Source organism: Janthinobacterium sp. TND4EL3, from assembly GCF_900156175.1.
GTDB lineage: Bacteria > Pseudomonadota > Gammaproteobacteria > Burkholderiales > Burkholderiaceae_D > Janthinobacterium.
Genome location: NZ_FTMV01000009.1, coordinates 1 through 113,130 on the forward strand (window position 1 = coordinate 1; position 113,130 = coordinate 113,130).

Consider the following 113,130-nt stretch of genomic DNA (forward strand, 5'->3'; position numbering starts at 1 on the left):
GAATAACGAAACGCCGATTCAGGCGATGAAGAAATGGCAGGCGAAAAAGCCGGAATTATTCGTTAAGCGTGTTTATAATCAAGCGGGTCTTGACAAATAGGTACAATCGCCGATTTCAATGTTGGGGCCGGTGATGATATTTTTCAGAAAGCCGATTTGCGGGAATCCAGGCGACCATACGCTCACAGGCGGTTTCAGCCTGCCAAACATAACTTCATGCATGGTTATTTCCGTTAATGATGCATCCAATAGAATGTCCGCAGTTGGACGACAGCGTCCTTCTGCTATCCTTTTCTGCGCACTTAATCAATGCCCATTTCATCAAGCCAAGATTCAAGTCCGAGCTCTTTTGCGGTTTGGAATCCGGATCTAATGACCGTCGTTTCCAATGGCTGCTCCTGGCCGATAACGGAAGCACTACGCGGCTATCCAGATTGATTCGAACTCTTGATGGGAAATCGCACTGTACCCTGGCTCTGATAAATCGAGAGGTTTTTCTGATATGCCGCCAAATTCGTCGCTCTCATTCTCGGTACTATAGCAAAGCAGCGGACCAGAATCGTACTGTTCAATTTGTCGCGTAACCCAGCCCGCACCATCGGCTTCAAAGTACCACCAGGACGTGCCCCATGCATCGTACCTGTCACCTCTAGTCACGTCCCAGTGTCTTTTTACCTAACTTGGCATACTTAAATTGAGTAATGAAGGGGGAGCATCAGTTGTCCGCTTCTGGTCGATTCCCGTCGTAGCCAGGTTACGTCCCGAAGCGGACATTGCTCAGGGATTTGTGTGCCGGAGCTTTTCCAGTTCTTCAGCCGCGTGGCGATTGCCTGGATCCAAGGCCAATACCTTGGCGTAGCCGGCGCGAGCGCCTTCGCGGTCTCCCGATGCCAGCAGGGCTTCAGCCAAACTATCGTGGACGTTATGGCTAAGGGGATAGGCTTCCGCATTCCAGCGAAAGACTTCGATAGCGGCTTCCGGCTGGTTCTTGCGCAACAGGCTATAGCCAAAAGCGTTGAGTGCAGATTCGCTTACATCGTATGTTGTGGACTCGCGTGCTCCCAAGCGGATGTAGGCGGCACGCATTGCATCCAGGCCCTCGCGAAACAAGATCGGACTGAGGGCAGCCTGCAGGCTGCGTCGCGGCAAGGCTACCGGTTTGCCGTGCACAAGGTCGGCAATGTCTCTTGCCATCGCGACCACCGTCGCTCCCTGCCAGGCATTGTCAAGAATGACGATCGCCACATGATCGGATAAGGAGCGCACAAATATGCTCTGGTAGCCAGGGACGCTTCCCGTATGCAGAACAACGGGAAGTGGCGTGTCTTTTCGTACGGCCCAGTCCTCGACCTCCCAGCCGTAACCATAGCCCTTGCCTCTATTGGCAAACATCTCGCGCTGGGACGTCTGGTTGAGCAGGCGGCCACCGGCCAGCGCAGCGTCAAAGCGCACCAGGTCGAGCGCCGTCGCATATAGGCCCGCCGCGGAATAAGATACGGATGGATCGATATACGAGGGCAGTACGCGCGTGCCATCGTCGGCCTGGACGGTTCCCTGTGCGAGTTTCGCGATAATTGTGCGGCCATCGAAGACACCGCTGTCCTGCATGCCCGCCGGTGCAAAGATATATTGTTTCATATTCTCGGCATAGCTTTTCCCGGTGGCCGCTTCCACTATCATTCCGAGCAAGTAATAGCCGTTGTTGTTGTAGCGCCAGGTCCCGGGTTCGCTTGCCAATACACCAGGAATCCATTCGCTTGCGAATTCTTTGGGCGTGTAATGACGGCGTGCATCCCTGCTCCAGAATGGATCGGTGTAGCGAGATGGCAGATCGGCCAAGCCGGACGTATGTGACAGCAGCTGTCGCACCGTTATTTTCCCCGCGCCAGTACCCGCATACGCGGCGGGAAGGTAGGTGCCAACGGTTTCATCCAGGTTGATACGGCCGATCTCCGCGAGCCGCATGATCAAGGTCGCAGTGAGCGGCTTGCTGAGTGAACCGATACGAAATACGCTATCGTCGGTGACCGCCACCTTCCATTGCGGCTGTGCCATGCCAAAAGCGGCCTGGTAAATGGGCTGGCCATCGCGCGCGACCAGCACTACGCCGCTAAAGTTGCGCTGTTCAGCGTAAGCGCGAACGAGCTGGTCAAGCGTGCTTGCCTGGACATTGACCGCGGCACTCACGGCAAATACGAGCGCACATATCAGGCCTATCGGTTTCTGCATGATTTCCCCTTGGTTGGCAGCGTCGTACCCGCCGCTCATGATAATAAAGGCTTAACAATACGCTGTGATTTTTCACCGCTTGACAGCCATGCGACGGGCCGCTCGAACAGAGGGACAGAAGGCAAACTGGCCAGATAGATGGAAATTAGATGGAAATGGTTCTCGCGCAATTGCTTGGGCCGGCTACTGGCCGGCTGCTATCGTTGCCGGCTGAAGTCAGCGCTGGCGCTCCCGGAACCCGGTTTTTCAAGGCGTTCTGACACGCCAGCAAGGCGCGGAGACATGCAACGGTAGACGGCAACAATCACTGCTCCAGCAGCTGTTCCAGCCTTCGGTGATCCCCCGCCGCCACAAACCATTCCCCCTGCCAGCGCTGCGTGCGCCGCGCCTGGGGCGCTTCCGGCGCGCACCACGGCGGGTACACGCGCAGCGCGCGCTTGCCGCCAGTGCCCGCGCGCGACATCACGCCCCGTTCCAGCAGCACGGCGCGGGAAAAGATGAAGAAGCCGTGCCGCGCGCCGTCGCCGTCGGACACGGCGATGACGACGGCATCGACGGGGTCGGCCTCATCGAGCGGGGCGATGTCGGCGTCGGGATGGGGGCGCTTCCAGACGGTGACGAACTGGCCGGTTTTCGTCGGCGTGGTTTTCGCCACGCGCAGGACCAGGCGCTTGCCGTGCAGGTCGGCCCGGCAGGCGCCGTACTCCGCGCTCTCCGCTTCCGGCACGGGCGCTTGCGGCAAGCCCAGGAAAGCCCAGGGACTGGCCTTCATTGCGCGCTGAACTCGGCCGCGGCCTTCGCCGCCCGCAGCGCCTCGGCGTGGCTGGCGAACGGGCTGTCGTAGCCGTCGACCGTGCCGTCCTCGTCGACAAAATACAGCCACCAGCCGTCGCCCTGCTCGCGGATGGCCGTCTGGCCCGGCGCGCAATGGGTTTCAACCGGCTGGCCGGCGGCCAGGGTGGCGATGGTGATGCCGCGGTGAATAATGTGTTGGGGTGGCATGGCAGCTAATGCAAAATAAATAATGGCGATAGTGTAGCCGCGCCCGCCTGTCCTGGCCAGTGCGCTACACTATTGCTTCCTACGGAGAACAATATGGCATCACAGCAAGGCACGGTGGATTTTCTGCTCGACCAGATGGCGGGCGCGGGCAGCGTCAGCGCGAAAAAGATGTTTGGCGAGTACGGCCTGTATTGCGACGGCAAGATGTTCGCCATCGTCGCCGACGACATGCTCTTCATCAAGCCGACGGATGCGGGCCGTGCCTGGATCGGCGCGCAAGGCACGCTGCAGGAAGCGCCGCCCTACCCGCAAGCCAAGCCGTATTTCCTCATCGATGGCGGGCTGTGGGACGAGCGCGACTGGTTGTCCCAGCTGGCGCGGCGCACGGCCGATGCCTTGCCGCAGCCGAAACCCAAGCCGCCGCCCAAGCCCAGGAAACCGGCATCAAGCAGCTAGTACGCTGTTCTCGCACGCCTTGCCTTCACGGAAGCACGCCAGGTTGTGATACGTGATGGCGGCGATTTCGCGCAGCGCTTCGATGGTAAAGAAACCCTGGTGGCCCGTCACCAGCACGTTCGGGAAGGTCATCAATCGCTGGAAGATGTCGTCGTCGATGATGTCGGACGAGCGGTCCTGGAAGAACAGATTGCTTTCCTGTTCGTAGACGTCGATGGCCAGGGAGCCCAGCTGGCGCGATTTGAGCGCCTCGATGACGGCGCCCGTGTCGATCAGGCCGCCGCGCGAGGTATTCACCAGCATGGCGCCCTTCTTCATCAGCGGCAAGGTTGCTTCGCTGATCATGTGGCGCGTGCTCTCCATCAGCGGGCAATGCAGCGAGACGATGTCGGATTCGGCCAGCAATTGCGGCAATTCCACCATCGTGCCCAGCTGCGCGAACGCGGGCGCCGGATATGGGTCGTGGCCCAGCACCGTGCAGCCGAAACCCTTGAAAATGCGCGCCGTGGCCAGGCCGATCTTGCCCGTGCCGACGATGCCCACGGTCTTGCCGTGCAAGGTGGAACCGAGCAAGCCGTCGAGCGAGAAATTGCCTTCGCGCACGCGGGCGTAGGCGCGGTGCGTGTGGCGGTTCAGGGTCTGCACCAGGGCCAAGGTGTATTCGGCCACGGCTTCCGGCGAGTAGGCGGGCACGCGGGCAACGAACAGGCCCAGGCGTTTGGCCGCTTCCAGGTCGAGGTTGTTGTAGCCGGCGCAGCGCAGCAAGATGGCGCGCACGCCGTAGCCGTGCAGCGCTTCGAGCACGGGCGCGTCGAGCACGTCGTTGACGAAGACGCAGACGGCATGCGCGCCTTGCGCCAGCACCACGGTTTCCTGGCTCAGCAAGGCGCTGTGGTAGACCAGTTCGATGCCGGCGGCGTCGGGCTGGGACGGCAAGGCTTCGTCGAAGAAGCGGCGGTCGTAGGGCTGGCTGGCGAAGAAGGCGATTTTCATGGGGCGTCCTGGAACTTGCTGAATGGCAAAACATCATCATAGCGCAAGCGCCCTGCTTCCCGGCGTACGCCTGGCCCCGTACTCGCCTATTTGGGCTCGCGCGGCAAGGTCAGCACGTGGCGCAGGTAGGCCGTTTCCTCGGCGTGCTGCGCGTGGTAGCGTTCGCGCGCGGCGCGCATGGCCGCGTGGTGGGCCGCGATGCTTGCCGGCGTCAGCTCGACGCCGAAATCGGCCGGCACCGGCACGGCGCCGCCGAACAGGCGCGCCAGGATGAAATGGCCCACGTTGTCGCGGTAATGCGATGCTTCCCAGTAATAACGCATTTCGCGCATGCCCGTCACCTGCGGGATAGGCTCGCTGGTGATGCTGTTGAAGCCGGAAAAATCGTACACGCGCACGTCGCAGCCTTCGCTGCGGTAGCGCTGCGCCAGTTGCGCCAGGTCGCGCTGCCAGGTTTCCATGGCGTCCCACTTGCCGCGCCAGTACAGGGCGTCGAGCGTGAGCGCGTGCGTGGGATTGATGTACAGGCGCAAGTGCGTGCCGCCCCGGCACAGCTTGCCGACGCTGGCATCGAAGGCTTGCAGCGCGGGCGCCGTCGGCCCCAGGCCGTCGCCGAATTCCTGCAGCCGCGGCGTGAACGCGCGCGCCGTGCCCGTCCAGGTACGGTGGCGACTGGTGAGGCAGGACTCGTCGCGCTGGCCGTCCAGGGCCAGGCTGGACAGGCAAACGCCGTCGTAGGTGCCGCTGAGGATGCGCCAGGTGTCGCGCGTCATGTCGACGGTTAGGCCGCGCTTGATGTTGAGCAAGGCGCGCCGCGCGAAAAATGCGGGGCCGGGATCCGTCAAGCCCGGCTCCACGCCGGCCGTACCCAGTTCCAGCGAGAACGAAGGCGCGTCAATGCCCCACACCATGGTGTCGACATGGCTGACCCTGGCAGCGTGCTCGGCCAGGCGCATGGCTTCGCCGATCGAGGCGCCCGAGACGGCGCTGTTGAAGATGCTCTTGCCATCGAACAAGGCGCGCACCCTGGTGGGCAAGCCCATTTCCGTGCGCGAATTGCCGATGTAGACGATGGCGGGCCGGTAGCGCGCCACGGCATAGGTCTTGCCCCACACGCTGAGTTTTTCTGTCGTCGGCCGCAACCGCTGCAGCAGCGGGCTGTCCCACTGATGCAGCAAGTACGGATCGACGCGGTAATTCACGGCGGAAATCAGGGCCAGCGCGGCCAGCGCGCAGGCAAGGAAGATGGCGAGGTAGCGGCGGGCGGAAGTGTCCATAAGCAGAATTGGAAGTTGAGAAAGGACGTTCAACGTCGGATCAAAGGCCCGTCCAGCACCTGCTGCGCGTAGGCCGTTTCGCGCGCGTGCTCCGCGCGGTAGCGGTCGCGCGCGGCACGCGTGGCCGCCTGGTGGACGGCGACGTTGGCTGGCGTCAGCTCCACGCCGAAATCGGCGGGCACCGGCGTGCCGCCGCCGAACAGGCGCGCGAGGATCAGGCGGCCCACGTTGTCCCGGTAATGCGACACTTCCCAGTAATAATGCATGTCGGGCTTGCCGCTGACGAGCGGGGTCGCTTCCGTCGTGATGCTGTTGAAACCGGAAAAATCAACCAGGCGCACGTCGCAGCCACGCTGGCGGTGGCGCTCGGCGATGTGCACCAGGGTGCGCTGCCAGGCCTGCATGGCCTCCCACTTGCCGCGCCAGTGCAGCGCGTACAAGGTCAGCGCGTGCGTGGGGTTGATGTACAGGCGCAGGCGCATGGCGCCACGGCACAGCTTGCCGATGCTGGCGTCGAGCGCCGGTGTCGACGGCGGCGTCGGCCCCGCGCCATCGCCGAATTCCTGCAGCCGCACGGGGATGGCGTCGCTGGTGCCGAGCCAGTGCGCGATGCCCTTGCGGGTGCAGCTCTCGTCGCGCTGGCCGTACACGGCCAGGCTGGAGCGGCAGGTATCGCCCGCATGGCCGGTCAGGATGCGCAGGCTGTCCTGCGTCATGTCCACGGTCAGGCCGCGCTGCAGGTTGACGAGGGCGCGCCGGGCAAAAAAGGCGCGCCCTGCCCCCGTCAGGCTGTCCTCCACGCGCGCCGCCCCCATCTCCAGGGAAAAGGTGGGCGCGTCGATGCCCCACACCATGGTCTCGACATGGCTGACCCTGGCCGCATGTTCGGCCAGGCGGATGGCGTCGCCGACCGAGGCGCCGGACACGGCGCTGTTGAACACGCGCTTGCCGTCGAACAGGGCGCGCACGCTGGTCGGCAAGCCCATTTCCGTGCGCGAGTTGCCGATGTAGATGACGGCCGGCCGGTAGCGCGCCACGGCATAGGTCTTGGCCCAGGCACCGAGCTTTTCATTGATCTGGCGCGGACGCTGCAGCAAGGGACTGTCCCACTGGTGCAGCAGGTAGGGATCGACCTGGTAATTCAGCAGCGAGACGGCGCCCAGCGCCAGGCCAACGCAGGCGAGGAAGCAGGCAAGATAGCGGCGGGCGGCGGCGTCCATGGTCAGAACTGGAAATAGAGAAATTCCGTGACCCGGTTCATGCCGAAGATGCAGGCGACGAACAGCGCGGCCAGGCCCACGCTCCAGCGGGGTGTGGGGCGCCAGCTGAAGGCCCAGCGCCCCGCAGGCTGAAAGATTCTTTCAATGGCAGGCTCGTAGAGAAAGAAAATTTCTTGCGTATTCGGCGCCTTGAAGGCCAGCAGCATGGCCCCCAGCAGCACGGGCAAGCCGGGACCGGCCAGTTCGATCCAGCGGATGCCGTCGAATCCGGGCTTCCAGCCCCATTGCGCCAGGCTGGACGCGTGGCTGGCCAGGCCGCGCGGCAGGCTCACGCCGTTCGCCCCCACGAGCGCGCCGGTGATATCCCAGGCCGTGGCCACGTCGGGCGCGCGGAAGAAGATCCAGGCCAGCATCACGGCAAGAAAGGTCAACAAGGTGGACCACCAAGCGGGCCACCAGCGCAGCCGGCAGTACCCCGGCGCCGCGCCGAACGCGCGCTGCCACGCCTGCTGCAGCACCAGGTACAGGCCGTGCAAGCCGCCCCAGATGACGAAGGTCCAGCCGGCCCCATGCCACAGGCCGCCCAGCAGCATGGTCAGCATCAGGTTGCGGTAGCGCATGGCCTCGCCGTGGCGGCTGCCGCCCAGCGGGATATACAGATAGTCGCGCAGGAAACGCGACAAGGTCATGTGCCAGCGGCGCCAGAAGTCCGCGATATTGGCCGCCTTGTACGGCGAATTGAAGTTCAGCGGCAATTTCACGCCGAACAGGCGCGACAGGCCGATGGCCATGTCCGAATAGCCGGAAAAATCGAAATACAGCTGGAAGGTGTAGGCCAGCACGCCGATCCAGGCCTCGATCAGGGTCGGCTGGGCGCCGGCCGCGAAGACGGGGATGGCCAGCGGCGACAGGTTGTCGGCGATCAGCACCTTCTTTGCCAGGCCAATCGTAAAAATCGACAGGCCGATGGCGAAGTTGGCCGCGCGCGGGCGGGCGTTGGCGGGGTTGGCGAACTGCGGCATCATGTCGCGGTGGTGCAGCACGGGGCCGGCGATCAGGTGGGGAAAGTAGCTGACGAACAGCACGTAATGGATGAAGCGGTACTCGCGCACTTCGCCCCGGTAGCAATCGACGAGGAAGGCGATCTGCGTGAAGGTAAAGAACGAGATGCCGATCGGCAGGATGATGGCCAGACCGTGCCACGGCAGGCTGGCGGCATCGGCCCCGGCGGCCTGGGCGACGGCGTTCACGCTGTCGATGAAGAAATTCGCATATTTGTAGTAGGCGAGCAAGCCCAGGTTCAGCGCCAGCGCCGCCACCAGCACGCGCTGGCGGGCCGCGCCCGCGCTGGCGCCCAGCAGGCGCCCGGCGCCGTAGTTGACGCAGATCGAGGCCAGCAGCAGCGGCAGGTAGCGCACGTCCCACCAGGCATAGAAGAACAGCGAGGCCAGCGCCAGCCAAGTGGCGTGTGCCAGACGGCGCCAACTGGCGGATGCGCTGGCGGCAGGTGCCCAGCGGTCCAGCAAAAAATAGCCGGCCAGCACGACGGGCAGGTAGGCGAACAGGAAGGCGAAGGAATTAAACAGCATGCTGCCTCCTGGCGGGCAAGGACTGCGCCTGGTAGTAATAATCGGCGATCTGCGCCGCCACCCTTTCCCACGTAAAGCGCTGCACCAGCGCCCGCACGCGCGCGCGCTCGGGGGCCAGCGCCAGCAGTTCGTGGATGGCCTGGCGCTGCGCGGCGCCGTCGTCCCAGCCCACCTTGCGCAGCGCAAACGCGGAATCGGGCAAGTCGAGCGCGCTTTGCGACGTCATGACGACGGGCGTGCCGGCCGCCAGCGCTTCGAGCACGGAGAGCGGAAACACTTCGCCCTGGCTGGGCAGGGCCGCCACGGCCGCCGCATGGTAGGCGCTGGCCAGCAGCGGGTCGGCATGGTCGAGCGCACCGAGCCACCTGACATGCTGCAAGTCCAGCAATTGCTGCAGATAGGCCTGCTGTTCGCGCGGCGCGGCGCCGATCAGCACGAGTGGCAGGCCGGCGCCCGTCAGCGCCCTGGCCAGGCCCAGCTGGTTCTTATATGGTGAAATGCTGCCCACCATCAGCACGAAAGGCCCGGCGATGCCCGTCTCGCGCAGGAACAGGTCGCCATTGGCCGAAAAGAAATGCGGGTTGATCCCGTTCGGCAAGACGCGGATGGCCTGGGCCGGCAAGCCGAAACCCTGCACGAGGGCGTCGCGCTCGGCCTCGCCCAGCGCGATGACGATCCTGGCCAGCTGCAGGGCGCGCCGCGTCTGCGCATAGCTCGTCTGCACCATCCAGTCCGTCAGCCGCCCCGCCAGCCGGTCGGCCAGCCGCGCGCGCCAGGCGCTGGCGCGGTTCCAGCTGGGCGCCATCAGCGGCGACAGCACCACGGGCACGCCCAGCTCGGTGGCCGTTTCCAGGATGCGGTAGGTGCCATTGCTCGCCGAAAACACGTGCAGCAGGTCGAAATCGGCCAGCCGCTCGTGGTTGGCGTCGACCAGCTGCACCTCGAGCGGCCTGGCCGGGTTCGCTTGCAGGCGGTTCAGGGCGGCGATGGTTTCGCGCACCTGGATCTGCAGGCCGCCGTCGCGCTGGAACAGCATGGGATAGGACAAGATACCGACACGCATGGTCATCCTTTCGGGCGTGCGCCGGCGGCGGCGCCTCACAGCGGTGATTTGGCAGCCGGCCAGCGGCTTGCCAGCTTGCGTTGCAACAACAGAAACTCGGCCGCGATGTCATGTTTCAACAGAAAAATCCCGGCGATCCAGCACAGCAAGGTGGCCAGCGCCGTGCCCGCCAGCGCCAGCAGCGGAATGGCGTGCGGCATGTCGGCCGGCATCCACAGCAGCATGCACAGCGGCGGCGGACTGCTGATCGCGCACAGGGCCAGGCTCTTGCGCAGGACAGGCAGCAGCACGCGCCAGTCGAGATTGCTGAAGCGGCGCAGGCAGCCGTAGATCAGCCAGCTGCGCACGAGGGTGCTGAACACGACGGCCCAGGCCACCGCCACCAGCCCGAACGGCGCCGCCAGCAGCAGCGCCGCCACCTTCAGCCCGCCCGCCCACGCGTCGAGCCGGGCCTGCACGCGCATCTGGCCCGTCGCCACGAACAGGTAGCGGGCCATGCTGAACATGCTATACACGGCCGAGGACAGGCACATGATGCGTATCAAGGGCGTACAGGCGCTCCATTGCGGGCCATACAACACTTTGACCAAAGGCAAAGCCATACAGGCGAGAAACAGGAAAAAGGGCCAGGCCAGCGCCGTCATATAGCTGACCGTGCGCACATACACGGGCCCCGCCCCGCCCGCCTCGCGGTCGCGCGCCGCGAACAGGGGAAACACGACGGGCGAGATGGCGCTGGTGATGGCCTGGTTAAAAATGCTCAGCATGCTTTGCGTCTTGCCGAAGAGGGCCAGGCTTTCGATATCGATCATCTTGCCGATCACCAGGTCCGGCGCCACCACGCCCGCCTCGTCCACCAGCCCGCCGCCCGTCGCGTAGGCGCCGAAGGCAATGATGGACCTGATGCCGCGCCGTCCCGGCAGCCACGGCAGTTCGCGCGGGCGCACGACGAGGCTGGTCAGCAGCGAAGCCGTGGAACCGGCCAACACGGCCGCCACCAGGCTCATGTAACTGTGGCCCAGCAGGGCCATGCTCACGCCCACCAGCAGGTTGGTGACGCTGTTGGCCGCGTTGATCGCATAGATGGCGCGAAAGCGCAGTTGCCGGCGCAGCAAGGGCAAGGTCAGCGCGCTGAACGGGATCAGCAGGAAGTTGATCGACAGCAGTTGCAGCACCAGTTGCAGGCGCGGTTCTTCATAGAAACGCGCGAGCGGCCCGCTGGCGGCCAGCACCAGCGCCGCCAGCAGCCAGGCCACCGCCAGGCTGGTGGCCAGGGCGGCGCGCAATTTTTCCGTCGTCAGGGTCTTTTCCTGGATCAGATACTGGCCCACGCCAAAATCGCGCACCACCTGGGCCATGGCCACGAGCACGGCGCCCAGCGAATACACGCCCACCTCGGCCGGCGTCAGCAGGCGCGACAGGATCATCGTGGCAACTATGCCCAGCAGCAGCACCGTGTACTTCTCGGCGAAGGAAAAGAAGAAGGAATGGCGCGTGGCGTTCATCCGGGCAAGCTCCAGGTGCTACACGAGACCGGCATAGAACTGGCGCAGCTGCTGCTCCAGCCGTTGCATGGAATAATGCTGTAGCGCTTCCAGGCGGGCCTGGCGTCCCATGCGCTGCCGCCGCGCCGGGTCGCGCAGCAGGTCCGCCACGGCCTGGCAGGCGGCATCCCCGTCGCCGGGCGGCAGCAGCAGCCCCCCTTCGCTGTCGTGCAGGATGTCATGGGTGCCCGGCACGTCCGTGCCCACGGCCGGCACGCCGCACGCCATGGCCTCGATGGTGGCGATGCCGAAACCCTCGTTTTTACTCAGCAGCAGGTGCAGGTCGAAGGCCGGCATCAGCAGCTCGACGCGCTGCCGGAAGCCGGCAAACACGATTCTGTCCTGCCATCCCGATTGCTGCGCCTGCAGCCGCAGCCGTCCTTCCAGCGGGCCCGTGCCCACCAACACTAAATACAAGTTGGGAAACTGCGGCGCCAGCCGCGCGAACAGGGCCAGCAGCGCCTGCGGACGCTTTTGCGCCGACAGCCTGGCCACCGAGCCGATCACCAGGGCGTCCGGCGGCAAGCCCAGCTGCTTGCGCGCCAGCGCTTTGCGCTCGGGCGAGACGGTGAACGTGTCCGTATCGACGCCGTTCGGGATCACGGCCAGCCGCGTCTGCGGCGCCAGCATGCCACGGTACAGGTCGAGGAAATGCTTCATGGCCGAGGCCGACACGGCATACACGCCCTTTACGCTGCGGAACGCTTCCTGCAGCAGCGGCTGCTGCCAGGCGCTGAACGGTTCCGGGGGAAACGCGTTGTGCACGCTGATGACGGCCGGCAGGCGGCACTGATGCGCCAGCCACAGGATGGAGGCGCCATACGTCGTCCAGCAGAACGCCACGTGCACCAGGTCCGGCCGCAGGCGGCGCAGGCGCCAGGCGCCCGTGAGCCGGGCGCGCAGCAGGTTCCAGCGCCGCCACGCCCAGTGCTCGACGAACAGCGGCGGCTCATACACGCGCACCTGCAGCTTCTGTGCGCGCAAGCCTTGCATCCATGCGGCAAGACCGGGAAAGCGCCGCAGTCCCAGCACGCTGTCATAACCGTTTGCGCCCAGTATCGTCGCCTCTTGCGCCATGCGCAGCTCCATGCCGCCCAACTCGCCGGAATAGCTGGTGATGACGACGCGCGGCAAACGCTTTCGGCGGCCGCGCCACGCTTCATGGAAGTAGCCGCGCAGCGCGGCCATTTCCCAGCTGCGCAGGAACAGCGTTTCGCGGTCGCCCCGCAGCCAGGCGCGCGCGCGGGCCGCGCCGTCGCGCAGGTAGCGGCCCAGCATCCAGCGCGGCACGCCCAGCCATTCCACGCTGGGCGCCGGGACGACGAGGCGGCACTGGCCCCGGCCAAACAGGAAGGAACGGCGCAGTATCCAGGCGCGCCGCACCTGCTGCACGCGGATGATGTGCGCCACCCTGGCTGCCGGACAGAACCAGGAAGGGTTGCCGGAGCGGTAAATTTCCAGGTTCAGCTTGGTTTCGCTGCCCATGGCGTAGCTGTTGCCCTGCGGGCCGATGCTTTCGTCATAGCGGGCGCCCGCCTCGAACAGGCGGCGGCGTATCGCCATGTTGGCGCCCCAGGCGAGGCCCGGATACACGGGGCCGTCGCGCAAATCGGGGCTGGTGATGCCCCACGTCAGGCCCACGGGGGTCAGGCGCAGCAGCCAGTCGGCCGGCCGTTCCCGCCAGGCGGGCACGATGGCGCCGCCGAACAGGCCGTAACCGGGATGAGCGCGCGCGCAGTCCTGCAGGCGGCACAGCCAGTCCGGCGCGGGCATGGCGTCGTCGTCGCCGAAGACGAACAGCTCGGCACCGTCGCCGCTGCAGCGCAAGGCGTGCTCGACAGCCCCGTTCAGGGCGGGGCTGCGGCCGCGCCGCGCCACGTGGACGCAACTCAAGGGCAGCCGGCCGCGGAAGGCGTCGATGATACGGGCCGTGGCGTCGCTGCTGCCATTGTCGGCGATGACGAGGCGCCAGCCGCCCGCGGGCGGACGCAAGCCCGTGTAGGCGCGCAAGACCTGGGGCAAGGTGCCGGCGCCATTGTAGGTCGCCATGAGAACGGTCAACAAGGACAAGCCTCCTTCGTCTTACCATGACAAAACTTTGTACGAAACCGTGTTGATCCAGTGTACCCAGCCTGCCCGCCAGCCCGTTGACAGGCATCAATACCATGCGGGCACAACCAGGAGCGTCCCCTGTCATGCGCGACATCTTGATAACCATCATCATCCTGGGTTCCCTGCCCTTCATCCTGAAGTCGCCGGCCATCGGCGGCCTGATGTGGGTGTGGGTCAGCGTGATGAACCCGCACACGCAGGCGTGGGGCTTTGCCACGCACTTGCCGTTCGCCTTCATCATCGCCATCGCCACCATGCTCAGCCTCGTGATGACGCGCGAACCGAAAAGCCTACCCCTCACGCCCGTCAGCGTGCTGCTGCTGCTGTTCGTTGCCTGGATGAATGTCACGGCCCTGTTTGCGCTGCTGCCCGACTCGTCGTGGGTGCAGTGGAACAAGGTCATGAAGATCATGCTGATGAGCTTTGTGATCATGATGGTGATACGCACGCGGCGCGACATCGCGCGCCTGATCTGGGTGCTGGTGGGCTCGATCGGCTATTACGGCGTCAAAGGCGGCATCTTCACCATCCGCAGCGGCGGCACGGAGCGCGTGTGGGGGCCGGAAGAAACGTTTATTGGAGATAACAATTCACTGGCCCTGGCCCTGATCATCACGATTCCCCTCATGTATTATCTGCAGCAAAACAGCGACAGGCGCTGGCTGCGCCACGGCTTGTCGGCGGCCATGCTGCTGTCGGCGCTGGCCGCGCTGGGCTCGTATTCGCGCGGGGCGCTGCTGGCCATTGCCGCCATGGTCCTGTTCATGTGGCTGAAAAGCGGGCGCAAGCTGGTACTGGGCGCGCTGCTGGGCCTGGTCACGCCGCTGCTGCTGGCCTTCATGCCCGAGCGCTGGGCCGAACGCATGGACACCATCAATACCTATGAGGAAGACAGTTCCGCCATGGGCCGCCTGAATGCGTGGCGCATGGCGTGGAACCTGGCGCGCGACCGCTTTCCCGGCGGCGGCTTCGATGTGTCCGACGGCGCCATCTTCGCCCGCTACGCGCCCAACCCCATGGACGTGCACGCGGCGCACAGCATCTATTTCCAGGCCCTGGGCGAACACGGCTTCGTCGGCTTGCTGATCTACCTGGCGCTGGGCATCGCCACGTGGCGCACGGCGTCGGCCATCATCCGCCTGACGCGGGGCCAGGCCGAGCTGCGCTGGGCGCACGGCCTGGCCACCATGAGCCAGGCCAGCCTGATCGGCTTTGCCGTGGGCGGCGCCTTCCTCAGCCTGCTGTATTTCGACATGCCGTACTACCTGATGGCGGCCCTGATCGCCACGCGCATCGTTGTCGAGCGCGCATTGCGCGCGCCGGCACCCACGCCGCGCCAAGCCAAGTCCGGCGCCGCCGTCGCGGAGCAGCCATGACGGCGGCACTGTCCATCCTGATCTACCACCGCGTGCTGGCGCGGCCCGACGCCCTGTTTCCCGGCGAAGTCGATGCGGTCCTGTTCGAGCGCCAGCTGCGCCTGCTAAAGCGTTTTTATGCGCCGCTGCCGCTGGCCGAAGCCGTGCAGCGCCTGCAGGATGGCAGCCTGCCCGCGCGCGCCGCCTGCATCACGTTTGACGACGGCTACGCGGACAATGCGCAGGTGGCCCTGCCCCTGCTGCTGAAACACGGCCTGCACGCCACGTTTTTTATCGCCACGGGCTACCTCGATGGCGGCCGGATGTGGAACGACGCGGTGATCGAGGGCGTGCGCCATGCGCCCGGTCCCCGGCTGGACTTGCGGGAACTCGGGCTGGACCGCCTGCCCGTCGCCAGCCTGGCGCAGCGGCAAACGGCCATCGCCACCCTGCTGGGCCAGCTCAAATACCTGCCATTTTCCCAACGCCAGCAGCTGGCCCTGCAGATCCGCCGCCAGGCGGGCGCGGAGGCGGGACCATCGGCCATGCTCAGCACGGCGCAGCTGCGCCAGCTGCAGGCGGCCGGCATGGGCCTGGGCGCGCACACGGCCAGCCACCCCATCCTGGCCACCCTGTCCGACGGCGCCGCGCGGCGCGACATCGCCCACGGCAAGCGGCAGCTGGAAAGCCTGATACAGGCGCCCGTCACGCTGTTTGCCTATCCGAACGGCAAGGCGGGCCGCGATTACGGCGCTTCCCACGTGGCGATGGTGCGCAGCCTCGGCTTCACGGCGGCCGTCGCGACGGACTGGGGCGTGGCCCGCCCCGGCGCGGGGCTGGACCTGCTGCAGCTGCCCCGCTTTACGCCGTGGGATCGAGGACGGCTGGCGTTTCTGTGGCGCTTGCGGCAAAACCGCCGGCCAGCGCGCCCAGCGCCGCCGGGTGGTGGCTGAGCCACTGTTCCAGCATCATCAGCAGCCACACCATGGTGCCGTGGTAGGCCGGGTGCTGCGCCAGCAGCCGGCACTGCAGGTCGTCGATGAAGGCGGGCCGCACGATGCCGCGCCGGCGCAGCTGGGCCAGGTTATCGAAGGCGAAGTCGCGCAGCGGCGCATGGCGGTGCAGCCACAGGCCGAACGGCAGGCCAAAGCCGTGCTTTTTCTTGCGCACGATGGCCGGCGGCAGGATGTCCGCCAGCGCCCGCTTGAAAAACGGCCGCAGGCGCATGCCGTCGAGCTTGTCCTGGGGCGCCAGGCGCGCGGCAAACGCCACCATCGCGTCGTGCAGGAAGGGAAACGCCGCTTCCACGCCGGCCAGCTCGCACGCCGTGCGCACCTTGACCAGGTCGTTGTCGGCCAGGGTAAAACGCATGTCCAGCGCCAGCAGTTCATTGATCTGGCTCAAACCCTGGCCTTGCCGCTCCCAGTACGCGCCATTCAGGCAGCCGGCCGCCATGCCGGGATCGATGGTGTCGATGAAGCCGTCTTCCAGCACCGCGCGGTAGCCATGGCACAGCAGCAGGTTGTGGCTGTCCAGGCGGGCCGGCAACGGCAGGCTGGCCTGTTCGATGTAGCGGCGCGCCTTGCCGGCCAGGCGCCACGGCTTGCCCGCGCGTTCGCGCAACAGCAGCGGTTCGATGACGGCCTGGCGCAGCATGGCCGGCAGGCGCCCGTACTGCGACAGCAGGGCCTGGCGCGCATAGCGTTCATTGCCACCAAACAATTCGTCGCCGCCGTCGCCGCCCAGCAGGCGGATCACGCCATCCTCGCGCGCCATCTGCGCGCAGTAGAAGGCGGGAATGGCCGAGGCGTTGCCGAAGGGCTGGTCGAAGGCGGCCGCCATGGCGGGGATGGCGGCCAGCACGTCGCCTGGCGTCACGTAGCGCTCGTGGTGGATGCTGCCCGCGTGGCTGGCGGCCAGGCGCGCATACGCCATCTCGTCGTAGCCGGGCGCGTCGAAGCCGATCGAATACGTGCGCGCGGGGCGGCCCGTCACCTGGCCCACGATGGCGGCCAGGGTGGAACTGTCGGTGCCGCCGCTGAGGAAGGCGCCCGTGCCGCCGCTATCGCCGCCCAGGCTGCTTTCCACGGACAGCCGCAGGAGGCGCAGGAATTCCTGCTGCTTGATGGCAAAACTCGCGCGCGTGCGCGCATACGCGCGTTCCTGGAATTCCAGCTGCCAGTAACTGCCCCTGTAGCGGCGCCCGGCGCGCACGTGCAGGTATTCGCCGGGCAGCAGCCGCTGCTGGCCCACATAGGCCGTGCCCGGTCCGGGCACCATGTGGTGGTACAGATAATGGTACAGGGCTTGCGGGTCGAGCGCGGCGCGCACGGACGGATGGGCCAGCAAGGCATCGAGCGAGGAGGCGAAGAACAGGCCCTGCGCATTGCTGGCATAGCAGAGCGGGTGGATGCCGGCCCGGTCCACGGCCAGCACGGCCGAGCCGGAAAAGGCGTCGAGGATGGCCAAGCAGAAAGGCCCCGAGAGGCAGGCGCAGGCGGCCACGCCCCGGCTCAGCCACAGGGAAGCGAGGCGGCCCGCCACGTCGTCCGCCGAACCGTGCAGCATGGGCCGGCCCCAGATGGCCACCTGCAAGCCATCCTGCTGGTACAGGTGGCGGCTGCCGTCGATGGCGGCCACGGCCACGGCGCCCGTGTCGCCAGCGTCCAGGGCCAACGGCGCGCCGTCAAAGCGCGACAGGGGCGCGGCCATGCGCGCCAGCACGGCCTCGGGTGTGACAGGGGGGGCGGCGGCAGGCTCGGGCACGGCGCCGCAGCGGGCCATCCAACCGCACAGGCCGCTCATACGAGCACCTCGGCCGGCAAGGGGTGGCCGAGGAAGGCCGTCGGGCTGGCCGTCAAACCGTAGGCGCCCGACTGGAACACCACCACCAGGTCGCCCTCGTGCGCGCGCGCCATCTCCATCTGGTCGGCCAGCAAGTCCAGCGGCGTGCACAGCGGTCCCACGACGGACGCCACTTCGCGCGGCCCCGCATGCAGGCGGTTGCCGATGGCGACCGGGTAATTCTTGCGGATCAGCTGGCCAAAATTGCCGGAGGCGGCCAGGTGATGGTGCAAGCCGCCGTCCGTCACTAAAAATACTTGCCCATGCGACGCCTTGCGTTCGAGCACCTTGCACACATAGATGCCCGCTTCGGCCACCAGGTAGCGGCCCAGTTCCAGGTTCAGCCGTGCGCCGGGCGCGGCCGCCCGCACGATGGCCAGCTGGGCCTGCAAGCCTTCGGCCACGGGCGCCAGGTCCAGCGCCTGCTCGCCGGGAAAATACGGTACGCCGAAGCCGCCGCCGATATTGAGCACGCGCAAGGGCGACGGCGCACTGTCGGCCAGCTCCAGGGCCAGGCGCACGCTGTGGGCCTGTGCCTCGGCCAGGGCCGCCGCCGACAGGCTTTGCGACCCGGCGTAAATGTGAAAGCCGTGAAAATCCAGGCCCAGCTGGCCGATACGGCCCAGCAAGGCCGGCACCAGGGCCGCGTCGACGCCGAACGGCTGCGCGCCGCCGCCCATGCGCATGCCCGTGCGGCGCAGCGCGAAATCGGGATTGACGCGCACGGCCACGCGCGCCGTCACGCCCAGCCGTTCGCTGGCCAGCGCCGTCCTTTCCAGCTGGGCGCCGGACTCGATATTGATCAGCACGCCCGCCGCCACGGCGCGCGCCAGTTCCGCCTCGCTCTTGCCCGGCCCCGCAAAACTGATGCGTTCGGCAGGCATGGGCGTGTCGAGCGCCGTCGCCAGTTCGCCGCCCGAGGCCACGTCGATGCCGTCCACCAGCGCCGCCAGCAGCTGCACGACGGCCGGCATGGGATTGGCCTTCATGGCGTAATGCAGATGCACGCCGGAAGGCAAGGCGGCGCGCAGTTCGGCCACGCGGCGCACGATGTGGCCGCGCTCGTAGGCATAGAACGGCGTGCCGCCCACGCGCTGGGCCAGGCGGCGCAAGGGCATGCCGCCCACTTCCAGCATGTCGCCGGCAACGGCGAATTGTCGCAAGGCCGCGTGCGGCGGCATGGCGGGAGACTGCAGGCCGGGACCGTTCATGTCGATGCTCCTGGTTGGACAGCATGGGCTTGCGCCAGTTCCCGCGCCAGCAAGGGGCGGTCGATCTTGCCGTTCGGATTGCGCGGCAAGGCATCCGCCCGCACCTCGATCCACAGCGGCACCATGTAGGCCGGCAGGCGGGCGCGGCAGGCAGCCAGCACGCTGTCGCGCAGCAATTCCACGCCCGGCGCGGGCGTGACGAGCAAGGCGATGGCCTGGCCCAGCACGGGGTGCGGCACGCCCAGCGCGGCCGCCTCGCCCACCAGGCCGCTCGCATGCACGACTTCCTCGACCTCGGCCGGGCTGACCCGGTAGCCCGAAGTCTTGATCATGTCGTCGCTGCGGCCGACGAAGTACAGATAGCCGTCCGCATCGCGGCGCACGGTGTCGCCCGACCAGACGGCCAGTTCCGGCAGCACCAGGCCGCTGGCCTGCGGCGGCAAGGGCTTGAAGCGCTCGGCCGTGCGCGCCGCATCGTTCCAGTAGCCGAGCGCCACCAGCGCGCCCCGGTGCACGAGTTCGCCCGGCTCGTCGGCGTCGCAGACGCTGCCGTCGGGACGCAGCACCAGCACTTCCGCGTTCGGGATGGCTAGTCCGATGGAATCGGGACGGCGCTCCAGCTGTTCCGGCGCCAGATAGGTGGAGCGGAACGCTTCCGTCAGGCCATACATGAGGAAGACCTGCGTGCGCGGCAGCGACAGGCGCAGCTTGGCGAGCGTGGCGCGCGGCATCACGCCGCCCGAATTGGTGATGTAGCGCAAGGGCGTCGACAGGGGCCAGCTCAGCTGCGACAGCTGCACCCACAGGGGCGGCACGGCGGCCAGGCCCGTGATGGCTTCCTGTTCCACGGCTTCGACGATGTCGCGCAGCAGCAAGTAATTCATCAGCACGGCGCAGGCGCCGCTGGCGAACGCCGTCGTCAGCTGGCTCAGGCCGTAGTCAAAACTGAGGGGCAGCACGCACAGGATGCGGTCCTGCGGCGTGTTGCGCAGGTAGCCCGAGACGCTGAACGCGCCGGCCAGCATGTTGCGGTGGGACAGCACCACGCCTTTCGGCCGCCCCGTGCTGCCCGAGGTGTAGAGGATGGCCGCCATGTCCGTGTCGATCACCGCGTGCGGCGTCCGCTGCGCGCTGGCGCCCAGGTCCAGCGCATCGGCCCAGGACAGCAGGCGCATCCCGTCCAGGCTGGCGTCCAGGCCCCGCTCGCCCGTCAGCAGCACCGTGCGCAAGTCCGGGCAGGCGGCCAGCGCCGGCCCCAGCTGCGCCAGCCGCTCGCGCGAGGTGACGAGGATGGCGACATTGCAGTCGGCCAGGATATACGCAACCTGCTCCGGCTTGAGCAGCGGGTTGACGGGCACGAAGACGCCGCCGGCCGCCGCCGCGCCGAACATGGCGCTGACGTTTTCCGGGCGCTTTTCCAGGTAGACGGCCACGCGCGCGCCGCGCGCCAGGCCCAGGGCCAGCAGGGCCCAGGCGCAATCGCGCACGCACTGCGCCAGCGCGCCATAGGCCAGCGCCTCGCCCTGCCACGACAGGGCCGGCGCATCGGGCGCGCGCCGCGCCGTGTCGAAGATCAACTCGTGTATCAGTGTCGCCATCGTCTCGCCCCCGGGTTGCCATGATTGCCATGCATCCCCCTATGATTCAGACAAACGGCCACGGCGGTCTTGATTTTGATCAATTAACAGTTTCAGCAACACAGCTTGAGCAGGCGCAAGATCCGCACGCGCCGCTGCGCTCTAATGGACAACATTGGCTGCATAGCCGCCCCATCCATTCATCCATGTCCCTGCGCCCGCATTTCCTACTGCCGCAAAGGCTGGCCGCCAGCGTCGCCCGCCTGGGCTGGCGCGACACGGCCTGGCTGGCCGTGGCCCGCCTGCTCGAACGCGTGCCGGGCGGGCGCTGCGCGCTACATCGTTATCAATTCGTCGCGCAGGCCGTGGCGCCCGGCTCGCTGTGCGGCGGGCGCGGCCGCTCCATCACGGTCGCGCCCTGCATGGCGGAGGCGGACTTGCCGCCCGGCCCCCTGCGCCGGCCCGGCGTGCTGGGCGAGCGCTACCGCCAGGGCGCGCAATGCCTGGTGGCGCGCACGGGGCGCGACGGGCAGGCCGCCGGCATGGCCGGCTGGATCTGGCTGCTGCGCCACGGCTGCGAGGAAGACGAGGTGCGCGCCCGCTATGCGCTCGCGTCGCGCCAGTCGTCGTGGGACCTGGACGTGTGGGTGCATCCCGCGCAGCGCGGCGGCCTGGTCTTCGCCCGCCTGTGGGAAGAAGCCAACGCCGTGCTGCACGCGCAGGGCGTGCGCTGGTCGTGCAGCCGCATTTCGCGCTTCAACCGCGCTTCGCTGTCGGCCCATGCGCGCCTGGGCACGCACGCGCTGGGCACGGCCACCTTCATCTGCTGCGGCAGCTGGCAATGGATGGCCGCCAGCGTGCCGCCCTATCTGCACCTGTCGCGCCATCGCGCCGACGTGCCGCTGCTGGCCTTCGACACGACGCCCTTGCCCCACTACCCTTCCCTGGAGCTGACATGCCGCATCTTGAAGCAGTAAAGCACATCCTCGACACCACGCTGGGGCTGAACGGGCGCGCGCTGGAAGCGCACACGCCGCTGCTGGGCAGCCTGCCGGAACTCGATTCGATGGCCGTCATCGGCGTCATCGCCGCACTGGAGGCGCATTTCGGCATCGAGGTGGCCGACGAGGATATCCACGCGCGCCACTTCACCACGGTGGCCACGCTGCACGATTTCATCTTTGCCAAGCTGCGACCATGAACGATACCGCCACCTTGGCGCCGCCCCTGCTGCCGTTCTTCATGCCCGCCAGCGGCGGCCAGCGCTACTGCCTGCTGCACCTGCCGCCGCCGGGCCGGCCCGCGCGCGGCGGCATCGTCTACGTGCATCCATTGGCGGAAGAACTGAACAAGAGTCGCCACGTGGCCGCCGCGCAGGCGCGCGCGTTTGCCGCCGCCGGCTACAGCGTGCTGCAGATTGACCTGTACGGCTGCGGCGACAGCAGCGGCGACTTCGGCGAGGCCCGCTGGCCGATCTGGCACAACGACCTGCACCTGGCCTGCGCCTGGCTGGCGCAGCGGGTCGACGGCCCCTTGACTCTGTGGGGGCTGCGCCTGGGCGCCCTGCTGGCCCTCGATTTCGCCGGCCGCGCGCCGCTGCCGCTGGCCCGGCTGCTGCTGTGGCAGCCGGAGCTGGACGGCCGCCGCTGCATCGACCGCTTCCTGCGCCTGCGCCTGGCCAGCGGCATGCTGGCCGGCGCCGAAGCCGAAGCGCCGGGCCAGGCGCGCGCCGCGCTGGCGCAAGGCGAGCCCGTGGAAGTGGCGGGCTACCTGCTGGCGCCCGCGCTGGCGCACGCCATCGACGGCGTCGACGGCGCGGCGCTCGCGCCGTCCGCGCCCGTCTACTGGCTCGATTACCAGCCTCCCGGGCAGGCACCGGCGCCCCTGCCCCGGCTGGCGCGCCACTGGCGCGAACGCGGCGCCGCCGTCCACCTGGCCGCCTTCGGCGACGGCCCGTTCTGGCACAGCGGCGAACTGCTGGCCTGCCCGCAGCTGCTCGACGCCACGCGGGAACTGTGCCGCGACTGGCTCGCCGACGAAAGGACGGCGCCATGAAACGCGACAGTGCCGCCCCGCGCGCCGTGCACCAGCTGGCCCTGCGCTTGCGCAGCCTGCCGACGGATGCGCAAGCCGATGCCGAGGCGCAGGCGCGCATGGTCGGCATCCTCAGCCTGCCCGCCGCGCCCGGACCGCGGGGCGTGCTGATCGTCACAGGCGGGCCGCAGTACCGGGTCGGCAGCCACCGGCAGTTCGTCCTGCTGGCGCGGGCGCTGGCCGCGCGCGGCGTGCCCGTGCTGCGGTTCGACCTGCGCGGCATGGGCGACAGCGAGGGCAGCGCGCGCGATTACCGCGCCGCCGCTCCCGACATCGCGGGCGCGCTGGCGCAATTCTTCGACGCCGTGCCGGCCCTGCGCGAAGTGGTGCTGTGGGGCTTGTGCGACGGCGCCACGGCCGCCGCCTGCCATGCGCCGCAAGACCCCCGCGTCTGCGGCCTGGTCCTGCTCAACCCCTGGGTGCGCAGCGCGGCGGGCCTGGCCCGCGCCACCCTGCGCCACTATTATTTGCCGCGCCTGCTGCAGGGCGCTTTCTGGCGCAAGCTGGCCTCGGGCGGGCTGCGGCCGGGCGCCAGCCTCGCTTCGCTGCGCCAGGTGGCGGCCGCCACGCGCCGCGCCGCGCCGCAGCCTGCCGACGCGCCCGCGCCGGCCCTGCTGCGGGCGCTGGCGCAGTTCCAGGGCAAGGTGCTGCTGATTCTCAGCGGCGACGACCTCGGTGCGCGCGAGTGGCAAGCCCTGCTCGACGGCGACCCTGCCTGGCGCGCCGTGGCCGCGCGCGCGCAATGGACGCAGGCGCAGGTGGCGGGCGCCAACCACACCTTCGCCAGCGCCACCTGGCGCGGCGAAGTCGAGCGGCTGTGCGCGCACTGGATCGCCGCATGGTGACCAGTCCGCGCCGCGTGCTGATGGTGGCCTACCATTTCCCGCCGCTGGCCGGCGGCAGCGGCATCGAGCGCACCGTCGGCTTTGCGCGCCACCTGCCCGAATGCGGCTGGCAGCCGCTCGTGCTCAGTCCCCGCCCGTTCGCCTATGCGCAGCAGGACCACGCGCAGCGGACGCCATCCACCGTGCGGCGCACCCTGGCGCTCGACGCGGCGCGCCACCTGGCCATCGCCGGGCGCTATCCGCGCTGCCTGGCCCTGCCCGACCGCTGGAGTTCCTGGTGGCTGAGCGCCGTGCCGGCCGGCCTGCGCATGATCCGCGCCTACCGGCCAGACGCCATCTGGTCGACGTATCCGATCGCCACGGCGCACCTGATCGCGCTGACCCTGCAAAAACTCAGCGGCCTGCCGTGGATCGCCGACCTGCGCGACCCCATGCTCGACGACAGCGACCCGCTGGCGCCGTATCCGCCCGAGCCGCGCCTGCACCGCATGCACGCGTGGATCGAACAGCGCATCGCGGCGCGCAGCGCGGCCATCGTCTGCACCACGCCGGGCGCCGTCGAAGCGCACCGGCGGCGCCTGTCCCACGTGGCGGCCGAACGCTTTGCGCTGATCGAAAACGGCTACGATGACGACGGTTTCGGCGCGGCCGGCCTGCACGGGCCGCGCGGCCACCGCCGGCGCTTCCTGCTGCTGCACAGCGGCGTGATCTACCCGTCCGAGCGCGACCCGCAGCCCCTGTTCGAGGCGCTGGCCCGCCTGCGCCGCGACGGCGAACTGTCCTCCGCCACCTTCCAGCTGGTGCTGCGCGCCACGGGCCACGACGCGTGGCTGGCGGGCCTGCTGGCAAAATACGGCATCGGGGATCTGGTGCGCCTGGAGCCGCTGCAGCCGCGCGGCGCGGCGCTGCGGGAAATGCAGGGCGCAGACGGCCTGCTGCTGCTGCAGGCGGCCAACTGCAACGCGCAGATCCCCGCCAAGCTGTATGAATACCTGCGCTGCCGCCGTCCCGTGCTGGCGCTGACCGACCTGGCGGGCGACAGCGCGGCCAAGCTGCGCCACTGCGGCATCGACACCATCGGCCAACTGGCGTCCAGCGGCGACTGCGCGCGCGCACTGCTGCGTTTTTTGGAGCTGGCCCGCCAGGGCCGGGCGCCGCTGGCCAGCCCCACGGCCATCGCCCTGCAATCGCGGCAGGCCCGCAGCAACGCCCTGGCCGACTTGCTGGACCTGGTCAGCCACAGGAGAACAGCATGAAACGCCTGATACTTGCCTGCACCCTGGCCGCCGGCTGCGGCCGCGCCCTGGCGGCGGCCGACTGCCCGCCCTACGTCAAGGGCACGCCGGGCGGCGACTATACGAGCGCGCAAGACCGCGAAGGCCTGTCCGTGGTCGAGAAATTCCACTTTTCGCGGGCCGTGGAAACGCTCACGCAGGGCATGACGGGCAGCCTGGGCGCCGACATCGGCTACACGCTGGAACACTATCCGAACCACCACCGGGCCCTGGCCTCGATGGCGAAGCTGGGCCTGCGCCTGAAAAGCGCGCAGCCGCCCGGCGCCCGCTACACGGTCAGCTGCTTTTTCGAGCGCGCCATCGCCTACGCGCCGCAGGACGTGACGGCGCGCATGGTGTTCGGCAACTACCTGCTGGCCATGGGCCAGGACGGGCCGGCGCTGGAACAGCTGGACGCAGCCAGCCGCATGGCGCCGGACCAGGCCACCATCCAGTACAACCTGGGTTTGATGTACGTAAAAAAGAAGGAATACGAGAAGGCCAGCGCGCACGCGCAAAAAGCCTATGCGCTGGGTTTTCCCCTGCCGGGGCTGAAGAACAAGCTGAAGGCGGCGGGCAAGTGGAAAGAACCGCCGCCGGCACCGGCCGTCGTTGAAGCGAAGGAAGCGCCGAAAACAGAAGAACCGGCCGTGCCGCCCGTCGAAGAACCTAGCGGGGAATGACGGCCGGCCGCTGAGCCACGCTCCAATGCGCCGTCGGCGAGGCGGCCAGCGCGGCAGCCAGGTCGCGCCGCGACTGCGCCTTGTCGGCGGCCGCGCCGATGTGCGCCAGTTCGGCGGGCTGCAGCACGGTCACCGTCAGCAGCATCACTTCGCCGTATGGCGTGGCGAAGGATGGCGGTATCGTGGCCGTGCCCTGGGACAGCAGCACGCCCACCTGTTCGTCCTGGTCTTCGAGGCCGGCCGGGGCATCGCGCACGTCCAGCACCATCGACACGCTGCCGTGGCGCTGCACCAGCAGATCGATGGAGCCATGGTCGGCCACGTTCTGGCTGACCTGGTAGATCACGTCGAACAGCCACGATGCCTGCAAGGGCTGGCCGTCGAAGGCGGCCAGCGGCGCCTCGATGCACACTTCCAGCAGGTGGCCGCGCGGCACGAACACGTCGTCGTCATCCTCGAACGGATCGCTCAAGCCGTCGCTGGCGATGAGGATGGTATCGGCGCGGCGGATCACGCGCCAGGCCTGGCGCAGCGACGGCCAGCGGGGGCCTCCCATGAAGGCCGGATTGACCAGCGGCGCCAGCACGTCGGCGTCTGCCGTGCCCAGGGTGGCATAAAAGGCGTCGCGCGCGGCGCAGGCCGTGGACAGCATCTGCGCGCCCGCTTCCTTGCCGACGACGGCGTCGTCCGGCTGCGGTACCTGTGGAATATCGTTTTCAGGCATGTTATCAATCCATTATTTACGACACCTGACAAAACCGTAGCGAGCGGACGGGACAGGTGGCCAAGAAGCGCAGCCGTACTCTGGTACGGTGAGCATCGCAGGCCGCCTATACCGACGCGCGGCAGGGTTGGTCGGGTGTCAATCAGCAGGAGGAAAATCGTGATAATTACGGGGCAGATAGCCCCAGATGCGCGCGACCCGGTCGCGCACCTCGAAATCAAAGCCGATGCGTTCAAGCTCCGGCACGATCCACACGCCATGGTCGATGATTTTCTTCGGCAGCAGCATGGCCACGTGTTCTTCCGAGTGCAGGCTGATGTCCAGCCACTCCACGCCCAGGAAGGGGAACGGCGGGTGGTAGTCCCATTCCGTGTCCCAGCGCGAGACGTAGCCCGACACGGAGCCGTAGCGGTAGGACGGCACCCAGTCGGTGCGCCCGCGCATGAAGGCCAGCAGCTCGTTCCACTTGCAGTCGTTGGCGGCTCCCGCCAGGTTGCGCCGCGCGATGTGGCCGCGCAGCTTGCGCTTGATGTCGTCGCCGCCCGCATCGGCCAGCGGCAGGCAGGCGTGCGCCGCTGCCACTATTTCGCCACCGGCCTGACCTTGGACGCGGCCAGCACCGCGCGCGCGCGCGCCGTGTCGATATCGTCGGCCGTGGCCAGCGCCACGCCCATGCGGCGGCGGGCGAACGATTCCGGCTTGCCGAACAGGCGCAGGTCCGCGCCCGGCACGCTCAGGGCATCGGCCACGCCTTCGAAGGCGATGCCTTTCGCTTCCAGCTGGCCGTAGATGACGGCCGAGGCGCCGGGCGAGCGCAGCGCCACGTTGACGGGCAAGCCGAGGATGGCTTTCGCGTGCAGCTCGAATTCGCTCTGCACCTGGCTGGCCATGGTGACCATGCCCGTGTCGTGCGGACGGGGGCTCACTTCCGAGAACCACACCATGTCGCCCTTGACGAACAGCTCCACGCCGAACAGGCCCAGGCCGCCCAGGTTGTCCGTCACCTTGCGCGCGATGTCGCGCGCGCGCTCCAGCGCCAATGGCGCCATGCGGGCCGGCTGCCACGATTCGACGTAGTCGCCGTGCACCTGCAGGTGGCCGATCGGCTCGCAGAACTGCGTTTCGATCTGTCCCGAGGCGCCGACGGCGCGCACGGTCAGCAGGGTGATTTCATAATCGAAGTCGATGAAGCCTTCGACGATGACCCGGCCCGTATCGACACGGCCGCCGCTGGCCGCATACGCCCACGCCGTCTCCACGTCAGCGGCGCTATCGAGCTTGGACTGGCCCTTGCCCGACGACGACATCACGGGTTTCACGACGCACGGGAAGCCGATCTGCTGGCACGCCAGCTGCAGCTCCTGCAGGCTGCTGGCGAAGCGGTAGGGAGAAGTCGCCACGCCGAGCGTTTCGGCGGCCAGGGTGCGGATGCCTTCGCGGTTCATCGTCAACACGGCCGCGCGCGCGTTCGGGATGCAGGTGATCTGGCCCGCCGCTTCCAGCGCGGCCAGGGTATCGGTGGCGATGGCTTCGATTTCCGGCACGATCAGGTCCGGCTTTTCCAGCGCGATCAGGGCCGCCAGGGCCACGCCGTCGCTCATGTCGATCACGTGCGAGCGGTGCGCCACCGGGTGGCCCGGCGCGTTCGGATAGCGGTCGACGGCAATCACTTCCACGCCCAGGCGCTGCAGCGCGATGATCACTTCCTTGCCCAGTTCGCCGGAACCCAGCAGCATGACCTTGATGGCGGTGGAAGACAGGGGCGTGCCGAAAGTGCGCGGCGCGATGGTGCTGCTGGTGCGGATAGTCATGGGCAGGGTCAGTCTGGCAATGGAAAGATGGCCGGAACTATAGCAAATGCCGGCCATCTTGGACAGGGCGCGCCGCTGCCGTGCGCCCCCTGCCCCACGCGGCAGGCTAGCCCGCGTACGCCCGCTTGATTTGCGCGATGTCGATCTTTTTCATGCCCATCATGGCTTTCATCACGCGCTGCGCCTTGACGGGGTCGGGGTCCGTCAGCAGCTTGATCATGAGGGTGGGCACGATTTGCCACGATACCCCGAACTGGTCCTTGAGCCAGCTGCATTGCTGCGCTTCCGGCGGTCCGCCCCGGGACAGCTGGTTCCAGTAGTGGTCGACCTCATCCTGGGTTTCGCAATTGACCTGGAACGAGATGGCCTCGGAAAACTGGAATTGCGGCCCGCCGTTCAAGCCCGTAAACGTCTGGCCATCGAGTTCGAAGGCCACCGTCAGCACGCTGCCCGGCTCCTGGCCGTGGATTTCCTTGCCTTCCTCGCCGTAGCGCAGGATCTGGCCGATCTTTGAATTGGGAAATATTTCCGTATAAAACCGGGCCGCCGCCTCGGCATTGCCGTTGAACCATAAACATGGGGTAATCTTTTGTACGCTGTGCATGATGTCTCCCTTGGTTGATTACAACACCCTTCCCGCACGGGAAAGCCGGCCGACTATCATAGCCAATCGGGCGACGTCACGGCGCGCGGGATGACAGCCTTGCAGCGGCGCAAACAATTACCGTGACAGGCAAATTAATCGATCACAAATACGGAAAAATTTGAATTAATGAATTTGGGCTGCCAGGGAGCATTCAGCACGCGGATATTCGCTACGCCCCGTTTTTCAAAACCGTCCGCGGTAAAAGTCCAACCGAGAATGCGATCGTCACTGCCATAACGCTGCGTGTACTGGGGTGCTTGCCCCACGGTGGTGATTTCCTGATTGACTTTTACCAGCGCAAAGAACGTCCGCTCTTCACGCTCTTTCAATTCCACCATTTGTCTGACTGAATCATCAAAGAGTTTGCGTGCGACCGCTTGTTGCGCCGCAGGCATTGCCGCGAACCTGGCTTCCTGCTCCGCATCAACGCCGAAATGACCGCTGCTCAGTCCGCCGTGATAGCCGATGACGGCAAAGCTGCTGACGATTTTCCTGGGCGCGGCCGTGAACACATAATTGGCACAGGAGGAAAAACAATACTCCAGCACCTTCACCACAAGACCTTGCTGATGGACCCAGGTGCCCAGCGCGATGCCGGCGTCGGTGCTGCCGCCCTTGCTGCGTATCGCCAGCACCAGCGGTTTCTTGTCCAGAGCGTCAAATAATCCGAATATCTCCTTGTTACCCGCCTGGGTAATATTCCCGGCGTAGTTCAATTCTCCATTATCGATATAAACATGCGTTGTTTCTTCCGCCCGCACTATGTATGCATTCGAGGCCAGGAACAGCAAAACAAGCAGGTTTTTCATAATATTCGCAAGAAGATAAATTTTCACCGGCAGCGCGTCCATTGCACAGGCATGGATTATTCCATGGCCTATCCGGCCATTGAAAACGAAATGTGCCTGAATGTAAACCTATTTGCGGCCGCGCCATCGCCGCGTCACTGCATGGGCAGTGACGGTGACAAGCCAGATGCAGCGCGTTGCTCAGGTGTCGAGACCGTAAAACACGGCCACCAGGATGGCGATATTGTTGCAGGCGCGGGAAAAGGTTGTTGTCGCATAGGCAACGGCCACGCCCGGCTCGCGGTAGCGCAGGTAGACAAAGCTGAACATGGCGCCGGAACCGAGCGCGACGATGGCGTGCAGCAGGCCGCCGCTGATGAAATGCACGATGGCCCACAGGATGGCGCCGATGAAGACGCTCAGCTGGCACGTGGCGCCCAGGCGCCTGAGGATTTCCAGCGGCAGCAGCTGGCCGAGGAAGGTTTCCAGGATCGGTGAATAGATCACCACCCAGAACACCAGCAGCGGGACGGACATTTCGCGCTTGAACTTGGCCAGGCCCGTGTGCGCGCCCCAGTATTCGGGCGGCAGCAGCCATTTGGTGACGATGAGGATGGCAAAGCACAGCACGCAGGTGAGCAAGCCCCAGCCGAGGCCGGCCAAGGCCAGGTGCAGCACGGGCGGCGCCGGCTTGTCGGCGTCTTCCGGGTTGGAAACATCGTTGCTGCTGCGCACTTGCATGAGATGTCCTGGCGGTGGTCCAGCTCTCATTGTAGCGCGGAATATGGCGCTTGGCGCGCGGCGCGGCGCAGGGCGCGCCGCGCCCTCCCGGCGCGGCGGCGTCAGGCCGCCAGCCGCAAGGGGCCGTTGGCCGGCCTGGCCAGCTTGAAAATCCCCACTTCCTGCTCCAGCTGGGCCGCCTGCTGCTGCAATTCGTGCGCGGCGGCGGCGGCCTGCTCGACCAGGGCCGCGTTCTGCTGGGTCACGCGGTCCATGTCGACGATGGCGCGGTTGACCTGCTCGATGCCGGCCCCCTGCTCCTGCGTGGCATGGCTGATCTCGGCCATGATGCCCGTCACTCGGCCGATGCCGGCCACCACCTCGTGCATGGTGGCGCCCGCCTGTTCGACGAGCACCGTGCCCGTGCCCACCTTGCTGACGGAATCGTCGATCAGGGCCTTGATTTCGCGCGCGGCGGCGCTGGACCTCTGCGCCAGGTTGCGCACTTCCGTCGCCACCACGGCAAAGCCCCTGCCCTGCTCGCCCGCGCGCGCCGCTTCCACGGCCGCGTTCAGGGCCAGGATATTCGTCTGGAAGGCGATGCTGTCGATCACGCCGATGATGTCGACGATCTTGTTCGACGAGGCGTTGATCAGGCCCATGGTGTGCACCACTTCGGCCACGGCCTTGCCGCCCTGCTCCGACACGGCGGACGCCTCGCGCGCCAGGCGGTTGGCCTGCTGCGCGTTGTCCGCATTCTGGCGCACGGTGGAAATCAGTTCTTCCATCGACGAGGCCACTTCTTCCAGCGAGCCGGCCTGCTGCTCCGTGCGCTGCGACAGGTCGCGGTTGCCGGAAGCGATCTCGGTCGATGCCGTGGCGATGCTTTCCGTGCCGTGGCGCACCTTGCCGACGATGGCGGCCAGGTTATCGCGCATGGTCTTGATGGCGAACAATAAACTGCTGTCGTCGCCGTCGCGCGTGTGCACGTCGATGGCCAGCTCGCCCTGGGCGATGCGGCCCGCGATGGCGGCCGCATACGCCGGTTCGCCGCCCAGCTGGCGCAGCAGGCCCCGCGTGATGACGGTGGCGACCGCAATACAAATGAGCACGCTGAGCGCGGCCAGCACGCCGATCCAGCGCAGCGACTGGCCGTAGATGCCGCGCGCGGCCATGCTGGCCTGGTCCGATTCCTGCTGCACGGTTTTCAGCACGGTGTCGATGTCGGCGACGATCTGGCGCCGCAGGGGACTGCATTCGTCGACGAGGAAGGTGGCGTACTGCTCCATCTGCCCCGCCGCGCGGAACTGGCGCGGACGCTGCAGCTCCTGCGCCATGGCTTTCAGGCCCGTGCTGACTTTCTCGAATTGCGCGTCGCCGGCGAACTTCGGCGCCAGTTTCGCCAGCGCTTCCAGGTACAGCGCCTTCTGGCTGTCGAGGATGGCCAGTTCCTTCTCGGCGGCGGCCTGGTCGCGGAAGATGTAGGCGTTGCGGGCCGCCAGGCCCGTCTGGTCGAGCGCTTCGCGCGCCACGTACAGCGGTTCGAGCTTTTCCTGCTGTACCTTGTCCTGCGCGCCCATGGCGTCGGCGATGGCGCCCATGCGCAGCAGCGCGAACGCGGCCAGCACCAGCATGAGGATGACCAGCGCGGCAAAGCCTGCGCTCAGGCGCGCGCCTATCGTCAGACGATTGAATGACATCATTGTTTTTATTGCCCTGTATAAAGTTGATTGTTGCCGCTTACGCCAGGCAAGCCCCGCCAGGGCTTGCCGGACACCGGCGATCTGCTCGCCGTCGTCTTGCCTTTCCCGCATGGTGCGGGATGGGTCTCCGACTGGCGTTTTTTGGGCAGTCAGCTTCTATTCCGGGCAATGTGTACGCGCGAACAATCGCCACGCGGTACAAGAGCGCACTGGATTATATGCGAACAGCGTTGTGGATGATTCCACGCGCTCACTTTTAATGCCTTGATGCAAATCAAGAAGTGCCGTGTCCGCCCGCGCCCGGGGCGTCGATGACGGCCATGGTGATGCGCGAGATGCAGCACAGCTTGCCCTGCTCGTCGACGATGCGGATTTCCCAGACCTGGCTGCCGCGGCCACGGTGGATGGGCGTGGCGCGCCCCGTCACGTGGCCCCCGCGCACGCTGCGCAGGTGATTGGCGTTGATTTCCTGGCCCACGCTCACGTGGCGGCGGCTGTCCAGGCAGGCATTCGAGGCCATGCTGCCCAGGGTTTCGGCCAGCAAGACGGAAGCGCCGCCATGCAGCAGTCTAAAAGGCTGCATGGTGCGGTGGTCGACGGGCATGGTCGCCTCGATCCAGTCTGGGCCGAAGGCCGTGAAGGTAATGCCCAGGTGGCGCATGGCCGTGCCCTCGCTGGCGGCGTTGAGGGCGGCCAGGTCGAGCGGTGCGTGCCAGATTTCCATTGTGACCCCATATAGGTGGTGAAATAAAGCCATTGTAGGCCAGTGCCGCCCCGCGCGCCCCTTCATCTTTCCTTCACCCAGGCACGGGGTGGCGGTGGCATTAACTGGTTATAATTGCCCCATTCTTAAAAAACGAGGTTGTGTATGAAGTGGGCCTTGCTGGGCATTTTTGTGTTTTCTGTTTTACATATTCATTTTCGGGGCAAGGTGCGCCTGCCGTTCCGCCGGCAGATCTTCGATCATTCCTCGTTCATGGCGCCGCTGAACCTGTTCATGCACACCTTTTCCAGGGTGCCGGCCACGCCCTACCTTTCCGTCGAGCAATTCCCGGAACTGGCGCCGCTGCAGCAGAACTGGCAGGTCATCCGCGACGAGGCGCTGCGCATGCAGGAAATGAAAAAGATCAAGGCGGCTGAAAAGAACAATGACGTGGGCTTCAATTCCTTCTTCAAGTATGGCTGGAAGCGTTTCTACCTGAAATGGTATGACGCGAACCACCCGTCGGCGCAGCAGATGTGCCCGCAAACCTATGCGCTGCTGCAATCGATACCGTCGATCAAGGCGGCCATGTTCGCGGAACTGCCGCAAGGCGGCAAGCTCAACCCGCACCGCGACCCGTTCGCCGGCTCCCTGCGCTACCACCTCGGCTTGCAGACGCCGAACGACGACCGCTGCTTCATCGACGTCGATGGCGAACGCCACAGCTGGCGCGACGGCCAGGCCGTGATGTTCGATGAAACGTATATCCACTGGGCCCGCAACGACGCCGACAGCGACCGCATCATCCTGTTCTGCGACATCGAACGGCCGATGCGCTACCGCTGGGCGCAGGCGCTGAACCGCTGGCTGGGCCGCACCCTGATGACGGCCGCCGCCTCGCCCAACGAACTGGGCGACCAGGTGGGCGGCGTGAGCAAGCTGTTCCAGATTTCCTGGACCATGGGCCAGTACCGCCGGCGCTTCAAGGCGTGGAACAAGACGGCCTACCAGGTCACCCGCGTGGCGCTGGTGGTCGGCATCATCGCGCTGATCTATTTTATTTAAGCACCTTGCTTGCACCGCATTGCAAAAGCCGCCTCCGGGCGGTTTTTTTATCATGCGATGCCACTGACCGGGAGAATCTGAAGAAATGACCGAACGAGACCGCCAGTACGATATCCGCATCGGCGACGACGCCTGGATCGAATTCATCGACCTTGACGGCCGCTATGAGCAGGCCGTCGACATCGATGGCTTGCTGGGGGAACTGTGGCCGCTGATCTGCCGCCTGGAAACCCATTGCGTGGCCGGCTGTTGCGGCATGGATGCCTTCGATTTCACGCGTGAAGGCATCGCCGCGGCGCTGACTGAGCTTGACCGCGCGCAACTGCATGCCGCCTGCGCGCAGGCCCGCGGCGCCCTGGCAGCGGCCGCCGGCGATGTTTTCGTGAGCAACACGATGAATCAGATAGCCGATAAGCGCGTGTTTCTGCAATTGCTCGCGCATCTAGACCGCTGCCTTGGCGCGCCGCAAGCAGCAGCGGCGCCAAATCGGCGATAATACGGGCTTCCACCACTCTCTTCTTTATTTATGCGCGACATCATTGCCGGATTTCTACGTTTCCAGAAGGAAGTTTTTCCTGAACGCCGAGAACTGTTCAAGACGCTGGCCACGGGCCAGACGCCGAAGGCCTTGTTCATCTCGTGTTCCGACAGCCGCATGGTGCCGGAACTGGTGACGCAGCGCGAACCCGGCGAACTGTTCGTGATCCGCAACGCGGGCAATATCGTGCCCTCGTTCGGCCCGGAGCCGGGCGGCGTGAGCGCCTCCGTCGAATTTGCCGTGGCGGCCCTGCAAGTGACGGACATCGTCATTTGCGGCCATTCCGACTGCGGCGCCATGAAAGCCATCGCCACCTGCACTTGCCTCGAACACATGCCCGCCGTCAAGAGCTGGCTGCGCCACGCGGATGCGGCGCGCATGATCAATGAATCCGTCGAGCACGCCACGGAACAGGAGCGCATCGACGGCATGGTGCGCGCCAACGTCGTGGCCCAGCTCAACAATATCCGCACCCACCCTTCGGTGGCCCTGGCCATCACGCAAAAGCGCCTGACCCTGCATGGCTGGGTGTACGACATCGAAAACGGCTCGCTCGACGCGCTCGACGAATCGACCGGCCAATTTGTCCCGCTCGCGGACCATCCGGCATCGAAGCTGTAGGCGCGGCATGTCCCAGGTCAGGCGCAAACTGCGCTTGACCTTCACCAGGCGGGAAGGTTCAAGGTAGCGGCATTCACCACGAACCAAGGAGTATCCCGCATGCCCACCATCACCATCCTGCCCCATCCCGAACTGGCTCCCGACGGCGCCGTCATCGACGCGCCGGAAGGCATGAGCATTTGCGACGCCTTGCTGCGCAATCACATCGACATCGAACATGCATGCGGCCAGGTGGGCGCCTGCTCGACCTGCCACGTGGTCGTGGTGCGCGGTTTCGACTCGCTCAATGCGCTGGGCGACAATGAAGAAGACATGCTCGACCAGGCCTGGGGCTTGCAGCCCCAGTCGCGCCTGTCGTGCCAGGCCCGCCCCGGCAAGGAAGACCTGACGGTCGAACTGCCCCGCTACACGCTGAACCACGCCAAGGAATAGTCCCCGGCGCGGCCCTTGGCTAGCCGGGCATGCTTACCACATGATCACGCGCTGCTCGGGCGGCAGGTACATGGGGTCGCCCGGCTTGATGTCGAAGGCCTCGTAGAAGCCGGGCTGGTTCTTGACCGTGCCCTTGGCGCGGAATTCGCCCGGCGAATGCGGGTCGCTCTTGATCTGCGCGATGGCCGCTTCCGGACGCAGTTTCGCGCGCCACTTCTGCGCAAAGCCGATGTACAGGCGCTGTTCGCCCGTCAAGCCGTCGATGACGGGCGACGGCTTGCCGCCCAGCGAACGCTGGTAGGCCTTGTAGGTGATCGACAGGCCGGAATTGTCGCCGATGTTTTCGCCCAAAGTCAGTTCGCCATTGATGTGGTAGCCCGGCACGGGGCTGTAGGCGCCGTACTGCTTGACGAGGCCGGCTGCCAGCGCCTTGAAGGCGGCGCGGTCCTGCGCCGTCCACCAGTTGCGCAGGCGGCCCTTGGCATCGTACTGGCTGCCCGAATCGTCGAAGGCGTGGCTGATCTCATGGCCGAAGGTAATGCCCAGCAAGCCGTAGTTGACGGCGTCTTCCGCCTTCACGTTGAAGAATGGCGGCTGCAAGATCGCGGCCGGGATCGTGATTGCGTTCAGCGCCGGGCTGTAGCTGGCGTTGACGGTTTGCGGCGTCATCGACCATTCGTCGCGGTCGACGGGCTTGCCCAGCTTGGCCAGGTTCTGCTGGCGGCTCCAGGCGCGCGAGGCGCGCACGTTGGCGATCAGGTCGTTCGGCTGCGTCTGCATGCTGCTGTAGTCGCGCCAGGTATCCGGGTAGGCGATCTTCGGTTTCAGGGCGGCCAGCTTGAGCTGGGCTTCCTTCTTGGTTTCCGGGCCCATCCAGTCCAGCTGTTCGATGCCATCCTTGAACGAGGCGACGAAATTGTCGAACATGGCCATCACGCGCGGCTTCGTTTCCGGCGGCAGATACATTTCCACGTAGCGCTTGCCGACGGCGTCGCTGATGGCGTTATCCGTGAAGCGCAGCGCCAGCTGCCACTGCGGTTCGCTTTGCGGCACGCCGCGCAGCACCGTGCCGTCGAAGGCGAAACGCTCCTTGACGGTGGCGCTGTCCAGGTAGGAAGCATAGCTTTCGATGATGCGCCAGTTCAGGTAGCTCTTCCACGATGCCAGCGGCACGGCGGCCACGGTCTCGGAGAATCCTGTCATGAAGCTGGGCTGGCGTACCACGGCCGAGCTTTCCTTTTTCGCCAGGCCGGCGGCGGCAAAGTAGGCTTTCCAGTCGAAGGCGGGCGCCAGCGCCGCGAACTTGTCGAAATCGACGCGGTTATACGATTTGACGGGGTCGCGCATCTGCACGCGCGTCCACTGCACGGCCGCCAGGCGCGTTTCGATGTCGAGGATCTGCGCCGCGTGTTCTGCCGCGGCCTTGTCGCCGCTCATGGCCAGCATGGTTTCGATATGCTTGAGGTACTTGGCGCGCACGGCTTGCAGCTTGGCGTCGTCCTCCTTCAGGTAGTAGTCGCGGTCGGGCAAGCCCAGGCCGGACTGGCTGATGTTGACCGTGTAGCGCTCGGGGTCTTGCGCATCGGGCGCCACATAGGCGGAAAACGGCGTCTGGATGCCATTGCCTTGCAAATAAGCAAACAGGGCCGGCAAGTCCTTCTTGTCTTTCACGCTGGCGACGCGGGCCAACTCGGTCTTCAAGGGCTTGAAGCCGGCCGCATCGCGCGCCTTCTCGTTCATGAAGCTCGTGTACAGGTCGGCGATCTTGTGCGCTTCGCTGCCGGGCTTGCCGGGGTTCTTGACGGTGGCGTCGATCAGGCCGCGCAGCTGGCCCTGCGCGATTTCGCGCAATTCGATATACGTGCCCCAGACGGACTTGTCGGCCGGGATTTGCGTATTGCGGGTCCACACGCCGTTGACGTAGCCGTAGAAATCATCCTTGGGGCTGACGGCCGGGTCCAGGGTTTTCAGGTCGATGCCGGAAACAGGCGCGGTAGCGCCGTGCTGGGCATACAGCGAGGGCGAGGAGAAGGCGAACAAGGCGCAGCAGGCGGCGCTGATGAGTGAACGTTTCACGAAGATTCCTTTAATTGTTTTAACTTCATGTTGGGGAACATGCTGTGTCCAGGCATGGGAGGCCGGATTATAGTCGGCCTGCCTGCGGGCAACAATGACAGTTGAACAATTCCAGCGATCAGCGAATCAGCAAATCAAACAGATCCAGGGCCTTCTTATCCTGATTTTTCTGCATGTCCGCCAGCGAACCCGGCGTAGGCGGGCCATCGCCGGCCGCGTGATTGAAGTAGTTAAAATCGAGCTTGATCTTGTCTTCCAGGCCGCTCGCATAATTGTCAGGGTATTGCGCCTGTTCCAGTTGCGGCAGTGCATTGAAATGCCCCAGCACGGATTTGAAGAAATTGGTCATCTTGCCGGTGGTATTGTATTCCTGCATGGCTTGCGCCACGACTTGAGTGCGCCAGGCCTGCTCTTCATCGTAGGCCTGCGTAAAGGCGGCGCGGCGCTCGTTGATGGTAAAGGTCCCGCTGTCATCGTTCGTGATGGCGGACAATTGGTCGCGCGACAAGCCCGCAAACGGATTGGGCCCCTTGTTATCGACATAAGCGGTGGCGGCGGCGGCCGACTTTGCCGAGGCCGCGTCATTCGGCTGCGGCAGCTGCTTTGCGGCGGCCGTCTTGTGTTCGGCGTCCAGCGGATACAGGATGTCGGTGGTATTGTCATTCACCCAGGCACCCAGCGTGGCGTGGTCGTAGCCCCGGATGGTGGCGCTGGTGGCTTTCTCTGCCGCCGACAAACGCCCGGCCAGGGTCGAGATCACGACCTCGTCCGCCACGGCGCCCGCGGCGGCTGGCGCCTGCGTTGCCGGCGCCTTGTCCGATGACGTTTTATTGCCTTCAGCGCCAGAGAGCGCCCCGGACCGGATTCCTGCCGTGTTGATATGCATCATCGACCATCCCAAGATAAGTAAATGTTACTATAGCACAATAAATATCCAAGAAATGCCGGGGCAATCCAAGGCCGCCGCCCCTCTTCGGCGAAGGCCACGTCCCCAATCCATGCAGTCCTCTTTCGTACTGGAGCAGCCAGATGCAGGAATTGCGGTTCAACATTTTCGGCACCCTGATCGCCATCTGCGGCATTCCGGGCGCCTGGCGCGCCTTCTACCTGGGCGCGGAAGGCAAGCGCCGGCCCGCCGATTTCATCGTTCCCGACGATATCAGCGCCGATGCGCTATGCGAATACCTGGCGGACCTGTTCCACGAAGAGGCGACGCCGCGCAACAACACGGCCACGCAGATCACCGCGCCCGCGTGCCAGCCCTAGCCTACTTCACCGGCTCGAACGTCACCGTCAAGCCATTGCTGGTAGTCCTGATCTGCGTGGGCACGAATTGCACGCCCGCATAGCGCAATTCGTCGGGCTTGAAGGTGTAGATGGGCGTTTCATGCATGAGCTGGTCGGCCACCAGGCTGGCCACCTTGGCGAACTGGCGCTGCTGCGCTTCGTCCATGCCGTCGATGCCCACCTTGTCCACGCTCGCTTCGCTCAGGTAGACGGCATTGCGCTGGGGATCGAGCACGAGGCGGCCCGACATGGCCAGGCTGCCGCGCCAGGTCTGGCGGATGAACGGCGGCATGACGCTGGCGTCCACGCTCAGGGCCACCCGTTCGCGCTCGGGCTGCAAGGACAGTTGCGGATGCGTCAGCCTGACGTCCAGCACGGACAGCACGCGCTTGTCGATGGGAAAACGGCGCTCCAGGCCTTGCTGCATCTTGCTCAGTGACACATTCACGTCGCGCGGACCGATCAGGGTGGAACACGAAGCCAGCATCGTGCAGGCGATGGCGGCGATGGCGGCGGTTTTCAGCAAGGGACGGGCGGCAGTCACGTTCATGGATGGTCTCGGTGGAAAGATGGCGCCATCTTACACATGCGGCCGCTTTCACGCAAAAACCGGCGCCCACCTTGCAGCGGGCGCCGGTTTTGTTGGCCCGCTTAGCGGACGAACAGGGCGATCAGTATGACGATGGGCAGCGGAATGCCCAGCAAGAGCAAGAGGATGGAACGCATGGCAGACTCCTTAATTGAATGGGGGCTTTAAATGGTCACGTGGCGCAGCACGCGCTCGTGGTCGCGCTGGCGGCCGCCGAACGTTGCCGCCAGGCTGGCAACGAAAGCCCCCAGCAGCAAGGCGACGAACATCCACAGTGCCGTGTGGGCGCCCGCCTTGCGGGCCGTTTCGGCCGCTTGCCGGGCCGCGGCCTTGGCGTCGGCGGCAGCCTTGGCGGCGCGGCCGTAGACGGCATCGACGCGCGCTTCCGCTTCGGCTTGCGTCAAGCCCGTGCGGCTGGCCACGACCTGGCCCAGGTAGGCGCGGTCATCGGCGGCCAGGCTGCCCGTCGACAGGCTAGTGGCGAAGATCTTGCCGATTTCCATGCGCTGGTCGGCCAGCGTGACGCCCGCCTCCGTGGCCGCCGGCGCCGCGCTGGCAGCCGGGGCTGGCGCGGCGCGCAGCAGCATGTCCGAGAAATAATCGAGCGGATTGGCGCCGCCGCCCTCGCCCGCCCTGGCGCCCGCAGCCCCGGCACCAGCCGCCGCGACCGGGCTTACCGCAGCGGCCACGCCGCTGCCCGCATCGATGGCGCCGCTGAGCACGGCGCGCGTGCCGCCGGCCAGCAGGCCGACGGTGAGCAGGGTCGCCACGGCCCAGGCCAGCAAGCCGTGCGCCGTATCGCGGAAATGCACTTCATCCGTATGCACGGCGCTCCATTTCACGCGCAGCCGGCCGGCCATGTAGCCGCCGATGCCGGACGCGGCCAGCTGCATGAAGGCCAGCCAGGCGATGGTCGACACGCCGATGGCAGTCGCGTTGAACGACCATGGCGACACGGACGACAGGCCCAGTCCCACGCCGAGGATCAGCAGGATGAAGGACAGGGCGGCGGCGGCCGCCGCGCCGGCCAGCACGGCGCCCCAGGACACGCCCGGGTGATTCAGGTCCGACTCGGACAATTGCGTAGCTTGCATGGAATACTCCCTTGATTGATGATTTTATTGGCGCTTCAGGCGGCGACGCCCGTCAGCTGTTCCTTGCGCGCGGCCATTTCCCGGCCCAGCGCCTCGAGGTCGACGCCCGTCTGCCGCACCTTGGGAAACATGTCGCCCTCCTCTTCGCCCACGTGGTGCTCGATCTGCTCGGACAGGACCTTGACCTTGGCGTCGTACAGGTCGTCGGCCGGGTCCATCGCTTCGATCTGCGCGATCAGCTCCTTGGCGCTCGCGTGCTCGACGAGGGCTTCATCCATCAGGTCGCCGTCGTGGATGGGGCGGCGCACGGCCGGATAGAAGATTTCCTCTTCCAGCTGCGTGTGCACGGTCAGTTCCTGGCAGATCTGGTCGGCCAGCTTTTTCTTCGTTGCAAAGGAGCGGTCGCTCAAGCCCTCATATTGGGCAAACAGGGCCTTCACGGCCTTGTGGTCCTGCATTAATAAACTGATCGCATTCATGGCGCCTCCTCGTTGTTGATGAGGCTAGGATGCACCGGGACGGCGCCAGCGTATGTGCGACGCCTTACACAATCTTGATATTTGATACACATCAATACCCGGCCCCTACTTGATGCCGTGGTGCCCCATCAGGTCGTACAGGGTGGGCCGGCTCACGCCCAGCAGTTCGGCCGCGCGGGCGATATTGCCGTCGGCCCGCGCCAGCGCCCGCACCATGACCTTGTATTCGGCCGCTTCGCGGGCCTGGCGCAGGTTCAGCGGTTCATCCTGGGGCGCCGCCTGGGCGCTGGCGGGCAAGCCCAGGTCGTCGGCGGCGATCTGCGGGCCGTCGCACATGATGACGGCCCGTTTGATGCAGTTTTCCACTTCGCGCACATTGCCGGGCCAGCCATGGCTTTCGATCAGCTGCAGCGCGCCGGCGCTGAAATGCAGGCTGCCCCGCCCTTCGCTGGCGCAGAACTTGTTCTTGAAATGGTGGGCCAGCAAGGCCGCGTCGCCGGCCCGCTCGCGCAGCGGCGGGATGCGCAGCACGATTTCGCTGAGGCGGTAATACAGGTCTTCACGGAAACGCCCCTGTTCCGCCAGCACTTTCAGATCCTGGTGCGTGGCGCAGACGATGCGCACGTCGACGGCGATCTCGCCCCGCCCGCCCACGCGTTCGATGACCCTTTCCTGCAGAAAGCGCAGCAGTTTCGCCTGCAGCGCCATCGGCATGTCGCCGATTTCATCGAGAAAGAAGGTGCCGCCGTGGGCCAGCTCGATCTTGCCCAGCGTCTGCCGCGCCGCGCCCGTAAACGCGCCCCGTTCATAGCCGAACAGCTCGCTTTCCAGCAGGTTTTCGGGGATGGCCGCGCAATTGATGGCGACGAAACGCTGCGCATTGCGGCTCGACAGCGCATGCAGGCCCCGCGCGATCAGCTCCTTGCCGCTGCCCGAGTCGCCCAGCAGCATCACGCTGGCCGACGAGGGCGCCACTTTTTCCACGCTGCGGCACAGTTTCAGCATGCCTGGGTCGCGGCTGACGATGCCGGCCAGCGGCGAATCGGCCTGCGTCTGCAGCATGCGGCGGTTTTCCTGCTGCATGGCGTGCAGGTAGAAGGCGCGGGCGATGACGAGGCCCAGCATGTCGGCGTCGAACGGTTTCTGGTGGAAATCGTAGGCGCCCAGCGCAATGGCCTTCAAGGCATGCGCGCGATCCTGGTTGCCCGACAGGATGATGACTTTCGTGTCCGGCGCCAGCGCCAGGATCTGCTGCAGGGTGGCCAGCCCCTCCGTGGCGCCGTCCGGGTCGGGCGGCAAGCCCAGGTCCATCGTCACGACGGCCGGCTGGTGGCGCCGCACCAGCGCCAGCGCCGCCTCGCGCTCGCCCGCCAGCAGCACCTCGTAGCCGTCAAAACTCCAGTGCAGCTGCTTTTGCAGGCCGGGATCGTCTTCGATGACCAGCAGTTTTTGCTTGCCCATGCTCTTCCTTTCTGTTCATGCGGCATGCAGCGGCAAGACCACGCGGAACGTCGTGCCGACGTCCGGTGCGCTGCGCACCTCCAGGCTGCCGCCCACTTCGCGGATGTATTCGCGGCTTTCGAACACGCCGATGCCCATGCCGGCCGTCTTCGTCGTGTCGAACGGCTTGAACAGGCGCTCGCGGATGAACTGCTCGCTCATGCCCTGCCCCGTATCGTCGAGTTCGACGACGGCCGTGCGATGCTCGCGCCTCAGCCGCACGTCCACCGTGCCGTCGCTGGCCGTCGCTTCGATGGCGTTCTGGATCAAATGGCCGAGCACGCGTTCCAGGCGGGCGCGGTGGGCCAGCACCATCAGACCGGCATCGACGATTTCCAGCCGCGGCGCCGGCGCCAGGCTGGCCTTGGCCGCCACGGCCTGGCGCAGCAAGCCGTCCAGGCGCAGCGGTGCGGGCGCCTCGGCCGCCTCGCCGTGGGCCAGCTTTTGCAGCAGGGTCTTCATTTTCTGCACGGAATGATCGAGGGTGCGCAACATATCTTCCTGGAAAGCGGGATTGGCGCGGTGCTTTTCCGCATTGCTCAGTAACAGAGACAATTGAAACACCAGGTTTTTCAGGTCGTGCACGATGAAGGTGGACATGCGGTTGAACGACTCGAACTGGCGCGACACCATCAGGGAATCGAGCGATTCGCGGTGCGCCAGATAACTGGCGGCCTGGCTGCCGGCGATTTTCAGCACGTCGCGGATTTCCCAGTTCAGGCCGATGGGCGTGCGGGGGCGGGCCAGCGCGACAAAGGCAAACAGCTTGCCATGCAGCATCAGGGGCACGAGCAGCCAGGCCTGGGGCAAGTCCAGCAGCGCGGGCGGCAGGACCAGGCCGCCGTACTGATGCGGATTCTGCCGGCAGTCGGGCACGTCGATCACCCACTGCCGCGCTTCCAGGAACTGGCACAGGGAAGCGGACGCCGGCTCGCTCCAGCCGGACGGCGGCCAGTTCCAGCTGGCGGCCGGGACGAACAGACCCTCCCCGCGCAAGATCCACAGGGCGCCGGCCGGGCTTTCCACCAGCTGCGCCACGGCCTGTATCGTGCGTTCGCCCAGGGCCGGGCCGTCTTCCGACAGGGCGCGCGTAAAGCGCAGCCATTCCTCGCGGTAATCGAAGATGGCGTTATAGAAATGCTTGTTGATGCTGACCTTGAGCTTGGCGCGCAGGCTGCCGGAAAACAGCACGCCGGCCAGCAGCAGGGCCGCGCCGCCCAGGTAGGCCATCTGCATCAGCGCGCCCCAGGTGCCGCCGAAATAGCGCAGATAATAGGCGCTGGCCGCCATGGCCAGCAGATAGATGGCCGAACCGAGCAAGGCGGCCGAGCGGTACATCACCTGGCGCGAGACGGACAGGCCCAGCGCCCAGGCCGGGTTGCGGGCGGCCGAGACGGCCAGCAGCGGCGCGCACAGGGAGTCGACGATGCCGCGCGCGGCCCAGATCTCGTCATTGATGGCGCGAAACAGCAAGGCGTCGCTGTACAGGTAAAAATCATAGGCAAACAGGCCGCCCACGCCCAGGCAGGCAAACTTGACGCCCCAGCGCTGCAAGGGCGGCGTGTTGCGGTACCACTGTTCCACCAGCAGCATGCCCAGCACGGCCAGCAGCAAACGGCTGACGCTGGCGATGATGCGCGCTGGCAAAGGCAACGCCAGCCAGGCCGAGGCCAGCGCGGACAGCCCGGGCGCCAGGGCGATGACGGCGATGCCGGCGAGCGCGGCGCGCAAACGCGCCCGGGAGGGGCCCATCAGCAGCAGCAGGAACGCCAGCCAGGTTCCCGTGCGCAGCATTTCCAGCACGTCGCCGGCCAGCGAGATGCGCCGCCCCAGCAGCACCAGCACCACCGTGCCCGTCGCCCACGCGCCCGTCGCCAGGCAGGCGGCCAGCAGCGCCCGCGCATTCTGCCGCGCGCGCCAGTTGCTGATGAGCAGCAGCGCCAGCACGAAGAAGGCCAGCGACGCCAGCCCGTGGCTGAGCGCCGCCGCGTCGGCCGCCGCCAGCCAGGCCGGCTGCGCCCGCATCATCGGCTGCCCTTGCCAAACAGCACCACCTGCACCGTGTCGAGCAGGATCAGCAGGTCGAGGAACAGGCTATTGTTTTTCACATAATACAAATCGTATTGCAGCTTCTTCACGGCGTCGTCGACGGAGGCGCCATATTGATAGCGCACTTGCGCCAGGCCCGTGATGCCGGGCTTGATGCTGTGGCGGATGTTGTAATAAGGCACCTGTTCCTTCAGTTGCTCGACAAAGTAGGCGCGCTCGGGACGGGGGCCGACAAAACTCATCTCGCCGCGAAACACATTGAGCACCTGCGGCAGTTCATCGATGCGCAGCTTGCGGATGAAGCGGCCCACGCGCGTGATGCGCGCATCGTCGGCCTGCGCCCACACGGGCGTGCCTTCGCGCTCGGCGTCGCAGCGCATGCTGCGAAATTTCAGCACGCGGAAGGGCAAGCCGTCGCGCCCTACCCGTTCCTGCTGGTAGAACACGGGGCCGCCGTCTTCCAGGCGGATGCACACGGCCGCCGCCAGCATCACGGGCAGCGCCGCCAGGCAAATGACGCCGCTGGCGGCCAGGTCGAACAGGCGCTTCGAGGCGGCGCGGAAAAAGCTCTGGTCAAAGCCGCCGCCGTAGATCAGATAGCTCGGCTGCAAGGAATCGATGCGGATCTGGCACGCTTCGCGCTCGAAGAACGTGGCCGCGTCGATCACCTTCACGCCGCCCAGCGCGCATTCCAGGAGTTGCTTGACTGGAAACGCGCCGTTGCGCCGGTCGCTGACGGACACGACGATTTCATGCGCCGCATGGCGCTGCGCCATGGCCAGCAGCGACGGCTCGGCCGGCAGCATTGCCGAGGCCGGCACGCAGCATTGCTCGCCGGCCACGGCGATACAGCCGACGACCGTGAACTGGTGGAAACCGATCTTGCTGGCCGCCAGCTCCATGCATTCGCGCGCCAGCGCCCCGCCGCCCACGAGGATCAGCCGCCCTTCCATCAGCGCCGACTGCGAGGACTTGAATACGACGAGACGGGCCAGCAGCACGCCGATGGCCCCCAGCCCGAAGACGAGCACGCTGCCGCGCCCGAACTGCAGCGCGGGTATGAAGCGTATCAGCACGCTGAGCACGGCAAAGCCCAGGGCGAACGACGGCAGGATGCGCAATAAGGTGTTGCGGATGTCGTCGCGCGAGCGGTGCTGGTACATGCCCAGCGCACTCATGCTCAGGACGATGACGAGGGCGAAGATCGCGGACGACAGGTAAATCTCGCCCACGCGCAGCACGCGGCTGCCGTCCGCCAGCCACAGCAACGATGTCAATGTGGCCGACAGCAGCAGGATCAGGATTTCCAGCAACAGCAGGATAAACGCTGTTTTCGAGACGTAATGGCTGAATATGCGGATCATGGTTCCCCCTGCGGCAAGAAGCGGCCTGAGCCAGCGGCGCCTGAACATGGCGGCTGGCTCCGGTCTTGCCATCATGGCGGACTGTTCCGCGCAGGCATTGATACGCAACAAGCTACAGGCCCGGCTATCTTTCGCCGGTAGAATTTATCTCAACACATTACCGAATCAGGGGAAATGGAATATAGTATGCATCCCCTAAAAGAGATAAATGTCATGAAATTTGATGTAGCGATTGTCGGCAGTGGCCTGGCGGGTTTATCGGTTGCACTGCATTTAGCTGAGACGCGCACCGTCGCGATCATTTCCAAACGCGCGCTGCTCGACGGCGCCAGCAACTGGGCGCAGGGGGGCATCGCGGCCGTGCTGGACTCGGGCGACAGCCACCAGCAGCACATCGAAGACACCCTGGTGGCCGGCGGCGGCCTGTGCGACGAGAGCGCCACGCGCTACATCGTCGAGCACGGCCGCGAAGCCATCGAATGGCTGATCGAGCAAGGCGTGCCGTTTACGCGCGACGCCACGGCCGAGCTGGGTTTTCATTTGACCCGCGAAGGCGGCCACAGCCAGCGCCGCATCATCCACGCGGCCGACGCCACGGGCCACGCCGTGCAAGTGACGCTGGAAGAAAAGGTGCGCTCGCACCCGAACATCAGCCTGTTCGAACACCATTGCGCCATCGACCTGATCACCTCCGACAAGCTGGGCATGAAGCCCGCCCAGCGCAACGCCCAGCCCCATTGCCACGGCCTGTACGTGCAGGATGAGCAAACGGGCAAGGTGCTGACCTTTGCCGCCGAGCATACCGTGCTGGCAACGGGCGGTGCCGGCAAAGTGTACTTATATACAACCAATCCCGACACGGCCAGCGGCGACGGCATCGCCATGGCCTGGCGCGCCGGCTGCCGCGTGTCGAACATGGAATTCATCCAGTTCCACCCCACTTGCCTGTACCACCCGTACGCGAAGTCATTCCTGATCACGGAAGCCATCCGTGGCGAAGGCGGCTTGCTGAAACTGCCGCCCGAAGCGGGCGCGGCGGCAGGCACGCGCTTCATGCTGGCCCACGACGAGCGGGCCGAGCTGGCGCCGCGCGACGTCGTGGCGCGCGCCATCGACTTCGAGATCAAGAAGCGCGGCCTCGATTACGTGCACCTGGACATCAGCCACAAGCCGGCCGACTTCCTCATCGAACACTTCCCCACGATTTACGCGCGCTGCCTGGAACTGGGCATCGACATCACCAAGGAACCGATCCCCATCGTGCCCGCCGCCCACTACACGTGCGGCGGCGTCGTGACGGACCTGGCCGGCCGCGCCGACCTGCCCGGCCTGTACGCCGTGGGCGAGACGGCCTGCACGGGCCTGCATGGCGCGAATCGCCTGGCCAGCAATTCCTTGCTCGAATGCATAGTCATCGGCCGCGCCTGCGCGCAGGATATCGAACGCAAGGAAAAGCTGGGCACGCCCTACCTGCCCGACTGGGATGAAAGCCGCGTCACGGATGCGGACGAGGAAGTGGTGATTTCCCACAACTGGGACGAACTGCGCCGCTTCATGTGGAATTACGTGGGCATCGTGCGCACGACCAAGCGATTGGAGCGGGCCCAGCACCGCATCGCCCTGCTGAAGGAAGAAATCGACGAGTACTACCGCAACTTCCGCATCACGCACGATTTACTGGAATTGCGCAACCTCGTCGACGTGGCCTCGATGATCGTCAACAGCGCCCTGTCGCGCCGCGAAAGCCGCGGCCTGCACTTCAGCCGCGATTATCCGGAAACGTTACCAAAGGCCATCGCCAGCGTGCTGACGCCGCCGCACCGCTAGTCGACGAACACGACCGCCTGCTGATGCCGACAGCAGGCGCATCGTGCGATGAAACACGGCGGTGTGCCGCCATTTGCCACAGGCGGCCCCGCTGCAGGCATCGCGCAATCACCGAAACCTAACGCAAAATGTTAAATAGGAAACTTTTTGATGCCATTGCATCTGCCCCTGCAGAGCAATTTTCAGCTCAGCGCTTCATGATTGAGGCGATCGGCAGTGTGACTGAGCAATTGCCTGCGCTTGCCAGGTCAGCGGCAGCTGTGGTGTATCGATACATGAGCGGCGCGGCGACGGCTGAGGAAGTCATCGCTGAGCGTGTACGCCTCTGGCGAGCAATCGAAGGGCGAGATCAATCGCACGCGCCGGACGTCTTGAAAATAAGAACGGCCATATGCGTCTTGCATCCCATGGATAGTTGCGCTACTGCCGAAACATTGGAGTATTTTTTTGAATTTTGGCAACAAGCAGGCTTGGCGCAAGCTGAGCTTGAGGCCGCTGCACGGAACAGGTATGCAATTTGAGGTGGCTTCAAGCGGCCAGAAGCAGTCGTTCATCTCATGGGACGACAATGTCGCTAGTTGGATGGTGGTGGCGCTATTCATTTCGCGCAACATTGCGGCCTGGCTCCACGCTGTGCCTACCAGTAGCGCCCTTGTGGCAGTGAACTGATCCATGGGTGTTATTGTTATCGGTCTTCTTGACCCCAAACATCCGCCCTCGGCCGAAAACCTGTCCTGGGCCAGTATCGATGATGCACTATGGCGTGTGTTTGGCGCCATTTTCGATGAGGTATTGAGTTCCAACCATGAAATATTGTCCAGCATAACAAGCGGAGAATTCATCACCCAGGAGGTGTATTCCTTTCAATTGCTAGGCGCCGAAGACTTTCTGATCGCCATCACCAGCCTGCGGGAATTCTTTGCTGATTTTACGCAGGAAGAAACTCCGCGTGATATCGCAGCCTGGGTTTGGAGAGCAGAAATTGAACCGTTGCTGATCCCAGATTACCGCTATGCCCGTTTGATCGCAGGCCGATAAAGGACCTGACCGGCCCGCCGCCTAGTCTATGTGTATGCCATCTTCCGTATACGAAAATCTGGCCGACGCACCCATACACTCCCCCTGCGGCTCGTCCGCCACATAGCGGCATTCGCTTTCCAGGCTGCCATCTTCGTTCCAATGCCGCGTCCAGCCCTGGCGTTCGCCGTTCACGTATTCGATCAGCTGGCGCGGCTTGCCATCCGCATACCAGGAACGCAATGCGCCCTCCTCGCGGCCGCCCGCGTTCCAGCGTTTGTCCACGATCAATACGCCGGCGCGGCTGAAACGCTGTTCGCTGCGCAGCACGTAATGACCGCTGTGCGTGCGCTTGCTGGCGACTTTACCGTCCGGATAATATTCGACGCTGTCGCCGGCAGGCTTGCCGTCCACATAGCTTACCGTGCTGCGTACCTTGCCATCCGGAAAATATTCCGTGCCCGGTCCCGTCCTGATGCCATTGACATACTGGCTGCGGCTTTCCACGCTGCCATCGGGATAAAACAGCAGCAGTTCACCCTCCGCCTGGCCCTTGAGCTGCGTCATGCGCGTGCGCAGCTTGCCGTGCTCATCGAAGGTTTCCATCAAGCCATCGGCGCGGGCGCCGTTGCGGTAGGTGCGTGACTCGATCAGCTTGCCACTCTGGTGATAAGTCTGCTCCTCACCCTCCTGCACGCCATTGCGCCACGTGCCGCGCATGGAAACCTGGCCGTCCGGATAGTAGCGGGTCTGCATGCCCTCTGGCACGCCGCGCCCGTCCTGCTCCACCTGCATTTCCAGCTGTCCATGCGGGTAATACATGCTGTAGTTGCCCACCAGCTTGCCGCGCAGGTAATCGGGGCCGTCGACCTGGCCCGACAGCCGCGTCGGCTCGCCTTCGCGCACGTGGAATACCGCGACTTGCCAGGTGCCCGGTGTCTTGCCTGGTGGCAGCGGCACGACGAGCGCATAGCGCGCATGCTCCTTCACTTCGCCGCGCCGCAGATTGTCGTTCAGGTACAGACGCGCCTTGCCATCGGCACACGCTTGCGGCTCGCAACCGCCAAGTTTGCCAACTTCGGGCATGGCCGCCGCTGCGCCCGGCGCCGGACACGACAGGATGCGCATCAGCAAGGGCGTCGCGTCGCGTATCAGCGGCGCCAGCTGCTGCTTCATGGCCGCGTATTGCGCCGCATCCAGCCCGACCGAACGGGCATCCATGCGCACCTGGCGCCCGCCGCAGCCGCTGTCGCTGGCCAGGGTCAGCACATCGCCGCCGGCCGCCGCCGCGATGGCGCTGACGACCTGGCGCTGCTCGATCTCGGCGCTGGCCAGCACCGGCCACAGCAGCATGGCGCCAAGCACGTGCTTCACAATGCGCGCCATGCCTGCTCCTTGCGTTCCAGTTCCTGCGATGGCAACGGCTCGCCGCAACCGCCCTGGGCCTTGCCGGCCACATACCGGCATTCGCTTTTCAGGCTGCCATCCTCGTGCCAGCTGCGGCTCCAGCCGTCGCGCCGGTCGTTCACGTAGTCGATCGACTGCTCGGGCTTGCCGCTTTCGTACCACGAGCGCGACGTGCCCTGTTCGCGCAATTGCGCATCCCATCGCCGCTCCAGCAGCAGCACGCCTTGCGGGCTGTAGCGCTGCAGGCTCAGCAAGCCGCCATCGTCGGCATACTGCTGGCGGCTTTGCACCTTACCGTCCGGATAGAATTCCAGCGCCTCGCCCGTGGGCAAGTCATTGCGCAAGGTCATGGTGCCGCGCACGGCGCCATCAGCGTAATAGTTTGTCGTCAAACCATTGTATTTCCCCTCCTTCATTGCGGAGCGGCTGGAAATGCGTCCATCAGGGAAATACGTGAGCATCTCGCCTTCCATCTTGCCGCCGCGCAGTACATAACTCGTGCTCGGTTTGCCATTTTCATCGAAGGTCTGCACGGGGCCGTCGAGCTGCTTGCCATCGCGGTAGCGGCTCGTCTCGCTCAGCTTGCCCGTAGTGTGATAGCGCTGGTGTGCGCCCTCGGGCATGCCGTGGCGCCAGTTGCCGCGCAGCTCCAGCGTGCCATCGGGATAATACTTGCTGCCGACGCCGTGCTGCCGGCCCTGCCCGTCCTGCGCCACCTGCTTTTCGATCTTGCCATTCGGGTAATACGTGACGTAGCCGCCCACCAGCTCGCCGGAGGCATAATCGGCCCGGTTGACATGGCCCGACAGGCGCAGCTTGTGGCCGGTCACGCTATAAATATCGACCTTCCACGTGCCAGGCAGTTTGCCTTTTGGCAAGGGCAACAGCAGCACGTTGGGCGCCTGCTCCTGCTCGACGGGAAAGAAACGTTCGTGCAGGTACAGCCTCGCCCGGCCATCGGCGCAGGTGGCTGGCGTGCAGGCCGCGATCCGGCGCACGATGGGCACGCTCGCATCCTCGGGGCAGCTTTTCACGGTGACGAGCATGGGCGTCTTGCTGCGGATGTGGTCGGCCAGTTCGGCCTTCAGCGCCGCGTAAGGCGCCTCGTCCAGGTTCACCGAACGGGCATCCATGCGGATCTGCCTGCCGCCGCAGGCCGTCGTGCCGGCAATCGTGTACACGTCGCCGCCCTCGTTGTCGGGTTCGGCGGCCATGCTGGCCAGCACCTGGCGCTGCACGATGTCCGCCTGCGCCAGGCCCGGGGTCAGCAGGCAAGCGCCAAGCAGCGCGCATAAGGTCTTGATTTTCATGCCATTCCTTTAATTATCCGGCGCGACGGACACACCGCCCGGCGCGAAACTGACCCGACCGTTGCGGTAGCGCACCAGTACCACCACCTTGGAATCGAGCAATTGACCGTGCTGCACGGCCGGCAAATAGGTCCAGCGCTTCACGCTATAGAGCAGCACCTTGTTGAGCATGGGTTCCATCGGCAACTCGGCCGCCGCGTAGCTGAGGGTGCCGTCGGCGGCAATCGTCAGGGTCAGGCGGTTTTCACCCGCTGCATGCTTCTCGTCCAGCACGCCATATTCAACCGTCGTCATCGTCTCGCGCTGCACGCCGGCCACCTGGTCGCGCAAGGGCGGCAAGGCCTTGAGTCTGGCCGCCAGCAACGCGCCATCGGCCAGCGCCTTGTCCCAGCGCTTCTGGTAGGCGCCCGGCTGGGCCAGGCGCAGCACCTTGGCGGCCAGGTTCATGCGCTGCGCCATGCGCGCGACGCCATGGTCGGACGGCTGGCCCGGCTCGGCGGGCAAGGCGTGCTCCACCGCATAACGGTAAGCCGTCAGCTGCGCCAGCGCCACCAGGTTGACGGCATCGCGCTCGTCGCCGCCGCGCAGCAGGGCCGCCGCCGCGATGCCCAGCCAGGCCGTGCCATCCGTCGGGTGCGCCCACACGGCTTGCTCGAAGTACTGGCGCGCCGCCTGCGGTTCGTTCAGGCTCAGGTGCATGCGGCCCATGGCCGCCGCCACCAGATGGTCGCGCGGGTTCGCTTGCAGCAAGTCAAGATAGCTGGCGACCAGCGCCGGCTCATAGCCGGGCACCCAGCCCAGGCCTTCCAGCAAGGACGCGCGCAGCTGCGCCCGTGTGCGGTCGCCGCCGTAGACAGATGCCTTTTCCTGTCCGGAACGGTACAGCAGCTGCAAGCCGCGCGTGACGGCGTCGTCGTCGCCCTTGCTGACCGCCTGCGACAGGCTGCGCACGGCCTTGCGCGCATCGGACGGCTGGAAATCGGCCGCCTTGCGGGGGCGCCAGCCAAAGACTTCCAGGCCGGCGGCCTGATCGGCTTGGGCCTGCAGCGCGGCCTTGTCCTTCGCCTCGTCGGGCGACGAAGTCCAGGCCGTAAAGCCGATCAGGAACAGCACGATCAGCAACACCACCACGGCCCAGCCCTTGCCCGTGATGCCGCCGCTGCCCGATATCGGGATGGCAACGGGCGCCTGCCCTGGCGTCGTATGGTGCGCGCCGCGCGCGCTGCGCTGCGGCGGCAACGATGGTTGCTGCAATTGCATCTGCTGGGCCTGCACGGACGCTTGCGCGGCCGCCGCAATGACCTTGTCGCGCGCGCAGGCCGCGCAGCCCTGGCCCGCAAAATGCTGGTGCTCGGCATTCGCGGCACACACGACGAGCTTGCCGCCGCTGCGCTGCGCATAGCCGCGCAACAACTGCGCCCAGTCGGCCGCCGAGGGCCGCTGCGGTTGCGGCGCCGGGGAAAACGCGCGGTCGAACATGGCGCGCAGCTCGGGCGGCATCAAGGCGTGGCCGCTGGTGGCGTTCGGCGCCATGTTCTTGTGGCGCTTCACGCCATACGCGTAATACCCGTCGCGGATGCGGCCGGGAATATCGGTGGGCGCCTGCGCATTGCCGGGCCGCCCGCTGTAGGGGTGGATGCCGAAGTTCAGCAGCTGGAAGATGACGACGGCCAGGGCGAAGCGGTCTTGCGCCAGCTCCGTGCCCGCCGGCATGCCCTTGCGCTGGAATTCCGGCGCCAGGTAGTCGGCCGTGAATTGCTCGGCAGGAAAGCGCTCCGCATGGCCCTGGATGCTGAAACCGTCGCAGTCGAGCATGGCGATGTACAGGGAATCGCGGTAAAAACGCAGGTTCACAGGCTTCAGGTCGACCACGTAATGCTGCTGCTGGTGCAGCGCGTCGAGGACGGCGGCCAAGTTGGCGGCCAGGGTCAGCTTGGGACCGAGGCCCGTGGGCAGGCCCGCCGCGCGCGCTTGCCGCTCCTGCATGATCTGTTCCAGCTCGGCCGTTTGCGCCATGTCCAGCAGGGGCATGACGAAACCGGCAAAGCCGCCCTGGCCGTCGAACACGGCCGCCTGCGGCCAGGCGATCTGCACGTAGCGCTTGCCGTTTTCGAGCTGATCGGGCAATTCGGGCGACAGTTCCAGCATCGCTTCGAGCTTGCGCCGGTTGGCGGCCCGGTCCAGGTGCGGGTGGTACAGCTTGGCGACCTGCGCGGGCGCACCGGGCAGCAGGTAGACGCTGCCCGCGCCGCCGCTCTTGATCAGCTTGCCCAAGATCAAACTGCGGACCTTATCCAGCCATATCTTGCCGCCCGGAGTCAGGCCCGGTGTCACGCCCTGCTTCCGGCTCATGCGCGCAAGGCCAGCAGCAGGGTCTTGTCGTCGCCCGTGATCTGGTGCGTGCGCGGGTCGGCCAGGGTGGACGCCAGCGCCGTATTGCCCAGCTCGCTGCTCTCGACCGTGCGCAGATAGCCTTGCACGGCATCCATGAACGGTGCGTACAGCGCTGCATTGTTCTTGCTCATGGCAAAGGGCATGCAGCCGTCCGACATCAGCACGACGCCGCGCACGGCTTGAGGAATCGCAAGCAGGCGCAGCTGTTCGCGCCAGCGCGCGCCGCTGATGAAATATGTTTCGTTGGCGTATTCGCCGTTGGCGGGCAGCGAGATCAGTTCGCCGCCGTCCATCCGCTGCGCCACGCCCAGGCCATCGCCCAGGTGGAAGAAGAAGCCGGCATCTGGCCCCATCACCACGCCCACGACCGTGCAGGCGTAGTCATCGAGGGTGGCGCTGGCGGCGCCGGCGATGTCGTCGAGCGCGGCGCGGACCTGCGCCAGCGTGCCCGCCAGCGCGCCGTCCTGCAGATCCTGCACGGTGGCGCCCTGCTCCAGCCGTCCCGCCAGCGCCTGCACGGCGTGTGTTGCGACAAACTGCGCGCCCTGCTCGCTGAGGCGGGCAGAACCGGCGCCGTCGCAGACGACAGCCACCAAGACGTCGTTCACGACGGCGTGGGCGTGCGCATCCTGGCAAGCGATGTCTTTATCCAGATGGGCCTTGCCCGTGACGGAGGCGCCGAAGACGCGCCACTGCTGGTTTACGATCGGCATGGATCACCGGGCTTTCACGTACTCACGACGGACCAGCCGTCCGTCGACGCCAGCTGCGCCTGCGCGCCGGGGCGCGATTGCGACACCACCTGCATGCTGGCGCTCAGCCACAGGAACAGCTCGCGGAATTGCAAGCCTTTCAGCTGCTTCACGCCCCGCTCGCCACGGCTGGAAAACTGCCCCAGCGTGTCGATATTCGCATGGTCGCCCACGGCGATGGGGAAGATCGCCACTTTATTACCCTGCTCGGCCGCGCGCGCCTGCCCGGCGCCCTGCTGCCAGCGGTCCGTCGGCTCGCCGTCCGACATCAAAAACAGCCATGGCCGCGTGTACGCCACGCCCGCCTGGCGGAAACGCTGCTTTTCCTGCTCGATTTCCGCCAGCGCCAGCTCCACGGCCGCGCCCGTCGGCGTGGTGCCGTTCGCGGACAAAACGGGCGCCGTGAAATCCATGGCGTCGCACCAGTTGCTGGCCACCACGGCTTCATCGTGGGCGCCGTACTGAATCACGAGGATGCGCACGCGCTTGGCGGCGATCACGTCGGCCTTGAGTTCCTGTTCCAGCAAGGCCAGGCCTTCGTTGAGCAGCGAGACGGGTTCGCCATCCATGCTGCCGGAGCAGTCCAGCACCAGCACCAGCGGCGTGCGTTGTTCGGTATTGTCGACCAGGGCGACGTCGGGAATCATTATGGAAGTCATGTATTTTTGATAGAGTTGCGAAATAGCCTAGGCCCGAAGCTTACCCTATGGATATGTTTTCCGTGTGTCCGTTTGCCGCGGAAACGACATGTGCCAACAAGAGTCGCGCGTCCGGCATAGTCGTCCCCGGCCCCGTCCGGCCTGCCAGCGTTCCCGCCGCTGCCCCTTTGCTTGCAAATATGATAACCATCTCGTACACTGAGCCGGTCCGGACGCCCTCGCCGTGGATATTGCTGCCCCGGCAAATGCGGCATGACGCGGTTCCCCTACCCAGTGGAAGGTTGAATGAATTTCATGAAAAATTACCTCGCCTGCACAGGCCTGATATCCCTATTTTCCATGGCGCATGCAGCGGAAATATGCACGGCTATCGCGGATGCCGGCAACGGTGCAATTGTGCTCCAGCGTGGCGACTGCAGGAAACAGGTGACGCCCGCTTCCACCTTCAAAATTGCAATCAGTCTCATGGCCTACGACGCGGGCTTCCTGAAGAACGAACACGCGCCGGAATTGCCGTATCAGCCTGGATACGTCGCTTGGCTCGACTCGTGGAAGCATCCGACGAATCCGCAAAAGTGGATGCAGGATTCCGTGGTCTGGTATTCGCAAAACCTCACCCGCTCCCTGGGCAGGGAGCGTTTTGCCGCGTACACGAGAAAATTTGACTATGGAAACGCCAACGTTGCCGGCGACGCCGAACACGATGGGCTGACGATGTCCTGGATTTCGTCGTCGCTGCGCATTTCGCCTCTGGAACAGCTCTCTTTTCTCGGCAAAGTGGTCAATCGTCAGCTTGACGTGACGCAACATGCCTATGCCATGACGGCGGCGCTGACGAAGCAGGACAAGCCGCTTGCCGGCTGGGAGCTGCACGCAAAGACGGGGGCGGCGTCCGGCTATGGCTGGTATGTCGGGTGGGCCTCCAGCAAGGGCAAGACCTACACGTTTGCCCGTTTGATGCGCCGCGACGAGTCGGACCCGCAGAACGTCTCTGCCGGCATCCTGGCGCGCGACGGCTTCATGGCCGATTTCCCGGCGCTGATCGGCAGCGTGGCGCGGTGATGCCTGAGTATGCCTGACGAACATCCGCAAGCACGCCGCGCCGCCGGCAGTGCCGCATTGCGGTGCCCCAGTGTTTGTACTATCTTGATAGTTACCCCGGCCAGATGACAGCGGCAGGCCCGTCCCCCACGAAGGCGGCCGGTCCCCGTTGCGTCGCAGTCCTTACCCAGTCACGCACCAGCACGCCAGGCGATACTGTGCAACCAGAGTATGGGAATAACATGACGGCGCCAGGCCAGGCCCAGCGTGTTTGGGGCGAACTGATCGGAAAGCTGCTCGACGCGGCCGGCGATGACGCTTGCTGGCCCGGTCTGTGCTGCGACATCGCCCGCGTCTTCGGCGCCGCCAGCGCCAGCCTCACCCTCTACGACGACGAGCCTGCCGGCCAGGTGCTGGGCGGCGGCGCGGCACCGCCGTGTGCCTGCCAGCCGCTGGCCGCCGTGATCCCCATCTGCGCGCACAGCATGGCCGTGCTGGCCATCAGCCGCCAGCCCGCGCCGCCGGAACACGAGCGCCGCGCCAGGCAGCAATTGCAGGATCTGGTGCCGCAACTGCAGCGCGCCCTGCGCCTGCGCCAGCGCCTGCAAGACGACAGCCTGGCGGGCAGGTGCGGCATGGCGGCGCTCGACGCCATGGGCGCGGCCGTACTGCTGCTCGACGAACATGTGCGCGTGCTGTACGCCAGCGCCGCCGGCCACGCCCTGCTCGACGCACCGCTGCGTCTGGGGCCGCCGCCGGCCCTGATGCGCGCCGTGCGCCTGGTCATCGCCAGCATGCACGGCGCGCCGCAATGCCAGTCGCTGCGCCTGCCGCGCGGCCAGTCGCCGGCGCTGCTGCTGACGGTGGCGCCCTTCCCCGCCTGGCACGCGCCATGCGCGCTCGTCGTCGCGCGCGACCCTGCCCTGTCGAACATGTCGATACCCGCGCTGCGCCAGCTGTTTGACCTGACGCAAGCCGAAGCGCAAGTGGGCCAGGCCCTGGCGCAAGGGGCCACCATCGGCGAAATCTCGGCCCGCTGCGGCATCAGCGTCAATACCGTCAAGACCCACCTGCACCACGCCTACCTGAAGACGGATACGCGGCGCCAGGGCGAACTGATCGCCCTGTTCCACGGTTCGACGGCCCACCTGGCCGCCTTCGACGCATGACGCCATATCATCCGCCCGGATGATGTGCGGCGCAACGCGCCTGCCTACACTGACAAGACCGGCTGGCCGCACCTTGCCACGTGATGGCAGTGCATGCGGACGAACCGGTTCGATTTCCCTGGCACCCACATCAACATGGCCGCACCGGCAGCGGACGGCACCACACTTCAAGGATGGGCTGGAAAATGAAAACATGGATACTGGCCGGCACCCTGGGCGCATGCGCCCTGCTGGCAAACGCACAATCGCTTCCCGACAGCCAGACCGTCGTCATTCCCGGCGGACGCCTGCAGACGATAGAATTGCCGGCACAAAGGCACTTCATGAATGCGCAAGACTTCGCCCCGTTCCGCGGCGGCTACGAGCTGGCGAACGGCCAAGTGCTCCATCTGCGCAACGCCGGCAGCATCGGCGCCATGTATGCGCGCATCGACGACCAGGATGAGCACCGCATCATTGCCGCCACCAGCAACAGTTTCGTGGCGCTGGACAGGCAGCTGGCCATGCGCATCGACCTGCGCGACGATGGCAGCGTGGGCGGCGAAGTACTGATGATGGTACCGGCCGAGAGCCTGGCCAGCGGCGAGGTCGTGCCGGCCCATGTGCAAAACATGAGCCTGGCGTCGCGCTGAGGCCGGCAAGCGCAGGACCGGACCGGCAGGTCCGGCCGGCGCAGACAGGGCAGCCATGAGCAAGCAATGCAGCATCGAGCAGCAAAACGCGCGGACCCTGGCCGCCATCCGCCAGACGGCGGCCTGGTGGCGCGCGCTTCCCCTGCCCGACGCCCTGCGCCAGTGCGCGGCCGGCCACGGCGTGGCGCTGGGCACGGCCATCATGCTCGACCTGCGGCTGGCCTTTCCCGACCTGCCCGCCGTCCGCGGCAAGCTGCTGAGTGCCGATGGTCACTTCATCCACTTCGAAATGGACCTCGACGACGACTTGCGCCCCTTGCCCGGCAGCGTGCGATGGCAGGACATCAGCGCCGCCTATGACCTGGCCGGGCACCGGCACGGCGCGGGCCTGGCTTACGGCCAGCTGTGCAAAAAAGTGTTACAAGAAATGAATCACACAGTGCCCTGACCGTCCGGCCGCAACGCGCGCGCCGCACGCCAGCCCGCATGCTATGATCGCCGCCAGATTCACGAGACGAACGGCAAGCGCATGCGGCACACATCCGGTACGACACCCCTGCGGGCCTTGCTGCGCCGCAGCCTGCGCCTGCTAAGCTGGCCATTGCTGGCCCTGGTCAGCGCCGCCTGCACCAGCACCACGCGCCATCCGGCCAGCGAGCCCACGCAAGTCATCCTGCGCTTTAGCTATGACGACGGCAAGCCGATGCGGCATGACGATTACCTGGCCCAGGCGCGCCAGCAAACGTACATCAAACGCTGCAGCAAGATAGGCAGCACCAGCGTCTGCGACGTCGGCTCGGATCCACTGTTCATGGGCGGCGACGCGCCGCTGGACGCCAACGGCGAAGTGCGCGTCACCCTGCACTCGACCGGTCCCATCGGCAACAATCCGACCAGTCTTTGCATCAAGGGCAAAGGCTACGTCTTCGATTCCGGCGACTGGAAACGCGGTCCCTTCAGCCCCGGCCAGGTGATCGAGATCCGCTACAGGATCAGCGAAGTGGACATGGCGTGCCCCTGGTCGTCAAGCACGCCGCCGTGGTGGGACAAGAGTTAAGCCAGCCGGGGCCGGCTGGCCCCGGCTTTACTGCAGCTCGAACTCCGCCGGAGTCAAGCCCAGCTCGCGCGCGATCTTGCTGGCCACGCGCTGCTCGTTGGCGTCGAAATTGCCGTCCGACGAAGCGACGGCGATAATCATGCGCACCAGCAGGCGCGACGCCTCCACATTCGACTTCATCTTGCCCAGCGCCTGATAGGCCTTGGCTTCGCCGATATCCTTGTCGAATTCCAGCTGGCCCACATATTCCTGGAAAGCCTTGATGACATCGCTGGTGGTAAACACGGACAGCGCATCATTGCTTTCAATAAACTTCACCATCTTCTGCTTCTCTTCCGCACTGACGCTGCCGTCGGCCATGGCGATCAGGGCCGAGCCCGCCATCGCGGCGTTCAGGAAATCCTTGTTCTTGTACTTCAGTGCCTCGGTTTTCAGTTCACTTGCCTTGGACTTCAGCTTGGACAAAAAGGAATCGAAACTCATGGTGTACCTCCGGGTTGGTGTGGGTGGGGCAGCGCTACGCTGCCACTCCCACCCAAATGAGGGCGCATGCCTCAAATGCAAGCATGGACCTGCCCTGCCGCCGCTGTTACTCCGCTTCCTTGCCGGGCAGGCGCTTGCCCCGCAGGTCGAAATTCATCAGCGTGTGCGCCACGCCCGGGGTCTGGGTCGATGAGTACCAGTTCGGCAACGATTTAAAGGTCAGCACCATATCGAAGTCGCCCGCGATGCTGCCGGCATCCATCGGCACGTCGCCTTTGCGGTTCTGAAACCATTTCATCCATAGCGCCGAACCGGGCGCCGGCGAGAGCGTGAAATCGGTGCCGTTTTGCGGTGCGGGCCGCTGGATGGAGCCGGAGTTGAGTATCGGCAACAGGAACGATGGCATGGCATGGCTGGCCACGTTCCATTGCGCGGAACTGTGGCAGCTCATGCAGGACGAGTTTTGGCCGTTGCGCGCGTATTTGAGGGTGGGTTTCTTCCCTTCCGGATAGGCAATATTATTCATCGCACCATCGTTGGGGCCGGAAAGGCGCCCGCCCCAGCCCAGGGTAGCGCTGCCGTAGGCGGGCGCCTTCGGGTTCATCCAGTTTTCCTGCAGCACCGGCTTGAGTATGGCGGGGTCGCTGGCCTGCGGATCATTGCCCCATTGCGCGCCCAGTACCACCATCTTGTCCCAGATGTCGCCGCCCTTTGCCGCGCGCGAGTCGTAGACCAGCGTGGTGAACACCCAGCCCGTCTTCGGCGCGGACACGCTGTCCTTGACGATGATGTCGAACTGCATCAGATACGTATTGGTCAACGCGGGCGCCGTGGGTGGCTTGGGGAGCGTGGCGTTGACACTCACATACGCGGGCCAGGACACGGTGCCCTGCATGACCGGCCAGAGTTCCGGCCCCGCCGTGATGAACGCGGCCTTGATGATCACCGAGCCTTCGGCAAATTGCGTCGATTGCGCCGTCAGGTTGGGCTCGCGCGCCGTCGCCCCCCACACCTTGTTGAGCGTAACGGCGGCGGTCTTGTCGTAATACGTCAGCACATAGGTGGTGATCGGCCGTTTCAGGCCGCTGGCCTTGAACAGGTCTGCATCGAGCTCGGCCGACCCCACATACATGCCGCGCAGGGGTTCACGCATGGTCGCGCGTTTTTTCGCCACCGAAGTCGCGCCCATCCACGGCTCGTTGTACCAGCCGCGCTCGCCGGCGTTCCAGTTCTTGTAGTCGAGCAACATGACGCGCATGTCCGCCCCGATCGATGCCTTCAACGCCTCGGCATAGGCGCCGGCATTCGCCGTCGTAATCTGGCCGTTGTTGATGGCCGCGCGCCATGGCATCGCAGGGACGGCCTGGCCAGCCGGGTAGGCATGGCTCAAGGCAAACACGGGGCCGCTATAGCCGGCGGGCGGCGGCAGCTGCGAATTGGCGAAGGGATCGATGGCTTGCGCGGCGGCATTGGCACACAGGCCAGCAAGCAATATTAATATTGCAATTTTTCGCATGACTTTCTCCAGTTGAGGGACGACGACAAGATCGATAGCCGGGCCGCCATGCCGCCTAGACAGGCGCGCTGCGCATAAAACCGTTGACCTGCGAGAGAAAGGCCACCGTGGTAAAGGGCCGCCCCTCGGCGCCAATAAACAGGTGGCCGTGCTCGGCGACGAATGCCTGGAATACCGGCCCGTTCACATGCAGCAGGAACGCGGCGTCGTTGCGATAGATTTCATAAAACAGCAGCGACTGGGGACTGCCCGGCGGCAGCGACTGCAGGCGGGAAGGTGCCGCGCGCGGGCGGTGCACGAGATAAGCCAGCGTATCGGGTTCCTGCGACAGCACGGCTTGCACCAGCACGGCCAGCGCCTGCTCCACCTGCGCCTCGCCGCCGGGCAGAATGAACCACTCGGAGGTCAGATGCAGGGCATCATCGGGATATGGCGTCATCATCAATTCTCCTCATGCAAGCGCTGCTTGCGAAAGTCGGTTAAGAATCTTGCTGCTGCCCGCAGTGCCGCCGCCCTCGCCTTGCGGGCAGGATCAGACGATGCCTATGAAGAATTGTTGAATTTGCAAAAGACGCGATGCCTGATTCTGCACCGTTTGATATTGCTAAATATTCACCAATATTCACCAATTAAGAATATTTATTTTTGACATTATTTCCGTCATTCAGCCAGAGAATCCAGCGTTCACTGCACAGCGCGGCAAGACGCTGCTGCGTGTCCATCCACAACCATGGAATGAAAAAGACGATGACCGTCATGCTTATCTCATTGCAGTTGAAAAATAAGTAACTTCATGGCAGCATGGAATGACATTTTCTTTACTGCAAGGTTGTGATGGACAAGCAATTGCTGTTGATTTGCGCGCTGACGTTCATCATCCACATCATCGGCACCCTCGCCTACTCCGTGCGCATCGCCGGCATCCGCACCCGGCGCATCGCCGTCTCGCTGGCCCTGTTCAGCATTCTGATGCTGCTGTCGCGCACGTCGAATTCCTTCCTGGGGCCATTCCTGGCCAAGCGCGTGGAAACGGGCATCGACCAGCATGTCGCCGCCAGCGCCCTGTTGCTCGACTTCCGCTGGCTGCTGTTCTCCGCCAGCCTGGCAACGGTACTGGGCGCCATCCTGATCCCCACCTTCCAGCGCGCCTTCTGCCGCGCCGTCGAGCACTTCCAGGTACACAGGTCGGTGCCAAAACTGCTGCTGCACGCCGTCTTCAAGGGCGGCTTGTCCTACCTCAAGACCTCCGCCAGCCTGCCCAAGCCCGCCAACGTCACGGGCCTGCGCCAAAAATCCGGCGTATCTATTTCCATGACAGCCATGAACGTCATCGCCACGGCCCTGTGGACAGTCGGGGTCTTTGCCGCGCTATACGCGGGCGTGCTCGACCCCAGCGTGCGCGTCACCTCCAGCACCCTTTCATCGATCATCAACGGCGGCGCCACCGTCATGATGGCCGTCTTCATCGACCCGCACATGTCGGGCATGACGGATGACGTCATCGAAGGCAAGATCGAAGAATCGCAGTTCAGGCGGGCGGTGGTGTGGCTGGTGGGAAGCCGATTGGCGGGCACGCTGATCGCGCAGTTTTTGCTGGTGCCGTCGGCGGTGGTGATTGTGGGGGTGGCGAAGGGGTTGTAACCTTCATCAAAAAACCTGAAGAAATAATTTAGTGCGCTATCGAGAAAATTTTCGCTCGCTGATCTATCTGGTGATGAAACCGTTACGTTTTCTCCAGATAAATTTCCACTAAATCATGCCCTTCAGATTTCAGTGATAGAAATCACCAAATTGGCTGAACATCAAAAGTGTGATCTTGTTTCCGTTTTTTGACAATCATGGCATTTAACAGTCACATTCGAACTATTCTCTTGAGATCCATACCGATACCAGCTATGGCTTTCAGATCCAGTTTTTTCATCGCCGCATTGAACACATTTTTCGATAATTTGACAGCGGCCATTTTTACCCACACGCTCATATTCAGCGTGTACAACCTTCCTCATCTGATGATCGCAATGATCACATTTTTGCACTTTTGTGCACTTATTATCACTGTCGTAATCACGACCAGCATCTTCCCAGCTTAATGGATAATTATGCTTGCTGACCTTAATTGTTTCATTGCAATCAGGGCACAAATTTTCGAAGTAGCACAATGGCTTCCCTTCAACATTTTTTCCTGTTCCAGCATGAAATCCCATTCCACACTTTGCCTTCATTGCGGTTTTTTTAATTGAATCCCATATTCCCATTCTACTTCTCCCGTCTATATTGAAAATTTAATTGACGACGAATCTCAATAAACTCTGAGACAGCCATCCCAAAAAAACAAGCCCGACATTTTTAGTGCGACAAGCAGTCACATAAACCGGAGCCAGATATTTGAAAATCTTACGGAAAATCAAAAATTTTTCAAACCCAAATATAAAAACTCGACCCAAAAATGATATGTCGAACAAATAAATATACTAGCATAATTGCAAAAAAAATTCCATATGGAAATACATACTTAGTGACCGTACGTTTATTGACCAACAGTTTGCAAAGCACGCTATCGCAACGCGCAACCACATGAAAATTTCGACGCTACGTCTTATCGCCTCATTCAAAATAGGTTCCGTGCAATTACTAAACCGTAAAAAAAAGCCGCTGTCTCCCGACAGCGGCTTTCTCATTCCTACCCCAGCAGCAGCGCCTTGAACTCCGGCGCCGCCCTGCTAGCGAACTAATTACCCCACAAACTTCCGCGCATTCCTGAACATGCGCATCCATGGCGAATCCTCGCCCCATGCTTCAGGGTGATACGACTGTTGGACGCTGCGGAACACGCGCTCCGCGTGCGGCATCAGCACGGTGAAGCGGCCGTCTGGCGTGGTGACGGAGGTGATGCCTTCCGGCGAGCCGTTCGGGTTGTATGGATACGCTTCCGTGGCGGCGCCCTTGTTGTCGACAAAGCGCATGGCTTTCGTGACCTGGGTGATGTCGCCCGTTTGCGAGAAGTCGGCGTAGCCTTCGCCGTGGGCGATGGCGATGCCGGCTTGGGTGCCGGCCATGCCGTTGAAGAAGATCGATGGGGAATCCATCACTTCGACCATGGCAAAGCGGCCTTCGAATTTCTCCGACTTGTTGCGCGTGAACTTGGGCCAGGCGTGGGCGCCGGGGATGATCGACTTCAAGTTGCTCATCATCTGGCAGCCGTTGCAGATGCCGAGGCCGAAGCTGTCCGTGCGGTTGAAGAAGCGCGCGAACTGTTCCGCCAGGCTGGCGTTGAACAGAATCGTTTTTGCCCAGCCTTCGCCCGCGCCCAGCACGTCGCCGTACGAGAAGCCGCCCACGGCGATGACGCCCTGGAAGTCGTCCAGTTTCACGCGGCCCGCAATCAGGTCGCTCATGTGCACGTCGACGGCCGTAAAGCCTGCCTGATGCATCACGTAGGCCGTCTCGATATGCGAGTTGACGCCCTGCTCGCGCAGGATGGCGACGCGGGGACGCACGCCGGTGGCGATGAATGGCGCGGCGATGTTCTCGTTCTGGTCAAACGTGACGATAGGCGACATGCCCGGGTCTTGCACGTCCAGCAGGCGGTCGTATTCGGCGTCCGCGCAGGCCGGGTTGTCGCGCAGGCGGGCGATGCGCCAGCTCGTTTCGCTCCACAGGCGGTGCAGGTCCGCGCGCGGCTGGGTGTAAATGAGCTTGGCGTCGCGCGTGAATTCGATGACGTCGCGGTCGTTCAATTTGCCGATGATATGGCTGCAGGCGCCCAGGTTAAACGTGCGCAGCACGTCCATGACGAGCGACTTTTCTTCCGCGCGTACCTGGATCACGGCGCCCAGCTCTTCGCTGAACAGGGCGCGCAGGGTCAGTTCGTTGCGGCGTTCCGCTACCTGGCCGGCCCAGTTCTTGGCGTCGCCCCAGTCGCTGGAGTGCTCGCCTTCCATCGTCAGCATGTCGAGGTTGACCGACATGCCCGTGTGGCCGGCGAAGGCCATTTCCGTCAGGGTGGCGTACAGGCCGCCGTCCGAACGGTCATGGTAGGCCAGCAGCTTGTCGTCGCTGTTGAGCTTTTGGATGGCGGCGAAGAAGCCTTTCAGGTCTTCCGCGCTGTCGACGTCCGGCGTTTCATTGCCCAGCTGCCCCATGACTTGCGCCAGCGCCGAGGCGCCCAGGCGGTTCTTGCCGCGGCCCAGGTCGATCAGGATCAAGGACGTGTCGCCCTGGTCCGTTTTGAGCTGCGGCGTGAGCGACTTGCGCACATCAAGAACGGGCGCGAACGAGGAGACGATCAGGGACACTGGCGACGTGACGGATTTCGCCGCGCCCGTGCCCTCGTCTTTCCACGTCGTGCGCATGGACAGCGAATCCTTGCCGACGGGGATGCTGATGCCCAGGGCCGGGCACAGGTCCATGCCGACGGCTTTGACCGTATCGTACAGGGCTGCGTCCTGGCCAGGCTGGCCGCAGGCGGCCATCCAGTTGGCGGACAGCTTGATGTCGCTGATATCGCTGATGGCTGCGGCGGCGATGTTGGTAACGGCTTCGCCCACGGCCATGCGGCCGGACGCTGCCGCGTCGATGACGGCCAGCGGCGTGCGTTCGCCCATGGCCATCGCTTCGCCCAGATAACCTTCGAAGCTCATGGTGGTGACGGCGCAATCGGCCACCGGTACTTGCCATGGTCCCACCATCTGGTCGCGCACGGTCATGCCGCCCACGCTGCGGTCGCCGATGGTGATCAGGAAGGATTTGTCGGCCACGGTCGGCAGCAGCAGCACTTTTTGCGCCACGTCCACCAGGTCCATGCCCGTCAGGTCAATCGCCGGGAAATCGTTGGCCACGTGGACCACGTCGCGCTGCATCTTCGGCGGCTTGCCCAGCAAGACGTCCATCGGCATGTCGACCGGCTCGTTGCCCAGTTCCGGGTCGATCAGTTTGAGCTGGCGTTCTTCGGTGGCCACGCCCACGGCGGCGAACAGGCAGCGTTCGCGTTCGCACATGGCTTTAAATAATGGCAGGCTTTCCGGCGCGATGGCGAGAACGTAGCGTTCCTGCGACTCATTGCTCCAGATCTCCTTCGGCGCCATGCCCGATTCTTCCAGCGGGATCTTGCGCAGGTCGAAAATCGCGCCGCGCTTGGCGTCGTTGGTGATTTCCGGGAAAGCGTTCGACAAGCCGCCCGCACCCACGTCGTGGATGGAGATGATCGGGTTGTCCGCGCCCATTTGCCAGCAGGCGTTGATGACTTCCTGGGCGCGGCGTTCCATTTCCGGATTGCCGCGCTGGACGGAGTCGAAGTCCAGGTCGGCCGTGTTGCTGCCGGTCGTCATCGACGAAGCGGCGCTGCCGCCCATGCCGATGCGCATGCCCGGGCCACCGAGCTGCACCAGCAGGCTGCCGACGGGGATGTCGTTCTTGTGCGTGTGCTGCGCCGAGATATTGCCGATGCCGCCAGCGATCATGATGGGCTTGTGGTAGCCGAACACGGCGTCTTTGTCTGCGCCCACGTTCTGTTCATACGTGCGGAAGTAGCCGCCCAGGACAGGACGGCCGAATTCGTTCGAGAACGCGGCGCCGCCCAATGGACCCTCGATCATGATCTGCAGGGGCGAAGCGATGCGTTCCGGCTTGCCGTATTGATCTGCCTCAGTACGCGACGCCAGCGGCGCCGTCACGGAAGCGGCCGTTTCCCAGCTGCGCACGGCGTCCGGCAGCGACAGGTTCGACACGGTGAAACCGGTCAGGCCGGCCTTCGGCTTGGCGCCGCGGCCCGTCGCGCCTTCGTCGCGGATTTCGCCGCCCGCGCCCGTGGAGGCGCCGGGGAAGGGAGAAATCGCCGTCGGGTGGTTATGCGTTTCCACCTTCATCAGGGTGTGCGTCAGTTCCGTGGAAGCCGCGTATTCGTGGTTCGCACCGCGCGGGTAGAAGCGCGAGACCGTGGCGCCTTCCATGATGGACGAGTTGTCGCTGTAGGCGACGACGGTACCCTTCGGCTGCAGTTCGTGCGTGTTCTTGATCATGCCGAACAGCGACTTGGGCTGCGCCACGCCGTCGATGGTCCAGTCGGCGTTGAAGATCTTGTGGCGGCAATGCTCGCTGTTCGCCTGCGCGAACATCATCAGTTCCACGTCCGTCGGGTTGCGGCCGGCCTTGGTAAAGGCGGCGTCCAGGTAGTCGATTTCGTCTTCCGACATGGCCAGGCCCAGCTCGACGTTCGCCGTTTCCAGCGCGCGCTTGCCCTGCCCCAGCAAGTCGATCGATTCGAGCGGACGCGCTTCCAGCGTGCGGAACAGGTCCTTGGCGTCGTCGGCGCTGCGCAGCACGGATTCCGTCATGCGGTCGTGCAGCAGGTCGGCCACGGCCTGTACTTGCTCGTCCGACAATTTGCCGGCGCCGATGGCGCTGCCCAGGATGCCCGATTTCAGGTTGATGCGGAAAGCGATGCCGCGTTCGACGCGCTTGATGTGCGCCATGCCGCAGTTGTGCGCGATGTCGGTGGCTTTCGAAGCCCACGGCGAAATCGTGCCGAAACGGGGGATGACGAAGAATTCTTCGGCAGCGCCTTCCGTATTGTCGGCCTGGGCCGGCTCGCCGTACGTCAGCAAGGCGCCGAGACGGGTGCTGTCATCGGCCGTGAGGGGCGCGCTGGCATCGATGAAATGGACATAGCGTGCTTGTACGGCAACAATCGCAGGCGAGACGGCTTGCAGTTGGCTTAACAGACGGTGGCTACGGAAATGGGACAGGGCATTGGAACCCGGCAGTATCAACATGGTTGGAAGGTGGTTGATGCAGCGTGGCTGCGGGTTAAAGGTAGGTATGACAATATCTTTCGTACGGCAAATTTCCTTTGCGCGCATTATACCCGTTTTACCCCTGCTTTATGACCGGAACTTATGGCTTTGCGGCCATTTTGCCCCGGAATTGAACAGTTTTTGCCAAGGTGCAACAACGGCGGTCCAGTTCGGCATGGCGCACAGGGCGGCACGGCGCAATCCGGCAAAGCGCCGTGCCGCCGTTCGCCGTTGCCGCAAAAACGGCAGGCATGTCGTGAAATACAACGCCGGACGCTGCCGGGCGCGCCCCGCGTCCGATTGCATGCATTTTGCTGGCAAGGCCGGGCGGCTTTGCAGTATGCTGACAAAAAACAATTCTGCCAGGCACATACAAGAATGGCGCCGCGGATGACCATACAGATGAACGAGAGCTGAACAATGCCAGAACATAGCGACTTATCTGTCCTGATCGTCGACCCCAACCCCAGCATGCGGGGCAATCTGCACAATATGCTGAACCAGGCGGCCATCACCAAGGTGGAATACGCGATCAATTCCGGCACGGCCATCCGCCTGCTGACGAAGAAGCCGTTCGACATCATCCTGTGCGAATACGACCTGGGCAGCGGCACGGACGGCCAGGATGGCCAGCAATTGCTGGAAGACTTGCGCCATCACAAACTGATCGGCCTGTGGACGATCTTCATCATGCTGACGTCGGAAGCCATCCACAGCAAGGTGATCAGCGCGGCCGAGCTGACCCCGTCCGACTACATATTGAAGCCGTTTACGGTCGACGTGCTGAGCGGGCGCATCGCGCGCGCCATCGAGCGGCGCGCCCTCTTCCTGCCCACCTACCAGCTGATCGACAAGGGAGATTTGCGCGAAGCCGTGAAAAGCTGCCGCGCGGCCGAATTGCAGCACCCGCGCCTGGCGGCCGATTTCGCCCGCCTGCGCGCCGAGCTGCATTTGTCGCTCGGCGAATGGACGGAAGCGGAACAGATCTACGCCGACATGCTGGCCTCGCGCCCCATGGCCTGGGCCCACCTGGGACTGGCGCGCACCCTGTTCGAGCAGCAGCGCCACGAAGAAGCGCAGGATGCGCTGCTGGAACTGGTGGAAGCCTATCCCCGCTACATGGCCGCCTACGACTTGCTGGCGCAAAACCATGAGGCCATGGGCCAGCAGGTGCAGGCCAAGAAGATCCTCGAGGACGCGGTGGCCATTTCGCCGCACATGGTGCGCCGGCTGCGCCACCTGGGCGGCATCGCCTATGACACGGGCGACATCAGCGCGGCCGAGCGGGCCTACAAGCAGGTGGTGACAAAGGCGAAGTACTCCGAATTCCGCGACCCGGAAGACCATGTCAACCTGGTCAAGACGCTGGTCAAGAAAGGCGACGCGCCGCAGGCGAGCGGCGTGCTGCGCGACATGGAGCGCTCGCTGCGGGGCAGCGCCAGCGTGGAAGCGTGCCGCGCCATCTCGGCCGCCATGCTGCATGAATTGTCGGGCAACGACATCGCCGCCGCCACCGAACTGCAGCTGGCCGCCGCCGCCCTGGACGGCGCGCGCGGCCTGTCGACGCAACTGAAGGTGGGCCTCGTGCAAAGCTGCCTGAAGAACAACCTGGAACAGGCGGCGTCCGACGTCATGATGAAGCTCGTCAACGAAGCGGACAGCGACGTGACGATGGAAGCGGCCGTGGACGTGTTTGAAAAGGCGGGACGGCATGATCTGGCGCAAGGCATGGGCCAGCAGATCACGCACCAGGTGCAGGAATTGATGCAGGATGCGGCCAGCAAGGCGGAAAGCGGAGAGCTCAAGGGCGCCGTCTTCGTGCTGCGCCAGGCCCTGCGCAAGACGCCGGGCAACCTGCCCGTCCTGTTTGCCTCCGTCGAGGCCATCTTGCGCCAGCTCAATATGCTGGGCTGGGAAGCCCCCCTGGCCGAACAGGCGCAGCACCAGATGCAGGTGATCCGCAAGATCGACCCCCGGCATCCGCAGCTGGAGTCGCTCAGGCAGCAGTATGCAGCCACGCAGCACAAGTACGGTATCGCGACCTGACTGGCGCCTGCTCGCCGCCCTTCTTCACCGCCGGGGCCGGGCTGGCGTCCATTCACGGCAACGTGACAATGTGTGAATTTTCCCTCTTGGCAATTTGTTACTCTCTAGCGCTGCTTCAAGGAACGAAGCACCGGGGCAGGACGCGGCGCTGTCGTGTTGCGTCTGGCTTTTTATGAACATTAGCAATGTCATCATTGGAAGACTCTGCATGTATATCGTCGCCCCCCTGTTTTTTGCCGCAGGTGCCGCCCTGCTCATCTCCGGCTTCAGGAAAAACAATCGGAAGCTGCTTGCCTTCGCCGCTTGCCTGTGGCTGGTCTCGGGCGCATGGGACGATTTTTCTGACGGCTTTATCCATGGCGTGAACGCCAGCGCCCCCGCGGTGTCATCTTCGCCTGCGCCATAGCAGGCGCTCCTCTTTAACCAGGCAGGGCCTGCGGCTTGCCTGGCGTGCAGTTGCACGGCAGGGATTTCCGCCAAAAAATCACCAGATCGACAATAGTCGCAATGCATGCCCGGTAATCATGGGGGGCAGCAGTCTGGAACTTCTCGCTTGCGTCGCGCAAGTCAATCAACGGCCAGTATCCTGGTGACCATTATGACAAAACTCAATTCCCTCCTGTATATCATTCCGCTGTTGATGGCCTCGATCCAGGCACATGGAGCACCCGTCGAAACGTTTGTCGAGGCGGCGGGGCCGGCGGGGCCCTTGAAAGGGGTGATGCTGTCTCCGGGAGCGCCGCCAGGCCCGGTCGCCCTGATCATTCCTGGTTCTGGCCCGACTGACCGCGATGGCAACAGTCCGCTGGGCATCCGTGCATCGACCTATAAACTGCTTGCCCAGGACCTGGCGGCGCGCGGCATGACGACCGTGCGCATCGACAAGCGCGGCATGTTTGCCAGCGCTGCGGCAACGCCGGATGCGAATGCCGTGACGATCGACGACTATGTGAGCGACGTCAATGCCTGGGTCGCGGCCCTGCAAAAACGCACAGGAGCCGCTTGCGTCTGGCTCGTGGGCCATAGCGAAGGGGGGCTGGTGGCAATGGCGGCAGCAAGGAAGCATGCCGGGATTTGCGGTCTTGTATTGATCGCCGCCGCCGGACGCCCGCTCGGTGAAGTCATGCGCGAGCAGATCAAGGCCAATCCTGCGAACGGCCCGCTCGCCGGCGAGGCAATGTCGGCAATCGAGGCGCTGGAACAGGGACGGCGGGTTGACACCGCCGGCATGCACCCTGCCCTGCAGGGCCTGTTTGCCCCGCAAGTGCAAGGATTCCTGATCAGCGCATTTTCTTACGATCCACGCCGCCTGCTCGCGGATGAACAAAAGCCCGTGCTGGTGCTGCAGGGCAAGCGCGACATTCAAGTCAGCGTGGCGGACGCGCAGCTGCTCAGTCAGGCGGCGCCGCACGCGACGCTGGTGCTGCTTCCTGATGTCAACCATGTCCTCAAGTCGGTCGCATCCGATGACAGGCGCGCCAATCTTGCCACCTACGCCGATCCTGGCCTTCCGCTCGCGCCGGACGTTGGCAGCTCGATCGCAGACGTCATCAAGCGTCATGCACATCCCCAGTGAACCATTGTGGAGCCGTAAGATTTCAGCTTCGGCCCAGGGACGGACTCGCGGCGGCACGGCGCTGCAAGGGCTGCTGTGCCGCATGCGCCGGGCCCGATATCGCTGGATGGCTGCGCTGCTATCCTGATGCCGGCCATGCAATGCGCTTGATCGTTGAGCTACGTCAATAAGATTTCCAGGGGCGAACTGCCTGGCGACTGATTTTGAAAGTGGAAAAATGGAGTATGCAACCGCGCAGCAACTCATGTCGACATACGAGCGCATGGGAAAACTCATGAACGAAGCGGACAGTCTTATCCGCACCCTTCCCGACGCCGAGCGTTCCGAGCACTTACGCGCGCTGGCGGGCTTGATCAATCACCTGTGGTTTACGCTCCAGTCCCCTATCGTGCGTCAATACGGGAATCTGGACCCGGATGGCGATTACTTCCGCGGGCAAGCATCGAAGCAAGGCATGGCCGAATGACCGTTTGGAGGACATCTTCCGGCGTGCAGCGCAGGCACTGCCTGCCTGCGCTGCACTTAGCTCAAGGCTCGCCCCTGAGCGTGTAGACGGGCTTGTCGGACTCCCCTTTCTCTGCCATCGCCAGCACGCGCTGCAGTTCCTTGCGCTCGTCGCCGTCCTTTTCGGACGACACCAGCTTGCGCAGGATGGTGACATGCGCCGTCTGCAGCGCCTGCGCCGCGGGCACGGCGATGTCCGGCTTGACGCCCACGTGTTCCCAGTTGGTCTTGGTGACGAAATTGGTCGTGCGCGACGTGGGAATCACGACCACGATGCCCTGCCCCACGCTGAACCTGCCCACGGGATTGGAGCCGCCGCCCGTGGTTTCGCCGACCACCGTGCCGCGCTTCTGCGCCTGGATGCTGTAGGAGAAATCTTCCCCGCCGGAAAACGTGCGGGCCGAGGTCAGCACGTACACGGGCTTGTCGTAACGCTGGGCGACCGTCGCCACGGTAAAGATCTGCCGTGTCGTATCGGTCGGACGATTGTATATGTCGATCAGGTGACGCTCGTCGCCGAAGGGGAAGAAATGGCTCATCAGGTAAGCCACGCTGGCCGGGCTCCCGCCGCCGTTGCGGCGCAGGTCGAGGATCAGCGCCTCCGTCCCCGCCATCAGCGACATGGCCGCCGAGTAGGCCGGACCGACGAATTCCGTGCGCCCGAAGCCGCGCAGCTCGATGTAGCCGACGTTGCCGGGGAGGCGTTCGACCTTCCCGATGCCATAACCCCACCGCTCGGTCTGCTCGCGCGCTTCGTCCATCCTGGCGCGCGTGGGCACCTCGGCGGCGTTGCCGCGCTCGCGGAAACCTTCGTCAAGCATGGCGCCGAAATGCAGGTCGCCGCTCAATGTGCGCAAGTCCTGCGCCAGCACCGCACTGAACGCCTGCGCGCTGGCGGCGCTCGCATAGCCTCCTTCGGCATTTTTCCTGGCGATCGCGCTGCCGACCCGTTCGGCGACGGCAGGCTCGATGTAATTCGCGTTCATTTTCTCGGCCAGCGTCCGCACGACCGCGGCGCGATCGGCAGCTTTCAAGGCAATGTCCTGCGCCGCCAAGGCGGGAAACGCCAACACGGCGCCCAAGACGACGCCTGCAACAAACTTCTTTCTGCCTGCCATACCATCCTCCAAGTTGGACTACGAATCGTTTGACCGTTATGTATGTAAAAAATGCGCGCGATGCCCCTGGAAACGTCGTCGCAACGGCGTTCAGGCAGGCGGACCTGCATCATTCGGGCTTGTCGTCAGGGTGCAGATGCAGGTTGGCGTCGCGGATGCGCGTGCCGAAGGAGTGCGCCTCGAGTGCGGCGATCGCCTGTCCGAGACAGGCGGACAAGGGAAACGCCAGTTCGGCATCGAGGCTGTCGGCCGCGGATTTGGTCGCCTGCCAGCACACGCGCAGGCGCGGCAGCAGCGCCGCGCCTTCGGCGCTGAGCCGCACCACGCGCTGCCGGCCGTCTTCGCCGCCGGCCGCGACCGTCAACAGGCCCTTTTTCACCATCAGGGCCACCGTCTGGGTCGCGGCCGGCTGCGTGAGGCCGGCCACGGCCGCCAGCTCGCCGATGGTGGCGCTCGGCTGCTCGGCCAGCATGCGCATGACCGGCGTGTAGCGCGGCCGGTAATCGAGCCCCGCGTCCACATAGGCCTGCTCGACGGCGCCGTCCAGCAGTTCGATGAGATGTCGTAATTGTGTGCCGAGTCCAGGTTTCATGCAGCCATGGTAGCACGATTTTCATAAGTGCTTATGTATATTCTTCCTTAATTGATAACTTCCAAGGCCAGCGGTCCCTTGCGCCGGCCTGCCGTGGCAACGCAGTTGTCTCAAACTTGAACTGACCGCCGCTGCGCTGTCAAATGAGGTAAAGTCGTGACGGACCGCAGCCCCATGCGGCAGCGCTGGCGTCCCCTATTCCACCCTGGCAAGGAGGCCATATGCATAAACAGATCATCCTCAACCTGCCCGTGAAGGACCTGGACAAATCCAGGGCCTTCTTCGGCGCTCTCGGCTTTACCTTCGATACCCGCTACAGCGGCGAGAACGCGGCGTTCATCAACATCGTCGGCGACACGATCCAGGCCATGCTGACGACGGAACCCTTCTTCCAGTCGCTGATCGGCAAGCCGGTCGCAAATGCAAAGGAAGCCAATGAAGTCGTCATCTGCCTCAGTTGCGACAGCCGGGAAGAGGTGGACAGCCTGATCGCCAGGGCCGCTGCCGCCGGCGGGCGCATACCGCATCCGCCCGAGGACCATGGTTTCATGTATGACCAGGGCTTCGAGGATATCGATGGCCACCTGTGGAATCTGGTCTGGACGGCGCCGCAAGCGGCTCGCTGAGCCGAGCTTACTTGCGCGCCACGCGCGCCACCACCAGCTCGATCAATTCCGCGATCAGGGGGCGGAACGCAGCGGCGTCGCCGCCCTGCCCCAGCATGACGGTGCGCGTGGTCAGGTGCGAGAAGACGGCGTCGAACAGGATTTGCGGCACATTGGAAAACGAGGTGTCAGGCGCGATGCGGCCAAGGGCGCGCTGCTGCTCCAGCAGGCGCAGGATCAAGGCGTGCCACACTTGCGGGCCGTGTTCGTACCAGGTGAGGCCCACGGCCGGCACGGCGGCCGCGCCCGTGACGACGAGGCGGTAGAAAGCCACGTGGCGGGGGCTGGTGACGACGGCCACCAGTTCATCGAGGATCAGCTGCAAGCCCTGCTCCAGGCCCGCTTGCGCCGTATCGAGCTGGCGCAGCGCGATGATGAAGTCGGCGCACAGGTACTCGACCACGGCCACCAGCAATTCCTGCTTGCTGCCGAAATAGCGGTAGGCCGTCGCTTTCGAGCCGCCCGCGGCGGCCACGATGGCGTCCATGCTGACGCCGTCGTAGCCGGAGGCGAGGAAGAGGTCCGCCGCCGCCACCAGCAGCTTGCGCCGCCGCTCCTCGCTTCGGGTCGTCGGGGAAGCGGGAACGGTGCGCAACTGGGGCATGAAGCAAACTCTTACTGTGTCTTGGGAAGCGCGTATGCTATCACGTAATCTCCCCGGTCCGGGCTCTGGCGGGCGCCGCCCGCCGCCACGACGACGTACTGGCGGCCCGACTTGGGCGACACATACGTCATCGGCGTGCCTTGCGAACCGACGGGCAGGCGCGCCTTCCACACTTCGCGGCCCGTGGCGATATCCATGGCGCGCAGATAGTAATCCTGCGTGCCCGCATAGAACACCAGGCCCGACGCCGTGCTGACGCCGCCGCCCAGGGTGGGCATGCCCAGCGGGATGGGCAGGCTGGCGCGCGCGCCGTGGATGACGGTATCGCGCACCGTGCCGGCCGGACGCTCCCACACTTTCGCGCGCGTTTTCAGGTCGATGGCGGCAAACACGCCCCACGGCGGGCTTTGGCACGGTATGCCCAGGGGCGAATTGAAGGCCTTGTGGTCGATGACGAAGGGCGTGCCATCCATGGGATAGGTGCTGCCCACGCCGTGGCCAGCCGTCAGCTTGGCCACGTCCACGGTCTCGCGCGGCACCAGCCTGACCACCTGCGGCATGCGGATATCGTTGACGAACATATAGCCATTGCCTTCATCGACGGCCGCGCCGCCCCAGTTGAAGCCGCCGTAGTAGCCCGGGTAGATCAGGGTTTCGCGGGTGCTGGGCGCCGTGAACTCGCCCTGGTAATTGAGCTTGCGGAAGCTGATGCGGCACGCCAGCTGGTCGAAGAAGGTGGCGCCCCACATGTCGCGCTCCGTCAGGGTTTCCGCGCCGAGGGCCGGCATGCCCGTCGAATACGGCTGCGTCTTGGCCACCCAGTCGCCGGCCGCGTGCTGCTGCGGCACGGCTTTTTCGGTGACTTCGGCAATCGGCTTGCCCGTGCGGCGGTCCAGCATGAAGATCTGGCCCCGCTTGGTCAGCTGCACCAGCGCGGGAATCTTGCCGCCCTTGCCGTCCGGGACGTCGTACAGGGCCGGCTGCGCGGCCACGTCGTAATCCCAGATGTCGTGGTGGACGGTTTGATACGTCCAGCGCTCGCGCCCCGTGGCCATGTCGAGGGCGACGATGGCTGACGAATACTTCTCCGTCAACGGCGGACGCTTGCCGCCCCAGAAGTCGGGCTGCTCGTTCCCCGTCGGCAGGTAGACCAGGCCCAGCGCATCGTCAAACGCGGGCGTCGACCACATGTTCGGCGTGCTGCGCGTGTAGGTCTGCCCTTCGGGCGGCAGCTTGGTGATGGCCGGATTGCCGAGGTCCCAGGCCCACACCAGCTCCCCCGTGTCGGCGCTGTAGGCGCGCACGACGCCCGACGGTTCATCGGTGGAGCGGCCGTCGAAGACCCAGCCGCCCAGGATGATCAGGTTGCGCGCCACCGTGGGCGCGGACGTGTAGGCGTAGTACGGCACGTTCATCCTGACCTTGCCCAGGCCGACGGTGAGGTCGACGGACCCCTTGTCGCCGAAGCCCTCGCACTGCTTGCCCGTCTGCGCGTCGATCTGAATCAAACGCGCATCCATGGTCACCTGCACGATGCGTTTCGCGCAGACGCCCGCTTGCGGCGCGCCGGCCGCCTGCATGCCGTCGAAATGAAACGGCTTTGTCACTTTCGCCGGCTCGTAATAGGCCACGCCGCGGCAGCGGTTCCACGTCTTGGTGTTGGCCGGCTTGGGATCGAAGGTCCAGCGCTCCTTGCCCGTGTCCGCGTCGAGCGCAATGACCTTGCTCGTCGGCGTGCACGTGTAGACGGTGTCGCCGATCTGCAGCGGCGTGTTTTGCAGTTCGGACGCGCCCTCGGCCAGCTCGCCCGAGCGGTACGTCCAGGCCACTTGCAACTGGCCGACGTTGGCCTTGCCGATCTGCGTGTACGGCGCGAAGCGCGTGCCTGTCGGCCCATAGCCATAATGCGCCCAGTTGGCGCTGCCGTCATTGATCGCCGTCACGGCGTCCTGCTGCGGCTGCGCCGTGGCTTCCGTCACGCCGTGCGGCTTGAACATGGCGGCGAAACCGACCGCCAGCACGACGGCAAACAGCGCGGCAAAGCCGCGCGACTGGCCGCCGTGAGCACGCCCGGCCAGCCAAGGATGCAGCAAGGCGGCCACCAGGCCGATGACGAGGAAGGGCGCCAGGCGCGGCACCATGGGCCAGAAGGCGAAGCCGATTTCCCACACGGCCCAGATCAGGGTGCCGACGACCAGCGCGGCGACGACGGCACTGGCCACCCGTTTGCGGCGCCAATACAGCACGCCGGCGAGGAGCAGGCCGAGGCCGGCCGGCAGGTAGTACCAGGAACCGCCCAGGGTAATGAGTTCGATGCCGCCGGCCGCCAGGGCGAGGCCGGAACATCCGAGGAAAATGCCGAAAACCGCCAGGGCAATGCGCTTGCCCCTGGAAACAGCCGGGATCGCCGGCGCGCCTTTATTTACTGAAATGTCCATTTTTTATCCATGACGCCTCCCCTGCCCAGGCAAACACGCCGGGGATGGCTGATGTTTTAAATCTACGTAGTGAAACTGTACTGTACGGTTTCATTTTATGCCGATTTTTGACGCAAGGAAAGAAAAATTGACGCGGGAGCTAGATTTTTGGCGGGGATGGGATGGTGCCGCGACGCCGGCATACCGGTTTTGACGTTTAGACAAATACCGTTGGAACGCCCGAAAAACGCCCAGGGCTAGGCGCCCCGCCGAAGACAGTACGAATAGTACGGCGAGGCGGAGCAACAACGCCCTGGGCGTTTTCCCGGGCGTTACAGAGAGGCCATGTCGATGACGAAGCGATATCGCACATCGCTCTTGACCACGCGCTCGAACGCCTCGTTGATATCCTGGATGCGGATGATCTCGATGTCGGAGACGATATTGTGCTTGCCGCAGAAGTCCAGCATTTCCTGGGTTTCCTTGATCGAACCGATCATGGAGCCGGACAGGCTGCGGCGCGCGCCCACCAGGCCGAAGGCGCTCACGGGCGGCACGGCGCCGTCCGGGATGCCGACGATGACCATGTTGCCGTCCACTTTCAGCAGGTTGATGTACTGGTTCCAGTCGATGGCCGCGCCCACCGTGCAGATGATCAGATCAAACGTGCCGGCCAGCTTGCTGAACGTTTCCGCATCGTTGGTGGCGTAGTAGTGGTCGGCGCCCAGGCGCAGGCCGTCTTCGCGCTTCGACAGGGTCTGGCTCAGCACCGTCACTTCGGCGCCCATGGCGTGGGCGATCTTGACGCCCATGTGGCCCAGGCCGCCCATGCCCAGGATGGCCACCTGCTTGCCGGGACCGGCCTTCCAGTGGTTCAGCGGCGAGTACAGGGTGATGCCGGCGCACAGCAGCGGCGCGGCCGCGTCCAGCGGCAGGTTGTCGGGGATCGACAGCACATAGCCTTCCTTGACGACGATGCTGTCCGAGTAGCCGCCCTGCGTGGCCGTCTTCCCATCGGCTTCGACGCCGTTGTAGGTCTGGATCAGGCCCGGCATGTACTGTTCCAGGTCCACGTTGCGCGTCTTGCAGGTGGTGCAGGAATCGACGAAGCAGCCCACGCCCACGTGGTCGCCCACCTTGAACTTGCTGACATTGGCGCCGACGGCCGTGACGACGCCGGCGATTTCATGGCCGGGCACCATGGGGAAGGCGGAACCGCCCCATTCGTCGCGCGCCTGGTGGATGTCGGAATGGCACACGCCGCAGTACTTGATCGAGATGGCCACGTCGTCTTCGCGCGGGGCGCGGCGCTCGAACGTGAACGGTTGCAGTGCGGAAGTGGGGCCGAATGCGGCGTAGCCTTTGGCGATGGTGCTCATGAAAACTCCTGTATCTGATATGTGTGACGAGGGGACGCATGCCAAGCATGCGATTGCCCAAGTGTGCCCGAGATGGCGCGCCGCCGTTACCGCGATCCTGCAAGACCTTTGCACGATCCTCCAAACCTGCGTAAGATCATCCCCCTGCCCCTCCACGCCTGACGCATACTGCACCATGCCCGCACAAATCCCCCCGCAAGATGAAATCGCCGCCCTGATCAGCCGCCACGCGCCGCGCAACGGCGACTACGGGACGGCCATCGCCAACCTGACGTTCCACCGCCAGTCCTCGGTCACGGAATCGCTGTTCCACGCGGCGCGCCCCAGCGTGGCCATCATCGCGCAGGGCGCGAAGGACGTCACATTGGGAAGCGAAACCTTCCACTACAGCCGCATGCAGTACCTGCTGACGTCCGTCGACCTGCCTGTGCAGGTCCGCGTGGCGCAGGCGAGCGAGGAACAGCCGCATTTGTGCGCGGTGCTGGGCATCGACATCGCAGACGTGGCGGCGCTGCTCGACGGCGAAGGCGCGGGCAGCGCGGGCGGCGCGGCGCAGCAGAAGATCCTGCCCGCCACGCGCGGCATCTCCGTCAGCGACGTCTCGCCCGAGCTGCTCGACGCCATGCTGCGCCTCGTGCGCCTGCTCGACAAGCCGGAGGACATCGCCGCGCTGGCGCCCCTGATCCGCCGCGAGCTGACGTACCGCCTGCTCAATGGCCCCGTGGGCGCGCGTTTGCGCCACATGGCGCTGGCCAGCAGCCAGTCGCACCAGGTGGCGCAAGCCATCGACTGGATCAAGCACCATTACGCCCAGCCGCTCCGCATCGAGCACCTGGCCGGCATGGCGAACATGAGCATGTCGTCGCTGCACCACCACTTCAAGGCCATTACCGCCATGACGCCGATGCAGTACCAGAAGCTGCTGCGCCTGCAGGAAGCGCGGCGGCTGATGCTGGTCGAGCAGATCGACGCGGGCACGGCAGGCTACCGCGTCGGCTACGCCAGCGAATCGCAGTTCAGCCGCGAATACAGCCGCCAGTTCGGCCGCGCCCCCATGCGCGACGTGGGACAGGTGCGCGCGCAGCTGAGCGGGGCCAACGCCGGCGCCGGCGCCGCCTATTCCGTCCTGCCGTAACCGCCGCCGCCCGGCGTCTCGATGACGAACACGTCACCGGGGCACATATCGGTCTTGCCGATGTGCGCGAGCTGCTCCACCGTGCCGTCCACGCGCTCGACGTAGTTGCGCCCCAGCGCGCCAGGCGCGCCGCCATCCATGCCGAACGGGGGAATAATGCGGTTGTTCGATAATATCGCCGCCGTCATGGGTTCCAAAAAGCGCACCCGGCGCACGCCGCCGTTGCCGCCATGCCAGCGCCCCGCCCCGCCGGAGCCGGCGCGGATGCTGTAGCTGTCGAGCCGCACGGGGTAGCGCCATTCGAGGATTTCCGGGTCCGTCAGGCGCGAATTGGTCATGTTCGTCTGCACCACGTCCGTGCCGTCGAAACCGGGACCGGCGCCCGAGCCGCCCGATATCGTCTCGTAGTACTGGTATTGCTCGCTGCCGAACGTGAAATTGTTCATCGTGCCCTGCGAGGCGGCCATGGCCCCCAGCGCGCCATACAGGGCGTTGGTGATGCAGGTCGAGGTTTCCACATTGCCCGACACGACCGAGGCCGGATACTGCGGATTGAGCATGGAGCCGGGCGGGATGATGACGGTCAAGGGCTTCAGACAGCCCGCGTTCAGCGGTATCTCGTCGTCGACCAGGGTGCGGAATACGTACAGCACGGCCGCCATGCAGACGGCGGACGGCGCATTGAAATTGTTCGGCAGCTGGGCGGACGTGCCCGTGAAGTCGATGACGGCGCTGCGCTGCGCGACGTCCACCGTGATCGCCACCTTGATCTGCGCGCCGTTGTCCAGGTCCAGCGCATAGCTGCCATCCTTCAGGGTGGTGATGACCCTGCGCACGGCTTCCTCGGCGTTGTCCTGCACGTGGCCCATGTAGGCTTGCACGACAGGCAAACCGAAATGCGCGACCATGTTATGCAGTTCCTCGGCCCCTTTCTGGTTCGCCGCCACCTGGGCGCGCAGATCGGCCAAATTCTGCTGCGGGTTGCGGGCGGGCCAGCTGGCGCCCGCCAGCAGGGCCAGAGTGTCATCTTCGCGCAGCAAACCGGTGGCGCCGTCGACCAGCTTGAAATTGTCGATCAACACGCCCTCTTCCTCGATCCGCGTGGAGTCGGGCGGCATGGAGCCCGGTGTCGTGCCGCCGATATCGGCATGGTGGCCGCGCGAACCGACATAGAACAGGATGGCCTCGCCCTTTTCATCGAAGACGGGGGAGATGACCGTCACGTCGGGCAGATGCGTGCCGCCGTGGTACGGGTCGTTCAGCATGTACACGTCGCCGGGCCGCATGGCGCCCGCGTTGCGCATCATGACGGTGCGGATGCTCTCGCCCATGGAACCGAGGTGCACGGGCATGTGCGGCGCGTTGGCGATCAGCTGGCCCTGCGCGTCGAAGATGGCGCAGCTGAAATCGAGCCGCTCCTTGATGTTGACGGAATGGGCCGTATTCTGCAGGCGCAGGCCCATTTGTTCTGCAATCGACATGAACAGATTGTTGAAAATCTCCAGCATCACGGGGTCGGCCTGCGTCCCGACGGCGCGCCGTTCGGGCAAGGCCAGCACCCTGCGCAAGATCAAATGGCCATGCGCCGTCACTTCCGCGCGCCAGCCCGGCTCGATGACGGTGGTGGCATTGGCGTCGCTGACGATGGCCGGGCCGTCGATGGCGTCGCCGGGACGCAGGCTGTCCGCCCCATACAGGCCGCTGTCGCGCCAGGCGCCGGCGCAGTACATGGCCACCGTTTCCATGGGCGCCAGCGCGCCTGCGCGGGGCGCATGGGCCGGCGCGGCCGCTGGCGGCGCGTCGGACGCGCCGATGGCTTCCACGGAAATGGCCTCGACGACCAGGGCGCGCGACGGCATCAGGAAGGAAAAGCGCTTTTTGTAGGCCGCTTCGAACTGCGCCTGCATGGCGTCCACCGTGTCGAACAGCACGACGAGGGCCGTATCCGTGCCTTCGTAGCGCAGGTGCACGCGGTGCACGAGCGCGATGCGCTCCCCCGCCACGCCCTGGCGCAGCAAGTCGCCGCGCGCCAGGGCGCCCAGGGCCGCAACATCGCCGCCGATATCCGCGCCCAATGCCGCCTCGACGGCCTTTTCCCGCATGGCGCTCTGGTCGGCCAGACCCATGCCGTAGGCCGACATCACGCCCGCCAGGCTGTGGATGAAGACCGTGCGCATGCCCAGCGCATCGGCCACCAGGCAGGCGTGCTGGCCGCCCGCGCCGCCAAAGCTGGTCAAGGTATAGTCGGTGACGTCGTGGCCGCGCTGCACGGAAATCTGCTTGATGGCGTTGGCCATATTGCCCACGGCGATGGCGACATAGCCTTCGGCCACCTGTTCCGGCGTGCTGTCCACCGTGCGCGCCAGCGCCTCGAACTGGGCGCGCACGGTGGCCGCGTCCAGCGCTTCGTCGGCATCGGGGCCGAAGACGCGGGGAAAATGCGCGGGCTGCAGCTTGCCCAGCATGACGTTGCAGTCGGTGACGGCCAGCGGGCCGCCGCGCCGGTAGCTGGCGGGGCCGGGGCTGGCGCCCGCGCTGTCCGGCCCCACCTTGTAGCGGGCGCCGTCGAAATGCAGGATGGAGCCGCCGCCGGCCGCCACCGTGTGGATGCTCATCATCGGTGCGCGCATGCGCACGCCGGCGATCTGCGTTTCGAACACGCGTTCGAATTCGCCCGCGTAATGCGACACGTCCGTCGAAGTGCCGCCCATGTCGAAGCCGATGACCTTGTCGAAACCGGCCAGCGCGCTGGCGCGCACCATGCCGACGATGCCGCCCGCGGGGCCGGACAGGATGCTGTCCTTGCCCTGGAAGGCGCGCGCATCCGTCAAGCCGCCGTTCGACTGCATGAATTGCAGGTGCACGCCGGGCAGCTCGGCCGCCAGCTGGTCGACATAGCGGCGCAGGATGGGCGACAGGTAGGCGTCGACCACCGTGGTATCGCCGCGCGCCACCAGCTTCATCATGGGGCTGACCTCGTGCGACACGGAGACCTGCGTAAAGCCGGCGTCGCGCGCCAGCTGCGCCAGCCGCGCCTCATGCGCATGATGGCGGTAGCCGTGCATCAGCACGATGGCGATGGCGCGCACGCCGCGCGCATGGGCTTGCGCCAGCGCGGCACGGGCGGCCATCTCGTCGAGCGGCGTGACCACCTCGCCATGGGCGCCCACTCTTTCATTGATTTCGATCACGTCGCCGTACAGCAGTTCCGGCAAGATGATCTGGCGCGCGAACAACTGCGGGCGGTTCTGGTAGGCGATGCGCAAGGCGTCGCGAAAGCCGCGCGTGATGGCCAGCACGGTCGGTTCGCCCTTGCGTTCGAGCAGCGCATTGGTGGCTACCGTCGTGCCCATCTTGATGGCGCCCACGCGTTCGACGGGCAGCGGCGCGCCCGGCGCAAGGCCCATCAGCTGGCGCATGCCGGCCAGCGCCGCGTCGCGGTACTGGCCCGGGTTTTCCGACAGCAGCTTGTGCGTGGCCAGGCTGCCGTCAGGACGGCGCGCCACGATGTCCGTAAAGGTCCCGCCCCGGTCGATCCAGAATTGCCAGTCCATGTATTGAGCTCCACTATGTGACATGGCTATTGTAGCCGCCAAACAGGGGCGCGTTTCAGGCGTGCGCGCCTTGCCTTTCGCCCGCTTCGGCCTTATGTTGAAGACATGCTGACTAATGGAACACGCGCCATGCCCCTGATCGACTCCGCAACACCGCTGTACGCCATCGCCGAACTGCGCGCCATCGAACAAGCCGCCATGCGCGACCTGCCGCAAGGGCTGCTGATGCAGCGCGCGGGCCAGGCCGCCGCCAGTGCCGCCCTGAAGCTGCTGCACGGGCAGGAAGACGGCGAGGACGCCGGCCACCGGCGCGTGCTGGTGCTGGCCGGCCCCGGCGACAATGGCGGCGATGCGCTCGAAGCGGCCGCCCACCTGGCCGGCAGCGGCATCGAAGTGCTCGTCTGGCTGGCGCCCGAAGCACCGGCCACGTCGCCCGAACGCGAACAGGCCCTGAGCCGCGCCCGCAACAGCGCCGCGCGCTGCATGGAGGCGGCCACCAGCACGGCCTCGGCCGCCGTGGGCGCCGCGCCATGGAACCTCGTCATCGACGGCCTGTTCGGCATCGGCGCCTCGCGCCCGCTCGATGGCGAATGCCGCGACATGGCGCAGCTGGTCAACAAGCTCGATTGCCCCGTGCTGGCGCTCGACGTGCCCAGCGGCCTGCACGCGGACACGGGCGCCATCGACGGCGTGGCCATCCGCGCCACGCATACGCTCACCTTCATCGGCGACAAGCCGGGCCTGCACACGGCAAATGGCCGCGACTATGCGGGCGAAGTGGAAGTGGCCGCGCTGGCCATAGCCCCTGCCCTGCTGCCGCCCGCCAAGGCCCAGCTGGGCGGCCTGCACCTGTTTGCCCGCCATTTGCAGCCACGGCGCCAGAACACGCACAAGGGCAGCTACGGCAGCGTGGCCATCATCGGCGGCGCGCAAGGCATGGCCGGCGCGCCCATCCTGGCGGCCCGCACGGCCCTGCATGCGGGCGCTGGACGGGTGTATATCGCCTTTCCCGACGCACCGCCCGCCTTCGACAGCGGCCAGCCGGAACTGATGTGCCGCCACGCCCAGGACGTGGATTTCTCGGGCCTGCACTTTGCCGCGCTGGTGGCGGGGCCGGGCCTGGGCGACGACGTCGATACGGTGGAGCTGCTGCAGCGCACGTTCGAGAGCGACAGCCCCCTGCTGCTGGACGCGGACGCGCTGAACCTGATGGCGGCCGAGCCGGAACTGCAGTCGGCGCTGGCCGTGCGCACGGGCGCGGGCGCGACGATCTTGACGCCGCACCCGCTGGAAGCGGCGCGCCTGCTCGACATGACGGTGGCCGAGGTGCAGGCCGACCGGCCGGGCGCGGCGCGCCAGCTGGCGGCGCAGCTGGGCGTCATCGTGGTACTGAAAGGGTCGGGCACGGTCATCGCCGCGCCCGATGGCGGCATCGTCATCAACAACACGGGCGGTCCCGCGCTGGCAACGGCCGGCACGGGCGACGTGCTGTCCGGCCTGTGCGGCAGCCTGCTGGCGCAGGGCTGGCCGGAATGGGAAGCGGCACTCGGCGCCGTGTGGCTGCATGGCGCGGCGGCCGATGAGCTGGTGGCCGCAGGCAGCGGCCCCATCGGCTTGACGGCGGGGGAACTGATCCCCGCCATCCGAAAATTGATCAATGCCTTGTCGGCATGATCACTGCGCTAGATCAAACGGCCTGCTGAAATCGTAATGGTGCGGCCGCAGCGGGCCGCGATCGAGCTGTCGTGCGTGACGAGTACCAGGGTCGAACCCCGTTCACGGTTCAGCTCGAACATCAGCCGGATCACGGCTTCGCCCGTGGCGGCGTCCAGGCTGCCCGTCGGCTCGTCGGCGAACAGCAGCGGCGGCTCCGTGACGAAGGCGCGGGCCAGGGCCACGCGCTGCTGCTCGCCACCGGACAGGTATTTCGGATAGTGCTTCAAACGGCTGCCCAGGTTGACCCGGCCCAGCATGGCTTGCGCCTTTTCCTTCGCATCGGGGTCGCCGCGCAATTCCAGCGGCAGCATGACGTTTTCCAGCGCCGTCAGGTGGGCCAGCAGCTGGAAGGACTGGAAGACGAAACCGAGCCTTTCCTTGCGGAAACCGGCGCGGCCGTCTTCATCGAGGGCAAAGATATCGGTGCCGTCGAGGATGACCTTGCCTTCGCTGGGCGTGTCCAGTCCCGCCAGCAAGCCCAGCAAGGTGGACTTGCCGGAACCGGAAGCGCCGACGATGGCCAGCGTCTCGGCCGTTTGCACGGTAAAATCGACTTGATGCAGGATGGTCAGCTCGCCATCGGCATCGGGCACGCGCTTGGCCAGCTGGACCACTTCGATGGCCGGCCGGGCATTTAGACTGTCGGGTGCGGCAGGCCGCCGGGCCGCTGCTTCTGATGGAAGAAAACTGGTGGAAGTCGCTTTAGGGAATTCGGGCATGCTGATCTATCTTAAGAAATTTCGTGAACAAATAAGTATCCAGGACGCCAACCGCTTGCGGCGGCGCACCCTGTCCTTGCTTCCTGCGGCAGCCCTGCTCCTCGTGTCAGGCATGACGAACGCCTATTCTGCACCAAAAACGCTGCTGGTGCTCGGCGACAGCCTGTCGGCCGAGTACGGACTGGCGCGCGGTACTGGCTGGGTGGCGCTGCTGGAGCAGCGCTTGCAAGCGCAAAAGAACGACACGCGCATCGTCAACGCCAGCATCAGCGGCGAGACCACCAGCGGCGGCCGCGCCCGCCTGCCTGCCTTGCTGGCGAAACACCGGCCGGACGTCGTGCTGATCGAACTGGGCGCCAACGACGGCTTGCGCGGCTTGCCCGTGGCGGCCGCCGAAGCGAACCTGCGCGCCATGGGCGACGCGGCAAAAAAATCGGGCGCGCAAGTGGTGCTGGTGGGCATGCGCATGCCGCCCAACTATGGACGCGCCTATGGCGAGCAGTTTTATGGCGTGTACGGCAAGCTGGCCAGGGAATGGAAGGCGCCGCTGGTGCCCTTCATGTTCGAAGGCATCGCCGACCAGCCGCAGCTGTTCCAGGCCGACCGCATGCACCCGAATGCCAAGGCGCACCCGGCGATCCTGAAAAACATCTGGCCGCAACTGGCGCCCTTGCTGGGGGCGAAGTAAGCCTGCCCATCGCGCAGACAAAAAAATAGCCGCTCAAGAGCGGCTATTTTTATGCGTGGAAACTAAATCTTACGGCGCTTCCGGCGCCGGAGCGGCCGGGGCGGTGACCGGCTTGACGATCTTCACCTTGGCCTTGGCTTTCAGGTATTCGACGTAATCGAACATTTCCTGTTGCGCCAGGATGCCGCTGATCTGGTCCTTTTCCTGCTGGCGGCGCGCCGCATCGACCTGCTCAGGCTGCTGTACCTTGCCGATGCGGTAGATGCCGTAGCCCAGGGCCGGCAAGTCCACGCCCACGTAGGCTGGCAGCTTGCTCGTGTCCGCTTTCATCACTTGCGCGATGGCGGCGCGGTTGATGCCGTCCAGCTTGCTGCGCGACACCCATTGCGCTGCGCCGAAACCGCTCGCGTCGCCCGACGCCTTCAGGGCGGCCAGCTTGGTCTCGCCCGCTTTCTTCGCCAGCTTTTCCGCTTCTTCCATGGTCACGCGCTGACGGATCATCGCTTCGACTTCGGCCAATGGGCGCTTCGAGGCGGGCTTGAACTCCACCACGCGGCCGGAAATGAGCACGTTCGGTGCGACGGTGACGGCTTCCGTGTTGCGCTTGTCCTTCAGCGAGTCATTCGAGAAGATGGCAGCGAGGAACTTGGCGTTGTTGAACGGCGCCTTGCCCAGAGCCGGCGACGGCGTGCGCGACAGGTTGGCAACGGTTTCCACTTTCAGTTTCAGCTTGTCGGCCACCGGCTTGAGGCTGTCCGATTGCTCGTACACGGTATTGGTGAAGGTTTCCGCCATTTCCGAGTATTTCTTGGCAGCAAATTGCTTGCGCAGGTCGGCCGTGATTTCGCCCCGTACTTCGTCCAGCGTCCGCACGTGCTGCGGCTTGAGCGAGGTCACGGTCAGGATGTGGTAGCCGAAATCGGAAGCGACGACGTCGCTGATTTCGCCTTGCTTGAGCTTGCTTACAGCGCTCAGCAGCGGCGCCGGGAGGCCATCCTTGCCGATCACGCCCAGGTCGCCGCCCTGTTCGGCGGAGGCCGGGTCTTCCGACTTGGCCTTGGCCACGGCGGCAAAGCTGGCAGGCGTTTTGCGCACGTCAGCGAGGATGGCTTCGGCCTTGGCCTTGGCGGCAGCCTTGTCGGCGGCCGATGCGTCTTTCTTGACAGCAACCAGGATATGGCTGGCCTGGCGCGCTTCGTCCGTCGTGTAGGCTTTCTGGTTCTTCGCATAGTAGGCGGTCACGTCGGCGTCGGTGACGTCGACTTGCTCGCCGGCGGCGCTGTCATCGAGCACCACGTATTCGATCTTTGCCTGTTCCGGGATGGCGAAGAACTTGCCGTTCTTCTCATAAAAATCCTTGACCATGGCGTCCGTGACCTTGACTTGCGGCACGAACTGAGCGATCGGCAACAGCAGTTCCTGCACTTCACGCTCTTCCGACGTGATGTCCGACAGGCGCTTGGCAACGGTGTTCGGCGCGAAAGCCGTGCCTTGCACGGCGCCGGCCAGCTGCTGCAGGGCCAGGTCGCTGCGGCGGCGCGCATCGTACATCTGCGGCGTCATGCCCTGGGCGGCCAGCATGGCCTTGTAGCGTTCCAAGTCGAATTTACCGTCCGGCAAGGTCAAGCCCGGGATTTCCAGTACTTCCTTTTGCAGCACGGCATCGCTGATGACCAGGTGGCTACGGCCCACTTCGGCAGCCACGGCACGCTCGGCGATCAGGTTGTCGAGGATGCTCTTGCGGGCTTCCGGCGTGTCAAACATTTTCTGGTCGAACTGCTCGCCCATCATCTGGCGGTAGCGGTCGATCTGCTGGCGTTGCGCTTCTTCATATTGCTGCTGCGTAACGACCTGGTCGCCGACCTTGGCGATGGTGTTCGCGCCGTCGCCGAAGCTTTGGTAGCCGCTGATACCGACCAGTGCAAAAGACGGGACGATGACCAGCATCAAGAGAAACTGCATCAAGCGTCGATGGGTACGAATAAATTCAAACATGGTCAGCCAATTCGGGATGAGTGGATCACTATAAAAAAAGGCGAACATGCGTTCGCCTTGATTTCTTCGGCGGAATGGACGGGACAGATGTCCACTTCCCCTTTAGATTCAACAACTTGGCGCTGGAACTAAAGCAGGATTCTGACGCCCAAGCCATTATCTCCTGATTCTACAATGCCCATAGCGCTATAGCAAGAGTAAATCAGGGCGCGCGCCCTGCCCTGGCGCCGCCTGCACGGCAAGGCGCCGGACTCGGGCATTTAACCATGCGCAGCTTAAAGCGGATTTAAACGCCGGTGTCTTTATTCAAAACGGCATGCGGGAATTTTAAAATGCGGGCGCGTGGAGATAATCGGGCACATAAAAGAAAAACCCGCGCTGCCTATTCAGCAGCGCGGGTTTCTATATTCTGGCGGAGCGGACGGGACTCGAACCCGCGACCCCCGACGTGACAGGCCGGTATTCTAACCAACTGAACTACCACTCCTTGAGAGCGTATTTTTTTGGCGGAGCGGACGGGACTCGAACCCGCGACCTCCGACGTGACAGGCCGGCATTCTAACCAACTGAACTACCACTCCGAAAAATACACAGTACAACTCGCATTTGTAGTCAAGGTTGCGATTCGTCGAACTTCAACCTTGAAATCGCGGCATCCGGAGACGCCGCCAAATGTTTCCGGTGATTGTCACCTCACCGAAGTTCGTTAGTTTACAGCATCCTTCAAAGCTTTACCAGCTTTAAATTTTGGAACTTTTGCAGCTTCGATCGTGATCGCTTCCTTGGTACGCGGATTGCGGCCGGTACGCTCAGCGCGTTCGCTGACCGAGAAGGTGCCGAAACCAACCAGGGTCACGCTGTCGTTGTTTTTCAAAGTTTCCGTCACGCCGCCGATAACAGCGTCGAGTGCGCGCGCAGCGGCGGCTTTGGAAATGTCAGCTTTTTCAGCAATGTGGTCGATCAATTCAGTCTTGTTCACTAGCATCCCCAATTACAAAGGTATAAAACGTTTACCGTATCGTTGCGGCACTTTTGGCACCACAGCTGTCCGGCGAAAAAAATGTGCAGGCGTATTAAACAAGCCACACTGTATATGTGTCAAGCGCTTTGGGGGCGCAATTCACGTTTCAATATAAAACAAGCGCTCTAAAAGCGCTTGTTTGGGGAAAACAGGGGTAAAACGTTAGTGTTTTACTACCTCGCCAGCCGCATCAGGCTTGGCTGCGGCGGCCGTGACAGCCTCCACCGCAGCGACTTCCGTCAACGCTTCAGGCATGCGCTCCAGGGCGATTTCCAGCACTTTATCGATCCAGCGCACGGGCACGATCTCGAGCTTGTTCTTGACGTTGTCCGGAATTTCGGCCAGGTCCTTCACGTTCTGCTCGGGAATCAGCACCGTCTTGATGCCGCCGCGATGGGCCGCCAGCAGCTTCTCTTTCAGGCCGCCGATCGGCAATACTTCGCCGCGCAAGGTGATCTCGCCCGTCATCGCCACGTCGGCGCGCACGGGAATGCCCGTGAAGACCGAGACCATGGCCACCGTCATGGCCGCGCCCGCCGAAGGACCGTCCTTCGGTGTCGCGCCTTCCGGCACGTGGATGTGGATGTCGCTCTTCTCGAACACGTCCGCCTTGATGCCCAGGCGCTGCGCCCGGCTGCGCACGACCGTGCGGGCCGCCTCGATCGACTCTTTCATGACGTCGCCCAGGGTGCCGGTGCGGATGACATTGCCCTTGCCCGGCATCGACACGGCTTCGATGGTCAGCAGATCGCCGCCCACTTCCGTCCATGCCAGACCGACCACCTGGCCCACCTGGTTTTCTTTCTCCGCGACGCCGAAATCGTAGCGGCGCACGCCGAGGAACTTGTCCAGGTTCTTCGAGTTGACGATGACTTTCTTGTCAGACTTTTTCAGCAGCAGCATCTTGACGACCTTGCGGCAAATCTTCGACACTTCACGCTCGAGCGAACGCACGCCGGCTTCCCGCGTGTAGTAGCGGATGATGTCGCGCAGGGCCGACTCGGCCACCGAGATTTCGTCTTCCTTCAAGCCATTGTTCTTGATCTGCTTCGGCAGCAGATAACGCTGCGCGATGCTGGTCTTCTCGTCTTCCGTGTAGCCGGACAGGCGGATCACTTCCATGCGGTCGAGCAAGGCTGGCGGAATATTGTACGAGTTCGACGTGGCCACGAACATCACGTCGGAGAGGTCGAAATCGACTTCGATGTAATGGTCGGAGAACGTGTGGTTCTGTTCCGGATCCAGCACTTCCAGCAGGGCCGACGATGGATCGCCACGGAAATCGGCGCCCATCTTGTCGACTTCATCGAGCAGGAACAAAGGATTGCGCACGCCGACTTTCGACAGCGATTGCAAAATCTTGCCCGGCATCGAGCCGATGTAGGTGCGGCGGTGGCCGCGGATCTCGGCTTCGTCGCGCACGCCGCCCAGGGCCATGCGCACGAACTTGCGGTTCGTCGCGCGGGCGATGGACTGGCCCAGCGAGGTCTTGCCCACGCCCGGAGGACCGACGAAGCACAGGATAGGCGCTTTGAGCTTGTCGACGCGCTGTTGCACCGCGAGGTATTCCAGGATGCGTTCCTTGACCTTGTCGAGGCCGTAGTGGTCGCCTTCGAGCACTTTTTCCGCATTCGACAGGTCGTTATTGACCTTGGATTTCTTTTTCCAAGGCAAGTTGACGAGGGTGTCGATGTAGTTGCGCACGACGGTGGCTTCGGCCGACATCGGCGACATCAGCTTGAGTTTTTTCAGCTCGTTGGTGGCCTTGTCGAGCGCTTCCTTCGGCATCTTGGCCGAAGCGACTTTTTTCTCCAGCTCGTCGAGGTCGGCACCATCTTCGCCCTCGCCCAGTTCTTTCTGGATCGCCTTGACTTGCTCGTTCAGGTAGTACTCGCGCTGCGACTTTTCCATCTGGCGCTTGACTCTGCCGCGGATGCGCTTTTCCACCTGCAGGATGTCGAGCTCGCCTTCGAGCTGGCCCAGCAGGTGCTCGAGGCGTTTGGCCACGCTGAAAATTTCCAGGATGACTTGTTTTTGCTCAAGTTTCAACGGCAGATGGGCGGCCACCGTGTCGGCCAGGCGGCCGGCATCGTCGATGCCCGACAGGGATGCCAGGATTTCCGGCGGGATCTTCTTGTTCAGTTTGACGTACTGGTCGAACTGCTGCACGATCGCGCGGCGCATGGCTTCGACTTCCGACTCGTCGCCCGGCTCGGATTCGAGCGGCGTCAGGTCGGCGATGAAGTGCGTCGGCGCATCGCTGATATGGTTGATACGGGCACGCTGCGCGCCTTCGACCAGCACCTTGACGGTGCCGTCGGGCAGCTTCAGCATTTGCAGAATATTGGCGACGCAGCCAATTTCATAGATATCCGAAGGAGATGGCTCGTCCTTCGCGGCTGCTTTTTGAGCGGCAAGCATGATGCTCTTGCCCTGCTCCATCGCAGCTTCCAGCGCCTTGATCGACTTTGGACGGCCAACGAACAGCGGTATCACCATATGCGGGAAGACGACGACATCCCGCAACGGCAATAACGGCAGTTGAGTTTGCTCAGTTAATTTGGAAGTTGTCATGGCGTACCTTATAGAAAGCGTGTTTACGATGTTGGCGCTCGCTGCCAAAACACAAGACCGGCGAGAATAAATAATTCTGTGAAACAAACATAAAGTCTATTTCGCAAAACACACCCGCATGACGGTAATCAATGCAGTCTTCACAGTAAAAAAGCCACGCGCAGCTAAGCGCCGCGAGTGGCTTTCCGATTGAAGCCTGCACTCATTGATTTAAATTGTACTGCCATGCCTTAAGGAATCAAAACCCTTTTTAAGCATTTGTCTCGGCAGTAATCAATTTTCTCCGGAGGCTTTGGCAGTCTCTTGATAAATCAACAAAGGTTTGGCGCCGCTGGTGATGGTATTTTCGTCGATGACGACCTTCACCACATTTTGTTCGCTCGGCAGTTCGTACATGACGTCCAGCAAAGCATGTTCCAGGATGGAACGCAGGCCACGGGCGCCTGTCTTGCGCGCCAGCGCCTTCCTGGCGATCGCATGCAGGGCGGCCGGACGAATCTCCAGTTCCGCGCCTTCCATCTCGAGCAGCTTCGAATACTGCTTGATCAGCGCATTCTTCGGCTCGACGAGGATCTGGATCAGCGCCTCTTCCGTCAATTCCGCCAGGGTGGCGATGACGGGCAGACGGCCCACCAGTTCCGGGATCAGGCCGAACTTGACCAGGTCTTCCGGCTCCGCCTGCAGCATCAGTTCGCTGGCCGAGCTTTGCGACTTGCTGCGCACGGTGGCCGAGAAACCGATGCCGCTCTTTTCGGAACGGTTGGCGATCACTTTCGACAGGCCGTCGAAGGCGCCGCCGCAGATGAACATGATGTTGGTCGTGTCGATCTGCACGAAATCCTGGTTAGGATGCTTGCGGCCGCCTTGTGGCGGCACGGACGCCATCGTGCCTTCGATGAGTTTCAACAAGGCTTGCTGCACGCCCTCACCCGACACGTCGCGCGTGATGGACGGATTGTCGGACTTGCGCGAAATCTTGTCGATTTCATCGATGTAGACGATGCCGCGCTGGGCTTTCTCGACGTCGTAGTTGCAGCTTTGCAGCAACTTCTGGATGATGTTTTCCACGTCCTCGCCCACGTAACCGGCTTCGGTCAGGGTGGTGGCGTCGGCGATCACGAACGGCACGTTGAGCATGCGCGCCAGGGTCTGTGCCAGCAGGGTCTTGCCCGAACCGGTAGGACCGACCAGCAAGATGTTGCTCTTGGCCAGTTCGATGTCGTCTTTCTTGCCCAGGTGCTTGAGGCGCTTGTAATGGTTGTACACCGCCACCGACAGGATGCGCTTGGCAGTCTGCTGGCCGATCACGTACTGATCGAGCAAGGCGGCGATTTCTTGCGGCGTCGGCAGGTCGGATTTGGTACCGGTCACCGTCTCGATGCTCGACGTTTCATCACGGATGATGTCGTTGCACAGGTCGATGCACTCGTCGCAAATGAACACGGACGGGCCGGCGATGAGTTTCTTCACCTCGTGCTGGCTTTTGCCGCAGAACGAGCAATACAGTAATTTTTCGCCGCTAGAGGATTTTTTGTCTGACATAAGGCATTTTGGTTGGAACTGCATTAACAATATTGCAAAATCGCAAGCCGGATGGCGGTTGCCGCCCAAAAGGCGGGAACCCATGGCGCAAGTCAACAACGTGCACAAGCTCCATGCTACCCGAAATAAAAGCGAAACGCCCGAACGTTTGATCGCCCGGGCGTTTACTTGCAACCTTAGCAATACCGGTAGGGGCTCATCAAGCGCGGCTGGTCAACACTTTGTCGATCAAGCCATACTCAACGGCCTCGTCGGCGGACATGAAACGGTCGCGGTCGGTGTCCTTGGCGATCTGTTCGATCGACTGGCCCGTGCGCTCGGCCATGATGCCGTTCAAGCGGGTACGCAGGTAAAGGATTTCCTTCGCCTGGATCTCGATGTCCGACGCCATGCCTTGCGAACCACCGGACGGCTGGTGAATCATGATGCGCGAGTTCGGCAGCGAGAAACGCTTGCCCTTGGCGCCGGCGGCCAGCAGGAAGGCGCCCATCGAGGCGGCCATCCCGGTACACAGGGTCGAGACGTCCGGCTTGATGAACTGCATGGTGTCGTAGATGGCCATGCCGGCCGAAACCGAGCCACCTGGCGAGTTGATGTAGAGCGAGATTTCCTTTTCCGGATTTTCGCTTTCCAGGAACAGCAGCTGGGCGACAACCAGGTTGGCCATCTGGTCATTGACCGGGCCGACCATGAAAATCAAGCGTTCCTTCAGCAGGCGCGAGTAAATATCATACGAGCGCTCGCCGCGACCGCTTTGTTCCACCACCATCGGCACCAGGCCGAGCATCTCTGTGTCCAGCGCCGGATTACGGTTCATACCTGTCATTTCATTTCCTTGTGAAGCAGTTAGAGGATACCGCCCTTACCTTTCAGCAAGAGCAAGTATCCGGATACCAACTGGTTTACGCTTGTGCGTTGCTTCCCATCAGTTCGTCGAAAGCAACTGCTTTCGTCGTGACTTTCGACAGGCCCAACACGTAAGTGACGACGTTTTCTTCCAATACAAGGGCTTCGATCTCACCCAGGCGACGACGGTCACTGTAGTAGTACTTCAGCACTTCGCGTGGATCTTCGTAGCTTTGGGCGAAATCTTCGATCTGCGCCTTGACTTGCTCAGGCGTCGCCTGCAGCTTGTTGTCGCCCACCAGTTGCGACAGGATCAGGCCCAGGCGTACGCGACGCTCGGCTTTTTCCGCGAACAGTTCTGCTGGGAAAGGCACGTCCTTGACGTTCATGCCGCGCTGCGCCATGTCCTGGCGGGTCATTTCTGCCAGGCGCTCGGAATCCTGAGCGATCAGGGTTTTTGGCACTTCCAGCTCAGCAACTTTGATCAGCGCGTCCATGACGGCTTCCTTGTTGCGTGCTTTTACGCGGCCAGCGACTTCGCGCTGCAGGTTGACTTTGATGTCTTCGCGCATTTTGGCCAGGTCGCCATCGGCAACGCCCAAGGACTTGGCGAATTCGGCATCGACTTCCGGCAGGTGCGCCCATTCCAGCTTTTGCAGGGTGATGGTGAACGAGGCGGTTTTGCCGGCCACGTCCTTGCCGTGGTAGTCCTCTGGGAACGACAACGGGAACGTCTTCGACTCGCCCACTTTCAGGCCCAGGGTCGCTGCTTCGAATTCCGGCAGCATGCGGCCTTCGCCCAGCACGAAAGCGTAGCCTTCAGCTTTGCCGCCTGGGAATTCAACGCCGTCGATCGAGCCGACGAAGTCCACGGTCACGCGGTCGCCGTTGGCAGCAATCGCTTCACCGCCGTCGCCGTGTTCGCCAGCTTCGCCCTTGGTGTGGAAGTGCACGCGCTGCTTGCGCAGGATGTCGATGGTCTTGTCGATTTCCGCTTCCGACACGTCCGCTTGCACGGTTTCGATTTCAACGGCCGTCAGGTCGCCGATGACGACTTCCGGATAGACTTCAAAAGTGGCGTCGAAAGCCAGCTGGCCTTCGGCCGCTTCTTCTTTCGGCACGATGTTCGGGAAACCGGCGACACGCAGGTTGTTTTCGTTGGCGGCGTCATTGAAAGCGCGGCCGACTTTGTCGTTCAGCACTTCGGATTCGATCTGGTAGCCGTATTGTGCTGCGACCATTTTCAACGGCACTTTGCCCGGACGGAAGCCCGGTGCCTTAGCCGTACGGGCTTGCACTTTCAGGCGCTTCTCAACTTCCGTGCGGACGTCCGTCAGCGGGAAGGAGATCGTGATACGACGTTCGAGTTTGCCCAAGGTTTCGACTGCAGTTGCCATGTAAAAAATCGTCCAAAAAATAAACACTGTTGGTACGAGAGAAGAAGACCCGACCCCTTGCGCCATCACTGGCGGCAAGACCTGGGTCCAGCTTCACTCGCTCGCATATTCATCTGTAAAAGCATTGAAAGCAGGACAATGGACCTGGTCTACCCAGCTGGGGGAAAACCCGCACCAGGCACCAAACAATCCGCCGCTTTCAATACTGCAACAGGGCTCCGAGCGTCCAGCCATGCTTCTCATTAAATCGCAGGGCCGGCCATCATTCGGTAAAGCGTGGCATTATAACAAAGGACTTCGGAGAAGTGGCTGGCTTTGCGGCCCGGCCACAGAGGATGCCAGCGGCGGCGAACGAATCGCCACAGCCTGGGTCTGCCCTGTCTTTACTCTTGCCCCGGCATTCATTATTTCGCCAGAGACAGGCTTTCCAGCCTGCTTCGTTCATTAGTATATGCGAACTGTCGCTCCGTCCGAAACAAAGAAATGCGCTCGCGGCGAAGATTTCGGGCAAAAAACCTTTGATTTGCCTCAATTTGGCCATTTTTTAGGCAAACCTAAGTCACGGCTCTCCCCTCCAAGTGAATTTAAAGGAGAAAACATCATGAGCGACAGCACATCCGGCAGCGCCAGCAATGCCAAAGCCAAGCTGCACATGGTCCTCGGCCGCCTGCTCGACGGCGTAACGGACGACGACCTGCAAAAAATCCAAACGGAAGTCGATGAAATGGAATTGCGCATGAAGGGCGACGGCCACCACGACCACGACCACCCCACCGTCGCCTGACCCGGCCGCGCCGTGCAGCCCGTTCACAGCTTGCGCGCCGCGCCAGCGGACGCCGGCGTGCTGGGCGCCGTGGAAACGGCACTGGTGACCCACCGCGCCTTTGGCGACAGCGGCTACATCCGCGACCAGCTGGCCGTCGCCTACCGGCGGCGGCTGCACAAGGTGGGCGCCAGCGTGCCTGCGGCGCGGCAGCTGGCGCAGCAGCTCGACGGGGCGGCGCCCGCGCGCCAGCGCCAGCTGCTGGGCGACACCGTGCTGCGCTGCGCCGTGCAGCACGCCATGCGCCAGCTGCACCTGGGCGACGACTACGGCTTGCCGCTGCCGCAATGCGCGATCCTGTTCCAGGCGGCGGGCGAGCACTTGCGCGCGGGCTTGCCCGGCGGCCCGCTGACGGCCCGCCTGCCGCCCGTGGCGCGCCTGCATGCGGAAGGCCGCCTGCAGGATGAAGACCCTTATATCTGGCATGCCTGGCAGGATGGCACGCCCTATGCTTGCGCCTTTCTTGCTGTGATGGAAGACAACTACGGCGCGCCGCTCGTCACGCCCACGCCGCATGAACGGGCGCTGCTGCGCCGTGGCCTGCGCCTGCTGGAAACCCTGCTGCCCCGGCTGACGGCCAGCGCACTGTCTCACGTGCAACTGATCGCCCTGTTTCCCAAGCTGGGCACGTGGCGCGGCAAGGCGTCCAGTTCGCAATTTCGCGTCAATGGCAGCCTCTTCCTGAACCAGGAACTGATCGGCAATCCCTGGTGGCTGGCCGAACACTTGCTGCACGAAGCGCTGCACCAGAAGCTGTACGACTTCCGCCATGGCCACAGCCTGCTGGCCGCCGATTACGCGCGCGCGGACGGCGCCAGGGTCTGTTCGCTGTGGAATGCGCCCGATGATGACGGCAATCAATACTGGGATGCCCACCGCGCGCTGGCCGCCTTCCATGTCTACGTCCACCTGGCGCTGCTGTGTTTGCTTGCAGAAGGGCAGGAAGCGGCGCTGGCGCCCCTGTACGGTCCCATCGGCCAGCACATGAGCGGCAGCCGGCGCGCCATCGACCGTGCCCGCTACCTGGGCGAGCAATTGCACGGCAGCAGCTGGACGGAGCTGGGCGTGGCCGGGCGCCAGATGACGGACTGGCTGCTGGACGTGCTCGACGTGCTCGACACGCAACGGCGGCCCGCCGGCGCCACCGTGCATTTGCTGCTCGACCTGTACGAGCGCCAGAGCCGCAAGCTCGACACTTACCTTGCACAGCAGCCGCCGCCGCGCAGCGACACGCTGGGCTTGCAGGCGCAGCAAGACCTGGCCATGACGGAGCAGGCGCTGCACATGCTGGGCAGGGAATGGCCGGCAGCAGCCCCGGCGCAGGGGCACGACTGGCCGCAGGCGCGGCAACGCGTCTTGCAGGCACTGTGGCCGCTGACCGAGGATGAAACACTGATGGCTAACACTGGCTACCCGCGGGCGCAGGCGCTGATCATGCAGATGGTGCAACAATCGAGCAGGCAATTGGGCGCGCTGGGCGCACTGGGCTGATGTATTGCGGAGAAATCAGGGGAAATCCCGATGGTGCTGCACGTCCGGGCTGGAACAACCCGGATTGGTGCGGATGGGGAGACTCGAACTCCCAAGCCGAAGCACTGGCTTCTAAGACCAGCGTGTCTACCAATTCCACCACATCCGCATCTGGTACTACTTTTTCCTGCGACTTTGCACTACTGGCCGCAGGCTGCTCCTGATTTTAACAACTCGGGAGCGATCTGGCTACCGTGGACTCACAGAACAAGCCCGGAGCAAGCGCCCGGTAAAGCAAAGGCGGCATTCTACTGGATTTCCCAGAGGAATGCCGCCTTTTTTACGACTGCAGCCTGGCGCTGGCGCCTAGCCTTCCTTTGCGGTCACCGGCTCCGGCTTCCTGACCCGGAACCAGGCCGCATACAGGGCCGGCAGGAACAGCAGGGTCAGGGCCGTCGCCAGGATCAGTCCGCCCATGATGGCGACCGCCATCGGGCCCCAGAAGACCGAACGCGACAGCGGGATCATGGCCAGCGCGGCGGCGGCGGCCGTCAGCACGATGGGGCGGCAGCGGCGCACGGCCGAATCGATGATGGCGTCCCACGGCGTGGAACCATCCTTGATGTCTTGCTCGATCTGGTCGACGAGGATCACGGAATTACGGATGATCATGCCGAACAGCGCGATGACGCCCAGGTTGGCGACGAAACCCAGCGGACGGTGCAGCAGCAGCAAGGCAAAGGCGGCGCCCGCCACGCCCAGCGGCCCCGTCAGGAATACCAGCAGCGACCGCGAGAAACTGTGCAGCTGCAGCATCAGCAAGGTAAAGATGATGAAGATGGCCAGCGGCAAGTTCGCCGCAATCGACGCTTCCGCCTCGCCGCTGTCGGCCGCCACGCCTTTCACGGTGATGCGGTAGCCGGCCGGCATTGTGGCGCGCAAGGCGTCGAGCTGCGGCGCCAGCTGCGTCGACACGGTCGCGCCCTGGATGCCGTCCACCACGTCCGACTGCACGGTAATGGCCCATTCGCGCTTGTCGCGCCAGACGACGCCCGGCTCCCACACGAAATGCACGCGGGCCAGCTGCGAGATGGGCACGGACTTGCCTGTTGCCGTCGGGATATTCGTGTCATTCAGCACGGAAATCGTCGCCCGTTCTTCCAGCGGCTGGCGCACCTGGATATCGATCAGCTTGTTGTCTTCGCGGAACTGGCCGATGACGGTGCCCGACAGTATGGTATTGGCCGCCTGCATCACGGTTTTCGAGGTGACGCCCAGCGCGCGCATCTTGTCCTGGTCCAGGTCCAGGCGCAGCACCTTCACCGACTCATTCCAGTTATCGTTGACGCCCACGGTGTTCGGATTGGCGCGCAGGATATCCTTGACCTGGTCGGCAATGGTGCGCACGCCGGCCACTTCCGGTCCCGTGACACGGAATTGCACGGGATACGGCACCGGTGGTCCGTTCGGCAACAGCTTGACCCTGCCCCGCACTTCCGGGAAATCCTTCTTGAAGACGTCGATGATCTTCTGGCGCAGCTGCTCGCGATCCGCCAGGCTCTTCGGCAGGATCACCACTTGCGACACGTTGGTCTGCGGAAAGATCTGGTCCAGCGGCAGGTAGAAACGGGGGCTGCCCGTGCCCACGTAGCTGGTCACGCTTTCCACGCCGTCGAGCTTGCCCACAAAAGCCTCGAATTTCTTCACCTGCTTTTCATTCGCGGCAAACGTCGTGCCCTCGGGCGACCACAGCTCCACCATCAGTTCCGGGCGGCTGGAATCGGGGAAGAATTGCTTTTCAATAAAGTTGAAGCCGTAAATACCGAGCGCGAAGATGGCCAGGGTGGCGGCAATCGTCGTCTTGCGCCATTCCACGCACCAGGCCACGGTGCGGCGGAAGCGGCGGAAGTTCGGCGTATCGAACAATTCATGGTCGTTATGCGCGTGCGGTTTGACTTTCAACAAGACGTAGCCGATGTAGGGCGTGAAGACGACGGCCACCACCCACGAGATGATCAGGGCCAGCGCATTGACGGAGAACAAGGAAAACGTGTATTCACCGGCGGCCGACTTGGCCAGGCCGATGGGCAAAAAGCCCGCCACCGTGATCAGGGTGCCCGTCAGCATGGGCATGGCCGTGGACGTGTAGGCGAACGTGGCCGCGTCGAAGCGGGACATGCCCTCTTCCATCTTGCGCACCATCATCTCGACGGCAATGATGGCATCGTCGACGAGCAGGCCCAGCGCGATGATCAGGGCACCCAGCGAAATCTTGTGCAAGTCGATGTCGAGCAGGCGCATGAACAGGAAAGTGACGGCCAGCACCAGCGGGATGGTCAGCGCCACCACCAGGCCGGGACGCACGTCGATGCGCAGCGGCTTCGTGTGCAAGCCCAGCGCGACAAAGCTGACGGCCAGCACGATCAGGATGGCTTCGATCAGGGTATGCACGAACTCGCCCACGGAGGCGGACACGGCTTCCGGCTGGTTCGACACGCGCTGCAACTCTATGCCGACCGGCAACTCGCTCTTCATGCGCGTGACCGTTGCCTGCAGGGCCTTGCCCATGTCGATGATGTTGCCGCCCTTTTCCATCGACACGCCCAGGCCGATCACTTCCTTGCCATTGAAACGCATCTTGTCCTTCGGCGGATCGACGAATTCGCGTTTCACCGTGGCAAAGTCGCCGAGGCGGAAGGTGGTGCCGTTGGCGCGCAGTTCCAGGTTTTCCAGGTCCTTGACGGTAAGCATGGCGCCCGTCACGCGCACTTGCAGATTGTCCGTCGGCGTCACGAGCACGCCCGTGGCGTTGATGCTGTTTTGCTCGGACAGTTGCTGCACGATGGCGTCGAAAGGAATGCCCAGCTGGGCAAATTTCTTGTGGGAAAAGACAATATTGAGCTTTTCATCCTGCACGCCGAACAGTTCCACCTTCGACACCTGGCCGACGGCCAGCAGCTCCTGGCGCACCTTGTCCGCGTAATCCTTCATTTCCGCGTAGGTAAAACCGTCGCCGGACAGGGCGAAGATGGAACCGTAGGTGTCGCCGAACTCGTCGTTGAAGAACGGACCCACGACGCCGGCCGGCAAGGTGCCCTTGATGTCGCCGATCTTCTTGCGCACCTGGTACCAAGCGGCCGCCGTTTCCTTGGGCGGCGCCGATTCGCGCAGCTCCAGCAGGATCAGGGTTTCGCCGGGCTTCGAATAGCTGGTGATTTCATTGATGTACGGCGTTTCCTGCAGCTTCTTTTCCAGCTTGTCCGTCACCTGCTCGGCCATCTGCAAGGCCGTGGCGCCGGGCCAGTAGGCTTGCAGCACCATGGCGCGGAAGGTGAACGGGGGATCTTCGTCCTGGCCCAGGCTGGCGTAGCTGAGCATGCCGCCGATCAGCAGCACGGCCATCAGGTAGCGCGTCAGCGGGATGTGTTCGAGCGCCCAGCGCGACAGATTGAAGCCGCCCTTCATTTGGCGGCACCCAGGGCTACGCTGCCGGCGGAGGCGGCGGCAGTCACCGGCGCGGCCGTTTCCGCGCCCAGAATGCTCACTTTCTGGCCCGGCTTGAGCAGGTTGACACCGGCCGTGACCACCGTCTGCCCTGGCTTCACGCCCGAGGTCAGCAGCAATTCATTGCCGGCCACGCCGCCCACCGTCACCGGCACGAGCTTCACGGCGCCGTTTTCCACCACCCACACGGAGCTTTGCGACTTTTCATTGAACAGGGCCGTCAGCGGCACCTTGATCTGCGGCATGGCCGTCTGCGAGGCGAACTGCACCACGGCCGTCATGCCCAGGCGCGCTTGCGGCGCGTCCGGGATGCTGACCTTGGCCAGATAGGTGCGCGTGGCGGGGTCGGCCACGGGCGACACTACACGTATCTTGCCCGGCAAGCCCTGCTGCGGATCGGCCCACAGGCGCACCGTGACATCCTTGACCTTGCGCAAGGTCTCGACCTTGTCTTCAGGAATGCCGATCACGACTTCCTTCTCGCCGCTCCTGGCCACGACGACGACGGGCGCGCCGGGCGCCACCACCTGCCCCACTTCGGCCTCGATGCGCGTGACAACGCCGTCCGCATCGGCCAGCAAGCTGGCGTAGCCGGACTGGTTGGCCTGGCCCCGGTACAGCGCTTGCGCCGCTTCCACGTTCGCCTGCGCGGCCTTGTAGGTGGCATCCTTGCCGTCAAGCACCGCCTGGCTGACGAAATTTTTCTCGCGCAAGTCCTGATAACGCTTCAGTTCCGCGCGCGCCAGGTCGCGGCTCGTTTCCGCGCTCACCAGCGACGCCTTGGCCTGCGCCTGCGACAGCTGCAAGTCGACGGGGTCGAGCTGCATCAGCACCTGCCCCTTGTTCACCATGGCGCCCACGTCCACCTTGCGCGCGACGATCTTGCCGCCCACGCGGAAACCCAGCTGCGACGCCACGCGGGGCACGACCTCGCCCGCCAGCTCCACATTCACATCGACATTACTACTTGACAACACAATCGCGCGCACGGGGCGCACATCGTCCACCTTGGCGGCTGGCTTGGAACAGGCCGCCAGCGTCATGGCAAGGGCGGCGGCGGCGATCAGGCGCAGGGCGGGAAGCGTGGGCGCGCCGGTCTCGCGGCGCAGGGTTTTCAGGGCAAACAAGGTATTTTCCTTTACTATGCGGGCTGTTGGATTTTTGCGTGAGGAAACTTTTAGCTCGCTCGCCAAACTTTTTCGCACGCGATATCCTTAAATTTGTGACAATATCAACTCTGTCATCGGAGGCATGCTGCCTCTTACTGACTTTCTGGTTATTAATTATAATCGCGAGTAAACGTTTTTAGTGACTTTTGCGTCATTAATCTCAAGATAAAACCGAAGCGTGTTCAATGCCTGTAGATCATTACGAAAATTTTCCTGTAGCATCATTTTTACTGCCGCGCCGCCTGGTGCCCGCCGTCGAAGCCATCTATGCCTTCGCCCGCAGCGCCGACGACCTGGCCGATGAAGGCGACGCCGCGCCGGCCGAACGCCTGGCCTCCCTGCACGCCTACGAAGAGGCGCTGGAGCGCATCGCCCGCGGGGAAGGCCATGCCGGCGAGAACGCCGCCATGTTCGACCGCCTGGCGGCCGTCATTGCCAAACACCAGTTGCCGCTCAAGCCCTTCCGCGATCTCTTGTCGGCCTTCAGGCAGGATGTGCAGACGACGCGCTACGCCAGCTACGACGACGTGCTCGATTACTGCGCCCGCTCGGCCAACCCCGTGGGGCTGCTGATGCTGCACCTGTACGGTGCGGCCGATGAAGAGAATGTACGCGATTCCGACGCCATATGTTCAGCTTTACAACTAATTAATTTCCTGCAAGACGTGGCCATCGACCAGCAAAAGGAACGCATCTACCTGCCGATGGAAGACCTGAGCCGCTTTGCCGTCTCGCCGGCCGCCTTCGAGCGGCCCGAGGCGCATGGCAAGTGGAGCGCCCTGATGCGCTTCGAGGTGGCGCGCACGCGGGCCCTGATGCTGTCCGGCGCGCCGCTGGCCCTGCGCTTGCGCGGACGCATCGGCTGGGAGCTGCGCCTCGTCGTGCAAGGGGGCTTGCGCATCCTCGAAGCCATCGAAGCCGTCAATTACGACGTCTTCCGCCGCCGCCCGAAGCTGGAAAAGCGCGACTGGCTGATCATTTTCTGGCGCGCCCTGCGCATGTCGCGCAAAAGCCTGTATCAAGAGACGCAAGTAAAAACGGCTTTTCCCCCGTCGGCCACTCTGTAAGACGATAGAATAGCGGCTTCGATCTGCAACCCTTGCTCTTTTGACTATGTCTCCCGACGAATACTGCCAACAAAAGGCCGCCCAGAGCGGCTCCAGCTTCTACTACAGTTTCCTGTTCCTGCCGGCCGAGCGCCGCAAGGCCATCACGGCCCTGTATGCGTTCTGCCGCGAAGTCGATGACACGGTCGATGAATGCACGGACGAAGCCGTGGCACGCACCAAGCTGGTCTGGTGGCGCAAGGAAGTCAAGGCCATGTACGAGGGCATCCCCACGCACCCCGTGATGCGCGCGCTGGAGCCGCACCTGGCCGTGTATCAACTGGAAGAAAAGCATTTGCAGGCCATCATCGACGGCATGGAAATGGACTTGAACCAGACCCGCTACCTCGACTACCAGGCCATGAGCCGCTATTGCTGGCACGTGGCCAGCGTGGTGGGCATCTTGTCGGCCAGCATCTTTGGCGCGACGCGCCCGGAAACCCTGCTGTATGCGGAAAAGCTGGGCCATGCCTTCCAGCTGACCAATATCATCCGCGACGTGGGCGAAGATGCGCGCAAGGGGCGCATCTATTTGCCGATCAGCGAATTGCAGCAGTTCAACGTGACGGCGGCAGACCTGCTCAATGCGCGCCACAGCGAAAATTTCGAAAACCTCATGCGTTTCCAGGTGGCGCGCGCACAGCAAGCCTATGACGAGGCGTTCGCCCTGCTGCCGGCGGAAGACCGCCGCGCCCAGCGCCCGGGCCTGATCATGGCCGCCATCTACCGCACCTTGCTCAATGAAGTCGAGCGCGACGGCTACCACGTGCTGAAACAGCGCATCTCGCTCACGCCGATCCGCAAACTGTGGCTGGCGTGGAAGACCTGGGTCCGTGGCTGATCTTCGCGTGAAGCAGCGCTATGCCGTCATCGGCGCCGGCTGGGCCGGCTGCGCGGCGGCCATGGAACTGGCGCGCGCCGGCCACGCCGTGACCGTCTACGAGGCGGCGCGCACCCTGGGCGGCCGCGCGCGCCGGGTCGAACGGGAAAAGACGGTGCTCGACAACGGCCAGCACATCCTGCTGGGCGCCTACACGGAAACCTTGCGCCTGATCAAACTCGCCGGGCAAGACCCGGCCGAACTGATCCTGTCGCTGCCCCTGCAGATGCGCTACCCGGTCGACTCAGGCGGCATGGATTTTCTCGCGCCGCGCCTGCCCGCGCCGCTGCACCTGGCCTGGGCCCTGCTGCGCGCCAAAGGCTTGCAACGCGCCGACAAACTGTCGCTGATGCGCTTTTCGACGGCCATGCGATGGATGGGCTGGCAGCTGTACAACGATTGCACGGTCAGCGAATTGCTGCAGCGCTTCGACCAGACGGACCGTTTGAACCGCCTGATGTGGCACCCGCTGTGCCTGGCCGCACTGAACACGCCGCCCGAACGGGCTTCGGCCCGCGTCTTCATCAACGTGCTGCGCGACAGCCTGGGGGCAAGCCGCCGCCGCGCGTCCGACATGCTGATCCCGAAAACGGACCTGTCCGCCCTGCTGCCCGAGGCGGCCGCCCGCTACGTGGAACAGCACGGCGGCGCAGTCCGCACGGGCGCCAAGATCACCGCCTTGCACGCCCTGCCCGATGGCCGCTGGCGGCTCGATGACGCAGACAGCTTTGACGCCGTCATCGTCGCCACCTCGTCCGTGCAGGCGGCCACGCTGCTGCAGGGCGTGCGCGACCCCCGCCTCGATGACGCCATTACCCGCATGCAAGCTTTCACGCCGGAAGCCATCAGCACCTGCTACCTGCAGTACGACGCCGCCGTGCGCCTGGACTTGCCGTTCTGCGCCCTCGTCGATGCGCCGGAACAGCAGCACTGGGGCCAGTTCGTCTTCGACCGGGGCCAGCTCGACGGCAAGCAGGCGGGCTTGCTGGCCGTCGTCATCAGCGCCTCCGGCTCTGCCGCCGAGCAAGGCCACGGGCCGCTGGCGCAAGCCATCGCGGCCCAGCTGGCGCAGGTCTTGCGGCGCCCGGAACTGGCGCGGCCGGCCTGGACCCAGCTGATCACGGAAAAGCGCGCCACCTTTGCCTGCGCGCCCGACTTGCTCCGCCCCGGCAATGCCAGCGGCGTGCCGGGCCTGCTGCTGGCCGGCGACTACACGGCCAATGAGGACCGGACGCAGGATTATCCGGCCACCATCGAGGCAGCCGTGCGCAGCGGCGTGGCGGCCGCCAGGGTCGTCACCACGGCCAAGGCGGCAAAACAGACTTGACGGTGCATCCTGCCCTGGTGTCGCTGGCCCCCGCGAAATTGCATTCTGTCGCACCGCGCTGGTGCGCTTGCCTGCGCTTGGGTACAGTCCGATCATCGACAACGGCCATGCCACGGGGAATACCATGCACACCACCTTGCACTTGAAAAACAGCTTGAAAGCCGTGGCGCTGCTCGCTGGTGTGCTGCTGGCCACCCTGCTCGTCGTTCAGGTACGGCAGGCGCCACACGACCATTTTTTGCAGAGCCAGGCAAGCATGCTGCTGCCGGCGCTGGGCTAGACAGCGCGCAGGAACAGGAAGAACATGATGAACAAGCAAGATTATCTCGACGCGCTGCGGCGCGCGCTGGCGGGCTTGCCGCCGGACCTGGCGAGCAAGACGCTCGATTACTACGAACAGACCTTCATCGAAGGGGCGGCAGCGGGCCGCAGCGAGCAAGAGATTGCCCAGGAACTGGGCGACCCGAAAAAGATCGCCCTCACCTTGCGCAGCAGCACCCACCGCCAGGCCTTCGAACAGAAGAAAACCCCCGTCAACCTGCTGCGCCTGCTCGTCTCGCTGGTGGGCCTGGCCATCTTCAACCTGTTCATGGTCGTGCCGGCCGCCGTGTACGCGGCCCTGCTGGCCACCCTGTACGCTGTCGGCCTGAGCTTTTACCTGGCCGGCATCGCCATCACGGCCAGCGGCCTGTCCGGCGCCAACGAACTGGTGCTGGACGGCCCGCTGCGCCACGCCTTCATCCATGACGATGACGGCGGCGAGCGGCGCGAAACGCGCATCACCATCGGCGACGCGGGCATTGAAGTGCACCACCTGCCGCTGCCCGCCGGGGCAGAAGCCGACGCGCCGGGCGCCTCCTCGCGCGTGATGGAACGGGCCGAGGCGCTGGCTGGCGGCGGCATCCGTATCTCGACGGACATGGACCGCGATGCGCGCACGACGCAAACCGTGTTCGGCATGGGCATGTTGCTGGGCGGCATAGCCATCTTCCTGCTCAGCCTGGTAGTCACGCGGTACACCCTGATCGGCATCAAGCGCTACGTCGCCATGAATGTCTCCCTGCTCAAAGGTCACTAGAAAGGCTGTCATGAAACGCTTGTTCAAAGTTGGCCTGTCCATGTTCCTGCTGGCCCTGGTGCTGATCGCCATGTCGTATGCGGCGCTGCGCGCCAAGGGCATCAGCAGCCCCAGCAGTGCGGCGGGACGCGCCGTGCGCAGCGACACGCGCCCCATCTCCGCCAACATCACCAGCATCGACCTGGCCGGCCCCATCGACCTGGTGCTGCGGCGCGGCGCCACGCCGTCGCTGAAAGTGAGCGGCGAGCAGCGCCTGCTGTCGAACGTCGATACGACGCAGGACGGCACGACCCTGCATATCGGCCCGAAAGGCATGCTGTTCCATCACCGCCAGCCGCTGCAGGTGGAACTGGTGCTGCCAGCCCTCGTCCGCGTGGACGTGCACGGCAATGGCGACAGCAAGATCACGGGTTTCTCCGGAGATAGTTTTATTTTGGAAGTAATGGGTTCAGGCAACGTCAGCTTCACGGGCCGCTACAAGCAAGTGCAAGCCACCGTCAACGGCAGTGGCGACCTCGACATCAATGCCGGCAACAGTGACAGCGTGGTGCTGGAAATGGTGGGTTCCGGCCGCCTGGCCGCCAGCGGCAACACGAAGTTCCTGCGCGCCGACCTGAGCGGTTCAGGCGACATCGACGCCGAACACCTGGCCGCCGACAAGGCCAGCGTCAGCCTGCAAGGCTCGGGCCAGAGCACCGTCTTCGTGCGCGACGCCGCCAACCTGACCCTGCGCGGCAGCGGCGACATCCACGTGCACGGCAACCCGCGCCAGCGCGAGACCCAGAAAAGCGGCTCAGGCGATATCATCTGGCATTGATGATGACGCAGTTCACAATCTACTGCGCGGCGCGATTTGCGGCTGGCGATGCTCGCTGCCTCGGCGGCCCCGTACCAGAGTACAGCTGCGCTTCTCAGCCACAACTCGGGGCCGCTCGCTACGATTGTGAACAGCGTCGTGGCGCTAACGATCAAATGCTGTTGTAATTTCAAAAATTCCCTTCCAGCCAACTGACCGCCTGCTCGCCGGCCGCCTTGCCTTGCGCCAGGCAGGCCGTCAGCAGGTAGCCGCCCGTGGGCGCTTCCCAGTCCAGCATTTCCCCTGCCACGAACACGCCCGGCATGGCGCGCAGCATGCTGCCGTCGATGCCGTCAAAGTCCACGCCACCGGCGCTGCTGATGGCTTCATCGATGGGCCGCGGGCGCTTGAGCGTGACGGGCAGCAGCTTGATGGCGGCCGCCAGCCTGGCCTCGTCGGCAAAGTCGGCCGCGCTCAGGCATTCGCGCAGCAGGCCCGATTTCACCCCTTTGATGCCCAGCCGGCTTTGCAAATGGCTGGACATGGAACGGGCGCCGCGCGGACGCGTCACTTCCTCGAAGACGCGCTCATGGCTGTGGTCGGGCGCCAGGTCCAGCCAGATGGTGGCGTGGCCGTCGCGCGCGATCTGCTCGCGCAGGGCGGCCGACAAGGCGTAGATCAGGCTGCCCTCGACGCCGCCCGCCGTGATGACGAACTGGCCCTGGCGCTTGATCATGCAGTCGTCGATGTCGCGCGCCGAAATGGCCACCGTCGCCAGCGGTTCGCCCGCATGGCGGCTGCTGAAATGCGCGCTCCAGTCCACGTCGAAGCCGCAATTGGCGGGCGCCAGCGCCTGCACGGCCACGCCCTGCCCTTGCAGCAGCGGCACCCAGGCGCCATCGGAACCGAGGCGCGCCCAGCTGCCGCCGCCCAGGGCCAGGATCACGGCGTCAAAGCGGCACAGGCGCTCGCCGTCCGGCGTGGCGAAGGCCAGCTGGCCGTCCTGCCAGCCCGTCCAGCGGTGGCGCATGTGAAATTGCACGCCCGCTTCGCGCAAACGGTGCAGCCAGGCGCGCAGCAGGGGCGCCGCCTTCATGTCGGTCGGAAAAACGCGGTTCGAGGAGCCGACGAAGGTGTCGACGCCCAGGCCATGCACCCAGTCGCGCACCTTTTGCGGGCCGAACTGGTCCAGCGCCGCTTGCACGCGGTGCGCCTGCCGGCCATAGCGCGAGACGAAAGCCTGGTAGCCTTCCGCATGCGTGATGTTCATGCCGCCGCGCCCCGCCAGCAGGAACTTGCGGCCGACGGACGGCATGGCGTCGAACAACTCCACCCTGGCTCCTTGGTCAGTGGCCGCCTGGGCGGCCATCAGGCCGGCGGGGCCGCCGCCGATGACGGCGATGTGGAAGGGAGGAAGGCTGGAATGGGTCATGGCAAGCGGGGAAGACGGTGAAAACCCCGGCATTTTAGTCGAGATACGGCCGGCCGATGGCAAGAATGCCGAAAAATGATGCATACTGCGCGCAGATGCTGCACGATCAGCGCTTCGACTTCACGAGACAACGCGACGACAAGAGGAGAAACACATGGGCGCAGGATTCTGGATTTCCCGCTATTTGCTGGCCAGTTCGATCTTATTCATCATCCTGACGGTGGTCGAATACAGCAAGGGCACCACTAGCCAGACCGACATCCTCAGCGCTCTGGCCTGGTCGCTGGTGGCGTCGGCCATCTTCATCGGTTCGAAATACTGGCGCTACCGCAAGGCTGTCGCCTGCGCCGCCTGCGACGGGGACAAGCCGAAAACCAGGTCGCCATGAAAAAACGGCCACTTCGATGCAGTGGCCGTCTTGTTTGAAAAGCGGGATCAGCCGCCCGTCACGGGCGGAAAGAACGCCACCTCGTCGCCTTCAGCGATCACGGTATCGGCATCGCACATCACCTGATTATGCGCCGTGCGCAGCGCGCGGCCCTGCGCCAGCGCGTATTCCCAGTTGCCGCCGCGGCCGATCAGCAGGGTTCGCACCTCGCCCACCGTCAGCGGCCCTGCCACTTCGAGTACTTCCTGGGCCGTGCCCACCAGCTCGCGCACGCTGGCGAAAAATCGCAGATTGATCTTCATCAAGGCTTCCTTAGTACAGCAATTCGTTAAACGGGATAAAGCGCAGCATGTCGCCGCGCGCGATCGACAGCCCCGGCGGGCAATCGATCAAGCCGTCGCCCCACACGGTGGACGTCAGCACGCCCGAACTCTGGTTGGCGAACAGTTCCAGCGCGCCCTCGTCATTGACTTTGGCGCGCAGGAACTCGTTGCGCTTGTCCGCCTTCAGGCGCTCGAACGCGGCCGGCAGCTGGTAGCTGCGCGGCGCCAGATTGCCCGCCACGCCCTGCAGGCGCAGGATGAACGGGCGCACGAACAGTAAAAACGTGACGAAGCTGGAGACGGGATTGCCGGGCAAGCCGATAAAGAACGCCTCATTGACTTCGCCAAACGCCAGCGGCTTGCCCGGCTTGACAGCGATCTGCCACATGTTCAGCCGCCCTTCCGCTTCCACGGCCGGCTTGATATGGTCTTCCTCGCCGACGGACACGCCGCCCGAGGTGATGATCAGGTCATTGCCCTGCGCCGCCTGGCGCAGCACGGCGCGCGTCGCTTCCAGGCTGTCGGGCACGATGCCCAGGTCCGTGATTTCGCAACCCAGATTTTCCAGCAGTCCCCGCAAGGTGAAGCGGTTCGAGTTGTAGACGGCGCCCGGCGCCAAAGGTTCGCCCGGCATGGCCAGTTCGTCGCCCGTGAAGAACACGGCCACGCGCAGCTTGCGCAGCACGGGCAACTGCGCCAGGCCAACGGAGGCGGCCAGGCCCATTTCCTGGCTGCGCAGGCGCCGGCCCGCGCCGAGGATGACGCCGCCAGCGCGGATATCCTCGCCCTGGCGGCGCACCCATTCGCCCGCCTGCGGCACGTGGTTGACCGTCACCACGCCGTCAAGCACGGTGCACTGCTCCTGCATGACCACGCAATCGGCGCCTTCGGGGATCAGCGCGCCCGTGAAGATGCGCGCCGCCGTCCCCGGCTGCAGGGGCTGGCCCACGTGGCCGGCCGCGATGCGCTGCGACACGGGCAGGCTGGCCGCGCCGCTGGCGCAATCCTGCGCGCGCACGCAATAGCCATCCATCTGCGTGTTGTCGCGCTCGGGCACGTTCAGGGTCGACGTCTGCGCCGTGGCCAGCACGCGGCCGTTGGCGCGCATGGTGTCGACCAGCTCCACCTCGGCCACCGGGCGCGCCGCGCCCAGCATGAAGGCTTGCGCCTCGGCCACCGATAGCATCGGCTTGCGTTCTGCGGTAGGCGCGCCCATCACAGACCCGTATTGGCGGCGATGTACGCCTTCATTTTTTCCACGTCCGTGCCCATCACGACAAACTTCTGCGGCAAGTCCTCGATGTTTTCGAAGCCGGCCGGGCGCTCCGCGTCCACGCCCAGCGCTTCGAGGATGGTTTCGTTGAACTTGGCCGCCAGCGCCGTTTCCAGCACGATCATCGGCACGTTCGGCTCCAGGTGCTCGCGCGCCACCTTGATGCCGTCGGCCGTGTGCGTGTCGATGGTGATGCCGTAGTCGTCGGCCACGTCGCGGATGGTGTCGAGGCGGTCCTGGTGCGTGGACTTGCCCGACTTGAAGCCGTATTTGGCCACCAGCTTGAATTCGTCGCCATCGCTGCCAGGCTTGCCGGAGAGGTCAAAGCCGCCGTGCGTCTCCACTTTCGTGAACAGGGCGCGCACGCGCTCGCTGTCGCGGCCCACGAGGTCGTAGACGAAGCGCTCGAAGTTCGACGCTTTCGAGATATCCATCGACGGGCTGCTCGTGTGGTACGTCTCGGCCGACTTGCGCACGCGGTAGACGCCCGTGCGGAAGAATTCGTCGAGCACGTCGTTTTCATTCGTCGCCGCCACCAGTTTCGAGATGGGCAAGCCCATCATGCGGGCGATATGGCCGGCGCAGATATTGCCAAAATTACCAGATGGCACCGTGAACGACACTTTCTGCTCGTTGCTGGTGGTAGCCGCCAGGTAGCCGCGGAAGTAGTACACGACCTGCGCCACGACGCGCGCCCAGTTGATGGAATTGACGGTGCCGATCTTCTGTTGCGCCTTGAACGGCAGGTCGTTCGACACGGCCTTGACCATATCCTGGCAGTCGTCGAACACGCCCTCGACGGCGATATTGTAGATGTTCGGGTCTTGCAGGCTGAACATCTGCGCCGTCTGGAAGGCGCTCATTTTCTTGTGCGGCGACAACATGAAGACGCGGATGCCCTGCTTGCCGCGCATCGCGTATTCGGCCGCGCTGCCCGTGTCGCCCGAGGTGGCGCCGAAGATATTGAGTTCGGCGCCCGTCTTGGCCAGGGTGTATTCGAACAGGTTGCCCAGCAGCTGCATGGCCATGTCCTTGAAGGCCAGGGTCGGGCCGTTCGACAGGGCCTGCAGCATCAGCGTGGTCGATCCGCCCTTGACGACGTTTTCTTCGAGCACGCGCAGCGGCGTGATGTCGGCCGCGTTTTCGCCGGCGCGGGCGTTCTTGTAGACTGCCTTGGTATAGGTTTTCGCCGTCAGCGCCTTCAGGTCCGCGGCCGGGATATCGGTGGCGAACTTCTTCAGGATTTCGTAGGCCAGGTCGGCATACGACAATGTGCGCCAGGCATTGAGCTCGGCACCGGTGACTTGCGGGTAGTGTTCAGGGAGATACAGTCCGCCATCGGGGGCCAGGCCGCCCAGGAGGATGTCGGAGAATTGCTGCGGATTCATTGGCGCTTTATCAGCGCGGGTAGACACGTAGTGCATAGATTTGAAGAGTCCAGTTGAGCTGAGTGCGGTTGATCATGAATGGCAGCGGATATTATAGTGCGAGGCGGCGCCCAAGGCGAATCCGTCGCGTTTGCCACGCGGCTGCGCGAGCGGCGGCAAGTGCGGCTGTTGTCAAATGGCACAGCCTATCAAGGGGAAACTATTTCCAAACGGAAATAACCGGCACCGAAATCAAGCCCGGCGGCCAAGACAGGCGCGCCTACTGGCGCCCCTGCCCGATTTGCGCCACACTGGTGCCTGTCGGCCCGTCTGCGGGTCATTCATGGAAGCGGTCATGTCGCTGAGTAAAAAACCGTATCTGCAAAGCGCCGCCCTGCGCCCCGATGCTGTCGTTGATCTGGATCACTATCCTTTCACCATTCCCGCCATCCGTGACTTCGTGCACATGGACTTCCACCCCGACGTGACGTTCT

Annotated in this window: 101 protein-coding genes and 3 tRNA genes (1 of these 104 only partly in view); 40 read left to right on the forward strand and 64 right to left on the reverse strand. The window is 64.4% G+C overall.

The annotated features are described in order from the left end of the window. Positions 1 to 777: 777 nt before the first annotated feature. The 3 genes from BXA07_RS15070 to BXA07_RS15080 form a co-directional block, all read right to left on the reverse strand. A complete protein-coding gene (locus BXA07_RS15070) occupies positions 778 to 2,229 on the reverse strand; it encodes a serine hydrolase domain-containing protein (RefSeq protein ID WP_170909669.1) in 1,452 nt (483 codons plus the stop codon). Between the two features lie 304 nt (positions 2,230 to 2,533). Beyond that, a complete protein-coding gene (locus BXA07_RS15075) occupies positions 2,534 to 3,001 on the reverse strand; it encodes a MepB family protein (RefSeq protein ID WP_076568736.1) in 468 nt (155 codons plus the stop codon). Beyond that, on the reverse strand, positions 2,998 to 3,231 hold the full coding sequence (locus tag BXA07_RS15080; RefSeq protein WP_076568737.1) for a hypothetical protein: 234 nt from the start codon (positions 3,229 to 3,231) through the stop codon (positions 2,998 to 3,000). The genes BXA07_RS15075 and BXA07_RS15080 overlap by 4 nt, the downstream gene beginning before the upstream one ends. Positions 3,232 to 3,324: 93 nt before the next feature. On the opposite strand from BXA07_RS15080, the gene BXA07_RS15085 reads away from it, so the two are divergent. Then, entirely contained in the window at positions 3,325 to 3,687 is a 363-nt protein-coding gene (locus BXA07_RS15085) for a TfoX/Sxy family protein (protein WP_076568738.1), read from the forward strand. Here the strand turns inward: BXA07_RS15085 and BXA07_RS15090 are convergent. From BXA07_RS15090 to BXA07_RS15120, 7 genes are all read right to left on the reverse strand, one after another. Next, on the reverse strand, positions 3,676 to 4,680 hold the full coding sequence (locus tag BXA07_RS15090; RefSeq protein ID WP_076568739.1) for a 2-hydroxyacid dehydrogenase: 1,005 nt from the start codon (positions 4,678 to 4,680) through the stop codon (positions 3,676 to 3,678). The genes BXA07_RS15085 and BXA07_RS15090 overlap by 12 nt on opposite strands. An 86-nt stretch (positions 4,681 to 4,766) precedes the next feature. Beyond that, entirely contained in the window at positions 4,767 to 5,957 is a 1,191-nt protein-coding gene (locus tag BXA07_RS15095; RefSeq protein ID WP_076568740.1) for a hypothetical protein, read from the reverse strand. 29 nt (positions 5,958 to 5,986) lie between these two features. Next, entirely contained in the window at positions 5,987 to 7,177 is a 1,191-nt protein-coding gene (locus BXA07_RS15100) for a hypothetical protein (RefSeq protein ID WP_076568741.1), read from the reverse strand. A 2-nt stretch (positions 7,178 to 7,179) separates the two neighbouring features. Continuing rightward, positions 7,180 to 8,766, reverse strand: coding sequence for an MBOAT family O-acyltransferase (locus tag BXA07_RS15105; protein WP_076568742.1), 1,587 nt, complete (start codon positions 8,764 to 8,766; stop codon positions 7,180 to 7,182). After that, on the reverse strand, positions 8,756 to 9,829 hold the full coding sequence (locus BXA07_RS15110) for a glycosyltransferase (protein WP_076568916.1): 1,074 nt from the start codon (positions 9,827 to 9,829) through the stop codon (positions 8,756 to 8,758). The genes BXA07_RS15105 and BXA07_RS15110 overlap by 11 nt, the downstream gene beginning before the upstream one ends. Positions 9,830 to 9,864: 35 nt before the next feature. Next, positions 9,865 to 11,334, reverse strand: a complete 1,470-nt coding sequence (locus tag BXA07_RS15115) for a lipopolysaccharide biosynthesis protein (RefSeq protein ID WP_076568743.1) — start codon at positions 11,332 to 11,334, stop codon at positions 9,865 to 9,867. An 18-nt stretch (positions 11,335 to 11,352) separates the two neighbouring features. After that, on the reverse strand, positions 11,353 to 13,437 hold the full coding sequence (locus BXA07_RS15120) for a glycosyltransferase (RefSeq protein ID WP_244556288.1): 2,085 nt from the start codon (positions 13,435 to 13,437) through the stop codon (positions 11,353 to 11,355). A 131-nt stretch (positions 13,438 to 13,568) separates the two neighbouring features. Between BXA07_RS15120 and BXA07_RS15125 the strand changes: the two genes are divergently transcribed. Beyond that, complete coding sequence (locus tag BXA07_RS15125) at positions 13,569 to 14,861, forward strand: putative O-glycosylation ligase, exosortase A system-associated (RefSeq protein WP_076568745.1); 1,293 nt, start codon at positions 13,569 to 13,571, stop codon at positions 14,859 to 14,861. Beyond that, complete coding sequence (locus BXA07_RS15130) at positions 14,858 to 15,793, forward strand: polysaccharide deacetylase family protein (protein WP_076568746.1); 936 nt, start codon at positions 14,858 to 14,860, stop codon at positions 15,791 to 15,793. Before BXA07_RS15125 ends, BXA07_RS15130 begins: the two co-directional genes overlap by 4 nt. On the opposite strand, the gene BXA07_RS15135 is transcribed toward BXA07_RS15130, so the two are convergent. From BXA07_RS15135 to BXA07_RS15145, 3 genes are read right to left on the reverse strand one after another with little or no spacing between them, the layout of a single operon-like run. Next, positions 15,702 to 17,645, reverse strand: coding sequence for an asparagine synthetase B family protein (locus BXA07_RS15135; protein WP_076568747.1), 1,944 nt, complete (start codon positions 17,643 to 17,645; stop codon positions 15,702 to 15,704). The two genes, BXA07_RS15130 and BXA07_RS15135, sit on opposite strands and share 92 nt — an antisense overlap. Continuing rightward, entirely contained in the window at positions 17,642 to 18,865 is a 1,224-nt protein-coding gene (locus BXA07_RS15140; RefSeq protein ID WP_139335612.1) for a pyridoxal-dependent decarboxylase, exosortase A system-associated, read from the reverse strand. Before BXA07_RS15140 ends, BXA07_RS15135 begins: the two co-directional genes overlap by 4 nt. Before the next feature lie 26 nt (positions 18,866 to 18,891). After that, positions 18,892 to 20,493: an acyl-CoA ligase (AMP-forming), exosortase A system-associated gene (locus BXA07_RS15145; RefSeq protein WP_076568748.1), complete on the reverse strand. Its 1,602-nt coding sequence runs from the start codon at positions 20,491 to 20,493 to the stop codon at positions 18,892 to 18,894. Positions 20,494 to 20,678: 185 nt separating this feature from the next. Between BXA07_RS15145 and BXA07_RS15150 the strand changes: the two genes are divergently transcribed. From BXA07_RS15150 to BXA07_RS15175, 6 genes are read left to right on the forward strand one after another with little or no spacing between them, the layout of a single operon-like run. Beyond that, entirely contained in the window at positions 20,679 to 21,449 is a 771-nt protein-coding gene (locus BXA07_RS15150; RefSeq protein ID WP_076568749.1) for a GNAT family N-acetyltransferase, read from the forward strand. Next, positions 21,428 to 21,673 (forward strand): acyl carrier protein, encoded by a 246-nt coding sequence (locus BXA07_RS15155; RefSeq protein WP_076568750.1) that lies wholly within the window; start codon positions 21,428 to 21,430, stop codon positions 21,671 to 21,673. Before BXA07_RS15150 ends, BXA07_RS15155 begins: the two co-directional genes overlap by 22 nt. Further along, the gene (locus tag BXA07_RS15160; protein ID WP_076568751.1) at positions 21,670 to 22,527 is read left to right on the forward strand and encodes a hydrolase 2, exosortase A system-associated; all 858 of its coding nucleotides are present in this window, start codon (positions 21,670 to 21,672) and stop codon (positions 22,525 to 22,527) included. Before BXA07_RS15155 ends, BXA07_RS15160 begins: the two co-directional genes overlap by 4 nt. Then, complete coding sequence (locus tag BXA07_RS15165; RefSeq protein WP_083708292.1) at positions 22,524 to 23,411, forward strand: hydrolase 1, exosortase A system-associated; 888 nt, start codon at positions 22,524 to 22,526, stop codon at positions 23,409 to 23,411. The genes BXA07_RS15160 and BXA07_RS15165 overlap by 4 nt, the downstream gene beginning before the upstream one ends. Further along, positions 23,405 to 24,667 (forward strand): glycosyltransferase, encoded by a 1,263-nt coding sequence (locus BXA07_RS15170; protein ID WP_244556289.1) that lies wholly within the window; start codon positions 23,405 to 23,407, stop codon positions 24,665 to 24,667. Before BXA07_RS15165 ends, BXA07_RS15170 begins: the two co-directional genes overlap by 7 nt. Continuing rightward, positions 24,664 to 25,368 carry an ABC transporter permease gene (locus BXA07_RS15175; RefSeq protein ID WP_212592313.1) on the forward strand — a complete coding sequence of 235 codons (705 nt, stop codon included), beginning with the start codon at positions 24,664 to 24,666 and terminating at the stop codon, positions 25,366 to 25,368. Before BXA07_RS15170 ends, BXA07_RS15175 begins: the two co-directional genes overlap by 4 nt. Here BXA07_RS15175 and BXA07_RS15180 read toward each other — a convergent pair. The 8 genes from BXA07_RS15180 to BXA07_RS15215 form a co-directional block, all read right to left on the reverse strand. Beyond that, a complete protein-coding gene (locus BXA07_RS15180; RefSeq protein ID WP_076568752.1) occupies positions 25,355 to 26,092 on the reverse strand; it encodes a hypothetical protein in 738 nt (245 codons plus the stop codon). The two genes, BXA07_RS15175 and BXA07_RS15180, sit on opposite strands and share 14 nt — an antisense overlap. Before the next feature lie 138 nt (positions 26,093 to 26,230). After that, a complete protein-coding gene (locus BXA07_RS15185; protein WP_244556290.1) occupies positions 26,231 to 26,674 on the reverse strand; it encodes a DUF6678 family protein in 444 nt (147 codons plus the stop codon). Continuing rightward, complete coding sequence (purT, locus tag BXA07_RS15190) at positions 26,674 to 27,903, reverse strand: formate-dependent phosphoribosylglycinamide formyltransferase (protein WP_076568753.1); 1,230 nt, start codon at positions 27,901 to 27,903, stop codon at positions 26,674 to 26,676. Before purT ends, BXA07_RS15185 begins: the two co-directional genes overlap by 1 nt. A gap of 106 nt (positions 27,904 to 28,009) precedes the next feature. Next, the gene (locus BXA07_RS15195; protein WP_212592323.1) at positions 28,010 to 28,510 is read right to left on the reverse strand and encodes a VOC family protein; all 501 of its coding nucleotides are present in this window, start codon (positions 28,508 to 28,510) and stop codon (positions 28,010 to 28,012) included. A 131-nt stretch (positions 28,511 to 28,641) separates the two neighbouring features. Then, entirely contained in the window at positions 28,642 to 29,400 is a 759-nt protein-coding gene (locus BXA07_RS15200; protein WP_139335592.1) for a hypothetical protein, read from the reverse strand. A 138-nt stretch (positions 29,401 to 29,538) separates the two neighbouring features. Continuing rightward, the gene (locus BXA07_RS15205; protein WP_076568756.1) at positions 29,539 to 30,078 is read right to left on the reverse strand and encodes a hypothetical protein; all 540 of its coding nucleotides are present in this window, start codon (positions 30,076 to 30,078) and stop codon (positions 29,539 to 29,541) included. A 101-nt stretch (positions 30,079 to 30,179) separates the two neighbouring features. Beyond that, entirely contained in the window at positions 30,180 to 31,760 is a 1,581-nt protein-coding gene (locus BXA07_RS15210) for a methyl-accepting chemotaxis protein (RefSeq protein WP_076568757.1), read from the reverse strand. 274 nt (positions 31,761 to 32,034) lie between these two features. Next, complete coding sequence (locus tag BXA07_RS15215) at positions 32,035 to 32,484, reverse strand: hotdog fold thioesterase (protein ID WP_076568758.1); 450 nt, start codon at positions 32,482 to 32,484, stop codon at positions 32,035 to 32,037. 144 nt (positions 32,485 to 32,628) lie between these two features. Here BXA07_RS15215 and lpxO point away from each other — a divergent pair, with 144 nt between their 5' ends. Beyond that, positions 32,629 to 33,528, forward strand: coding sequence for a lipid A hydroxylase LpxO (lpxO, locus tag BXA07_RS15220; protein ID WP_076568759.1), 900 nt, complete (start codon positions 32,629 to 32,631; stop codon positions 33,526 to 33,528). Here lpxO and BXA07_RS30205 read toward each other — a convergent pair. Continuing rightward, complete coding sequence (locus BXA07_RS30205; protein ID WP_139335593.1) at positions 33,521 to 33,970, reverse strand: hypothetical protein; 450 nt, start codon at positions 33,968 to 33,970, stop codon at positions 33,521 to 33,523. The genes lpxO and BXA07_RS30205 overlap by 8 nt on opposite strands. Before the next feature lie 84 nt (positions 33,971 to 34,054). Here BXA07_RS30205 and BXA07_RS15230 point away from each other — a divergent pair, with 84 nt between their 5' ends. Together BXA07_RS15230 and fdx are read left to right on the forward strand one after the other, a co-directional pair. Then, a complete protein-coding gene (locus BXA07_RS15230) occupies positions 34,055 to 34,687 on the forward strand; it encodes a carbonic anhydrase (RefSeq protein WP_076568761.1) in 633 nt (210 codons plus the stop codon). Positions 34,688 to 34,786: 99 nt separating this feature from the next. Continuing rightward, positions 34,787 to 35,119, forward strand: a complete 333-nt coding sequence (fdx, locus tag BXA07_RS15235) for an ISC system 2Fe-2S type ferredoxin (protein WP_076568762.1) — start codon at positions 34,787 to 34,789, stop codon at positions 35,117 to 35,119. Between the two features lie 33 nt (positions 35,120 to 35,152). On the opposite strand, the gene BXA07_RS15240 is transcribed toward fdx, so the two are convergent. Together BXA07_RS15240 and BXA07_RS15245 are read right to left on the reverse strand one after the other, a co-directional pair. Next, positions 35,153 to 37,195, reverse strand: a complete 2,043-nt coding sequence (locus BXA07_RS15240; RefSeq protein WP_076568763.1) for a M13 family metallopeptidase — start codon at positions 37,193 to 37,195, stop codon at positions 35,153 to 35,155. 118 nt (positions 37,196 to 37,313) lie between these two features. Beyond that, the gene (locus BXA07_RS15245) at positions 37,314 to 38,084 is read right to left on the reverse strand and encodes a hypothetical protein (protein WP_083708294.1); all 771 of its coding nucleotides are present in this window, start codon (positions 38,082 to 38,084) and stop codon (positions 37,314 to 37,316) included. A 140-nt stretch (positions 38,085 to 38,224) separates the two neighbouring features. Between BXA07_RS15245 and BXA07_RS15250 the strand changes: the two genes are divergently transcribed. Then, complete coding sequence (locus BXA07_RS15250) at positions 38,225 to 38,461, forward strand: DUF7661 family protein (RefSeq protein WP_076568764.1); 237 nt, start codon at positions 38,225 to 38,227, stop codon at positions 38,459 to 38,461. Position 38,462: 1 nt separating this feature from the next. Here the strand turns inward: BXA07_RS15250 and BXA07_RS15255 are convergent, their stop codons facing one another. The 6 genes from BXA07_RS15255 to BXA07_RS15285 all read right to left on the reverse strand — a co-directional run bounded on the left by BXA07_RS15255 (position 38,463) and on the right by BXA07_RS15285 (position 45,557). After that, a complete protein-coding gene (locus tag BXA07_RS15255) occupies positions 38,463 to 39,032 on the reverse strand; it encodes a DUF1439 domain-containing protein (RefSeq protein ID WP_076568765.1) in 570 nt (189 codons plus the stop codon). Between the two features lie 203 nt (positions 39,033 to 39,235). Continuing rightward, on the reverse strand, positions 39,236 to 40,165 hold the full coding sequence (locus BXA07_RS15265) for a hypothetical protein (RefSeq protein ID WP_076568767.1): 930 nt from the start codon (positions 40,163 to 40,165) through the stop codon (positions 39,236 to 39,238). 35 nt (positions 40,166 to 40,200) lie between these two features. Then, entirely contained in the window at positions 40,201 to 40,644 is a 444-nt protein-coding gene (locus tag BXA07_RS15270; protein ID WP_076568768.1) for a hemerythrin domain-containing protein, read from the reverse strand. Between the two features lie 105 nt (positions 40,645 to 40,749). Continuing rightward, a complete protein-coding gene (gene prsR / locus BXA07_RS15275; RefSeq protein ID WP_076568769.1) occupies positions 40,750 to 42,105 on the reverse strand; it encodes a PEP-CTERM-box response regulator transcription factor in 1,356 nt (451 codons plus the stop codon). Between the two features lie 15 nt (positions 42,106 to 42,120). Continuing rightward, a complete protein-coding gene (prsK, locus tag BXA07_RS15280; RefSeq protein WP_076568770.1) occupies positions 42,121 to 44,172 on the reverse strand; it encodes an XrtA/PEP-CTERM system histidine kinase PrsK in 2,052 nt (683 codons plus the stop codon). Next, complete coding sequence (locus BXA07_RS15285; protein WP_076568771.1) at positions 44,169 to 45,557, reverse strand: TIGR03013 family XrtA/PEP-CTERM system glycosyltransferase; 1,389 nt, start codon at positions 45,555 to 45,557, stop codon at positions 44,169 to 44,171. The genes prsK and BXA07_RS15285 overlap by 4 nt, the downstream gene beginning before the upstream one ends. A 213-nt stretch (positions 45,558 to 45,770) precedes the next feature. Between BXA07_RS15285 and nadB the strand changes: the two genes are divergently transcribed. From nadB to BXA07_RS15300, 3 genes are all read left to right on the forward strand, one after another. Further along, complete coding sequence (nadB, locus tag BXA07_RS15290; protein WP_076568772.1) at positions 45,771 to 47,384, forward strand: L-aspartate oxidase; 1,614 nt, start codon at positions 45,771 to 45,773, stop codon at positions 47,382 to 47,384. A 128-nt stretch (positions 47,385 to 47,512) separates the two neighbouring features. Beyond that, on the forward strand, positions 47,513 to 47,905 hold the full coding sequence (locus BXA07_RS15295; protein ID WP_076568773.1) for a hypothetical protein: 393 nt from the start codon (positions 47,513 to 47,515) through the stop codon (positions 47,903 to 47,905). Positions 47,906 to 48,056: 151 nt separating this feature from the next. Next, positions 48,057 to 48,422, forward strand: coding sequence for a hypothetical protein (locus tag BXA07_RS15300; RefSeq protein ID WP_076568774.1), 366 nt, complete (start codon positions 48,057 to 48,059; stop codon positions 48,420 to 48,422). Between the two features lie 21 nt (positions 48,423 to 48,443). Here the strand turns inward: BXA07_RS15300 and BXA07_RS15305 are convergent, their stop codons facing one another. The 5 genes from BXA07_RS15305 to BXA07_RS15325 are packed head-to-tail and all read right to left on the reverse strand — an operon-like array spanning position 48,444 to position 54,923. Beyond that, entirely contained in the window at positions 48,444 to 49,787 is a 1,344-nt protein-coding gene (locus BXA07_RS15305) for a toxin-antitoxin system YwqK family antitoxin (RefSeq protein WP_076568775.1), read from the reverse strand. After that, positions 49,772 to 51,118 carry a toxin-antitoxin system YwqK family antitoxin gene (locus BXA07_RS15310; protein WP_076568776.1) on the reverse strand — a complete coding sequence of 449 codons (1,347 nt, stop codon included), beginning with the start codon at positions 51,116 to 51,118 and terminating at the stop codon, positions 49,772 to 49,774. The genes BXA07_RS15305 and BXA07_RS15310 overlap by 16 nt, the downstream gene beginning before the upstream one ends. Before the next feature lie 9 nt (positions 51,119 to 51,127). After that, positions 51,128 to 53,470, reverse strand: coding sequence for a hypothetical protein (locus BXA07_RS15315; RefSeq protein ID WP_076568777.1), 2,343 nt, complete (start codon positions 53,468 to 53,470; stop codon positions 51,128 to 51,130). Continuing rightward, positions 53,467 to 54,225, reverse strand: coding sequence for a PP2C family serine/threonine-protein phosphatase (locus tag BXA07_RS15320; protein ID WP_076568778.1), 759 nt, complete (start codon positions 54,223 to 54,225; stop codon positions 53,467 to 53,469). Before BXA07_RS15320 ends, BXA07_RS15315 begins: the two co-directional genes overlap by 4 nt. A 14-nt stretch (positions 54,226 to 54,239) precedes the next feature. Beyond that, a complete protein-coding gene (locus BXA07_RS15325) occupies positions 54,240 to 54,923 on the reverse strand; it encodes a vWA domain-containing protein (protein ID WP_076568779.1) in 684 nt (227 codons plus the stop codon). 294 nt (positions 54,924 to 55,217) lie between these two features. Between BXA07_RS15325 and BXA07_RS15330 the strand changes: the two genes are divergently transcribed. From BXA07_RS15330 to BXA07_RS15350, 5 genes are all read left to right on the forward strand, one after another. Then, entirely contained in the window at positions 55,218 to 55,985 is a 768-nt protein-coding gene (locus BXA07_RS15330; protein WP_076568922.1) for a penicillin-binding transpeptidase domain-containing protein, read from the forward strand. Between the two features lie 221 nt (positions 55,986 to 56,206). Then, complete coding sequence (locus BXA07_RS15335) at positions 56,207 to 57,133, forward strand: helix-turn-helix transcriptional regulator (RefSeq protein ID WP_076568780.1); 927 nt, start codon at positions 56,207 to 56,209, stop codon at positions 57,131 to 57,133. A 185-nt stretch (positions 57,134 to 57,318) separates the two neighbouring features. After that, positions 57,319 to 57,765, forward strand: a complete 447-nt coding sequence (locus tag BXA07_RS15340) for a hypothetical protein (protein WP_076568781.1) — start codon at positions 57,319 to 57,321, stop codon at positions 57,763 to 57,765. Between the two features lie 55 nt (positions 57,766 to 57,820). Then, the gene (locus BXA07_RS15345) at positions 57,821 to 58,213 is read left to right on the forward strand and encodes a hypothetical protein (RefSeq protein ID WP_076568782.1); all 393 of its coding nucleotides are present in this window, start codon (positions 57,821 to 57,823) and stop codon (positions 58,211 to 58,213) included. Between the two features lie 81 nt (positions 58,214 to 58,294). After that, on the forward strand, positions 58,295 to 58,822 hold the full coding sequence (locus tag BXA07_RS15350; protein WP_139335595.1) for a hypothetical protein: 528 nt from the start codon (positions 58,295 to 58,297) through the stop codon (positions 58,820 to 58,822). 27 nt (positions 58,823 to 58,849) lie between these two features. Here BXA07_RS15350 and BXA07_RS15355 read toward each other — a convergent pair whose 3' ends face one another. The 4 genes from BXA07_RS15355 to BXA07_RS31625 all read right to left on the reverse strand — a co-directional run bounded on the left by BXA07_RS15355 (position 58,850) and on the right by BXA07_RS31625 (position 61,579). After that, positions 58,850 to 59,305 (reverse strand): tellurite resistance TerB family protein, encoded by a 456-nt coding sequence (locus BXA07_RS15355; protein ID WP_076568784.1) that lies wholly within the window; start codon positions 59,303 to 59,305, stop codon positions 58,850 to 58,852. Positions 59,306 to 59,411: 106 nt separating this feature from the next. Further along, entirely contained in the window at positions 59,412 to 60,821 is a 1,410-nt protein-coding gene (locus BXA07_RS15360) for a hypothetical protein (RefSeq protein WP_139335596.1), read from the reverse strand. A 55-nt stretch (positions 60,822 to 60,876) separates the two neighbouring features. Then, a complete protein-coding gene (locus tag BXA07_RS15365) occupies positions 60,877 to 61,263 on the reverse strand; it encodes a putative quinol monooxygenase (protein ID WP_076568786.1) in 387 nt (128 codons plus the stop codon). 187 nt (positions 61,264 to 61,450) lie between these two features. Continuing rightward, on the reverse strand, positions 61,451 to 61,579 hold the full coding sequence (locus tag BXA07_RS31625; RefSeq protein WP_280175059.1) for a hypothetical protein: 129 nt from the start codon (positions 61,577 to 61,579) through the stop codon (positions 61,451 to 61,453). A gap of 76 nt (positions 61,580 to 61,655) precedes the next feature. Between BXA07_RS31625 and BXA07_RS15370 the strand changes: the two genes are divergently transcribed. Then, positions 61,656 to 62,462: a lipid II flippase Amj family protein gene (locus tag BXA07_RS15370; protein WP_076568787.1), complete on the forward strand. Its 807-nt coding sequence runs from the start codon at positions 61,656 to 61,658 to the stop codon at positions 62,460 to 62,462. 161 nt (positions 62,463 to 62,623) lie between these two features. Here BXA07_RS15370 and BXA07_RS30210 read toward each other — a convergent pair whose 3' ends face one another. From BXA07_RS30210 to BXA07_RS30215, 3 genes are all read right to left on the reverse strand, one after another. Beyond that, positions 62,624 to 63,076 (reverse strand): hypothetical protein, encoded by a 453-nt coding sequence (locus BXA07_RS30210; protein WP_139335597.1) that lies wholly within the window; start codon positions 63,074 to 63,076, stop codon positions 62,624 to 62,626. Between the two features lie 477 nt (positions 63,077 to 63,553). Beyond that, positions 63,554 to 67,591 (reverse strand): phosphoribosylformylglycinamidine synthase, encoded by a 4,038-nt coding sequence (purL, locus tag BXA07_RS15380; protein ID WP_076568789.1) that lies wholly within the window; start codon positions 67,589 to 67,591, stop codon positions 63,554 to 63,556. A 108-nt stretch (positions 67,592 to 67,699) separates the two neighbouring features. Next, positions 67,700 to 67,918, reverse strand: coding sequence for a hypothetical protein (locus BXA07_RS30215; RefSeq protein ID WP_139335598.1), 219 nt, complete (start codon positions 67,916 to 67,918; stop codon positions 67,700 to 67,702). 114 nt (positions 67,919 to 68,032) lie between these two features. Here BXA07_RS30215 and BXA07_RS15385 point away from each other — a divergent pair, with 114 nt between their 5' ends. From BXA07_RS15385 to BXA07_RS15400, 4 genes are all read left to right on the forward strand, one after another. Beyond that, complete coding sequence (locus BXA07_RS15385; RefSeq protein WP_076568790.1) at positions 68,033 to 69,658, forward strand: tetratricopeptide repeat-containing response regulator; 1,626 nt, start codon at positions 68,033 to 68,035, stop codon at positions 69,656 to 69,658. A gap of 208 nt (positions 69,659 to 69,866) precedes the next feature. Next, positions 69,867 to 70,064, forward strand: a complete 198-nt coding sequence (locus BXA07_RS15390) for a hypothetical protein (protein WP_076568791.1) — start codon at positions 69,867 to 69,869, stop codon at positions 70,062 to 70,064. A gap of 192 nt (positions 70,065 to 70,256) precedes the next feature. Further along, a complete protein-coding gene (locus tag BXA07_RS15395) occupies positions 70,257 to 71,234 on the forward strand; it encodes an alpha/beta hydrolase (RefSeq protein WP_244556291.1) in 978 nt (325 codons plus the stop codon). A 244-nt stretch (positions 71,235 to 71,478) separates the two neighbouring features. Further along, on the forward strand, positions 71,479 to 71,700 hold the full coding sequence (locus tag BXA07_RS15400; RefSeq protein WP_212592314.1) for a hypothetical protein: 222 nt from the start codon (positions 71,479 to 71,481) through the stop codon (positions 71,698 to 71,700). A gap of 61 nt (positions 71,701 to 71,761) precedes the next feature. Here BXA07_RS15400 and BXA07_RS15405 read toward each other — a convergent pair whose 3' ends face one another. Both BXA07_RS15405 and BXA07_RS15410 read right to left on the reverse strand, forming a co-directional pair. Next, the gene (locus tag BXA07_RS15405; RefSeq protein ID WP_076568793.1) at positions 71,762 to 72,856 is read right to left on the reverse strand and encodes a S41 family peptidase; all 1,095 of its coding nucleotides are present in this window, start codon (positions 72,854 to 72,856) and stop codon (positions 71,762 to 71,764) included. A gap of 109 nt (positions 72,857 to 72,965) precedes the next feature. After that, complete coding sequence (locus tag BXA07_RS15410) at positions 72,966 to 73,448, reverse strand: MarR family winged helix-turn-helix transcriptional regulator (protein WP_076568794.1); 483 nt, start codon at positions 73,446 to 73,448, stop codon at positions 72,966 to 72,968. A gap of 221 nt (positions 73,449 to 73,669) precedes the next feature. On the opposite strand from BXA07_RS15410, the gene BXA07_RS15415 reads away from it, so the two are divergent. Continuing rightward, entirely contained in the window at positions 73,670 to 74,074 is a 405-nt protein-coding gene (locus tag BXA07_RS15415; protein WP_076568795.1) for a VOC family protein, read from the forward strand. Positions 74,075 to 74,081: 7 nt separating this feature from the next. Here the strand turns inward: BXA07_RS15415 and BXA07_RS15420 are convergent, their stop codons facing one another. From BXA07_RS15420 to BXA07_RS15430, 3 genes are all read right to left on the reverse strand, one after another. Beyond that, on the reverse strand, positions 74,082 to 74,717 hold the full coding sequence (locus tag BXA07_RS15420) for a TetR/AcrR family transcriptional regulator (protein ID WP_076568796.1): 636 nt from the start codon (positions 74,715 to 74,717) through the stop codon (positions 74,082 to 74,084). Positions 74,718 to 74,728: 11 nt separating this feature from the next. Further along, positions 74,729 to 77,155, reverse strand: coding sequence for a membrane-bound PQQ-dependent dehydrogenase, glucose/quinate/shikimate family (locus tag BXA07_RS15425; protein WP_083708299.1), 2,427 nt, complete (start codon positions 77,153 to 77,155; stop codon positions 74,729 to 74,731). A 311-nt stretch (positions 77,156 to 77,466) separates the two neighbouring features. Then, positions 77,467 to 78,513 (reverse strand): NAD(P)-dependent alcohol dehydrogenase, encoded by a 1,047-nt coding sequence (locus BXA07_RS15430; RefSeq protein ID WP_076568797.1) that lies wholly within the window; start codon positions 78,511 to 78,513, stop codon positions 77,467 to 77,469. Between the two features lie 175 nt (positions 78,514 to 78,688). On the opposite strand from BXA07_RS15430, the gene BXA07_RS15435 reads away from it, so the two are divergent. Next, positions 78,689 to 79,648 (forward strand): AraC family transcriptional regulator, encoded by a 960-nt coding sequence (locus tag BXA07_RS15435; protein WP_076568798.1) that lies wholly within the window; start codon positions 78,689 to 78,691, stop codon positions 79,646 to 79,648. Here the strand turns inward: BXA07_RS15435 and BXA07_RS15440 are convergent. After that, complete coding sequence (locus BXA07_RS15440; protein ID WP_076568799.1) at positions 79,630 to 83,202, reverse strand: hydantoinase B/oxoprolinase family protein; 3,573 nt, start codon at positions 83,200 to 83,202, stop codon at positions 79,630 to 79,632. The two genes, BXA07_RS15435 and BXA07_RS15440, sit on opposite strands and share 19 nt — an antisense overlap. A 129-nt stretch (positions 83,203 to 83,331) precedes the next feature. Here BXA07_RS15440 and BXA07_RS15445 point away from each other — a divergent pair, with 129 nt between their 5' ends. Continuing rightward, complete coding sequence (locus BXA07_RS15445; protein ID WP_076568800.1) at positions 83,332 to 84,876, forward strand: bifunctional ADP-dependent NAD(P)H-hydrate dehydratase/NAD(P)H-hydrate epimerase; 1,545 nt, start codon at positions 83,332 to 83,334, stop codon at positions 84,874 to 84,876. A gap of 8 nt (positions 84,877 to 84,884) precedes the next feature. Here BXA07_RS15445 and BXA07_RS15450 read toward each other — a convergent pair whose 3' ends face one another. Further along, positions 84,885 to 85,532 carry an ABC transporter ATP-binding protein gene (locus tag BXA07_RS15450; RefSeq protein ID WP_139335613.1) on the reverse strand — a complete coding sequence of 216 codons (648 nt, stop codon included), beginning with the start codon at positions 85,530 to 85,532 and terminating at the stop codon, positions 84,885 to 84,887. A 103-nt stretch (positions 85,533 to 85,635) separates the two neighbouring features. Here BXA07_RS15450 and BXA07_RS15455 point away from each other — a divergent pair, with 103 nt between their 5' ends. Then, positions 85,636 to 86,325, forward strand: coding sequence for an arylesterase (locus tag BXA07_RS15455; RefSeq protein ID WP_076568802.1), 690 nt, complete (start codon positions 85,636 to 85,638; stop codon positions 86,323 to 86,325). Between the two features lie 69 nt (positions 86,326 to 86,394). On the opposite strand, the gene BXA07_RS15460 is transcribed toward BXA07_RS15455, so the two are convergent. The 8 genes from BXA07_RS15460 to tig form a co-directional block, all read right to left on the reverse strand. Further along, complete coding sequence (locus tag BXA07_RS15460; protein ID WP_076568925.1) at positions 86,395 to 88,320, reverse strand: SurA N-terminal domain-containing protein; 1,926 nt, start codon at positions 88,318 to 88,320, stop codon at positions 86,395 to 86,397. Between the two features lie 410 nt (positions 88,321 to 88,730). Beyond that, positions 88,731 to 88,807 (reverse strand) — tRNA-Asp (locus tag BXA07_RS15465). Between the two features lie 17 nt (positions 88,808 to 88,824). Further along, positions 88,825 to 88,901: transfer RNA gene (locus BXA07_RS15470), tRNA-Asp, on the reverse strand. A 125-nt stretch (positions 88,902 to 89,026) separates the two neighbouring features. Further along, on the reverse strand, positions 89,027 to 89,299 hold the full coding sequence (locus tag BXA07_RS15475; RefSeq protein WP_010398442.1) for an HU family DNA-binding protein: 273 nt from the start codon (positions 89,297 to 89,299) through the stop codon (positions 89,027 to 89,029). Positions 89,300 to 89,503: 204 nt separating this feature from the next. Then, complete coding sequence (lon, locus tag BXA07_RS15480) at positions 89,504 to 91,915, reverse strand: endopeptidase La (RefSeq protein WP_076568803.1); 2,412 nt, start codon at positions 91,913 to 91,915, stop codon at positions 89,504 to 89,506. A 273-nt stretch (positions 91,916 to 92,188) separates the two neighbouring features. Further along, positions 92,189 to 93,457 carry an ATP-dependent Clp protease ATP-binding subunit ClpX gene (clpX, locus tag BXA07_RS15485; RefSeq protein WP_076568804.1) on the reverse strand — a complete coding sequence of 423 codons (1,269 nt, stop codon included), beginning with the start codon at positions 93,455 to 93,457 and terminating at the stop codon, positions 92,189 to 92,191. Between the two features lie 199 nt (positions 93,458 to 93,656). Continuing rightward, positions 93,657 to 94,283 (reverse strand): ATP-dependent Clp endopeptidase proteolytic subunit ClpP, encoded by a 627-nt coding sequence (gene clpP, locus BXA07_RS15490; RefSeq protein ID WP_034751013.1) that lies wholly within the window; start codon positions 94,281 to 94,283, stop codon positions 93,657 to 93,659. A 76-nt stretch (positions 94,284 to 94,359) separates the two neighbouring features. Then, positions 94,360 to 95,700, reverse strand: coding sequence for a trigger factor (gene tig, locus BXA07_RS15495; RefSeq protein ID WP_076568926.1), 1,341 nt, complete (start codon positions 95,698 to 95,700; stop codon positions 94,360 to 94,362). A gap of 601 nt (positions 95,701 to 96,301) precedes the next feature. Between tig and BXA07_RS15500 the strand changes: the two genes are divergently transcribed. Further along, positions 96,302 to 96,484, forward strand: coding sequence for a hypothetical protein (locus tag BXA07_RS15500; RefSeq protein WP_076568805.1), 183 nt, complete (start codon positions 96,302 to 96,304; stop codon positions 96,482 to 96,484). 12 nt (positions 96,485 to 96,496) lie between these two features. Further along, positions 96,497 to 98,014 carry a hypothetical protein gene (locus BXA07_RS15505; RefSeq protein WP_139335600.1) on the forward strand — a complete coding sequence of 506 codons (1,518 nt, stop codon included), beginning with the start codon at positions 96,497 to 96,499 and terminating at the stop codon, positions 98,012 to 98,014. A gap of 65 nt (positions 98,015 to 98,079) precedes the next feature. On the opposite strand, the gene BXA07_RS15510 is transcribed toward BXA07_RS15505, so the two are convergent. The 3 genes from BXA07_RS15510 to BXA07_RS15520 all read right to left on the reverse strand — a co-directional run bounded on the left by BXA07_RS15510 (position 98,080) and on the right by BXA07_RS15520 (position 102,624). Next, a tRNA-Leu gene (locus BXA07_RS15510) sits at positions 98,080 to 98,162 on the reverse strand. 197 nt (positions 98,163 to 98,359) lie between these two features. Then, on the reverse strand, positions 98,360 to 101,458 hold the full coding sequence (locus BXA07_RS15515) for an efflux RND transporter permease subunit (RefSeq protein WP_076568807.1): 3,099 nt from the start codon (positions 101,456 to 101,458) through the stop codon (positions 98,360 to 98,362). Next, entirely contained in the window at positions 101,455 to 102,624 is a 1,170-nt protein-coding gene (locus tag BXA07_RS15520) for an efflux RND transporter periplasmic adaptor subunit (protein ID WP_083708303.1), read from the reverse strand. The genes BXA07_RS15515 and BXA07_RS15520 overlap by 4 nt, the downstream gene beginning before the upstream one ends. A 227-nt stretch (positions 102,625 to 102,851) precedes the next feature. On the opposite strand from BXA07_RS15520, the gene hpnC reads away from it, so the two are divergent. The 6 genes from hpnC (at position 102,852) to BXA07_RS15550 (ending at position 107,874) form a co-directional block, all read left to right on the forward strand. Then, positions 102,852 to 103,733, forward strand: a complete 882-nt coding sequence (gene hpnC, locus BXA07_RS15525) for a squalene synthase HpnC (protein WP_076568808.1) — start codon at positions 102,852 to 102,854, stop codon at positions 103,731 to 103,733. A gap of 46 nt (positions 103,734 to 103,779) precedes the next feature. After that, positions 103,780 to 104,613, forward strand: a complete 834-nt coding sequence (hpnD, locus tag BXA07_RS15530; RefSeq protein WP_076568809.1) for a presqualene diphosphate synthase HpnD — start codon at positions 103,780 to 103,782, stop codon at positions 104,611 to 104,613. Beyond that, positions 104,606 to 105,979: a hydroxysqualene dehydroxylase HpnE gene (gene hpnE, locus BXA07_RS15535; protein WP_076568810.1), complete on the forward strand. Its 1,374-nt coding sequence runs from the start codon at positions 104,606 to 104,608 to the stop codon at positions 105,977 to 105,979. The genes hpnD and hpnE overlap by 8 nt, the downstream gene beginning before the upstream one ends. Positions 105,980 to 106,103: 124 nt before the next feature. Next, the gene (locus BXA07_RS30815; protein ID WP_170909670.1) at positions 106,104 to 106,259 is read left to right on the forward strand and encodes a hypothetical protein; all 156 of its coding nucleotides are present in this window, start codon (positions 106,104 to 106,106) and stop codon (positions 106,257 to 106,259) included. 24 nt (positions 106,260 to 106,283) lie between these two features. Further along, positions 106,284 to 107,057, forward strand: coding sequence for a DUF1700 domain-containing protein (locus tag BXA07_RS15545; protein WP_244556293.1), 774 nt, complete (start codon positions 106,284 to 106,286; stop codon positions 107,055 to 107,057). A gap of 10 nt (positions 107,058 to 107,067) precedes the next feature. Next, positions 107,068 to 107,874, forward strand: a complete 807-nt coding sequence (locus BXA07_RS15550) for a head GIN domain-containing protein (protein ID WP_076568812.1) — start codon at positions 107,068 to 107,070, stop codon at positions 107,872 to 107,874. 169 nt (positions 107,875 to 108,043) lie between these two features. Here the strand turns inward: BXA07_RS15550 and BXA07_RS15555 are convergent, their stop codons facing one another. After that, complete coding sequence (locus BXA07_RS15555) at positions 108,044 to 109,285, reverse strand: TIGR03862 family flavoprotein (protein ID WP_076568813.1); 1,242 nt, start codon at positions 109,283 to 109,285, stop codon at positions 108,044 to 108,046. A 154-nt stretch (positions 109,286 to 109,439) separates the two neighbouring features. Between BXA07_RS15555 and BXA07_RS15560 the strand changes: the two genes are divergently transcribed. Next, complete coding sequence (locus BXA07_RS15560; RefSeq protein ID WP_076568814.1) at positions 109,440 to 109,673, forward strand: hypothetical protein; 234 nt, start codon at positions 109,440 to 109,442, stop codon at positions 109,671 to 109,673. 47 nt (positions 109,674 to 109,720) lie between these two features. On the opposite strand, the gene moaD is transcribed toward BXA07_RS15560, so the two are convergent. The 3 genes from moaD to thrC are packed head-to-tail and all read right to left on the reverse strand — an operon-like array spanning position 109,721 to position 112,693. Continuing rightward, positions 109,721 to 109,975: a molybdopterin converting factor subunit 1 gene (gene moaD, locus BXA07_RS15565; RefSeq protein WP_076568815.1), complete on the reverse strand. Its 255-nt coding sequence runs from the start codon at positions 109,973 to 109,975 to the stop codon at positions 109,721 to 109,723. 10 nt (positions 109,976 to 109,985) lie between these two features. Continuing rightward, positions 109,986 to 111,212, reverse strand: a complete 1,227-nt coding sequence (gene glp / locus BXA07_RS15570) for a molybdopterin molybdotransferase MoeA (RefSeq protein WP_244556294.1) — start codon at positions 111,210 to 111,212, stop codon at positions 109,986 to 109,988. Continuing rightward, positions 111,212 to 112,693: a threonine synthase gene (gene thrC, locus BXA07_RS15575; protein ID WP_076568816.1), complete on the reverse strand. Its 1,482-nt coding sequence runs from the start codon at positions 112,691 to 112,693 to the stop codon at positions 111,212 to 111,214. The genes glp and thrC overlap by 1 nt, the downstream gene beginning before the upstream one ends. A gap of 298 nt (positions 112,694 to 112,991) precedes the next feature. On the opposite strand from thrC, the gene BXA07_RS15580 reads away from it, so the two are divergent. Further along, positions 112,992 to 113,130 carry the 5' portion of an AAA family ATPase gene (locus tag BXA07_RS15580; RefSeq protein ID WP_076568817.1) on the forward strand. Its footprint extends 602 nt past the window's final position, so 139 of the gene's 741 nt are visible here — the first part of the coding sequence; the start codon lies at positions 112,992 to 112,994; the stop codon falls past the right edge of the window.

What these genes read in the sequence shown, in the direction of transcription:
- BXA07_RS15090 (WP_076568739.1), bottom strand. Translation starts at nt 4,680, where the DNA reads ATGAAAATCGCCTTCTTCGCCAGCCAGCCCTACGACCGCCGCTTCTTC.
- lpxO (WP_076568759.1), top strand. Translation starts at nt 32,629, where the DNA reads ATGAAGTGGGCCTTGCTGGGCATTTTTGTGTTTTCTGTTTTACATATT.
- BXA07_RS15285 (WP_076568771.1), bottom strand. Translation starts at nt 45,557, where the DNA reads ATGATCCGCATATTCAGCCATTACGTCTCGAAAACAGCGTTTATCCTG.
- BXA07_RS15455 (WP_076568802.1), top strand. Translation starts at nt 85,636, where the DNA reads ATGCTGATCTATCTTAAGAAATTTCGTGAACAAATAAGTATCCAGGAC.
- BXA07_RS15420 (WP_076568796.1), bottom strand. Translation starts at nt 74,717, where the DNA reads ATGCCCCAGTTGCGCACCGTTCCCGCTTCCCCGACGACCCGAAGCGAG.
- BXA07_RS15215 (WP_076568758.1), bottom strand. Translation starts at nt 32,484, where the DNA reads ATGGAAATCTGGCACGCACCGCTCGACCTGGCCGCCCTCAACGCCGCC.
- BXA07_RS15070 (WP_170909669.1), bottom strand. Translation starts at nt 2,229, where the DNA reads ATGCAGAAACCGATAGGCCTGATATGTGCGCTCGTATTTGCCGTGAGT.
- BXA07_RS15360 (WP_139335596.1), bottom strand. Translation starts at nt 60,821, where the DNA reads ATGCGAAAAATTGCAATATTAATATTGCTTGCTGGCCTGTGTGCCAAT.
- nadB (WP_076568772.1), top strand. Translation starts at nt 45,771, where the DNA reads ATGAAATTTGATGTAGCGATTGTCGGCAGTGGCCTGGCGGGTTTATCG.
- BXA07_RS15335 (WP_076568780.1), top strand. Translation starts at nt 56,207, where the DNA reads ATGACGGCGCCAGGCCAGGCCCAGCGTGTTTGGGGCGAACTGATCGGA.
- purT (WP_076568753.1), bottom strand. Translation starts at nt 27,903, where the DNA reads ATGACTATCCGCACCAGCAGCACCATCGCGCCGCGCACTTTCGGCACG.
- BXA07_RS15390 (WP_076568791.1), top strand. Translation starts at nt 69,867, where the DNA reads ATGTATATCGTCGCCCCCCTGTTTTTTGCCGCAGGTGCCGCCCTGCTC.
- BXA07_RS30205 (WP_139335593.1), bottom strand. Translation starts at nt 33,970, where the DNA reads ATGCGCGAGCAATTGCAGAAACACGCGCTTATCGGCTATCTGATTCAT.
- BXA07_RS15140 (WP_139335612.1), bottom strand. Translation starts at nt 18,865, where the DNA reads ATGCCGCCGCACGCGGCCTTGCGACAATTCGCCGTTGCCGGCGACATG.
- BXA07_RS15435 (WP_076568798.1), top strand. Translation starts at nt 78,689, where the DNA reads ATGCCCGCACAAATCCCCCCGCAAGATGAAATCGCCGCCCTGATCAGC.
- lon (WP_076568803.1), bottom strand. Translation starts at nt 91,915, where the DNA reads ATGACAACTTCCAAATTAACTGAGCAAACTCAACTGCCGTTATTGCCG.
- BXA07_RS15395 (WP_244556291.1), top strand. Translation starts at nt 70,257, where the DNA reads ATGACAAAACTCAATTCCCTCCTGTATATCATTCCGCTGTTGATGGCC.
- BXA07_RS15165 (WP_083708292.1), top strand. Translation starts at nt 22,524, where the DNA reads ATGAAACGCGACAGTGCCGCCCCGCGCGCCGTGCACCAGCTGGCCCTG.
- BXA07_RS15400 (WP_212592314.1), top strand. Translation starts at nt 71,479, where the DNA reads ATGTCGACATACGAGCGCATGGGAAAACTCATGAACGAAGCGGACAGT.
- BXA07_RS15555 (WP_076568813.1), bottom strand. Translation starts at nt 109,285, where the DNA reads ATGACCCATTCCAGCCTTCCTCCCTTCCACATCGCCGTCATCGGCGGC.
- BXA07_RS15130 (WP_076568746.1), top strand. Translation starts at nt 14,858, where the DNA reads ATGACGGCGGCACTGTCCATCCTGATCTACCACCGCGTGCTGGCGCGG.
- BXA07_RS15150 (WP_076568749.1), top strand. Translation starts at nt 20,679, where the DNA reads ATGTCCCTGCGCCCGCATTTCCTACTGCCGCAAAGGCTGGCCGCCAGC.
- BXA07_RS15080 (WP_076568737.1), bottom strand. Translation starts at nt 3,231, where the DNA reads ATGCCACCCCAACACATTATTCACCGCGGCATCACCATCGCCACCCTG.
- BXA07_RS15175 (WP_212592313.1), top strand. Translation starts at nt 24,664, where the DNA reads ATGAAACGCCTGATACTTGCCTGCACCCTGGCCGCCGGCTGCGGCCGC.
- BXA07_RS15460 (WP_076568925.1), bottom strand. Translation starts at nt 88,320, where the DNA reads ATGTTTGAATTTATTCGTACCCATCGACGCTTGATGCAGTTTCTCTTG.
- BXA07_RS15245 (WP_083708294.1), bottom strand. Translation starts at nt 38,084, where the DNA reads ATGATGCATATCAACACGGCAGGAATCCGGTCCGGGGCGCTCTCTGGC.
- moaD (WP_076568815.1), bottom strand. Translation starts at nt 109,975, where the DNA reads ATGAAGATCAATCTGCGATTTTTCGCCAGCGTGCGCGAGCTGGTGGGC.
- BXA07_RS30215 (WP_139335598.1), bottom strand. Translation starts at nt 67,918, where the DNA reads ATGCAATCGGACGCGGGGCGCGCCCGGCAGCGTCCGGCGTTGTATTTC.
- BXA07_RS15205 (WP_076568756.1), bottom strand. Translation starts at nt 30,078, where the DNA reads ATGCAAGTGCGCAGCAGCAACGATGTTTCCAACCCGGAAGACGCCGAC.
- BXA07_RS15075 (WP_076568736.1), bottom strand. Translation starts at nt 3,001, where the DNA reads ATGAAGGCCAGTCCCTGGGCTTTCCTGGGCTTGCCGCAAGCGCCCGTG.
- BXA07_RS15230 (WP_076568761.1), top strand. Translation starts at nt 34,055, where the DNA reads ATGCGCGACATCATTGCCGGATTTCTACGTTTCCAGAAGGAAGTTTTT.
- BXA07_RS15345 (WP_076568782.1), top strand. Translation starts at nt 57,821, where the DNA reads ATGAGCAAGCAATGCAGCATCGAGCAGCAAAACGCGCGGACCCTGGCC.
- BXA07_RS15255 (WP_076568765.1), bottom strand. Translation starts at nt 39,032, where the DNA reads ATGAACGTGACTGCCGCCCGTCCCTTGCTGAAAACCGCCGCCATCGCC.
- BXA07_RS15210 (WP_076568757.1), bottom strand. Translation starts at nt 31,760, where the DNA reads ATGATGTCATTCAATCGTCTGACGATAGGCGCGCGCCTGAGCGCAGGC.
- BXA07_RS15320 (WP_076568778.1), bottom strand. Translation starts at nt 54,225, where the DNA reads ATGCCGATCGTAAACCAGCAGTGGCGCGTCTTCGGCGCCTCCGTCACG.
- BXA07_RS15305 (WP_076568775.1), bottom strand. Translation starts at nt 49,787, where the DNA reads ATGGCGCGCATTGTGAAGCACGTGCTTGGCGCCATGCTGCTGTGGCCG.
- hpnD (WP_076568809.1), top strand. Translation starts at nt 103,780, where the DNA reads ATGTCTCCCGACGAATACTGCCAACAAAAGGCCGCCCAGAGCGGCTCC.
- BXA07_RS15415 (WP_076568795.1), top strand. Translation starts at nt 73,670, where the DNA reads ATGCATAAACAGATCATCCTCAACCTGCCCGTGAAGGACCTGGACAAA.
- BXA07_RS15500 (WP_076568805.1), top strand. Translation starts at nt 96,302, where the DNA reads ATGAGCGACAGCACATCCGGCAGCGCCAGCAATGCCAAAGCCAAGCTG.
- BXA07_RS15365 (WP_076568786.1), bottom strand. Translation starts at nt 61,263, where the DNA reads ATGATGACGCCATATCCCGATGATGCCCTGCATCTGACCTCCGAGTGG.
- BXA07_RS30815 (WP_170909670.1), top strand. Translation starts at nt 106,104, where the DNA reads ATGCACACCACCTTGCACTTGAAAAACAGCTTGAAAGCCGTGGCGCTG.
- purL (WP_076568789.1), bottom strand. Translation starts at nt 67,591, where the DNA reads ATGTTGATACTGCCGGGTTCCAATGCCCTGTCCCATTTCCGTAGCCAC.
- prsK (WP_076568770.1), bottom strand. Translation starts at nt 44,172, where the DNA reads ATGATGCGGGCGCAGCCGGCCTGGCTGGCGGCGGCCGACGCGGCGGCG.
- BXA07_RS15515 (WP_076568807.1), bottom strand. Translation starts at nt 101,458, where the DNA reads ATGAAGGGCGGCTTCAATCTGTCGCGCTGGGCGCTCGAACACATCCCG.
- BXA07_RS15370 (WP_076568787.1), top strand. Translation starts at nt 61,656, where the DNA reads ATGGACAAGCAATTGCTGTTGATTTGCGCGCTGACGTTCATCATCCAC.
- BXA07_RS15355 (WP_076568784.1), bottom strand. Translation starts at nt 59,305, where the DNA reads ATGAGTTTCGATTCCTTTTTGTCCAAGCTGAAGTCCAAGGCAAGTGAA.
- BXA07_RS15340 (WP_076568781.1), top strand. Translation starts at nt 57,319, where the DNA reads ATGAAAACATGGATACTGGCCGGCACCCTGGGCGCATGCGCCCTGCTG.
- clpX (WP_076568804.1), bottom strand. Translation starts at nt 93,457, where the DNA reads ATGTCAGACAAAAAATCCTCTAGCGGCGAAAAATTACTGTATTGCTCG.
- BXA07_RS15385 (WP_076568790.1), top strand. Translation starts at nt 68,033, where the DNA reads ATGCCAGAACATAGCGACTTATCTGTCCTGATCGTCGACCCCAACCCC.
- thrC (WP_076568816.1), bottom strand. Translation starts at nt 112,693, where the DNA reads ATGCACTACGTGTCTACCCGCGCTGATAAAGCGCCAATGAATCCGCAG.
- BXA07_RS15180 (WP_076568752.1), bottom strand. Translation starts at nt 26,092, where the DNA reads ATGCCTGAAAACGATATTCCACAGGTACCGCAGCCGGACGACGCCGTC.
- BXA07_RS15325 (WP_076568779.1), bottom strand. Translation starts at nt 54,923, where the DNA reads ATGACTTCCATAATGATTCCCGACGTCGCCCTGGTCGACAATACCGAA.
- BXA07_RS15265 (WP_076568767.1), bottom strand. Translation starts at nt 40,165, where the DNA reads ATGCAAGCTACGCAATTGTCCGAGTCGGACCTGAATCACCCGGGCGTG.
- prsR (WP_076568769.1), bottom strand. Translation starts at nt 42,105, where the DNA reads ATGGGCAAGCAAAAACTGCTGGTCATCGAAGACGATCCCGGCCTGCAA.
- BXA07_RS15425 (WP_083708299.1), bottom strand. Translation starts at nt 77,155, where the DNA reads ATGGACATTTCAGTAAATAAAGGCGCGCCGGCGATCCCGGCTGTTTCC.
- BXA07_RS15170 (WP_244556289.1), top strand. Translation starts at nt 23,405, where the DNA reads ATGGTGACCAGTCCGCGCCGCGTGCTGATGGTGGCCTACCATTTCCCG.
- BXA07_RS31625 (WP_280175059.1), bottom strand. Translation starts at nt 61,579, where the DNA reads ATGACGGTCATCGTCTTTTTCATTCCATGGTTGTGGATGGACACGCAG.
- glp (WP_244556294.1), bottom strand. Translation starts at nt 111,212, where the DNA reads ATGGGCGCGCCTACCGCAGAACGCAAGCCGATGCTATCGGTGGCCGAG.
- BXA07_RS15405 (WP_076568793.1), bottom strand. Translation starts at nt 72,856, where the DNA reads ATGGCAGGCAGAAAGAAGTTTGTTGCAGGCGTCGTCTTGGGCGCCGTG.
- BXA07_RS15100 (WP_076568741.1), bottom strand. Translation starts at nt 7,177, where the DNA reads ATGGACGCCGCCGCCCGCCGCTATCTTGCCTGCTTCCTCGCCTGCGTT.
- BXA07_RS15300 (WP_076568774.1), top strand. Translation starts at nt 48,057, where the DNA reads ATGGGTGTTATTGTTATCGGTCTTCTTGACCCCAAACATCCGCCCTCG.
- BXA07_RS15085 (WP_076568738.1), top strand. Translation starts at nt 3,325, where the DNA reads ATGGCATCACAGCAAGGCACGGTGGATTTTCTGCTCGACCAGATGGCG.
- BXA07_RS15200 (WP_139335592.1), bottom strand. Translation starts at nt 29,400, where the DNA reads ATGGACGCGCTGCCGGTGAAAATTTATCTTCTTGCGAATATTATGAAA.
- BXA07_RS15160 (WP_076568751.1), top strand. Translation starts at nt 21,670, where the DNA reads ATGAACGATACCGCCACCTTGGCGCCGCCCCTGCTGCCGTTCTTCATG.
- hpnC (WP_076568808.1), top strand. Translation starts at nt 102,852, where the DNA reads ATGCCTGTAGATCATTACGAAAATTTTCCTGTAGCATCATTTTTACTG.
- BXA07_RS15545 (WP_244556293.1), top strand. Translation starts at nt 106,284, where the DNA reads ATGATGAACAAGCAAGATTATCTCGACGCGCTGCGGCGCGCGCTGGCG.
- BXA07_RS15105 (WP_076568742.1), bottom strand. Translation starts at nt 8,766, where the DNA reads ATGCTGTTTAATTCCTTCGCCTTCCTGTTCGCCTACCTGCCCGTCGTG.
- BXA07_RS15550 (WP_076568812.1), top strand. Translation starts at nt 107,068, where the DNA reads ATGAAACGCTTGTTCAAAGTTGGCCTGTCCATGTTCCTGCTGGCCCTG.
- BXA07_RS15270 (WP_076568768.1), bottom strand. Translation starts at nt 40,644, where the DNA reads ATGAATGCGATCAGTTTATTAATGCAGGACCACAAGGCCGTGAAGGCC.
- BXA07_RS15250 (WP_076568764.1), top strand. Translation starts at nt 38,225, where the DNA reads ATGCAGGAATTGCGGTTCAACATTTTCGGCACCCTGATCGCCATCTGC.
- BXA07_RS15145 (WP_076568748.1), bottom strand. Translation starts at nt 20,493, where the DNA reads ATGGCGACACTGATACACGAGTTGATCTTCGACACGGCGCGGCGCGCG.
- BXA07_RS15430 (WP_076568797.1), bottom strand. Translation starts at nt 78,513, where the DNA reads ATGAGCACCATCGCCAAAGGCTACGCCGCATTCGGCCCCACTTCCGCA.
- BXA07_RS15115 (WP_076568743.1), bottom strand. Translation starts at nt 11,334, where the DNA reads ATGAACGCCACGCGCCATTCCTTCTTCTTTTCCTTCGCCGAGAAGTAC.
- fdx (WP_076568762.1), top strand. Translation starts at nt 34,787, where the DNA reads ATGCCCACCATCACCATCCTGCCCCATCCCGAACTGGCTCCCGACGGC.
- BXA07_RS15560 (WP_076568814.1), top strand. Translation starts at nt 109,440, where the DNA reads ATGGGCGCAGGATTCTGGATTTCCCGCTATTTGCTGGCCAGTTCGATC.
- BXA07_RS15155 (WP_076568750.1), top strand. Translation starts at nt 21,428, where the DNA reads ATGCCGCATCTTGAAGCAGTAAAGCACATCCTCGACACCACGCTGGGG.
- BXA07_RS15445 (WP_076568800.1), top strand. Translation starts at nt 83,332, where the DNA reads ATGCCCCTGATCGACTCCGCAACACCGCTGTACGCCATCGCCGAACTG.
- BXA07_RS15440 (WP_076568799.1), bottom strand. Translation starts at nt 83,202, where the DNA reads ATGGACTGGCAATTCTGGATCGACCGGGGCGGGACCTTTACGGACATC.
- BXA07_RS15330 (WP_076568922.1), top strand. Translation starts at nt 55,218, where the DNA reads ATGAAAAATTACCTCGCCTGCACAGGCCTGATATCCCTATTTTCCATG.
- BXA07_RS15125 (WP_076568745.1), top strand. Translation starts at nt 13,569, where the DNA reads ATGCGCGACATCTTGATAACCATCATCATCCTGGGTTCCCTGCCCTTC.
- BXA07_RS15295 (WP_076568773.1), top strand. Translation starts at nt 47,513, where the DNA reads ATGTTAAATAGGAAACTTTTTGATGCCATTGCATCTGCCCCTGCAGAG.
- BXA07_RS15315 (WP_076568777.1), bottom strand. Translation starts at nt 53,470, where the DNA reads ATGAGCCGGAAGCAGGGCGTGACACCGGGCCTGACTCCGGGCGGCAAG.
- BXA07_RS15310 (WP_076568776.1), bottom strand. Translation starts at nt 51,118, where the DNA reads ATGAAAATCAAGACCTTATGCGCGCTGCTTGGCGCTTGCCTGCTGACC.
- BXA07_RS15110 (WP_076568916.1), bottom strand. Translation starts at nt 9,829, where the DNA reads ATGCGTGTCGGTATCTTGTCCTATCCCATGCTGTTCCAGCGCGACGGC.
- BXA07_RS30210 (WP_139335597.1), bottom strand. Translation starts at nt 63,076, where the DNA reads ATGGGAATATGGGATTCAATTAAAAAAACCGCAATGAAGGCAAAGTGT.
- BXA07_RS15095 (WP_076568740.1), bottom strand. Translation starts at nt 5,957, where the DNA reads ATGGACACTTCCGCCCGCCGCTACCTCGCCATCTTCCTTGCCTGCGCG.
- tig (WP_076568926.1), bottom strand. Translation starts at nt 95,700, where the DNA reads ATGGCAACTGCAGTCGAAACCTTGGGCAAACTCGAACGTCGTATCACG.
- clpP (WP_034751013.1), bottom strand. Translation starts at nt 94,283, where the DNA reads ATGACAGGTATGAACCGTAATCCGGCGCTGGACACAGAGATGCTCGGC.
- BXA07_RS15410 (WP_076568794.1), bottom strand. Translation starts at nt 73,448, where the DNA reads ATGAAACCTGGACTCGGCACACAATTACGACATCTCATCGAACTGCTG.
- BXA07_RS15350 (WP_139335595.1), top strand. Translation starts at nt 58,295, where the DNA reads ATGCGGCACACATCCGGTACGACACCCCTGCGGGCCTTGCTGCGCCGC.
- BXA07_RS15135 (WP_076568747.1), bottom strand. Translation starts at nt 17,645, where the DNA reads ATGAGCGGCCTGTGCGGTTGGATGGCCCGCTGCGGCGCCGTGCCCGAG.